At 31.3% G+C, this 115,343-nt stretch carries 100 protein-coding genes and 3 tRNA genes (2 of these 103 only partly in view); 56 read left to right on the forward strand and 47 right to left on the reverse strand.

The features are described from left to right. Nucleotides 1-164 carry the 3' portion of a hypothetical protein gene (locus K8354_RS01730; protein WP_223444921.1) on the forward strand. 13 nt of this gene lie to the left of the window's left edge, so only the last 164 of its 177 coding nucleotides appear in the window; the start codon falls outside the window, past its left edge; its stop codon occupies nt 162-164. Between the two features lie 71 nt (nt 165-235). Here the strand turns inward: K8354_RS01730 and K8354_RS01735 are convergent, their stop codons facing one another. Continuing rightward, entirely contained in the window at nt 236-637 is a 402-nt protein-coding gene (locus K8354_RS01735; RefSeq protein WP_223444923.1) for an HU family DNA-binding protein, read from the reverse strand. A 506-nt stretch (nt 638-1,143) separates the two neighbouring features. Between K8354_RS01735 and K8354_RS01740 the strand changes: the two genes are divergently transcribed. Together K8354_RS01740 and K8354_RS01745 are read left to right on the forward strand one after the other, a co-directional pair. Further along, complete coding sequence (locus K8354_RS01740) at nt 1,144-1,530, forward strand: (deoxy)nucleoside triphosphate pyrophosphohydrolase (protein WP_223444925.1); 387 nt, start codon at nt 1,144-1,146, stop codon at nt 1,528-1,530. Beyond that, nucleotides 1,527-4,667 carry a DUF3427 domain-containing protein gene (locus tag K8354_RS01745; RefSeq protein WP_223444927.1) on the forward strand — a complete coding sequence of 1,047 codons (3,141 nt, stop codon included), beginning with the start codon at nt 1,527-1,529 and terminating at the stop codon, nt 4,665-4,667. The genes K8354_RS01740 and K8354_RS01745 overlap by 4 nt, the downstream gene beginning before the upstream one ends. Before the next feature lie 197 nt (nt 4,668-4,864). On the opposite strand, the gene K8354_RS01750 is transcribed toward K8354_RS01745, so the two are convergent. Together K8354_RS01750 and K8354_RS01755 are read right to left on the reverse strand one after the other, a co-directional pair. Beyond that, nucleotides 4,865-6,757 (reverse strand): SulP family inorganic anion transporter, encoded by a 1,893-nt coding sequence (locus K8354_RS01750; RefSeq protein WP_223444928.1) that lies wholly within the window; start codon nt 6,755-6,757, stop codon nt 4,865-4,867. A gap of 50 nt (nt 6,758-6,807) precedes the next feature. Further along, nucleotides 6,808-7,404, reverse strand: a complete 597-nt coding sequence (locus K8354_RS01755) for an NUDIX hydrolase (RefSeq protein ID WP_223444930.1) — start codon at nt 7,402-7,404, stop codon at nt 6,808-6,810. A gap of 7 nt (nt 7,405-7,411) precedes the next feature. On the opposite strand from K8354_RS01755, the gene pyrE reads away from it, so the two are divergent. Both pyrE and K8354_RS01765 read left to right on the forward strand, forming a co-directional pair. Beyond that, the gene (gene pyrE, locus K8354_RS01760) at nt 7,412-8,053 is read left to right on the forward strand and encodes an orotate phosphoribosyltransferase (protein ID WP_223444932.1); all 642 of its coding nucleotides are present in this window, start codon (nt 7,412-7,414) and stop codon (nt 8,051-8,053) included. Nucleotides 8,054-8,065: 12 nt separating this feature from the next. After that, nucleotides 8,066-8,455: an SRPBCC family protein gene (locus tag K8354_RS01765; protein WP_223444934.1), complete on the forward strand. Its 390-nt coding sequence runs from the start codon at nt 8,066-8,068 to the stop codon at nt 8,453-8,455. On the opposite strand, the gene K8354_RS01770 is transcribed toward K8354_RS01765, so the two are convergent. Further along, nucleotides 8,452-9,183: a biotin--[acetyl-CoA-carboxylase] ligase gene (locus tag K8354_RS01770; protein WP_223444936.1), complete on the reverse strand. Its 732-nt coding sequence runs from the start codon at nt 9,181-9,183 to the stop codon at nt 8,452-8,454. The genes K8354_RS01765 and K8354_RS01770 overlap by 4 nt on opposite strands. Before the next feature lie 87 nt (nt 9,184-9,270). On the opposite strand from K8354_RS01770, the gene rsfS reads away from it, so the two are divergent. Genes rsfS through K8354_RS01805 form a run of 7 tightly spaced genes read left to right on the forward strand, consistent with a single transcriptional unit; the run spans nt 9,271 to nt 14,594 of the window. Continuing rightward, complete coding sequence (gene rsfS / locus K8354_RS01775) at nt 9,271-9,639, forward strand: ribosome silencing factor (RefSeq protein ID WP_223444938.1); 369 nt, start codon at nt 9,271-9,273, stop codon at nt 9,637-9,639. 19 nt (nt 9,640-9,658) lie between these two features. After that, the gene (gene ftsH, locus K8354_RS01780; RefSeq protein ID WP_223444940.1) at nt 9,659-11,623 is read left to right on the forward strand and encodes an ATP-dependent zinc metalloprotease FtsH; all 1,965 of its coding nucleotides are present in this window, start codon (nt 9,659-9,661) and stop codon (nt 11,621-11,623) included. A gap of 21 nt (nt 11,624-11,644) precedes the next feature. Then, complete coding sequence (locus K8354_RS01785; RefSeq protein ID WP_223444942.1) at nt 11,645-12,229, forward strand: LUD domain-containing protein; 585 nt, start codon at nt 11,645-11,647, stop codon at nt 12,227-12,229. Nucleotide 12,230: 1 nt separating this feature from the next. After that, nucleotides 12,231-13,025 (forward strand): phosphatidate cytidylyltransferase, encoded by a 795-nt coding sequence (locus K8354_RS01790; RefSeq protein WP_223444944.1) that lies wholly within the window; start codon nt 12,231-12,233, stop codon nt 13,023-13,025. Nucleotides 13,026-13,027: 2 nt separating this feature from the next. Further along, the gene (locus tag K8354_RS01795; RefSeq protein ID WP_223444946.1) at nt 13,028-13,684 is read left to right on the forward strand and encodes a phosphatidylserine decarboxylase family protein; all 657 of its coding nucleotides are present in this window, start codon (nt 13,028-13,030) and stop codon (nt 13,682-13,684) included. 10 nt (nt 13,685-13,694) lie between these two features. Continuing rightward, a complete protein-coding gene (locus K8354_RS01800; RefSeq protein ID WP_223444947.1) occupies nt 13,695-13,949 on the forward strand; it encodes an acyl-CoA-binding protein in 255 nt (84 codons plus the stop codon). 6 nt (nt 13,950-13,955) lie between these two features. Beyond that, on the forward strand, nt 13,956-14,594 hold the full coding sequence (locus tag K8354_RS01805; protein ID WP_223444948.1) for a YceI family protein: 639 nt from the start codon (nt 13,956-13,958) through the stop codon (nt 14,592-14,594). Nucleotides 14,595-14,599: 5 nt separating this feature from the next. Here the strand turns inward: K8354_RS01805 and K8354_RS01810 are convergent, their stop codons facing one another. Both K8354_RS01810 and K8354_RS01815 read right to left on the reverse strand, forming a co-directional pair. Continuing rightward, nucleotides 14,600-15,475 (reverse strand): TIGR01777 family oxidoreductase, encoded by an 876-nt coding sequence (locus K8354_RS01810; RefSeq protein ID WP_223444949.1) that lies wholly within the window; start codon nt 15,473-15,475, stop codon nt 14,600-14,602. A gap of 63 nt (nt 15,476-15,538) precedes the next feature. Next, entirely contained in the window at nt 15,539-18,157 is a 2,619-nt protein-coding gene (locus K8354_RS01815) for a zinc-dependent metalloprotease (RefSeq protein WP_223444951.1), read from the reverse strand. A gap of 213 nt (nt 18,158-18,370) precedes the next feature. Here K8354_RS01815 and K8354_RS01820 point away from each other — a divergent pair, with 213 nt between their 5' ends. After that, nucleotides 18,371-19,492: a vWA domain-containing protein gene (locus tag K8354_RS01820; protein WP_223444953.1), complete on the forward strand. Its 1,122-nt coding sequence runs from the start codon at nt 18,371-18,373 to the stop codon at nt 19,490-19,492. A gap of 140 nt (nt 19,493-19,632) precedes the next feature. Next, nucleotides 19,633-21,099, forward strand: coding sequence for a sigma 54-interacting transcriptional regulator (locus K8354_RS01825; RefSeq protein ID WP_223444955.1), 1,467 nt, complete (start codon nt 19,633-19,635; stop codon nt 21,097-21,099). A 411-nt stretch (nt 21,100-21,510) separates the two neighbouring features. Here K8354_RS01825 and K8354_RS01830 read toward each other — a convergent pair whose 3' ends face one another. After that, entirely contained in the window at nt 21,511-22,128 is a 618-nt protein-coding gene (locus K8354_RS01830) for a hypothetical protein (protein WP_223444957.1), read from the reverse strand. 298 nt (nt 22,129-22,426) lie between these two features. Between K8354_RS01830 and K8354_RS01835 the strand changes: the two genes are divergently transcribed. The 3 genes from K8354_RS01835 to K8354_RS01845 are packed head-to-tail and all read left to right on the forward strand — an operon-like array spanning nt 22,427 to nt 26,696. After that, nucleotides 22,427-24,526 (forward strand): HAD-IIB family hydrolase, encoded by a 2,100-nt coding sequence (locus K8354_RS01835; RefSeq protein ID WP_223444959.1) that lies wholly within the window; start codon nt 22,427-22,429, stop codon nt 24,524-24,526. A 5-nt stretch (nt 24,527-24,531) separates the two neighbouring features. Then, on the forward strand, nt 24,532-25,806 hold the full coding sequence (locus tag K8354_RS01840) for a glycosyltransferase (protein WP_223444961.1): 1,275 nt from the start codon (nt 24,532-24,534) through the stop codon (nt 25,804-25,806). Nucleotides 25,807-25,814: 8 nt separating this feature from the next. Then, on the forward strand, nt 25,815-26,696 hold the full coding sequence (locus K8354_RS01845) for a carbohydrate kinase family protein (protein ID WP_223444963.1): 882 nt from the start codon (nt 25,815-25,817) through the stop codon (nt 26,694-26,696). A 14-nt stretch (nt 26,697-26,710) separates the two neighbouring features. On the opposite strand, the gene K8354_RS18640 is transcribed toward K8354_RS01845, so the two are convergent. The 3 genes from K8354_RS18640 to K8354_RS01860 form a co-directional block, all read right to left on the reverse strand. Further along, nucleotides 26,711-27,478 carry a M23 family metallopeptidase gene (locus tag K8354_RS18640; protein ID WP_302850521.1) on the reverse strand — a complete coding sequence of 256 codons (768 nt, stop codon included), beginning with the start codon at nt 27,476-27,478 and terminating at the stop codon, nt 26,711-26,713. Between the two features lie 27 nt (nt 27,479-27,505). Next, on the reverse strand, nt 27,506-28,831 hold the full coding sequence (locus K8354_RS01855; protein WP_223444965.1) for a M28 family peptidase: 1,326 nt from the start codon (nt 28,829-28,831) through the stop codon (nt 27,506-27,508). 130 nt (nt 28,832-28,961) lie between these two features. Continuing rightward, on the reverse strand, nt 28,962-29,306 hold the full coding sequence (locus tag K8354_RS01860; RefSeq protein ID WP_223444967.1) for a DUF6249 domain-containing protein: 345 nt from the start codon (nt 29,304-29,306) through the stop codon (nt 28,962-28,964). A gap of 456 nt (nt 29,307-29,762) precedes the next feature. On the opposite strand from K8354_RS01860, the gene K8354_RS01865 reads away from it, so the two are divergent. Together K8354_RS01865 and K8354_RS01870 are read left to right on the forward strand one after the other, a co-directional pair. Further along, nucleotides 29,763-30,347 (forward strand): RNA polymerase sigma factor, encoded by a 585-nt coding sequence (locus tag K8354_RS01865; RefSeq protein ID WP_223444969.1) that lies wholly within the window; start codon nt 29,763-29,765, stop codon nt 30,345-30,347. After that, entirely contained in the window at nt 30,334-30,747 is a 414-nt protein-coding gene (locus K8354_RS01870) for a hypothetical protein (protein ID WP_223444971.1), read from the forward strand. The genes K8354_RS01865 and K8354_RS01870 overlap by 14 nt, the downstream gene beginning before the upstream one ends. Nucleotides 30,748-30,764: 17 nt before the next feature. Here the strand turns inward: K8354_RS01870 and K8354_RS01875 are convergent, their stop codons facing one another. From K8354_RS01875 to K8354_RS01890, 4 genes are all read right to left on the reverse strand, one after another. Continuing rightward, the gene (locus K8354_RS01875) at nt 30,765-31,940 is read right to left on the reverse strand and encodes a nuclear transport factor 2 family protein (RefSeq protein WP_223444973.1); all 1,176 of its coding nucleotides are present in this window, start codon (nt 31,938-31,940) and stop codon (nt 30,765-30,767) included. Between the two features lie 32 nt (nt 31,941-31,972). Then, on the reverse strand, nt 31,973-33,784 hold the full coding sequence (locus K8354_RS01880) for a DUF885 domain-containing protein (protein WP_223444975.1): 1,812 nt from the start codon (nt 33,782-33,784) through the stop codon (nt 31,973-31,975). Nucleotides 33,785-33,866: 82 nt separating this feature from the next. After that, entirely contained in the window at nt 33,867-34,190 is a 324-nt protein-coding gene (locus K8354_RS01885) for an EthD family reductase (protein WP_223444977.1), read from the reverse strand. A gap of 91 nt (nt 34,191-34,281) precedes the next feature. Next, nucleotides 34,282-34,797: a GNAT family N-acetyltransferase gene (locus tag K8354_RS01890; RefSeq protein ID WP_223444979.1), complete on the reverse strand. Its 516-nt coding sequence runs from the start codon at nt 34,795-34,797 to the stop codon at nt 34,282-34,284. Between the two features lie 452 nt (nt 34,798-35,249). On the opposite strand from K8354_RS01890, the gene K8354_RS01895 reads away from it, so the two are divergent. Continuing rightward, nucleotides 35,250-35,984 (forward strand): DUF6263 family protein, encoded by a 735-nt coding sequence (locus K8354_RS01895; protein WP_223444980.1) that lies wholly within the window; start codon nt 35,250-35,252, stop codon nt 35,982-35,984. Between the two features lie 115 nt (nt 35,985-36,099). On the opposite strand, the gene K8354_RS01900 is transcribed toward K8354_RS01895, so the two are convergent. The 4 genes from K8354_RS01900 to K8354_RS01915 all read right to left on the reverse strand — a co-directional run bounded on the left by K8354_RS01900 (nt 36,100) and on the right by K8354_RS01915 (nt 44,124). Then, a complete protein-coding gene (locus tag K8354_RS01900) occupies nt 36,100-37,890 on the reverse strand; it encodes a sensor histidine kinase (RefSeq protein WP_223444981.1) in 1,791 nt (596 codons plus the stop codon). 225 nt (nt 37,891-38,115) lie between these two features. After that, nucleotides 38,116-40,026 (reverse strand): molecular chaperone HtpG, encoded by a 1,911-nt coding sequence (gene htpG / locus K8354_RS01905; protein ID WP_223444982.1) that lies wholly within the window; start codon nt 40,024-40,026, stop codon nt 38,116-38,118. A 139-nt stretch (nt 40,027-40,165) separates the two neighbouring features. After that, nucleotides 40,166-42,601, reverse strand: a complete 2,436-nt coding sequence (locus K8354_RS01910; RefSeq protein WP_223444983.1) for an alpha/beta hydrolase family protein — start codon at nt 42,599-42,601, stop codon at nt 40,166-40,168. A gap of 131 nt (nt 42,602-42,732) precedes the next feature. Next, complete coding sequence (locus tag K8354_RS01915) at nt 42,733-44,124, reverse strand: Gfo/Idh/MocA family protein (RefSeq protein ID WP_223444984.1); 1,392 nt, start codon at nt 44,122-44,124, stop codon at nt 42,733-42,735. 110 nt (nt 44,125-44,234) lie between these two features. On the opposite strand from K8354_RS01915, the gene K8354_RS01920 reads away from it, so the two are divergent. Together K8354_RS01920 and K8354_RS01925 are read left to right on the forward strand one after the other, a co-directional pair. Next, nucleotides 44,235-45,242: a 3-oxoacyl-ACP synthase III family protein gene (locus K8354_RS01920; RefSeq protein ID WP_223444985.1), complete on the forward strand. Its 1,008-nt coding sequence runs from the start codon at nt 44,235-44,237 to the stop codon at nt 45,240-45,242. 387 nt (nt 45,243-45,629) lie between these two features. Beyond that, nucleotides 45,630-46,454: a GLPGLI family protein gene (locus K8354_RS01925; RefSeq protein WP_223444987.1), complete on the forward strand. Its 825-nt coding sequence runs from the start codon at nt 45,630-45,632 to the stop codon at nt 46,452-46,454. A 148-nt stretch (nt 46,455-46,602) separates the two neighbouring features. On the opposite strand, the gene K8354_RS01930 is transcribed toward K8354_RS01925, so the two are convergent. Next, complete coding sequence (locus K8354_RS01930) at nt 46,603-49,056, reverse strand: TonB-dependent receptor (RefSeq protein WP_223444988.1); 2,454 nt, start codon at nt 49,054-49,056, stop codon at nt 46,603-46,605. 84 nt (nt 49,057-49,140) lie between these two features. Between K8354_RS01930 and K8354_RS01935 the strand changes: the two genes are divergently transcribed. Then, complete coding sequence (locus K8354_RS01935; protein ID WP_223444990.1) at nt 49,141-49,503, forward strand: CoA-binding protein; 363 nt, start codon at nt 49,141-49,143, stop codon at nt 49,501-49,503. 188 nt (nt 49,504-49,691) lie between these two features. On the opposite strand, the gene K8354_RS01940 is transcribed toward K8354_RS01935, so the two are convergent. The 6 genes from K8354_RS01940 to pyrR form a co-directional block, all read right to left on the reverse strand. Beyond that, the gene (locus tag K8354_RS01940; protein WP_223444992.1) at nt 49,692-50,462 is read right to left on the reverse strand and encodes a response regulator transcription factor; all 771 of its coding nucleotides are present in this window, start codon (nt 50,460-50,462) and stop codon (nt 49,692-49,694) included. A 3-nt stretch (nt 50,463-50,465) separates the two neighbouring features. Continuing rightward, entirely contained in the window at nt 50,466-51,383 is a 918-nt protein-coding gene (locus tag K8354_RS01945; RefSeq protein ID WP_223444994.1) for a ribonuclease Z, read from the reverse strand. Next, complete coding sequence (locus tag K8354_RS01950) at nt 51,383-51,685, reverse strand: T9SS C-terminal target domain-containing protein (protein WP_223444997.1); 303 nt, start codon at nt 51,683-51,685, stop codon at nt 51,383-51,385. The genes K8354_RS01945 and K8354_RS01950 overlap by 1 nt, the downstream gene beginning before the upstream one ends. 11 nt (nt 51,686-51,696) lie before the next feature. Further along, complete coding sequence (locus K8354_RS01955) at nt 51,697-52,029, reverse strand: restriction endonuclease subunit S (protein WP_223444998.1); 333 nt, start codon at nt 52,027-52,029, stop codon at nt 51,697-51,699. Between the two features lie 4 nt (nt 52,030-52,033). After that, nucleotides 52,034-52,963, reverse strand: a complete 930-nt coding sequence (locus K8354_RS01960) for an aspartate carbamoyltransferase catalytic subunit (protein WP_223445000.1) — start codon at nt 52,961-52,963, stop codon at nt 52,034-52,036. A 94-nt stretch (nt 52,964-53,057) separates the two neighbouring features. Beyond that, complete coding sequence (gene pyrR, locus K8354_RS01965; RefSeq protein WP_223445001.1) at nt 53,058-53,591, reverse strand: bifunctional pyr operon transcriptional regulator/uracil phosphoribosyltransferase PyrR; 534 nt, start codon at nt 53,589-53,591, stop codon at nt 53,058-53,060. A 295-nt stretch (nt 53,592-53,886) separates the two neighbouring features. On the opposite strand from pyrR, the gene K8354_RS01970 reads away from it, so the two are divergent. Both K8354_RS01970 and glpK read left to right on the forward strand, forming a co-directional pair. Next, on the forward strand, nt 53,887-55,257 hold the full coding sequence (locus K8354_RS01970; RefSeq protein ID WP_223445003.1) for a tetratricopeptide repeat protein: 1,371 nt from the start codon (nt 53,887-53,889) through the stop codon (nt 55,255-55,257). A gap of 420 nt (nt 55,258-55,677) precedes the next feature. Beyond that, complete coding sequence (gene glpK, locus K8354_RS01975) at nt 55,678-57,180, forward strand: glycerol kinase GlpK (RefSeq protein WP_223445004.1); 1,503 nt, start codon at nt 55,678-55,680, stop codon at nt 57,178-57,180. A 29-nt stretch (nt 57,181-57,209) separates the two neighbouring features. On the opposite strand, the gene K8354_RS01980 is transcribed toward glpK, so the two are convergent. The 3 genes from K8354_RS01980 to K8354_RS01990 form a co-directional block, all read right to left on the reverse strand. Further along, a complete protein-coding gene (locus K8354_RS01980; RefSeq protein WP_223445005.1) occupies nt 57,210-57,608 on the reverse strand; it encodes a response regulator in 399 nt (132 codons plus the stop codon). Next, on the reverse strand, nt 57,605-59,875 hold the full coding sequence (locus K8354_RS01985; RefSeq protein WP_223445006.1) for a PAS domain S-box protein: 2,271 nt from the start codon (nt 59,873-59,875) through the stop codon (nt 57,605-57,607). The genes K8354_RS01980 and K8354_RS01985 overlap by 4 nt, the downstream gene beginning before the upstream one ends. Nucleotides 59,876-61,409: 1,534 nt before the next feature. After that, complete coding sequence (locus K8354_RS01990) at nt 61,410-62,189, reverse strand: MBL fold metallo-hydrolase (protein ID WP_367890415.1); 780 nt, start codon at nt 62,187-62,189, stop codon at nt 61,410-61,412. Between the two features lie 106 nt (nt 62,190-62,295). Between K8354_RS01990 and K8354_RS01995 the strand changes: the two genes are divergently transcribed. From K8354_RS01995 to K8354_RS02010, 4 genes are all read left to right on the forward strand, one after another. Next, nucleotides 62,296-63,309 (forward strand): DUF368 domain-containing protein, encoded by a 1,014-nt coding sequence (locus tag K8354_RS01995; RefSeq protein ID WP_223445007.1) that lies wholly within the window; start codon nt 62,296-62,298, stop codon nt 63,307-63,309. Next, nucleotides 63,310-64,320: a DUF368 domain-containing protein gene (locus K8354_RS02000; RefSeq protein ID WP_223445008.1), complete on the forward strand. Its 1,011-nt coding sequence runs from the start codon at nt 63,310-63,312 to the stop codon at nt 64,318-64,320. Continuing rightward, nucleotides 64,298-65,053: a shikimate dehydrogenase family protein gene (locus K8354_RS02005; protein WP_223445009.1), complete on the forward strand. Its 756-nt coding sequence runs from the start codon at nt 64,298-64,300 to the stop codon at nt 65,051-65,053. Before K8354_RS02000 ends, K8354_RS02005 begins: the two co-directional genes overlap by 23 nt. A 112-nt stretch (nt 65,054-65,165) precedes the next feature. After that, nucleotides 65,166-67,148, forward strand: a complete 1,983-nt coding sequence (locus K8354_RS02010; RefSeq protein WP_223445011.1) for a DUF349 domain-containing protein — start codon at nt 65,166-65,168, stop codon at nt 67,146-67,148. An 84-nt stretch (nt 67,149-67,232) separates the two neighbouring features. On the opposite strand, the gene K8354_RS02015 is transcribed toward K8354_RS02010, so the two are convergent. Then, the gene (locus K8354_RS02015) at nt 67,233-68,006 is read right to left on the reverse strand and encodes a zinc ribbon domain-containing protein (protein ID WP_223445013.1); all 774 of its coding nucleotides are present in this window, start codon (nt 68,004-68,006) and stop codon (nt 67,233-67,235) included. Nucleotides 68,007-68,008: 2 nt separating this feature from the next. Beyond that, nucleotides 68,009-69,103 carry a Nif3-like dinuclear metal center hexameric protein gene (locus tag K8354_RS02020; RefSeq protein WP_223445015.1) on the reverse strand — a complete coding sequence of 365 codons (1,095 nt, stop codon included), beginning with the start codon at nt 69,101-69,103 and terminating at the stop codon, nt 68,009-68,011. A gap of 53 nt (nt 69,104-69,156) precedes the next feature. Here K8354_RS02020 and lpxK point away from each other — a divergent pair, with 53 nt between their 5' ends. Both lpxK and K8354_RS02030 read left to right on the forward strand, forming a co-directional pair. Further along, the gene (lpxK, locus tag K8354_RS02025; protein WP_223445017.1) at nt 69,157-70,185 is read left to right on the forward strand and encodes a tetraacyldisaccharide 4'-kinase; all 1,029 of its coding nucleotides are present in this window, start codon (nt 69,157-69,159) and stop codon (nt 70,183-70,185) included. 144 nt (nt 70,186-70,329) lie between these two features. Further along, on the forward strand, nt 70,330-70,818 hold the full coding sequence (locus tag K8354_RS02030) for a thioredoxin family protein (protein ID WP_223445019.1): 489 nt from the start codon (nt 70,330-70,332) through the stop codon (nt 70,816-70,818). 58 nt (nt 70,819-70,876) lie between these two features. Here the strand turns inward: K8354_RS02030 and K8354_RS02035 are convergent, their stop codons facing one another. From K8354_RS02035 to K8354_RS02070, 8 genes are all read right to left on the reverse strand, one after another. Next, nucleotides 70,877-71,977 carry an OmpA family protein gene (locus K8354_RS02035; RefSeq protein WP_223445021.1) on the reverse strand — a complete coding sequence of 367 codons (1,101 nt, stop codon included), beginning with the start codon at nt 71,975-71,977 and terminating at the stop codon, nt 70,877-70,879. A 93-nt stretch (nt 71,978-72,070) separates the two neighbouring features. Beyond that, nucleotides 72,071-72,967 (reverse strand): Ppx/GppA phosphatase family protein, encoded by an 897-nt coding sequence (locus K8354_RS02040; RefSeq protein WP_223445023.1) that lies wholly within the window; start codon nt 72,965-72,967, stop codon nt 72,071-72,073. A 7-nt stretch (nt 72,968-72,974) separates the two neighbouring features. Next, nucleotides 72,975-73,463, reverse strand: a complete 489-nt coding sequence (locus tag K8354_RS02045) for a SixA phosphatase family protein (RefSeq protein ID WP_223445025.1) — start codon at nt 73,461-73,463, stop codon at nt 72,975-72,977. 32 nt (nt 73,464-73,495) lie between these two features. Beyond that, nucleotides 73,496-74,143, reverse strand: a complete 648-nt coding sequence (gene pdxH / locus K8354_RS02050; protein WP_223445027.1) for a pyridoxamine 5'-phosphate oxidase — start codon at nt 74,141-74,143, stop codon at nt 73,496-73,498. 158 nt (nt 74,144-74,301) lie between these two features. Then, nucleotides 74,302-74,892, reverse strand: coding sequence for a CopD family protein (locus tag K8354_RS02055; protein WP_223445029.1), 591 nt, complete (start codon nt 74,890-74,892; stop codon nt 74,302-74,304). A 160-nt stretch (nt 74,893-75,052) separates the two neighbouring features. Then, nucleotides 75,053-76,084: a ferrochelatase gene (hemH, locus tag K8354_RS02060; RefSeq protein ID WP_223445031.1), complete on the reverse strand. Its 1,032-nt coding sequence runs from the start codon at nt 76,082-76,084 to the stop codon at nt 75,053-75,055. A gap of 42 nt (nt 76,085-76,126) precedes the next feature. Continuing rightward, a complete protein-coding gene (locus tag K8354_RS02065) occupies nt 76,127-76,636 on the reverse strand; it encodes a TrmH family RNA methyltransferase (RefSeq protein WP_223445034.1) in 510 nt (169 codons plus the stop codon). 23 nt (nt 76,637-76,659) lie between these two features. After that, nucleotides 76,660-77,544 carry a helix-turn-helix transcriptional regulator gene (locus K8354_RS02070; RefSeq protein ID WP_223445036.1) on the reverse strand — a complete coding sequence of 295 codons (885 nt, stop codon included), beginning with the start codon at nt 77,542-77,544 and terminating at the stop codon, nt 76,660-76,662. A 203-nt stretch (nt 77,545-77,747) separates the two neighbouring features. On the opposite strand from K8354_RS02070, the gene hemA reads away from it, so the two are divergent. From hemA to hemF, 10 genes are all read left to right on the forward strand, one after another. Beyond that, nucleotides 77,748-78,983 (forward strand): glutamyl-tRNA reductase, encoded by a 1,236-nt coding sequence (hemA, locus tag K8354_RS02075; RefSeq protein WP_223445038.1) that lies wholly within the window; start codon nt 77,748-77,750, stop codon nt 78,981-78,983. 9 nt (nt 78,984-78,992) lie between these two features. After that, nucleotides 78,993-80,582, forward strand: coding sequence for a hydroxymethylbilane synthase (gene hemC / locus K8354_RS02080; protein ID WP_223445040.1), 1,590 nt, complete (start codon nt 78,993-78,995; stop codon nt 80,580-80,582). Nucleotides 80,583-80,661: 79 nt separating this feature from the next. After that, nucleotides 80,662-81,630 (forward strand): porphobilinogen synthase, encoded by a 969-nt coding sequence (gene hemB / locus K8354_RS02085; protein WP_223445042.1) that lies wholly within the window; start codon nt 80,662-80,664, stop codon nt 81,628-81,630. A 91-nt stretch (nt 81,631-81,721) separates the two neighbouring features. After that, complete coding sequence (locus K8354_RS18770) at nt 81,722-81,868, forward strand: GIY-YIG nuclease family protein (RefSeq protein ID WP_367890416.1); 147 nt, start codon at nt 81,722-81,724, stop codon at nt 81,866-81,868. After that, complete coding sequence (locus K8354_RS18775; RefSeq protein WP_367890417.1) at nt 81,843-82,025, forward strand: GIY-YIG nuclease family protein; 183 nt, start codon at nt 81,843-81,845, stop codon at nt 82,023-82,025. The genes K8354_RS18770 and K8354_RS18775 overlap by 26 nt, the downstream gene beginning before the upstream one ends. A gap of 49 nt (nt 82,026-82,074) precedes the next feature. Beyond that, nucleotides 82,075-83,364 carry a glutamate-1-semialdehyde 2,1-aminomutase gene (gene hemL / locus K8354_RS02095; RefSeq protein WP_223445044.1) on the forward strand — a complete coding sequence of 430 codons (1,290 nt, stop codon included), beginning with the start codon at nt 82,075-82,077 and terminating at the stop codon, nt 83,362-83,364. A gap of 3 nt (nt 83,365-83,367) precedes the next feature. Beyond that, nucleotides 83,368-83,814, forward strand: a complete 447-nt coding sequence (locus K8354_RS02100) for a protease complex subunit PrcB family protein (RefSeq protein WP_223445046.1) — start codon at nt 83,368-83,370, stop codon at nt 83,812-83,814. 5 nt (nt 83,815-83,819) lie between these two features. Beyond that, entirely contained in the window at nt 83,820-84,851 is a 1,032-nt protein-coding gene (gene hemE, locus K8354_RS02105; RefSeq protein ID WP_223445048.1) for a uroporphyrinogen decarboxylase, read from the forward strand. A gap of 76 nt (nt 84,852-84,927) precedes the next feature. Next, nucleotides 84,928-85,686: an EI24 domain-containing protein gene (locus tag K8354_RS02110; RefSeq protein WP_223445050.1), complete on the forward strand. Its 759-nt coding sequence runs from the start codon at nt 84,928-84,930 to the stop codon at nt 85,684-85,686. 868 nt (nt 85,687-86,554) lie between these two features. Next, nucleotides 86,555-87,463 carry an oxygen-dependent coproporphyrinogen oxidase gene (hemF, locus tag K8354_RS02115; protein ID WP_223447762.1) on the forward strand — a complete coding sequence of 303 codons (909 nt, stop codon included), beginning with the start codon at nt 86,555-86,557 and terminating at the stop codon, nt 87,461-87,463. A 55-nt stretch (nt 87,464-87,518) separates the two neighbouring features. Here the strand turns inward: hemF and K8354_RS02120 are convergent, their stop codons facing one another. Both K8354_RS02120 and K8354_RS02125 read right to left on the reverse strand, forming a co-directional pair. Continuing rightward, a complete protein-coding gene (locus tag K8354_RS02120; protein ID WP_223445052.1) occupies nt 87,519-88,838 on the reverse strand; it encodes a hypothetical protein in 1,320 nt (439 codons plus the stop codon). A gap of 42 nt (nt 88,839-88,880) precedes the next feature. Beyond that, entirely contained in the window at nt 88,881-89,447 is a 567-nt protein-coding gene (locus K8354_RS02125; RefSeq protein ID WP_223445054.1) for a YceI family protein, read from the reverse strand. A gap of 329 nt (nt 89,448-89,776) precedes the next feature. Here K8354_RS02125 and K8354_RS02130 point away from each other — a divergent pair, with 329 nt between their 5' ends. Further along, nucleotides 89,777-91,093 carry a dihydrolipoamide acetyltransferase family protein gene (locus tag K8354_RS02130; RefSeq protein ID WP_223445056.1) on the forward strand — a complete coding sequence of 439 codons (1,317 nt, stop codon included), beginning with the start codon at nt 89,777-89,779 and terminating at the stop codon, nt 91,091-91,093. Between the two features lie 51 nt (nt 91,094-91,144). Here the strand turns inward: K8354_RS02130 and K8354_RS02135 are convergent, their stop codons facing one another. Then, complete coding sequence (locus K8354_RS02135; RefSeq protein WP_223445058.1) at nt 91,145-91,831, reverse strand: GNAT family N-acetyltransferase; 687 nt, start codon at nt 91,829-91,831, stop codon at nt 91,145-91,147. Nucleotides 91,832-92,001: 170 nt separating this feature from the next. Next, nucleotides 92,002-94,572, reverse strand: coding sequence for an ATP-dependent Clp protease ATP-binding subunit (locus tag K8354_RS02140; RefSeq protein WP_223445059.1), 2,571 nt, complete (start codon nt 94,570-94,572; stop codon nt 92,002-92,004). Nucleotides 94,573-94,836: 264 nt separating this feature from the next. Between K8354_RS02140 and gyrA the strand changes: the two genes are divergently transcribed. Both gyrA and K8354_RS02150 read left to right on the forward strand, forming a co-directional pair. Continuing rightward, nucleotides 94,837-97,401, forward strand: coding sequence for a DNA gyrase subunit A (gene gyrA / locus K8354_RS02145; protein ID WP_223445060.1), 2,565 nt, complete (start codon nt 94,837-94,839; stop codon nt 97,399-97,401). Nucleotides 97,402-97,424: 23 nt separating this feature from the next. Then, on the forward strand, nt 97,425-98,672 hold the full coding sequence (locus tag K8354_RS02150; RefSeq protein WP_223445061.1) for a tetratricopeptide repeat protein: 1,248 nt from the start codon (nt 97,425-97,427) through the stop codon (nt 98,670-98,672). Between the two features lie 55 nt (nt 98,673-98,727). On the opposite strand, the gene K8354_RS02155 is transcribed toward K8354_RS02150, so the two are convergent. Both K8354_RS02155 and K8354_RS02160 read right to left on the reverse strand, forming a co-directional pair. Continuing rightward, nucleotides 98,728-99,495: a C40 family peptidase gene (locus tag K8354_RS02155; protein WP_223445062.1), complete on the reverse strand. Its 768-nt coding sequence runs from the start codon at nt 99,493-99,495 to the stop codon at nt 98,728-98,730. 11 nt (nt 99,496-99,506) lie between these two features. Continuing rightward, a complete protein-coding gene (locus tag K8354_RS02160) occupies nt 99,507-100,682 on the reverse strand; it encodes an acetyl-CoA C-acyltransferase (protein WP_223445063.1) in 1,176 nt (391 codons plus the stop codon). A 139-nt stretch (nt 100,683-100,821) separates the two neighbouring features. Here K8354_RS02160 and K8354_RS02165 point away from each other — a divergent pair, with 139 nt between their 5' ends. The 6 genes from K8354_RS02165 to K8354_RS02190 all read left to right on the forward strand — a co-directional run bounded on the left by K8354_RS02165 (nt 100,822) and on the right by K8354_RS02190 (nt 106,699). Further along, nucleotides 100,822-102,885 carry an HD family phosphohydrolase gene (locus tag K8354_RS02165; RefSeq protein WP_223445064.1) on the forward strand — a complete coding sequence of 688 codons (2,064 nt, stop codon included), beginning with the start codon at nt 100,822-100,824 and terminating at the stop codon, nt 102,883-102,885. Between the two features lie 99 nt (nt 102,886-102,984). Next, nucleotides 102,985-103,068 (forward strand) — tRNA-Ser (locus tag K8354_RS02170). Between the two features lie 67 nt (nt 103,069-103,135). Beyond that, nucleotides 103,136-103,210: transfer RNA gene (locus K8354_RS02175), tRNA-Pro, on the forward strand. Between the two features lie 29 nt (nt 103,211-103,239). Then, nucleotides 103,240-103,313, forward strand: a tRNA-Arg gene (locus tag K8354_RS02180). 725 nt (nt 103,314-104,038) lie between these two features. Continuing rightward, complete coding sequence (locus tag K8354_RS02185; RefSeq protein WP_223445065.1) at nt 104,039-105,217, forward strand: AIR synthase related protein; 1,179 nt, start codon at nt 104,039-104,041, stop codon at nt 105,215-105,217. A 192-nt stretch (nt 105,218-105,409) separates the two neighbouring features. Beyond that, nucleotides 105,410-106,699 (forward strand): sensor histidine kinase, encoded by a 1,290-nt coding sequence (locus tag K8354_RS02190; RefSeq protein ID WP_223445067.1) that lies wholly within the window; start codon nt 105,410-105,412, stop codon nt 106,697-106,699. 169 nt (nt 106,700-106,868) lie between these two features. On the opposite strand, the gene K8354_RS02195 is transcribed toward K8354_RS02190, so the two are convergent. The 3 genes from K8354_RS02195 to K8354_RS02205 are packed head-to-tail and all read right to left on the reverse strand — an operon-like array spanning nt 106,869 to nt 110,677. After that, on the reverse strand, nt 106,869-109,181 hold the full coding sequence (locus K8354_RS02195; protein WP_223445069.1) for a FecR domain-containing protein: 2,313 nt from the start codon (nt 109,179-109,181) through the stop codon (nt 106,869-106,871). Continuing rightward, nucleotides 109,182-110,114: a FecR family protein gene (locus K8354_RS02200; protein WP_223445070.1), complete on the reverse strand. Its 933-nt coding sequence runs from the start codon at nt 110,112-110,114 to the stop codon at nt 109,182-109,184. Between the two features lie 50 nt (nt 110,115-110,164). After that, nucleotides 110,165-110,677, reverse strand: a complete 513-nt coding sequence (locus K8354_RS02205; RefSeq protein WP_223445071.1) for an RNA polymerase sigma factor — start codon at nt 110,675-110,677, stop codon at nt 110,165-110,167. A gap of 150 nt (nt 110,678-110,827) precedes the next feature. Here K8354_RS02205 and K8354_RS02210 point away from each other — a divergent pair, with 150 nt between their 5' ends. The 6 genes from K8354_RS02210 to K8354_RS02235 form a co-directional block, all read left to right on the forward strand. Further along, entirely contained in the window at nt 110,828-112,249 is a 1,422-nt protein-coding gene (locus tag K8354_RS02210) for a PepSY-like domain-containing protein (protein ID WP_223445072.1), read from the forward strand. Nucleotides 112,250-112,381: 132 nt separating this feature from the next. Then, nucleotides 112,382-112,819, forward strand: coding sequence for a thioredoxin family protein (locus K8354_RS02215; RefSeq protein ID WP_223445073.1), 438 nt, complete (start codon nt 112,382-112,384; stop codon nt 112,817-112,819). An 11-nt stretch (nt 112,820-112,830) separates the two neighbouring features. Continuing rightward, a complete protein-coding gene (locus K8354_RS02220) occupies nt 112,831-113,271 on the forward strand; it encodes a Rieske 2Fe-2S domain-containing protein (protein WP_223445074.1) in 441 nt (146 codons plus the stop codon). Between the two features lie 28 nt (nt 113,272-113,299). Beyond that, nucleotides 113,300-114,289 carry an FAD:protein FMN transferase gene (locus tag K8354_RS02225; RefSeq protein ID WP_223445075.1) on the forward strand — a complete coding sequence of 330 codons (990 nt, stop codon included), beginning with the start codon at nt 113,300-113,302 and terminating at the stop codon, nt 114,287-114,289. Continuing rightward, nucleotides 114,282-114,491 (forward strand): DUF4266 domain-containing protein, encoded by a 210-nt coding sequence (locus K8354_RS02230; RefSeq protein WP_223445076.1) that lies wholly within the window; start codon nt 114,282-114,284, stop codon nt 114,489-114,491. The genes K8354_RS02225 and K8354_RS02230 overlap by 8 nt, the downstream gene beginning before the upstream one ends. A gap of 21 nt (nt 114,492-114,512) precedes the next feature. Continuing rightward, nucleotides 114,513-115,343, forward strand: the 5' portion of a protein-coding gene (locus tag K8354_RS02235; protein WP_223445077.1) for a DUF3570 domain-containing protein. It continues 627 nt past the right edge of the window; the window shows 831 of its 1,458 coding nt (coding positions 1-831); it begins with the start codon at nt 114,513-114,515; its stop codon lies beyond the right edge, outside the window.

Consider the following 115,343-nt stretch of genomic DNA (forward strand, 5'->3'; position numbering starts at 1 on the left):
TAAAAATAGGAGAGGCTTTTGGTCGGAAATCAAAATCTGATTTTGTGGCAGAAGCAGTTGCTGTTTCTAAAAAAAAAATAAACGCACCTGTTCAAGTGGTTCAGACACCAGAAAATGATATTCAACATAGTTTTTACCATGCCGCCAGTGTGCAGTATGCTTAAACTTTACGAAATTACAATTGCTTAAGGCTACAACTGTCCCTTAGAAATAGATTTAGAGGGTGTCTTAAAAATTAACCAACACTTCTACTGCCTTCTTTATAAGTAGTGATACCCGCTTTTAGTTTGCGTTTTAACTTTACAGAAGATTGGTAGTTAACATGATACTTTTTAATATTTTTTTTAGGGGATAGCTTAGCAGCATCTTCTTCTGCAATACACTGAAACCCCATTTTAAATTTACCAACATCACCTAAATCTACAATATTGCCTTTTTCTAAATAGTATTCTAGTTTTATGCCCAAAGCCATTAATACCGCTTTTACATCTACTTCATGCAAACTACATTCATTACTAATGGCGTTACTAATATAATCGAGATTTATTTTACCTGTATGCACGGCTTGCATAATGTACTGTTCTTTTTTTTGTTGAATGCTGTTGCTTCTTTTGGTAATTCTGTAGCGTATTGCCATAATTATTTGCAGTTTTTTTGTATTTTTACGGATGTAAACCAATTCTGTAGTTTACAGAGGTTTACTTCTTCTTTTTGTAAAAATACTACATTTTTTTAAAATTTATTCTAGTATAATGTAAAATTTATAGTAGTATTTTGTGTGATTTATACTAGTATAGTTGTAAAAAAGAAAGAAAACAATGCCAAGAAAGTATTGGGGCAATGGTAAAAAAGATACTGATGGACTCCCATACGGAACAAGAGGAATATTATTCTGTATATTAATCCGTTTTTCAGTAATAAATGACCTAACTTTATAGAAGATTGTAGAAATAGTTTTTATATTGGTAGCACTAAAAAGTAGTTATTTATAGAACTATTTTGGATAAAATAGATTAGCTGAGCTTTGATTTTTATCATAGAGGTAGCTATTAATAATTCATTTGGCAAATTTTATCAAAATTTACCTTCTTTAGATGAAGGGATAGTTTAGGCTAATGAAAAGCTGATTTATAAATTTAATTAATGAAAATAATTCCGGTTACTTGTGCAATTATTCAATTTGCAAATAAAACACTAACCGTTCAAAGAAGTGAAACGATGAAGCTTCCATTAAAATGGGAGTTTGCAGGAGGGAAAATTGAATTTGGCGAATCTGAAATTGATTGTATTAAGAGAGAAATATTTGAAGAATTAAATATTCATATTTCAATTAAAAAAAGATTAACACCTGTAATTCATCAATACCCAAATTTTAAAATTAAATTAATTCCTTTTGTTGCTGAATATGTTTCAGGAGAATTGAAGCTTAAAGAACATTGCAACTATATTTTTGCAAATAAAGAAGAATTGACTAAATTGGATTGGGCTGAAGCTGATTTACCTATTTTAAAAGAATTTATTGAATTATGAATCAAGGCATATATGAAGAACTAATTACCCAAGTTGTCTCCGAAAAGTTAAAAGAACTTGACAAAGACAAATTCTTTTTAAAAAAAAGTTTAATCGATAAAGAGGAAGCCTCAAATGTGCTTTCCAAACATTTATCAAAAACTTTAAAGCATGCTTTTGAAATTATAAAAGGTGAAAATAAAATAGAACAGCAAATTCAAATTGCAAATAAAATAATAATTCTATTAAAAGAAGAGCTAAATAAGCAAGAATTTAATGAAGACTTAGTAAGTATTGAAGGAGAAATTCTAAATGCAGTTTTTACAAAAACTGATGCTCATTTTTCAAATTTAGATTTACACCTCAAAGAAATAACACCATACACAACACTAACTCAAAGTGAATTATTTACTGGTGGAAATGGAGGATTATCACTAGAAAGTGAATTGAAAAAAGAGATTCTTTCGTCAAACCAAATTAACTTACTTGTTTCATTTATAAAGTTTAAAGGTATAATAATTCTTGAAAAAGAATTAAAAGAATTTACCGAGCGTGGAGGGAAACTTAAGGTAATAACCACTACTTATATTGGAGCTACTGATTATAAAGCTATTCAGCTTCTTGCCAAACTTCCAAATACACAGGTAAAAATTTCATACAATACTAGTAATGAAAGACTTCATGCTAAAGCTTATCTTTTTTATAGAAATACTGGTTTTCATACTGCTTATATTGGTTCTTCAAATTTTTCAAGGTCGGCCTTAACTGATGGTTTAGAATGGAATTTAAAAGTAACTACTAAAGAAGTTGGTCATATTATTGATAAATTTCAAAAAACATTTGATGCTTATTGGCAAAGTAATGATTTTGAATTATTCGATGAATCAATTCATAAAGAAAAGCTTCAAGAAGCCTTAAAACAAAGTAAGTTTAGTAAACCTTATGAAAATAATACAGTTTTTTTCGATATCAAACCATTTCCATATCAAAATGAAGTCTTAGAGAAATTAGAGGTTGAAAGAACTGTGCATAACAGATTTAGAAATCTCGTAGTTGCTGCAACAGGAACTGGAAAAACTGTTATTTCTGCCTTCGATTATAAGCGATTCAAACATAATAATGAGTCATCGAAACTTTTGTTTTTAGCTCATAGAAAAGAAATACTACAAAAATCACTTTCTACTTTTCAAGGTGTTTTAAAGAATAATAATATTGGTGAATTATGGGTTGATGGTATTGTGCCTGATAACTTCGAGCTTGTATTTGCTTCTGTTCAAACAATAAATAATCAACTTGAAAACAGTAATCTATCAGAAGATTATTATGACTACATCATTATTGACGAATGTCATCATCAAATTGCAAATAGCTATAGGTCTGTAATCAATTACTTTAAGCCAAAAATACTTCTTGGTCTTACTGCTACTCCTGAACGAATGGATGGTGGAGACATTTTGGAAGATTTTGACAATAAAATTGCAGCAGAAATTAGATTACCTGAAGCAATGAATAGAAAGCTGTTATGTCCTTTTCAATATTTTGGAATTACAGATAGTATCGATTTATCAAATGTAAAATGGGTTAGAGGAAGATATGTTGCGAGTGAATTAACTAATATTTACACCGGCAATGACAGAAGGGTTAGAGAAATAATTGATGCTTTAGAAAAATACACAAAGGATATAAACGATGTAAGAGCTTTAGGGTATTGTGTTTCTATGGAGCACGCAAAATATATGGCTGAGAAATTTACTTTAGCAGGTTTAAAAGCTTATTACTTAACAAGTAATAATAGCAAAGAAAGAGTTATTGTTCGTCAAAAGTTAGAGAAAAAAGAAATAAACTATTTATTTGTAGTTGATATTTTTAATGAAGGGATTGATATTCCAGAAATAGATACTTTACTCTTTTTAAGGCCAACAGAAAGCTTAACTATATTTTTACAACAGCTTGGAAGAGGTTTAAGGCTTTATGAAGAAAAGGATTCTTTAACCGTTTTAGATTTTGTTGGGAATTCTAGACCAGAATATAATTTTGAAAATAAATTCCGAGCTCTAATTGGAAAAACAAATACTACTGTTGCCAAAGAAATTGAAGATAATTTTCCACATTTACCATTAGGGTGTTCTATAATTTTAGAGAAAAAGACGAAACAAACTATATTAAAAAACATAATTTCTGCGACATCATTACATAAGAATAAGTTGATTCAAAGAATTGAGCAGTTTCAACATAATACAGATTTGCCTCTTACTATTGGTAATTTTAGCCAATTTTATAATATTCCAATTCAAGCTATATATAAAAGAGGAAGTTGGAAACGATTATGTCAACTTGCAGGAAAAATAAATGACTATGATTCTAAAAACGAAAAAGCTATTGTTTCCGCTATTTCAAATAAATGGCTTTCAACAAATTCATTAAGTTATTTTTCTTTCATTTTAAAAATTGCTGTACAAAATTTCAATATCAAAATTTCTGATTTCGATAAAAATGAAAAGACAATGCTATTGATGCTGCATTATGATGTTTGGCAGAAGGCAAGTGGTTTTAACTCTTTAGAAGATAGTATTAAAGCTATTGGCTCAAATACAATTTTGGTTGAAGAAATTAAAGAAGTGTTAGAAGTTTTAATAGAAAAAATAGACTTCAAAGAAGTACCAATTAAACTTCCATATAATCAACCTTTAAAATTGCATAATCGTTATACAAGAGACCAAATATTAGTGGCATTTAGAAAAAGTACTTTTTCCAAAAAATATCTAAGTATGGAAGGTACTGTTGAAAATAAAGATTTAAATACAGAACTACTTTTCATCAATCTTATTAAGTCTGAAGAAAATTTTTCGCCAACAACTATGTATGATGATTATGCCGTAAATGAACTATTATTTCATTGGCAAACACAAAATTCTGCCAGACCTGATAAAGGGAAAGGTTTATCATATATAAATCATAGAGAAAATGATAAGCGTATTTTATTATTTGTTAGAGAAAAAGCAAAGAATGAATTTGGTAATAGTTTAGGTTATATTTTTATAGGTGAAGGTAATCTTAAAGATTATTATGGCTCTAAACCAATGAGTATTAATTGGAAATTAGAGGAACCTATGCCACATTATTTATGGAAAGATGCCGCAAAATTATCAATAGGATAATTTTAAAATAAAGAGGTTTAAAATCTTGATATATAAAAAAGGTATGCATTTAGAGTATGAAAAAGGAGAAAACAGTAGTGATGCAAAAAAAATAAATCTTATTGCATCACTTTATAAAGAATTTATAGAAAATAAAATTTATATCCTTATATTTAGTTGTAAAAACGTTTAAAAAATCAAGTTTTCACAACCAATCCCTAAAACTTATACTCGCTTAAAGGTTTCGGGAAATCTTCTGGATTTGCGGCTAAATGATAACGAGGATCATCAATATCTTCTTCAATAATATCTTTGAAAATTGGGCTTGCTTTATGAAGTAAAATCTTACAATCTTCGCTTAAATGTTTTAGAGTAATATGCTTTCCTTCCGCTTGGTACTTTTCCACCAAAGCAAAAATAGCTTCAATAGCGGAATGATCTGAAACTCTTGCTTCCACAAAATCAATTTCTACTTCATTGGGGTCATTTTTAATATCAAACTTTGCGTTAAAATCGGTGATGCTTCCAAAGAAAAGGGGTCCCCAAATTTCATAAATTTTAGTGCCATCTGCTTTAAAACGTTTTCTAGCTCTTATTTTTTTAGCACTTTTCCATGCAAAAGATAAAGCAGAAATAATAACCCCAACAAATACTGCAATGGCTAAATCAAAGAAAACAGTTACCGCAGAAACAATGATTAAAACAAAAGCATCTGAAACAGGTATTTTCTTTAAAATTCTAAAACTAGACCAAGCAAAAGTTTCTATAACCATCATAAACATAACACCTACAAGCGCAGCAATAGGCACTTGCTCAATATATTTATCTGCAAATAAAATAAAAGTTAACAAGGTTAATGCCATGGTAACTCCAGATAAACGTCCACGTCCGCCAGCGTTTATATTAATTACAGTTTGTCCTATCATTCCACAGCCACCAGTTCCACCAAACATTCCGCTTACTATATTTCCTGCACCTTGCGCTACACATTCTTTATTTCCGTTTCCTCTAGATTCTGTAAGTTCATCCACTAAATTCATAGTCATTAAAGTTTCTATTAAACCAACAGAAGCCGCTAAAAATGCATAAGGAGCAATAAATTTTAAAGTATCTAAATTAAAAGGCAAGTTGCTCCATAATTCTAATAAGTTCAATTTACTAGAAATTTCGTCAATACCGTTTAATCCTGCGCCACCACCATCACGAATAAAATCTCCAACATTAATAGAACTTAATCCGCTAAAAATAGAAATTAAAGTTACAATTAGTATTGCCGTTAATGCTGCGGGTATTTTTGTTGTTAATTTTGGCAATCCCCAAACAATAAGCATTGTTAAGAGCACCAAACCAATCATTATATATAAGGTTTCTCCTTGCATAGCAGATTTTACAACGCCACTATCCTTTATGCTATAAAAACCTTCATCCGTTGCATTAAAAACAACTTTTTTGGTTTTCATATCAAAAACTTGTCCGTCAGAAAGTAAAAATGCTTTTTCCTTAGTGCTGTTATTTATTACAGCATTACCATCAATTGTAAATACCACAGTATTGGACGCGATATCTTTCACTTGATTATTAGATACATTATAGATTAAATCTTTGGAGGTAGTTTTACGCATATTTTGCCCGAAAAAATCTTTTTTGTTCTCCGTAAACATTCCTAATTGCGCTATAAATATCACGATGGCTAAACCATTTACAAACCCCATCATTACAGAATGTGGTATTAAACGAACAAATTTTCCAAGTTTAAAAACACCCGCTAATACTTGGATAAAGCCCATTAAAACTACTGCTGCTAACAAATAAAAATATCCCATATTCTCCACAGGATTATCAAATAACAAACCTCTTGCATGTCCTTCTTGTATCATCGTTACAAAAATAACAGCAACAGCACCTGCCGCACCTGAAATTAATCCAGGTCTTCCGCCAAAAAGAGCCGAAATTATTCCAACTACAAAAGCACCAAATAAAGCTACAATTGGACTAATTTGTGCCACAAATGCAAAGGCAACAACTTCAGGAATCATCGCTAAAGAGACTGTAATTCCTGCTAAAACGTCATCTTTAGCATTAGGTGTTATTTTCTTGATAAAATTTGTCATTGTTTGCTTACTTTTTAAAGAGGGCAAAGATAGAAGGTTTTTTTAGAAAACTATGTTTCCTGATAAGTATCATAGACTAATTTAATATTGGCGTACGTGTTTTGGAAAGCTGCTTCAATTTCTGTTTTATTTTTAAAAACAACCTGGGTAATGCCTTCTTCTAATTGCGGAATTAGTTCTTTTTGATAATCAGAATACATTAAAAACCAATGTGTTTCTTTTAAATTGAGGCCATCTTGATTATATATATGATAGGTTGTAAGCAATTTTTTGTCAATTGAAATATTAGAGATTCCACACTCTTCTTCCACCTCTCTAATAGCAGCAGTTTCAATGGTTTCACCTTTTTCGATTTTTCCTTTTGGTAAATCCCAAGTATTATTTCTGTAAATAAAAAGCACCTCTTTTTTAGCATTTAAAACCAAACCACCGGCAGCCGGAACCACCTTTAAATTCTGAGTAAAAATACGCCAATCTTGCTCTAAATCAGTACTATATAAGATGATTCCGTTAATAGTATTATTTTTAAGTTGATGAAGAATTTCATCAAAAACAATTTCATTAAAACGATATGCCAGATAATTATTTTCTTTTTTTAATGAAGATGTAATAATTATTGGGGTATCATTTACAAAAACTTTATACATTTGCGATATGATTTTAAACAAAGATACAGCAAAAAAAACCGCTGAGCATTTATTGCTAGTCAAGGCAATAAAATTAAAGCCTCATGAACCATTTCAATGGGCTTCTGGTTGGAAATCTCCTATTTATTGCGATAATCGAATTACTTTATCATACCCAGCTGTACGCCTTTTTTTAAAAGAAGAATTGGCTAAAATAGTGGAGCTAGAATACGGTAAACCAGATGTGATTGCTGGCGTTGCAACGGGAGCTATAGCCATTGGTGTTATGGTGGCGCAAGAGTTAGGGTTGCCTTTTGTCTATGTGCGGCCAGAACCAAAGCAACACGGTAGAAAAAATCAAATAGAAGGGCATTTAGAAAGCGGTCAGAATGTAGTGGTCATCGAAGATTTAATCAGTACTGGCAATAGCAGCTTAAATGCGGTGAAAGCTTTAAAAGAAGCAGGAGCTGTGGTAAAAGGGATGGTGGCTATTTTTTCTTACGGATTTGAGGTTGCTGACCAAAATTTTAAAAATCATAATGTAAATTTAAAGACTTTAAGTAATTATGATAATTTATTGGAACAGGCTTTAGATAGCAATTATATTTCTGAAAAAGAACTGCTTATTTTACAGGAGTGGAGAGCAAACCCAAGTCAGTGGAATCAATAAATATCAATGAATATGAACATAGAAGGTAATAAAGTAACTGTAGCGAAGTCTCAAAAAGAAACTTTTGAGTTTTTAGCAGATTTAAAAAATTTTGAACAATTGATGCCAACATCTATTCAGAAATTTGAAGTCGATGGTGATTCGTTTATTTTTGGATTAAAAGGAATGCCAGAAATTAGATTGGTTTTAAAAGAGAAAACATCGTATTCTAATGTTACTTTAGGAGCAGCAAGTAGTAAATTAGATTTTCATTTGCTTGCCGATATTACCGAGGTTGATGCGAATAAGAGTGCAGTACAATTGCATTTTAATGGACAATTTAACGCCATGATGGCCATGATGGTAAAAAGACCTTTAAATAGTTTTATTGAAACGTTAACGGCTAATTTAGGGAAACTTTAAGCCATAGAAATTTCTTTCATTCCGAATTCTTTAACGGTTTCATCAGCTAACTCAACTTCAAGGTTTCCAGTTTCAGAAATGCCGAGAATAATACCCATAAACAAAATATCATGACGATCTTTAAACATCGTAGGGATGTTTTTTTTGTATAATACCTTTAAATAATCACTTTCTAATTCACCATATTTTTTAGCTTTTAGCAGCGCTACACGAACTTTTACTTGCCCCACGAGTTCTAAAAGTAAAAAATCTAAGTTGTAGTGGATATCTGTAATTTTTTTAAGCGAAGACGCTTTTTGTAAGAAATCGGGAAATTTTACTTGATTTACATTCAAACCTACTCCGACAATAGAGGTGTAAATTTCATTACTTCGGATGCTATTTTCGATTAAAATGCCACATATTTTTTTATTTGCTGACATAATGTCGTTCGGCCATTTTATAGAGAGCTTTTCAATTTGTTGGACAGAAAGAACATCAAAAATGGCTAAACTAATCGCGAAATTTAAGTATTTTTGATGGGTCATTGCTAAATTAAAACCCTTTATAAAGATACTCATAGTAAGGTTTTTATTAGGTTTAGAAACCCAGGTATTGGCTTGTTGACCGCGCCCATTCGTTTGCTCATTGGTAACCACCACGGTATAATTTTCTAATGTAGAATTTTGAGACAATTCTTTTAAAAAAGAACTCGTAGAATCAATGGCACTAAGTTTGATTAATTTCAAGTGTTAAATATTGTGTAAACTAGTTCAATATTACGCATAAAACTCGCAAAAAAATAATAACTTTGCACTAAATTAGAGAAGATATTAATGGCAAAAAAGCACGTAAGTACAGACGAATTAATCGCTGTAATTATTAAAGGAATAGATGATGTTAAAGGAGAAGACATCCAAATACTCGATTTAAGAGATTTAGAAAATACAGTTTGTGATTATTTTATTATATGTTCAGGAAATTCAAATACACAAGTAAATGCAATTTCTGGTTCGGTGCAAAAAGTAGTTAGCAAAGAATTAAAAGATAAGCCTTGGCATATAGAAGGACAAACAAACTCTGAATGGATTTTAATGGATTATGTGAATGTAGTAGTTCATATTTTTCAGAAGCATGTAAGAGATTTTTATGACATAGAAAGCCTTTGGGGTGATGCCAAAATCACCGAAATTAATCCAGTTTAACCTTATTGATTTTATAAAAATGAGTGACTCAAATAAAGATAAAAAAACAAACTTACCAAAATTTAAATTTAGTTCTTACTGGATTTATGGGGCTGTGCTGGTGGCTATAATTGCCATTCAATTTTTTAGCAGTGGAGATTTAGCTTCTAAAAGCATCACAAAAAATAAGTTTGAAGAAATACTAAAAGACAATGATATTAAAAAAATTGTTGTTGTAAATAAAGATGTTGCACAACTTTTTTTAACGCAAGAGGCTTTAAGTAAAGCAAAACACAAAAAATTTACATCTTCTACTTTTTATAGGCCTGGTGCTGCTGTTTACGAATACAATTTTGGTGATCAGAGAACTTTTGAAGAAAGTATAGCGCAAGCAAAAAAAGAGTATGATTTAATTGTAGATATTGATAACAAAGAGAGTACAAGTATTTTTGATGCACTTTTGGGTTTTTTACCTTTCATTATTTTAATTGCTATTTGGTTGTTCTTTATGAAAAGAATGTCTGGAGGTGGCGCTGGTGGTAGCGGTGGCGGTCAAATTTTTAGTATTGGAAAATCTAAAGCTAAATTATTTGATAAAGACACGAAAGTGAAAACAACTTTTGAGAATGTTGCAGGTTTAGAAGGAGCAAAAGAAGAAGTTCAAGAAATTGTAGATTTCTTAAAAAATCCAGATAAATATACTTCTTTGGGAGGAAAAATTCCAAAAGGAGCTTTGTTAGTAGGCCCTCCAGGAACCGGGAAAACTTTATTAGCCAAAGCCGTAGCAGGTGAAGCAGAAGTCCCTTTTTTCTCATTATCCGGTTCAGATTTTGTAGAAATGTTTGTGGGAGTTGGTGCCTCTAGAGTGCGTGACTTATTTAAGCAAGCTGCTCAAAAATCACCCTCTATAATTTTTATTGATGAAATTGATGCTGTGGGTAGAGCTCGTGGTAAAAATAGTATGACGGGTGGAAACGACGAACGCGAAAATACGCTGAATCAGTTATTAACTGAAATGGATGGTTTTGGTACAGACACAAATGTAATTGTTCTTGCGGCAACCAATAGAGCAGATGTTTTGGATAGTGCTTTATTGCGTGCAGGTCGTTTTGACAGGCAAATCTATGTAGATTTACCAAATGTGAATGAAAGAGAAGAAATTTTTGAAGTTCATGTAAAGCCTTTAAAAATGGCTGATGATGTTAAAATTAAGTTTTTAGCACAACAAACCCCAGGGTTTTCAGGGGCTGATATCGCTAATATGTGTAATGAAGCTGCTTTAATTGCTGCCAGAACAGGTAAAAAAGCAATACATCACCAAGATTTTTTAGATGCGGTAGATAGAATTGTAGGTGGTTTAGAAAAGAAAAATAAAGTAATTACACCAAAAGAAAAGAAAGTTATTGCTTTTCATGAGGCTGGTCATGCAACCGTTAGTTGGATGTTAGAGCATGCTGCGCCTTTAGTAAAGGTTACCATTGTGCCTAGAGGACAATCTTTAGGAGCTGCTTGGTATTTGCCTGCTGAAAGATTGATTGTTCAAACAGAGCAAATGTTAGATGAAATGTGTGCCACTTTGGGAGGTAGAGCTGCGGAGAAAATTATTTTTAATAAAATATCTACAGGAGCGTTAAGTGATTTAGAAAAAGTTACAAAACAAGCTAGAGCCATGGTAACCGTTTATGGTTTAAATGAGAAAATTGGTAATATAACTTATTACGACTCTTCTGGGAATGATTCTTTTGTGAAGCCGTACAGCGAAGATACAGGAAAGATGATTGATAGTGAAATTTCTGAAATGATAGAAGCGCAGTACCAAAGAGCTATTGAATTGCTATCAAATAATAGAGAAAAGCTTACCATACTTGCTGAATTGCTGTTAGAGAAAGAAGTAATTTTTAAAGACGATTTACAAAAGATCTTTGGTAAAAGACCTTTTGAAGAAGCTTTAGATGTGGAGGTAAAATCCAAAGGAGAAATTTTACCAGCTGAAGAAGAAATTTGAGAACAATAAATGTATTGTTAAATGAGCTTTTTTAAAAAACTTTTCGGAACTTCTGAAACAGAAGATTCTACACCTCAAAAACAAGATATAAAGCTAGATCTTGATGACTTGTTTGTACATAAATTTGTTAAAAAAGGAGGTAAGTTTTTATACTGCGCAAGTATGGAAGAGGTTATCGATAACTTTAAAAACGTGATTTTAGAAAATAATTGGAGTTCCATTTATCTTTTAGATAAAAAATTGAGTTCAATTTGTAGTCAGAATAATGTTCAGGTATTAGATACATTTAAACATGAAACACCAATTTTTACTACTTGCGAACATTTAATTGCAGATAATGGAGATATTTTATTTTCTTCAAATCAGTTAAAAAGTACGAGGTTACAAGAATTTCCAGATAATTTTATCGTTTTTGCTACTACGAGTCAATTAGTTAAAGATACGGGTCAAGGCTTAACAGGTATAAAAGTTAATCGTAAAAGCAGTTTACCTACCAATATTTGTGCGATTAAAAATTATAGAATCGATAAAAGCGAGGATAATTTTTTAAACTATGGTAACAATAACTCAAAAAACTTATATTTGTTGCTATTAGAAGATTTATAATATGCGCAACCTTTTAAGAAGGATTTTTTCTGGAATTGTTTACATCTTAACTTTTATTTCTGCAGTTCTATTTTCAAAAGAGTCTTACATCATATTAATTTCCATATTTGGGTTTTTATCTATTTGGGAATTCTCCAGAATGATAAAGCTTAAAACTTATGCATCTTACCTATTTTTTTCGATTCTTTTATTTTTAATGCTGAAAAGACAAGAAAGTTATGCTGTGGTTGTAATTTTGGCAATTACAATAGGTTCCTCTTTATTTTTAATGTACCAATTATTTTTAAAAAAAGAAATTGGCTTTTCTAATGAACGCGCTAAGTTGGGCATTTCTATTCGATATGTAATACTTGCAATGTGTTTTTTAGTCTTACTCCCTTTTCATGAAGATCGTTTTCATCCCTATTTAATGATTGGTATTTTATCGATTATTTGGATTAATGATTCTTTTGCGTTTTTAATAGGAAAAAACTTCGGAAAAAATAAATTATTTCCGTCTGTATCTCCTAAAAAAACAATTGAAGGTTTTTTTGGTGGACTTGTTTTTTCATTAATAGGCGCATTATTAATCAGTAAGTTTAATGTTGATTTTTCAATGACAAACTGGCTAATCATTGGTTTAATTGTGTCTAGTATGGGTACCATAGGAGATTTGGTAGAATCAAAATTTAAGCGACAAGCGGGGATTAAGGATAGTGGAAACATTATGCCAGGTCATGGTGGTATTTTAGATCGGCTAGATAGCTTGTTATTTGTGGCACCGTTCGTATATTTGTATATTAATTTTATTATTTAACTATGATTCGATTTCATAAAGAAGGATACAAAATAATTGTAATAACTTTCTTAATTGTAATAGCCATGATATTATTGGCTGAAAATTTCATTGATATACTTTGGTTAACAAAATCAATCCAAATTATTGCAATTGCTTTTTTAATTATTGTACTTCAGTTTTTTAGAAACCCTAAAAGGAACACCCAAATAGATGAAAATGTTATTATAGCTCCTGTAGACGGTAAAGTTGTGGTGATCGAGGAGGTTGAAGAGCCAGAATATTTTAAGGGTAAAAGAATACAAATATCAATATTTATGTCGCCAATAAATGTACATGTTACCAGATATGCTATGAGTGGTGTTGTAAAATATAGCAAATACCATCCAGGTAAATATCTAGTGGCTTGGCATCCAAAAGCATCTACAGAAAATGAGAGAACTACGGTGGTTTTAAAAAACAAGACTTTTGGGGAAATATTATATAGACAAATTGCTGGTGCATTAGCTAAAAGAATTGTAAATTATGCCAAAGTTGGCGATAAAGTTGTGCAAGGTGAAGATGCAGGGTTCATAAAGTTTGGCTCTCGAGTAGACGTTTATTTGCCAATAGAAACTAAAATAAAGGTAAGTTTAGGAGATAAAGTTAAAGGAGGTGTCCAAGTCATTGCAGAAAAATAATCCTATAGATTTGGATACAGAGTTTGAAATTGCTTTCAAAGAAATATCTAAACTAAAAAAAGCAGTTGCACCAGATGTAATGCTAAAATTTTACGCATATTATAAGCAAGCCAATTTTGGTAATAAATTCTCAACCAATAGTGGTTTGGATGTGCGAAGTGCATTTAAATTTAACGCGTGGGTGCAATTAAACGGAATGGCTGCCGAAGACGCAAAAAAAGAGTATATAAAACTAGCAAATAAAATTTTAATTCATAAAAAATAATAAATCATGAAAAAAATAAGTATCATTTCTTTTTTAATCATTGCTACTGCATTTAATTTTGCAGGATGTAAATCTGACGCTAAAAAAGAAGAAAGTAAAGAAATAACAACAGAGATTGAAACACCTAAAAGTACTGCCGCTTTTGCTGTAGCAAATGCGAACAACGATATTATGTTTACGGCTTACAAAACTACCGATAAAATTGGAGTGGGTGGTTGGTTTAAAAAAGTAGATGTGCTTTCTGGAGGAGAAGGAGCTAGTGTAAAAGAAGCAATTCATAATACAGAATTTTCGATACCCGTAAGTAGTTTAATGACAAAAGACACGAGTAGAGATTATAAAATTCAGAAGTTCTTTTTTGGTGTGATGGAAAACACTGAAATGCTATCTGGTAAACTGATGATAACAGATGAAACTACAGGAGTAGCACAAATTAAAATGAACGGAATTACACAAGATGTACCTTTTACATATACGATAGTTGATAAAACTTTTAACATGACCTCTACTATTGATGTTGAGAATTGGAAAGCTTCAGCAGCTTTAGCTTCTTTAAATAAAGTGTGTGAGCTTTTACATACAGGAGGAGATGGCGTTTCTAAGACTTGGAGTGAAGTTGCTTTAAATATTACCACTACTTTCTAAAAAATTTATAAAGCATTCAATGCTTTTTTAAGCGTTTTAAATCGGAAAGAATAGCCATTCTTTTCGATTTTTTTTGCTGAAATTCTACTGCCCTCTAATAATATAATGGATAGCTCACCAAATAATAGTTTTAGCATAAAACTAGGAACACAAATACCAATATAAGGTCTGTTCAGGCTTTTTGCTAGTGCTTTTGAAAAAGTAATACTGGTGTGATGTTCTGGCGCAACGGCGTTAAAAATGCCTTTTAAGTTACCTTCAATTGCTTGGATGTACATGTAGCATAAATCATCCAAATGAATCCAAGGTACATATTGCTTTCCTGAACCTATTGGAGATATTACAGGTAATTTCATTTTTTCTAAGGCACCTCCTTGTTTAGATAAAACAATACCAGTTCTTAAAATCGTAACAGGGATGTTTAATCCTTCAAATTGATGTGCAGCGTCTTCCCATTTTTGGCAAACTTCACCTAAAAAATCATTACCCACTGGGTCTGACTCTTTAAAAATAGTTTGGGTGGTGATGGCTCCATAATACCCAATGCCTGAAGCGGAGATAAAACCTTTTAGGTGAATCTTGTTTTCTTTAATTGTCTTAAAAAGTAAATTGGCAGTTTGCACTCTGCTATCAATGATCACTTTTTTTCGTTCATAAGTCCAACGTTTATCTGCAATTCCTGCGCCGGCTAAATGAATCACATAATCGGTGTTTTCGAATGCTTTTTGATCAACATAATTTTTAGCGATATCCCATTTAAATTCATTTTTGTTTTTGGGGTTTCTGCTCAAAATTATAACTTCATGCTTTTTATCGATCAACATTTTTGTAAGTCTCGTGCCTACTAAACCTGTGCCTCCTGTAATTAGTATTTTTGCCATAGGGTAAAGATAAAAAAAACCGTAATCGAAACGATTACGGTTTTCATAAATATTTATGAATGCTTATTTAATTTCTTTCATAGCATTGGTAATTAATGTTTTTAAGTGATTTTTGTGTGCTTTTGTAGCCAAATCGCCTGTGCCATTACTTACCCATTTTTTAATCGTATTTAAATTATAAATTGCCATTGATTTTGATGCAATAGAAAATCTATTACTCGCTTTGCCTGTAATCATATCAATCAATCGTTTTGTGTAAACAGCTTGTAAATTTTGACGGAAAGAATTGATACTTCCATACACATCTGGTTTAAACATCATATTATTTAAGTCAGACATAAACGTTTCTAGTTTGTATTCATTTCCATACAATGCAGAGTTTGATACTCTTTGTAGGGTATTTGGATGCATTAAATGCGCTAAAATACTTGTTTGATAGGATAAAACTTGCTCATGAATTTTTGGGTCTTCTGGACCTCCAAAGAAATTGTATCCTCTTCTTTGTTTTGCTAAATAATTATAAACGTCATTTGGAGTATCAAAAGCATCAGGAGCAAAAATGTATTTTTTTAATGCACTCATAGCTCTTTTTTGGTCTGATAAACTTACGGGAGTATACGGTTGTGTTCCTCCTTCTTGACCAAATGTAGCTCTATCAACATACACACCACCAATAAACCTAGAAACAACACCACCTGCAATTCTAGTTTGGCTATGAAGTGTGTTATAAGCTCTTCTTAAATCTTCATAGGTTTCACCTTCTTTTAAGAATTTTGGTTTTAGTTCTTTCATCATGGCGTTTACCAACTCAAATCTGTTCATAGAATAGGTTATTGGATCGTTAGATAAATCACCAATCATTACTCTAGGATCTATTGCTTTTCCTGGAGAACGCATGTCATCTGCATCATTACCAAAAATAAGTTGCGGTTCTGTAGACTTTTCTAAAAGTGCATCTTTTTCAGATTCATTGCTAAAAGGAGTGTATCCAAATTGTATCGCCCAAACATCATAAGGCCCAACAGACATGTCATAATATTGCCCTTGTTTGCTTCTGTCGTTGGTAATGTTAATTCCGGCATAATCCATCACTGAACCAGTTAATGCTTTTCCTTTGATAAAGTCTGCATCTGCTAATTGCTCTGGCGAAAATAATTGACTCGCTTTCATATTATGATTTAAACCAAGTGTATGACCAACTTCGTGCATAATCAAAGATTTCATGCCTTCTTTTTTAATAGCTTCCATCTCTAAATCCGAAGCTCCAGAAGCTTGTAAAACAGCAGTTCCTAATTGTAAATTTTCATGCATTATATGCCCTGCAGAACAGTACATATGGTTTCCTTTTTGCGTATATTTTTCAGCCTCTAATTCTTCAAGAGTTGCTACTTTCATATTAGATGCTGCAGAATTGTATAATTTGTCTGCAAAAACTCTATTGGTAAAATGAACAAACTCTAGCATAATGTCTGAGCCTAAAATTTCTCCAGTTCTTGGGTTTACAAAACTTGGTCCATATCCCCCAAAAGGAGGATTTGGAGAAGACGTCCATCGTAATACATTGTAACGAACATCACCTGCATCCCAATCTGCATCATTGGGTTGCACTTTTACAACCATTGCATTTTTAAAGCCAGCTTTTTCAAAAGCTATATTCCATGCTAAAACACCTTCTTTTATAGTTTCTCTCCATTCTAAAGGCGTTGTATTTTCTATCCACCAAGTAATAGGAGTAACAGGTTCAGATAGTTTTGCAGAAGGATCTTTTTTAACAAGTCTCCATCTATGAATCATATCTCTATAATTAATAGTTTCTGTAGTCGTCATGTCATTCGTCTCCGTTAAAAAATAGCCTACTCTCGCATCATCCATTCTAACATCATAACCTTCTTCTGGCATATTCATAAATGTATGAAAAACTTTAATGGATACGTTTCTACCATCAGTAATGGCAGCAGAACCTCCATTTAAAACAGTAGGATTATTATAAACATATTCCGTTTTTACATTGGTGTTTTCTGGATAGTTTTTAATAGCATTAATTTTTGATTTTGCTTTATCGAATCTGCCTAAACTAAATGAAAAAGGAGATTGGCCAGGGCGTCTTGGACTTTTAATTGTTATAAACGTTTCTGATAAGAAAAGACCTGTAGCATCAATTAAATGCTCACCTTTTTCATCATCACTTGCTAAAATTTTACCACTTGCAATCACAGCATCACTTATGTTGGCTTCAGCAGCTTTCGCAAGGGGACTATCTTTATCAAAATAAAAGGATGTATTTGGGGCAATAAAATCTAACTTATTAAAATATTTGTTAATGTGAAACACGCTAGAACCTTTGTAAGAACCTCTGTAAGCGTTTGCTTCTGTAACACCATCTGCAATTTGTGCAAAATAGATAAAGTCTTTATCTAATTGGTCTTCTTTAACGAGTAGTTTAACATCACCCGTAATGGTATCTTGAAAAATAGTAAATAAACCTTCAATTTTTTTGCTGCTTTTTGTTAAATCAGCAATAGATTTTTCTTTTTTCTTTGGTTTTGGAGCGGGCTTAGAAGTTTGTTCTTTCTTTTTTTCCTTTTTCCAGAACTGAGCATTTGAATCTTGAATTCCTGCAATAGCAAGCGTTAAGAACAAAGAGCAGAAAATTCGTAGCTCTCTAGACTTTAATGTTTTCATATAATGGGTTTTAAATTTGATTAGGCTTCCAAGATACTTTTTAAGTGAGGATCGTATTGTTAATTTTATGATAATTTTTACTAAAATTTGAATTTTATTTTTTTTCTAAAAATGCAATTGTGACTAAATAAAATCAATTTAAATAATACGGATATCTATTAAAGCAATGTTAATGTTTTTTAAAGAATAGAATAAAGCCGTATTTTTATCCTGATGAAAAACAATAAAAAACGCAGAGGATTCGTGTTCAAAACTTATGAAGCTAAGAACGAATCTCCTTTTGAAAAATTATTTGAGATTTTTAAAGAGTTAATTACGCACACTTCTGGCGATTTTGATGAAGCTATAGATTGGTTGCGATCCTTGGATAAGGAATATAATTTAACCGATGAAAATTACACAATTGATGATTTCATTGAAGATTTAAAGAAGAAAGGTTACATTAAAGAAGAAATAAAAGCAGATGGAACAGGAGGAACTAAAATAACTCCAAAAACAGAGCGTGCCATTCGTCAACAAGCATTAAATCAAATTTTTGGTAAAATAAAGAGAAGCGGCGCAGGAAACCATAAAAGTAAATCTTCAGGCATAGGAGATGAGCACACAGGCGATTTTAGAGCCTATCAATTTGGTGATTCGTTAGATAAAATTTCTGTAACTGAAAGTATAAGAAATGCGCAAGTAAATAACGGAATCGATAATTTTAGGCTCACAGAAAACGATTTGGTTGTGGAGGATACCATGCATAAAAGCCAAATGAGTACTATTTTAATGATTGATATTAGCCATTCCATGATTTTATATGGTGAAGATAGAATTACGCCAGCCAAAAAAGTAGCCATGGCGTTGGCAGAATTAATTACTACTCGTTATCCGAAAGATACGTTAGATATTATTGTTTTTGGAAACGATGCGTGGCCTATAAAAATTAAAGATTTACCCTATTTACAAGTAGGTCCTTATCATACAAACACCGTTGCAGGTTTGCAATTAGCCATGGATTTATTGCGTAGAAAAAGAAATACCAATAAACAAATATTTATGATTACTGACGGAAAACCAAGTTGCTTGCGTTTACCAGACGGTCAGTATTATAAAAACAGTAACGGTTTAGATGCGTATATTGTTGATAAATGTTACGGAATGGCGCAGCAAGCCAGAAAATTACACATTCCGATTACTACTTTTATGATTGCACAAGATCCTTATTTAATGCAGTTTGTAAAAGCTTTTACAAAAGCAAATCAAGGAAAAGCATTTTATACCGGATTAAAAGGTTTAGGAGAAATGATTTTTGAAGATTACGAAACCAATAGAAAGAAAAGGATAAAATAAATCCCATCTGCCTTTTAGGCATCTTCCCAAAGGGAAGAGTTGAGTAAGTTTGAGGAAAGAAAATGAAAATAAATAATTATTAACATACAAATAAACACAACAGTGTTTCCTTTCCTTTGGAAAGGATTAAGGATAGGAATATGAATTTACAAAGTATAGTTACACTTGGAGAATTAGTAAAATCAGGATACAAATCAAAATCAATTAAAGACGAGTTAAGAGAAAACTTAATCAGTAAAATGATGAGTAAAGAAACTGTTTTTAAAGGGATTCATGGATATGAAAATACGGTAATTCCTGAGTTAGAAAGAGCTATTTTAAGCAAACACAATATCAATTTATTAGGATTAAGAGGACAAGCTAAAACACGTTTAGCAAGATTGATGGTGAATTTATTAGATGAATATATACCCGTGGTGGAAGGTTCAGAAATAAATGATGATCCGCTAAATCCGATTTCAAGATTTGCCATTGAACTGATCAAAGAAAAAGGAGATGAAACGCCGATTTATTGGTTGCACAGAGATGAACGCTTTGCCGAAAAATTAGCAACGCCAGATGTAACAGTTGCCGATATTATTGGGGACGTAGATCCTATAAAAGCGGCCAATTTAAAGTTGAGTTATGCAGATGATCGAGTACTACATTACGGAATGATTCCGAGAGCAAATCGATGTATTTTTGTAATCAATGAATTGCCAGATTTGCAAGCTAGAATTCAGGTTGCCTTGTTTAATATTTTACAAGAAGGTGATATCCAAATCCGTGGATTTAAAATGCGATTAAATTTAGATATGCAGTTTGTGTTTACGGCAAATCCAGAAGATTATACCAACAGAGGTAGCATCGTAACTCCTTTAAAAGATAGAATTGGTTCGCAAATTTTAACACATTATCCAGAAGATATAGAAACGGCAAAAACAATTACGCAGCAAGAAACTGATAAGGCAAGTTCTCAAAAAGAGTTTATTCAGGTTCCTGAATTGGCGAGAGATTTGTTAGAGCAAATTGTTTTTGAAGCTAGAGATAGTGAATTTATTGACGCTAAAAGTGGTGTAAGTGCAAGATTGAGTATTACTGCTTTCGAAAATTTATTGAGCACAGCAGAAAGAAGAGCATTGCTTTCTGGGGATTCTAAAACAATGATACGTTTAAGTGATTTTGACGGAATTATTCCGGCAATTACGGGTAAAGTAGAGTTGGTTTATGAAGGCGAACAAGAAGGTGCTGAAGCGGTTGCGGAAACACTAATTAAAAATGCTATCAAAAAATTATTCCCATCGTATTTTCCTGAAATTAAGAAATTACAAAAACAAGATGTAGAAACTCCTTATGATGATATTGTATCCTGGTTTTTTAATGCGGATGAGGATTTTGAATTATTAGATGAATTTACAGAAGCACAGTACAAGAATGAACTTGATAAAATTAAACCTTTAGATGTTTTTCTTACAGAGCATCAACCTAATATGAATATGGAGGATGCTTATTTTGTAAAAGAGTTTTTATTGTGGGCGTTAGTTGAGTTTAAAAAGTTGAGCAAACATCGATTTACAGAAGGCACTCAATTTAAAGATCCGTATGGGAGTTTTATAAGCGGACTTTAGGAAATCGAATATTTTTTTTTGAACCCTTTCTGATTTTAAAGTTAGAAAGGGTTTTTTGCATTGAAAATTAAAGTCTTGCCTATTTTTATAACAATTTTAGAACATGCATAATATGCGGTATTTATATCAATTCTGCATTGAAATGACCATAATAAAACGCCCTTTTTTCCTTTCTATTTCAAAATAAGAAGAAACTGTAACGAATGCTATGCTTTATTTTTCAATTTTCTATAAAGAAAAAAATCATCATTTTATTTTACAGTAATTTCAAAATAGAATTGGTATTAAATTTAACAAAGTGCTTCGTGTAAGCATTCTTACAGATAGTTGTTAACACTAAAATTGACGCTGAAAATAGTAGTAGAATAAATTTTTTTCAGCGTCAATAAGAAAAGAAGACAAAAAAACTACTTAAAAATTAAAAGCTAATAAGTTTAAACTATTTGATAAAGTTTTATCCAAAACTGTTTTAAAAGGATTGTTTATAAAAGAATATATATTGTTACCAATTTGTAATTCTAAATCTTCAGAAATAGTATGTTTTACGTTAAGAATATCTACCAACTCAGGATAATTACTAGAATATTCTAAATTTTTATCACCATACGTTATAGCTTCAGCGATCAATTCATCTTGTATTATTTTAGAAGAAATCAATTTATTTATAAATTTTTGATTGGCTACTATGATGATGCTTTTTTTAGATGCTGAGCTTTCTTTAGAAGATGCAACCTCTTCAATAATTAAAAATTTAGTTTTAGCGTTTTTATCTAAATCAGAAAGTAAAGAAGTTAAACTTTTATCATTAATTTCTTTTAAAGAAAATTTACCTTCATTAACATTAATTCTCTTTTCAAATTCTATTGGAACTACCTCTTGAAATTTTAATAATTTGGCATCTTCCATTGTTGTTAAAGAGAAGGCTGTCTTATTTTCGTTATTAAATACTTCTATTGCATTCGAAGAGTTTTCTTGTGCAAAGGAGATTGAAACTAGTACTGTAAAACAAATAGATAGTATATTTTTCATAATCGGTAGTTTATATTACAAATATAATAGTAATACTTTCATTTTTGAAAATATAAATTTTGGTTTAACATATTTTTAACCTTTTTTGTAGTAGGCAAAAAGGGTGAAATCGAGATTATAAATTTTACAATATTCTTATTTTTAGTATGCTATATTCTGTTTATTATATTTATCACATATTAAAAATAGGACTATGATAAAAGTATAGAAGCCAAGACAAATTAGTTCGGTATGAGTTTATTTATCATATAAAATTTCCATAATTTGGGGGTTTAGAGATAATTTTAAAATATATTTTATGATAGTTAAGAATGTAAAGGAAGAGAATGTGATAAAATTATTATCTTTTGACATAGATAATACGCTAATCGATTTCCATACCTATAAGAGTAATTTTACAAAAACTTGGATGAAATATGGAAAGGATATAGACATTATTGTTACTTATAATACCGGCAGATTAATAGAGGATGTTTTAAATCTTATTGATCAAGGCGTCTTGCCAAGTCCAGATTATATTATTTCTGGAGTCGGAACCCATATTTACAATTTTAGAGAAAAAAGTGTTGAAAAAGAATTCAATGATGTACTAGATGATGGTTGGAATTTAGAAGCGGTAGAGAATATTGTCAACAAAATAAACCATCCTATTAGTGAGCAACCTAGTAAATTTCAGCACTCTTATAAGCGGAGTTACTTTTTCCATGATGCTAGCGAAGAACTTATAGAGCGTGTAGCGCAAGATTTTGCAAATGCAGATATGGATGTAAATGTAATTTATTCGGGTAATAAATTTTTAGATGTTTTGCCAAAATGGGCTAATAAAGGAAATGCTTTAATGTGGTTATTGCGAAGACTGAGTTTAAAAACAAATCAAGTTTTAGTGGCAGGGGATAGTGGAAATGATTCTGCAATGTTCGATTTAAAGGATGTTTCCGGAATCGTAGTTGCAAATGCTCATGAAGAATTATATCATTACACAAAACATAAAAAAGTATTTCATACAGAAAAAGAACAGGGTGATGGTATTATTGAAGGTTTAATTTATTTTAAGATTTTACCAAAAGATGCTTTAGAACATAACAATATAGACCATTCAGAAGATTTTTTTATCAAAAAAGAGTTAGACAATATTGCTTTAGAAGATGATAGCGAGAAAATTGCGCTGATTCAAGAGGGGTATGAAAAAGCGATTGAAGCTTTGCGTAAAAATATAACACCATTGGGTTTTTCTGCATGTTCTATACCTGATAATATTACCCACGGAACCGATGAAAATTACCATTCTGTTTGGGCAAGAGATGGCGCGATTACAGTAATTGGCTCGCTTTCTTTAATTGCTGATGAAGAAATTCATCAATGTCAACGTCAAACTTTGATTACTTTATTAGAACATATTTCTAGAAATGGTCAAATTCCTGCAAATGTAAGGCTAAAAGACCAAGAGCCAGATTATTCTGGAGTTGGTGGTATTTGCTCTATAGATAGTGGTATTTGGGTGGTGATTGCTTTTTATGAATATGTTAATGTTACAAAAGATATTCAATTTTTAAGAAAATATATTGGTGATATAAAAGAAACTATGAGATGGTTGGGCGCGCATGATAGTAACAATGATGCACTTTTAGAAATTCCTGAAGCTGGCGATTGGACCGATTTATTTGGTAGAAGTTATAATATTTTATACGATGAAATTTTGTGGTATCGATCTAATGTTTGTTTCGGACGCCTATTAGAAATGTTAGGAAATCATGAAGAAGCTGGGGAATATATCAGATGGTCTCAAGTGATTAAAAAAGAAATTGTTCAAAATTTTTGGCCCTCAACGAAGCAGCAATTATTTCAATCAGTTTCTTTTGCCGAAAAGCAATTTACTTTAGGAGATACTTCCTACTTAATTGCGCAAACAACACCTTTCGATTTTAGTTGGCGTTGTGATGTTTTAGGGAATATTTTAGCCTTTTTACACGGAACAATAGATTCAGAAAAAGCACATCAAACCTTTAAATTTATGTTGGGAGTTGGTGCTAATGATCCATTTCCTGTTGCAAATGTATATCCTGTTGTAAGTCCAGGAGATCCAGATTGGAAACCGTATTACACTGTAAATTTACTAAACCTACCCAATCATTATCATAACGGAGGTATTTGGCCCTTTGTAGGTGGGTTTTGGGTAAAATATGTAAATAAGCTTGGCTTTAGAGATATTGCAATTGCAGAATTACACAAACTAGCACTCTTAAATAAGGAAGGTATTAGTAATGAATGGGAATTTACAGAATGGGCACATGGTGTTACAGGTAAGCCCATGGGGAAAGCATATCAGGCTTGGTCTGCAGCTCAATACATTGCAGCATGTCATGATTTAAAAATAACAAAAATTAAAATGAAAAAATAAAAACTATGAAATCAATTTTAATGATCTCTTTACATGGATATGTAGGAGCCAACGCAGAATTAGGAAAACCAGATACAGGTGGACAAGTAGTTTATGTTTTAGAATTAGCAGAGAGATTTAGTAGGCTAGGTAAACAAGTAGATTTGGTGACGCGGCAATTTGAGGATCAACCCGAATATGATGTTGTAAATGAAAATTACAGCGTTTGGAGAATCCCTTTTGGCGGTAAAAAATTCATCCGAAAAGAAGACATGCACGACCATTTAAAAAAGTTCGTTACAAATTGTTTAGCAGCCATAAAAAAGGAAAATAAAAAGTATGATGTGGTATATTCTCATTATTGGGATGCTGGCTGGGCAGGACAAAAAATTTCTGAAGAACTGGGTATTTCTCATGTACATACGCCACATTCTTTAGGTTGGTGGAAACAGCATTCTATGGGAAGTGATATGGATGAACAAGAAATGGAAAAAACATACCGTTTTAAAGAACGTATTAGAAAAGAATATTTTGTGTTTCAGATGTGTAATTTTGTCATTGCAACCACGCTACCGCAAGTAGATTTGTTAGTAGAGCAATATGATATGCTTCCTAAAAATTGTAGTATGATTCCTCCTGGAATTGATGAAAATCGATTTTATCCGATGCCTTCAAAAGAAGAAAACAAAATCCGTGCAAAATACGACATCAAATCTACAGATATTTTGGCTCTGGGAAGAATGGCGCATAATAAAGGATATGATTTATTGATTAAAGCACTACCCACTGTTTTTGAGTTATGCCCGGAAGCAAGGTTAGTAGCTTGTATTGGAGGAGATTCTAAACAAGATCAGGAAGGAATTGAGACCTTGAAAAAGTTAGCCACAGAATTAGGGATTATGGATAAAATTAAATGGAATAATTATATCGAGGATAAAGATTTAGCAAATGTTTATAGGTCTGCTTGTATTTTTGCAATGCCTTCTCGATATGAACCTTTCGGAATGGTTGCCATTGAAGCTATGGCTTGTGGAACACCAAGTGTTGTGACCGTTCATGGTGGTTTGTGCGATTTAATTGATTTCGGAAATCAAGCATTATTTGCAGATCCGCATAGACCAGTAGAATTTGGAGCTATGATGGCAATGCCGCTTTTATATCCTACTTTACGTAACGAAATGTCTGTAGAAGGCGCACGTTTTGCTAGACGTAATTTTGGCTGGACAGGAATTGCAAAACGCATGCTAGCCATTTTTAGAAGTTCTATCAATCAAAGATCTTCAGAGTCTAATATTTATTAAAAAAGTTTATGTTACATATTGTTTGTTTTGGTGAGGTTTTATGGGATGTATTTCCAACGCATAAAAAAATAGGAGGTGCGCCTTTAAATGTGGCAATTCGCTTAAAATCCTATCACAATAAGGTTGCCATGGTAAGTGCTGTTGGCAATGATGAATTGGGAAGCTTAATTTTAAAATATTTAGAAGAAACAGGCATACAATCAGATCAAGTGCAAGTTTTAGATAATTTTACCACTGGTGAAGTTGCAGTAAAACTTAATGCAAAAGGCTCCGCTAGTTATGACATTATCTATCCAAAAGCATGGGATAAAATAGCAGGTACAAGTGATGTAAAATCGCTTGTAGAAACATCCAATGCTTTTGTTTTTGGTAGTTTAATTGCTAGAGATGAGGTTTCTAAAACAACCTTAGATCAACTTTTAGAAGTTGCAAAATATAAAATTTTTGATGTAAACTTGCGGCCACCTTTTTATAGCAAAGAACTTTTAATTGAATTGATGAACAAAGCAGATTTTATAAAATTTAATGATGAGGAATTGTATCTCGTAGCTGAGTATTTAGGTTCTAAATATCATAATTTAGAGCAAAACATTCACTTTATATTAGAAAAAACAAACACAAAAGATATTTGTGTTACAAAAGGCGAGCACGGTGCTGTTTTGTTTTATAACAATCAGCTGTATTATAACAGTGGTTATAAAATTGAGGTTGCAGATACCGTGGGTTCAGGCGATTCTTTTTTAGCATCCTTAATTTATAAATTATTATCTGGTGTACCTCCACAAGAATCTATTGATTTTAGTTGTGCTGTTGGTGCATTAGTGGCTAGTAAAAGCGGTGCAAATCCTATGATTTCAAATGAAGAAATAGAGCGTTTTATCAATCCTTAAAAAAAAGTATTTATTTACTTATTTTTGGAAAATTTCCCTTTTTTATACTTTTTACTTGGAATAGAATTTAATATAAATGGAATAGATACTAAACCATTTTTTGTAGGTTTTTGCACAACAAAATGCAAATGAGGTTCTGTACTCATTCCTGTATTTCCAGAGTAACCAATTACTTGACCTTTTTTTACAAGATCACCTTTTTCTACAATTGCTCCATTCTTTTTTAAATGTACATATTGAGAAAATGTTCCGTCTTTATGACCAATTAGGATATAATTGGCATCATCATAGTATTTTTTATCTTTTCCGCCAATATTAGAGTTCCCTTTAATTCTTATAACCATACCATCTCTAATAGCACAAACTGTTTGACCAATATTCATTTTAAGATCGATGGCATATTTAGAAAAACTACCTTTATGTGTAAACTTGGTATTTTGTCCTTGTAAAATTTTATAACGCTTGCCTTTTAAAAAAGGCAAACCGTAGTTGTATAAAGTATCGTATTTTTTGATGGATGATACTCCATAAAATAACTTAAAGTCATAGTTTTTTATAATGGAAGTGGTATCAATTTCCGAAGTGTGAAATTGTAAAACTTTAACGGTATCAGGTTTTTGAAAGTCTAAAAAACGTTCTGTTTTTAATTTTTTATTGATAATTTTTAAGAATGTTTTTCCTAAAACAGGATTTTTACAAACAACATTTATAGAATCATTTTTTGTTTCAAAAGAGATAAAGCTAGGTTTTTTCGGTTTCTCTTGACAAGAAAATATCATCATGAAAAAAAGAAAAAACCTAACAAACATTTATCGCATAATTTTATTAGGAAAAACCACCACACTTTCATGACCATTTTCGCCAACGGCAGCAACTCCAAAAAAGAAGTTATCGATTACAATTCCTTCTAAAGTAAATTCTGTAGTTTCTACATATCTAGAGTTGTCCCAAGTAGGAGACGTAGTGTCTCTCCAATAAATTTTATAACCTTTTGCCCCATCAACTTTATTCCATTTTAATTTAGCTGATGCTTCTACAATTCCGCCAATAGCAACTTCACTTGGAGCAGGAGGAGCCCAAGCCAAACTAGCCAAGTTTATTGCATTTACTGCTGTTAGCTTTTTAGCATACGGGAAATTTACATGCTCAAAAGTATCACCATATTTAATGCCATTTTCAACTCTAATGTCTTGATGTTGTTGCGTGTAGTTTTCATGAGCTTCCATAATTCGAATTCCGGCAAAGCCTAAATCATTAAAAGGTCTATGATGACCGCCACGTCCAAATCGATCTAGTCTATAAATCATCATCGGATTCATTTCTGGCATATACGTTTTCGTTTGTTTATGAATATATCTTGCCAATTGTCTTGAAATTCCGTCAACTTCACCACCATAAAAACGACGCATTCTTCGTTGTCTTTCGGTTTCGTTTGCAGGCACCGGCTCGGAGAAAATTCTAAAAGCTCTATTATCAATTACACCATCAACTCCGGTTATATTTCCAATCATGTCATTATTTAAAATCCCGATAATTTCCCAACCTTTATCTTTTGCATATTTTGCCAAACCGGCACCTCCAAAAAGGCCTTGCTCTTCGCCAGATAAGCCGACATAAATAATACTGCTTTCAAATTTATATTTAGATAAAACTCTGGCAGCTTCAATGGTTCCTGCCATTCCAGAAGCATTGTCATTCGCACCTGGCGCATCTTTGGTAAAGTTAGATCCGTCACTATTTCTAGAGTCGATATCGCCACTCATAATAACATATTTATTGGGGTATTTTGTACCTTTTTGAATGGCAACGACATTAACAACATAAGCATCATGAGGCACTCTATTACTCATCTCTGTAGTTACCAAATCTTTCTGATAAAATACATCAATGCAGTTATCACAATTTTTAGAAATGGTCTCGAATTCAGCTTTGATCCATCTTCTTGCAGCGCCAATTCCACGAGTGTCTGAAATGGTGTCTGAAAAGGTGTTTCTGGTACCAAACTCGGTTAATGTTTTTACGTCAGCTCGCAATCTATCCTCAGAAACATTGTTGATGATGTCATAAATTTTTTGATCTGTTTGTGCTGAAATTGCAATTGTAAAAAATGCGAATAAAATGGTTATTTTCTTCATTTTTAAAGTGTGTATGGTTTTTATTGTGTTAATGAAAAATCAAATTATGCTTTAAAGATACAGCCCTTTTTGCCAATAAAAAAACCACTTCAAAATTTTGAAGTGGTTTTGTAAATTTATTAAGATTTACTTATTCTTTATCCAGTTGCTTAGTTAAGTTAAAGCCTACAAATAAACCGATACCAGACATTAAAAATATAGTTCCTGGATATGCAACTTCTTCATCTACTCCTAAACTATAATGTAAAATTGAAGCGATAAAAATACCCACACCCACACCTATTAATAAAACGGATAAATTTAAGATGAATACTTTCCAAAAAGGGGCTGCATTTTTTGCTATACCCTTCATAAAAATAGTCGCATCGGCTCCTTTCTCTATCAAAGCTAAACGCTCTTTGTTTCTTGTTGAAAGGTATAAATAAAATACTCCAAAAATGGTTCCAAAAATTACTGCTAAAATTGCTACTTCCATAAATTATTATTTTAAAATTTAAATGATTAATTTTTATTGTGTTTGTAGCTTTGACGATTCCTTTTAAGATAAGGTTACAAAAAAAATTAAATATATTTATAGGATAAAGAAAAACAGGATACAAAGTTCAGAAGTTTGCGCTGACTTTTAAGGTTGTTTTTCAGGTTATACCATCTACAACTTGAATTTATTGCAATAAAATGCCCTTTTTCACTTTCTTTATCATTTACAAAATAAACCGTAGCCACGGCTAAGCTGTATGTTTTAAATTTGAATAAGGAAAAAAATCACTATTTTATTTTAGGGTAAATTCAAATCATAAATGGTATACGTTATGTTGATGTTCATTTGGGATGAGGCACCTTAATTTTAATTGGTTATTTTGGAGGGCGTAGTATTTAAAAATAAATCAATAAAAAGTGTAACCTTGTATAAGTTACATCCGTCAAACATAAAATGACTACAACTAACGACCAACTATATATTGATAAAGTCATCAAAGGAGACGTAAATGCGTTTACACATCTTGTTGATGCATATAAAAACATGGTGTTTAGCTTGGCGTTTAAAATGACGAAGAATAGGGAAGAAGCAGAGGAAATCACACAAGATACATTTATCAAGGCATATAAAAATTTAAGCAAGTTTAAAGGTGATTCCAAATTTTCTACTTGGCTGTATAGAATTACATATCATTCGTGTTTAGATGCTATCAAAAAAAATAAAAATCATAACAAAACTTTTGAAATTAACGAGGTTACTTTTAACCAAATAAAAGCTGTAGATCATATTTTAGAGTGTATAGAAAGAAAAGAACGTGCTAAAATAATGGACGAGTGTCTTTTAAAATTACCCAAAGAGGAACGCGCTATTATTTGGATGTTTTATTATGATGAGTTATCTTTAAAAGAAATTATGAAAGTAACTGCTTTTTCTGAAACCAATTTAAAAGTGAAATTGCACAGAGCTAGAAAAAAATTAGTTGGAATAGTAGAAGAAAATTTTGAACCCGAAAGTATAAACCATTATGGAAGAAGATAAACACATAGACGAATTAGATGCTTTTGCAAAAAAATATGTAAAAGAGATAAAACAAGAGAAAACTTCATTCAATTTTACAGCCTCTCTAATGGATAAAATTGTTATGGAAGATAAAAAAAGTGTTTATAAAACAACTGCTTTAATTTCTAAAAAAGTTTGGTTTATTTTGGCCTGTATATTTACTGCATTTCTTTTTGTACCTTTTAAAGGATCAGAAAAAGGATTGATAAAAATTATTGAAATAGATTTCTCTTTTATTCATAAAATTCAGATTCCTACTATTTTTGATGCAATTTCAGTATCAAATATAACATTTTTTGCAATCTTACTTTTTGGTTTTATGATGATGATACAAGTTGTTTTTCTGAAAAATCATTTTGAAAAAAGAATGCATGAATAGTATAAATGTTACCTTTACTACATAAAAGTTACACTTACAATTTTGCCATTTTCCATTTTATAAATGGCTACAGCTTTAAAAGTACTGCCATTAGCAGTAACCAGTTCATGATCGATAACTTGATCTTTATAAACGATTCTCTTTAAAAGTTTGCAATGTAAATCTGGCGTATTTTTAAAAAAGCTTTCATATCGTTTTCTCATTTTTTCGATTCCTTCATAGCTTAATTTATTCGGAAAATTATACACTTTTACATCTTTAGCAAATGGTTTTAAAAAAGCATCAATATTTCTGTTGTTATAACCTGCTAATTGTTCTTCTGCTAAATATTCGGGAGAAACCTCTGATACGATAGCTATTTTAGTACTTAATGAGTTTACACTTATTCTAGAAATATTATTAATATTTTCATCAATAAATCTGAAAAATAAATTTGGTTTTTTATCCTTTTTAGGATTAAATTTATAAATTGAATTGCCCATAGACATTAATAAAGTTCCATTAATTAACCAAGTAATGTCCTCAGATTTACCAATAGAGGTAATCACTTTTATTTCTTTTGTTTCAGGATTTAAGGATTTTAATAGCCAATAGTCTTTGTTCTCTTTGCTAATAAAGCTAACTAAATTAGTGTTTGGTATTTTATGAATAGAACGTCCCACTATTTTTGCAACGGTTGTATAGATTTTCTTTTTTAAATCGGAAACAATTAAATGTAAACTATCATGTACGATCACAGAGGCAACTAGGGTATTTTTATCAAACCAAGCTGGGTACGCCACTTTTAAATCTGGAATAATTTCTTTGTCTTTTCCTGTTTTAAAATTGTATTCATAAAAACGTTGCAAGCCATCATCATCCAATCGAACCGCAGAAACATTTTTAGAGTTTGGAATTTTCTGTGGGGAATATTCTCCTCCATTTTTGGTGTTATTTATATAAATCAATTGATGGTCTCTTATATTATATTTTGCAATATCTGTTTGTCCATTTCTTTCAGACGCAAACAAAACAAGATTATCATTATAAAAATAAGGTTGACTGTCATATCCTTTATTGTTAGAAATATTTTTTCCATTGATCAATTTGTAGTTGTCTCCTGAAACTTCAATGTCAAAAAGATGAATTTCTGTATTAACTTGTGCGGTAATTAGTGAAGTAATAAATAAAAATAGGAAAAGTATTTTTTTCATTTTTGTATACTTAATGTTGTTAATATGTTCAATTATTTGCTGGCTTCAATCCATTGGTCAATTTTGTTTTCTAATAAAGCTAAAGGAATACAACCTGTTTCTAAAATTTGATTATGGAATTGTCGAATATCAAATTTTTCTCCTAAAGAAGTTTTTGCTTTTGCACGCAATTCTCTAATTTTTAACTGCCCAATTTTATAAGATAATGCTTGTCCAGGCATCGCCATATAACGTTCAATTTCAGAGGTAATTCCGGCTTCAGATTCAGCTTCATTGTCTAAAGAATATTGTATCGCTTTTTCTCTAGACCAGCCTTTTGCATGTATTCCGGTATCTACTACTAATCGAATTGCTCTGTGCATTTCCATCCCTAACATCCCAAAATATTGGTAAGGATCTGTATATAAACCCAATTCTTTTCCTAAATTCTCTGTATATAAAGCCCAACCTTCACCATAAGCACTATACCAAAGTGTTTTTCTAAAAGCGGGTAAAGTTGTACTTTCTTGCGTTAAAGAAATTTGATAATGATGCCCTGGAATGGCTTCGTGTAAAAATAAAGCTTCATCTTGAAAACCATTATAAGTTATGGCATTTGGAATTGGAACATAGAAAACACCAGGTTTAGAGCCGTCTAAGGGTCCAGGATTGTATTCTGCGCTTGAAGAGGCTTCTCTAAATTTTTCAGTTTGTTTTACTGTAAAAGGAGTTTTTGGTTTTTTATCAAATAACTTTTCTAATTGCGGTTTTATTTTTTCATGAATGGCATTAAAGTTCGCTAAAATTTCTTTTGGCGCTTGATATGGCATTAATTTTTTGTCATTTCTAACTTCATTAAAAAAATCTTTTAGAGAGCCGTTAAATCCAACTTGCTGTTTTATTTTTTCCATTTCTAATAAAATTCTAGCAACCTCTTTTAAGCCCAAATTATGAATTTCATCAGCAGTCATGTTTGTGGTTGTGTAAAATTTTATGGCATGATTGTAATATTCTTTTCCACTCGGAATTGCTGAAATACCACTACTTTCTCTTCCTGCAGATAAATATTCTGATTTCAAGAATATTGCCAAAGATTTAAAAGACGGAATTAATTGATCATTTAAAATTTCTGTATATTTTTTTGTTAAAGCAGCTTTTTCCTCTGCAGAAAAACCTTCTGGTAATATTTTTATGGGTGCATAAAATAAATGCTCAGAAACGTCTACAATTCCTTCTGTAGTTGTATTTACTTTGGTTAAAGTTTCAAACTGAGGAACTACTTTTTTAATTAATGATTTTGGTAAAACATACCCCTCTTCAATTCCTTGTTTCATTCTGGTTTCAGCAGTTTCTAACCAAATAGTATACTGCTCTAATCTCTTTAACCAATTTTCGTAATCTTTAACTGTTTTAAACGGTTGCGCACTAGAACCACTTGCTAATTGACCCATGGTTAAATTAATAGACCACATTTGATTTATGGGTAATAAAACATCATTTTTAAAACTACTTTGTGCTAAAGCCATTTTACAATCCCAAGCTAAAACAGCCTTACTCATTTTTTGGCTTTCTGTTAAATCAGCATCTTTAAAGTTGGTAAGTTTAGTTTTAAAATCTAAATAAAAACTTTTTAAACTTTCTTGATAATCATCGGATAAAAAATTTGGGAAATAATCATTATATCTGCTATCACCGGCAAAAGTAGCATTCATAACGGGGTTTATTTTTAATTTACCTTCATTATAATCTACTAAAAGCTGATTGAAATCGGCATTTTCTTTTGAGATTGATGTCTCTTTATTTTTTTGATTACAAGAAATAAAAAGTAAAAGTGTCGCTAAAAAAGCAAGTTTTATTTTTTTCATACTATGTAGTTTTATCTTTATAAAGGTACTAAAAAAGAAAAACCTCAATCAAGAGGTTTTAAATATTTGTAAAAGTTAATTATTAAGCCATTACTTTACTAACCTGCACAGTGGGTGCTATATTTGTGAAGTTTGGTAAATCTGCTAATATTTCAGCAGCATTTGGTCCGAATGAATTTTGAAAAGATTCTAAAGTTTCAAAGTATAAATTACCCATGGCAGCAAAAGGAGCCTTTGAGTTTGGTGCTACACTTGCAATCCCTTCCTCTACGGTTGCGCCTTTTACCGCATCTCCTAAAAGTTTTGCAACTAATGGAATGTGCGTGTTTAAATAGTAATGAATATCGAATTTTGTTCCTTCTCCGTTTGGATATAGCACGCTTAATTTAATCATACCTTGCTTCATACTGTTTGTTTTTTTTAATTTTTTAAAGATAAGTATAATTAAATTAGATATAACAACTTGATACAGAGGTTTTTAAAAATCACATTAAATTTTAGAGCTTTAAAAACATAATATGGTTAGGATTAGAATGCGTTTCAGAAATTTTAAAATCATAATCACCAACCTTTAAAAACCCTATTTTCTTATAGAATGAAATTGCTTGTTGATTTTCGATCCAAACAGCTAACCAAATGCCAGATTGCTTATTTTCTTTACAAAGAGTCATGTTAAAATTAAACAATACTTTACCCAAACCTAAACCATAAAATTCTTTTAGTAAATAGATCCTACTCATGTAAGCACTATTTTTAGCACCTATATTCTTATGAAACTGATTAAAAACTATTTTTGAATATCCTGCAATTGTGTCATTTTGATATAGCAAATAATAGTGATTATGAATATCGGATACTTCGGTGATGAAATTTTCTTGAGAAAAGTTTATAGCCATATAATTATCAATAGCTACTTTTGGCGCAGAATGTCCATGAGCAGGTAAAAACGATTCAATACTTATTTTTGATAGCAATTGTGCGTCTTTTTCCGTTGCTTTTATAATTTTAAACATATTTCAAAATATAAATAAATAATTGTAAGGATATTGTGACAAACGTATCTGTTAGCGCTATACCAATAGCTTTAAAGAATTTGGTGCAATATTACATTCTTTTTTTAGAAGTTTAGTGTGCAAAAAAAATGAAAACCTATGTTCCTGAAGGTTGTTTTTACAAACGATTATGATTACATGTAAAAGTCCTGTATAACGTCTTTTAAAACTCTTTTTTCCATAAATTGATTTATTTTTGAGGGTTATAAGCGTAAAATTTGATCCATAGTTAGAGCAAGATCATTCGTTTATTTTATAATTGTATTGTTGTTTTTCATTTTTAATATTCAAGAAATAGAAGAATTCTTATTGTAACAGTAGAAAGTAATATAATCCCTTCTAAATTTTACTTTTAAACATGTCAAATAAACTATTTTTGCCACTTAAAATAAAGATAAATTTAAAACAAAAAAATGAAAAAATTGATCATCTTATTCTTAATTATTTCTGCTAATATTTCTTTAGCACAAGATTCCGTAGTACTTCGATTAAAATACGAGAAAGGAGCTACCTATAATGTTTCTATGAAAATGGCTCAAGAAATGGGCACTGTCATGGCAATGGGTATGTCTATTAATATGGATATAAAAGTTACAGACGTACAAGAAGAAACTTATAATAGTGAAATGAAGTTTACAAAAATGACTATGGATATGTTACAAGCGGGCCAAGTTATGAGTTACGATTCTAGTAAGAGTGATGAGGAATTGGATGCTGGTGGAAAAATGATGAAAGCTCAAATGGCGCCAATGTTAAGTGCAGTAATTTATGCAAAAGGGAATAATTTGGGTGAAATTTTAGAAGCAACAGTAACCCCTAATGTGATGGGAATGGAAGATATTGCAAAACAATCTAGTAGTGTTGTATACCCAAAAGAAGCTATAAAAGTTGGCAGTACCTGGACAAATTCTAAAGATGAAAAAGGAATGAAGCTAGAATATGTTTATACCGTAAAGTCTATATCTAAAGATATGATTGCACTAGATTTATCGGGTACAGTTTCCGGAATGGGAGAGGGTGTAATTACAGGAAATATGGATATTGATAGAAATTCTGGAATTCCTAAAAATTCTTTAATAGACATGACTTTATCGTTAAGTGGGCAAGAAATGAAATCGAAAGTAACCATGGGAATCAATAAAATATAGGTATCTAAAAGACTAATTTTATTTTTGTAACAAACTTTTAAAAGTGTCTGTATTTTATAAAAATTCGGGCACTTTTTTAGTTGAGCTTCGGTTTTAGTTTACAAGCTTTGAAGTCTTAAGCAAGTGGTAGTTTGATAATAAATCTAGAGCCAACAGATATTTCACTTTCTGCGGATAAGGTACCATTGTTTAGTTCTACAAAATCTTTGCAAATTGCTAAACCAAGACCTGTTCCTGATTCATTGTTGGTTCCTTTAGTAGACGTTGTTTTATCAACATGAAATAAAGTACTTACTTGTTTTTCAGACATACCTACACCATTGTCTTCAATTATAATTTTAATTTGCTTGTCTTCGATAGAGGATTTAATTTTAATAGTACCCCCTAGATTTGTGAATTTAATGGCATTTGATAATAAGTTGCGAAGAACCGTACTACAAGAATTTTTATCTGCGTAAGCAAATGTTTGCGCACTAACTGCAGTAACTAGTTCAATATTTTTATTTTTTAACTGTAATTTTTTTAAATCAGCACAATCGTTTACCAAATCTAGAATATTTAATTTTTCTAGCTTAATTTCTAAGTTTTTTGTTTGTGCCCGTGACCAAGTTAATAAGTTTTCTAGTAATTTAAATAAACTTAAACTGGAACTATAAACTTGCTTTGTTATTTCATTTCTTTCATCTTCAGAAAAAGATTTAGGGTCATTTACTAACATTTCTAATAAACCAACTAAACTTCCAAAAGGGCCTTTTAAATCATGCGCTAGAATGGAGAAAAATTTGTTCTTTGAGGCAATTGTTTTGTCTAATTCTTTTGTTCTTGTCAACACTAATGTTTCCAATTCCTTTTTAGTGTTTTCTAGGTTTTTTTGCTTTTCTTGCCTTTGACTTACAATAACATTTAGTAGTAAAAATACCAAAACACCAATACCAATAAACAAACCAATAGAGATGGTACGGACAAAAAAATAGCTTTCTAATGCTTCTCTTTTATTTATTTTTGTAATCAAACCGATACCTAATTCTTCATCCCATTGGCTTACTTTATAAACATCTTTTTTTTCAAATTTATTAGTTTCTGTAATATCGTAATTTACTTTAACCACTGTATCTATTACTAAGAGGTCTTTGTCGTTTTCATTTGAGTTGGGGATACTTAAATCTAAACGCTCTTGTAATCCTTCATGAAATCTAGTTTTACTTATAATTTTACCACTTTTATTATAGGCGTAGGTTTCTCCGGTTTCTCCAATAGCCCCAATTTCTAATATTCTTGAAAAATCTTTTTTAGTGTCTATCCGAAATGTCAGTACAGCTATAATATGACCATTATCAATAATAGGAGTAGCTATAAACATCGTCTCCCATGAAATATTACCGTATTTGGCAGAAAGTGGTACATCTGATTTTATAGGAGGTATTAATAAGGTTTTTCCTTTTGTAAATACTTGGTCCAGCAAGTTTTTATTTTGTTCTGCTATTAAATTATAGGTTCCTATATTTTCATTACGCATAGAAAATACACTTCTATAATCTGGACTTATAATAAAAGAGCCTAAATCTTCATGGGTATTTAAAATAGGAGTAAAAAAAATTCTTAAATCTTTAATAGTTTCAGAAGATGCTAGTGCTACAGAATCTTGAGGTAAGTTGAGTAATTTTTTAGTACTTTCAAGAACATAATTATTTTTTGCAATTTCATTTATATTTTCCTTCCGTCCTCTTAGCCATTGATGTAAAGCTTCAGCACTAGATTTATTAATGCTGATGAGTGCGGTCTTTGTTTTATGAATATCGTACTCTTTTATTTTCTGCAGGCTTAGGTAAGAGGCTAAGGCAGATATCAGTAAAAATATAAATAGTAATAGGTATTCTTTGCTTTTTAGTTGTAAAATTTTTTTCAAAAGACGGTCTGAATGGTGATAAAATTAATTCTGTTTAGAGGGAGAAGCAAATATAATATTTTTTTATATGTTATAAAAATGTTAATTTTTGTGAAAATTGGTGGAATGTAAGCATCCGTTTTAATGCAATATTAACTCTAAAACTATTTGAGGACCAGTTTCATTGAAACACAAAACCTCTTTGTAAAAACAAAGAGGTTTTAATAAATATATAGGTTATGGCTATTATTTAATCAATTCATAACTTCTTTTTATGAAACTTGTTAACTCTTTACCATGTAAAAGGTTTTGAGATAATTTAGCCAAATCAAATGCTTGAGAAATTAAGTGTTTTTGAGTAGCTTCATCTTTTTCTTGTAAAATATTAGAAATTAATGGGCTATTTGTGTTGACCACTAAATTGTACATGTCAGGGAAATTACCCATTCCCATCATTCCGCCACCGCCAGAAGCTTGCATTTCTTTCATTCTTCGCATAAATTCTGGAACTGTGATGATAAACGGAGATGCATCAGAATCCATCGCTTCTAATTGAACAGTATAGGTTTCTTTAGGAACATTTTCTTCAATAATTGGCTTTAAAGTTTCTTTTTCTTCATCCGATAATTTAGAAATTACAGCTTCATCTTTCTTGATTAAGTTATCAATAAAATCGGCATCCACTCTGGTGAATTTAATTTTTTCTCCAGACCCTTCTAACTTCTGCATTAAATGCGAAATAATTGGAGAATCTAAAACTAATACTTCATAGCCTTTTGCAGTTGCAGATTCTATATAACTATGTTGAGCTTCTTTATTAGATGTGTATAAAATAACATGATTACCATCTTTATCCGTTTGAGTATCTTTTGTTTTTTCAATGAATTCATCAAACGTAAAATAAGTATCTGCTACTGTTGGATACAGTGCAAATTTCTTCGCTTTATCAAAGAATTTATCCTCAGACAACATTCCGTATTCAATAATTACCTTAATATCGTTCCATTTCTTTTCAAAATCTTCACGATCTTTTTTAAATAAAGAGGTTAATTTATCGGCTACTTTCTTGGTGATATATCCAGAGATCTTTTTCACCGCTCCGTCTGCTTGTAAGTAAGAACGAGAAACATTTAAAGGAATGTCTGGAGAATCAATAACCCCTTTTAACATTTGTAAAAAGTCAGGTACTATGCCCTCTACATTATCGGTTACATATACTTGATTTTGGTATAACTGAATTTTATCCTTTTGCATATCCATAGACGGACTTAACTTTGGGAAGAATAAAATTCCTGTTAAGTTAAACGGATAATCTACATTTAAATGAATATGGAATAAAGATTCTTCAAATTGCATTGGATACAATTCTCTGTAGAAATTATTATAATCTTCATCTTCTAAATCAGCCGGTTTTTTGTTCCATGCAGGATTTGTGTTGTTGATGATATTGTCAACTTCAATTTGTTTGTGAGGTTCCGTAGTTTCTTTACCGTCTTTGTCTTTTGTAGTTTTCGGTGTAAAGTCAGGATCGTTTATTTTTTTAGTTCCAAATTTAATTGGCACTTGGTTAAAACGATTGTATTTAGTTAATAAACCTCTAATTCTTTCTTCTTCTAAAAACTCGGTAGAATCTTCTGCAATATGTAAAACGATTTCTGTACCTCTGTCGGCTTTGTCATGTTCTACAAGCGTATATTCAGGAGAACCATCACAAGACCAATGTGCAGCAGGTTCATCTTTAAAAGATTTTGTATAGATGTCTACTTGCTCTGCCACCATAAAGGCAGAATAAAAACCTAGACCAAAATGCCCAATAACACCGGTTTCATTTTTATCATCTTTATATTTTTCTAAAAATTCTTCTGCTCCAGAAAATGCAATTTGGTTGATGTATTTTTCAACTTCATCAGCGGTCATTCCTAAACCTTGATCTTTAATCGTTAGGGTTTTAGCTTCTTTGTCAATACTAATTTCAATTTTAGCATCGCCTAATTCAGTTTTTGCTTCACCAATAGAAATTAGGTGTTTTAATTTTGTGGTTGCATCTGTACCGTTAGAAATCAATTCACGTAAAAAGATTTCATGATCAGAATACAAGAATTTTTTAATCAGCGGAAAAATATTCTCTACTGCTACATTAATGTTTCCTTTTGCCATGTTATATAAGTTTTGTTTAACTTTATTATTTGTGATACTAATTAGACAAAAAAAATACCAAACAATTATTTATGACAAGATGACATAAAAAAACCACTCTGGTAATAAGAGTGGCTTTTAATTAAAAACTAAAACAAGATTAGTTTTTAATGGTATTCTCGATATTTATGGTCTTTTTATTTTTTACATAGGTATCTAACCATTGATCTTGTTCCCAAAGCATATGCATAATAGATTCTTTTGCACGATACCCATGACTCTCTTTGGGTAGCATTACTAATCTTACGGTTGCGCCTAAACCTTTTAAAGCATTAAAATATCGCTCACTTTGTAAAGGATAAGTACCTGAGTTATTGTCTGCAACTCCATGAATTAATAATAAAGGAGTTTTCATTTTATCAGCATGCATAAAAGGAGACATATTGTAATAAACATTCGGAGCTTCCCAATAACTTCGTTCTTCACTTTGAAAACCAAAAGGTGTTAACGTTCTATTATAAGCGCCACTTCTAGCTATTCCTGCAGCAAAAAGATTGGAATGCGATAATAAATTGGCTGTCATAAAAGCGCCATAACTATGACCACCAACAGCCACTTTATTTCTGTCTATAAAACCTAAATTGTCTACAGCATCAATTGCTGCTTTTGCATTACCCACTAATTGCGTTCTAAAAGTGTCATTAGGTTCGTTAGATCCTTCACCAACAATAGGAAAAGCAGCATCATCTAAAACTACATACCCTTTTGTAATCCAGTAAATTGGAGATCCCCAGTAAGGGTATACAAATTCATTTGGGTTTGCAGTACTTTGTGCAGCACTAGCTTTATCTTTAAATTCTCTTGGATATGCCCATAAAATCATCGGGTATTTTTTACCTTTTTCATAGTTAAGTGGTAAATAAAGCGTGCCTTCTAAATCTAATCCATCATTACGTTTATAGTTAATAACACGTTTATTTACATCTTCTAAGCTTTTAAAAGGATTTTCAAAAGCAGTAATTGCTTTGATACTTTTCTTTTTTATATTTCGAATGTAATAATTTGGATATGCTGTTTGTGATTCAAGACGAACTAAGATCTCTCCATCTTTCATGTTAATTGCTGAGCTCAACGTCTCCAATTTATCTGTATACTCAGATTGATAGATACGCTTCTTTTTATTGGTTTTTACATTATACTCATCAACAAACGGAAATTGTCCTTGCTCAGTAAAACCAGCACCCATCAAGAAGATTTTATTGCCTTGTATGGCTAGTGTGTTTCTACCAAACTCATTTTTAGCAGTAACAAAGGATCCAGGGTCGCTGTAAACATCTTGATAACTTCTGTCAGAAATTATTTTTGCTTCGCTGTTAACATCAGATGGGGTAAATAAATATGTTTTTGTATTTCTAGTGTTCCACCAATAGTCAGTTGCGATAGCGATGTCATCATTTCCCCAGTCAATACCTGAAAAACGTTGTAAAGTTTTTAAAATCAGTTTAGGGCTAGTATTAAAAGGAGCATTTAATTGGTATACAGCATCTCTATACTTCACTTTTATCTCCGGGTCTCCATTGTCTAGAGCTTCTGCCCAAACTAAGGTTGCTGGTTTGTCATCTCTCCATTCCATATTACGTTTTCCTGTTCTTGTAGCCATAAAACCTTTGGGTCTAACTTCGTCTAAGGGAACATTATTTACAGTTTTTACCAATTTGCCATTGAGATCATAAATGTTGCTTTCACTTGGAAAACGCGAATAGGTAACCAAATAAGAAAAAGGGCGTTTAATTTTTGTAATCATCACATAATTTCCATCAGGAGAAAAACTAATTCCCCGATACATATCAGAAGGAAGAAAGTCTTTAACTTCTCCAGTAATAGAAACTTTTTTTATTTCTGATGATGATAATTGTTCAAAATTAAATTCATCATTCGGCGTTTTTAATAAATCTTGATATGTTCTATTTTGAGCTTTAGAACCATCACTAACTGAAACTGTAGGACCATTTGGCACTGCAGTACTAGAATCTATTAAAGGTTTTCTATTTTTAGGCAATGTTTTAATTAGTAAATGTTGGTTATCTTTAAACCAATTTATGCTTTCTCTCATATTTGCATTGATAGTTGCATCGGTAATTTTAGTTGCATTTCCTTCACTTACATTTAAAACCCATACTTCTACACCTGTTTTTGTTGTATTTAGACAAGCAATCATACTTTCATCTGGAGACCAACTAAAACCTGATAAACGAGGATTTTTTGGCAAACCTGTTACTTGTTTAGTTTCTTTATCTCCAATTTTTTTTACTTTTAAATTTGTATAATAGGTAGTTCTACTTCCAATATTAGTAATAGGGTTAATCCGTAATCCAGCTAATCGCAACTCTTTCTCAGAAAGTTCAGCAATGGATTTATATTGATTCCTGTAGAGAAGTACCATGTGTTCACCTTTACTGTCAATTTGAACTCCAGGAGCCAAATCTGCATCTGCTAATTCTAAAATTTCTTTAGGAGGTTTTTGATATGATAAATTTTCTTGAGCGTACGAATAAGTAGCTAAGAATACTATAATTAGTAGCATTTTTGTTTTCATAAGTATTTGATTTTTGACCAGTTAATTGGATTTTGAATAAATATAGTGAAAAATAATATGTTTTAGAAAAGTTATTTAAAAGTGAAAAATTGGTTTTGTAAATAATCGTACTTTTTTTATCCTGTGTTGTTTTAAATATCCCTCAACATTTCAGTTGTATTTTTGTTTTTCCAAGTTCCCCCAGTAAAATCGGGAACTTTAATAGAAGTACTATTTTGGGCTACAGATAATTCTGAAAGCGGTGTAATAGCGCTCCATAAAACACTGTCATATACGTTAATATCTAATGGTAATCCTTTATTTAAACAGCGTATTAACCTAAAAATCATGACAAAATCCATTCCTCCATGGCCTACAGAATTATCAGAAATTTGTGTTTTTAATTTGCTCCAAAGCGGATGGTTGTATTTTTCTCTATAAGCGTCATATTGGTCCTTTTCGAGCCATTGATGCCCCCACCAAGCCAATTGCTCTTCATTGATATATAATTTTGATGGATATCCTTCATGCACCGCTTTGGTTCCGATAACAGTATTTAAACGATCATAAGGTCTGCCAGAATGTACATCAAATTGCAGCATTATGGTTTTTCCTAACTTGGTTTTAATCATGGAGGTGTTCATATCACCACATTTCACGTTAGAGAATTTATCAATTCCGGCTCGTTTTGCCGCATCACTCAATCCTTTTTCACGAGAACTCATAGAAACTACATGATCAAAAGTATCGCCACGACCAATATCCATATATTGGCTAATAGGCCCTAAACCGTGCGTTGTATAGAAATTTCCATCTTTTTTTAAATGATGTTTTATACGCCATTGGTCTTCGTAATAGGTTTCATCTAATAAATGTTTTCTTAAATCGTGAATGTAAGCACCTTCTGCGTGTGTTAAATCGCCAAAAACACCTTGATTTATCATATTTAAAACCCATAATTCTTCATTATTAAAACAGCAGTTTTCCATCATCATACAATGTTGCTGGGTTCTTTCTGCAGTTTCAACCAATTTCCAACAATCGTCTAAAGTATATCCGATGGGTACTTCAGAAGCTACATGCTTGCCTTTTTCCATTCCATACAAACACATTTCTGTATGCAGTTCCCAAGGAGTTGCAATGATTAGTAAATCAATATCATCTCGATTAACCATTTTTTTCCATTCATCAGGATTTCCGAAATAAGCATCCGCAGTTGTGTTATGTGTTTTTTTAAGATGTGCATTTAATTTGTCAGTTTTTTCTTTTCGTAAATCAGAAATAGCAACCACAGTAGCATTGTTATTTTTTACCAACCAATCAAACATTTGAATTAATGTTTGTCCTCTATTGCCCGCGCCAATAATACCAACTCTTACATTGTCAATTTTAGGAGCTTTAAGACCAAAGGCAGTACCTTTTGCGCTTTTATGAAGTAAGGCATTTGTTTGCTCTATGGTTTCTTCTTTGCAAGAAACGGTAGTTGATAAACCCAAAAAAACGGCGGCTTTTGTAGAGAGTGATAAAAAATCTTTTCTGTTCATGAGTGTTTATAAATTTTATTAAATGAAAGTACCTATTGTAAAGATATAAATTTATTAGTATGTTTGACTATTCAATTTTGTGAATAGAATAAAAAACCTCATGTAATATTATGTATAATTCAAAAATAACGGGTCTTGGATACTATGTTCCTGAAAATGTTGTGACCAACAATGACTTAAAGGAGTTTATGGATACTTCTGATGAATGGATTCAGGAAAGAACTGGTATTAAGGAGCGTCGATGGATCGACCCCAAAACTGGTGATAACACCTCTTCCATGGGAGCAAAAGCTGCCAAAATAGCCATAGAAAGAGCGGGTTTAACCAAAGATGATATTGACTTTATTGTCTTTGCAACTTTGAGTCCGGATATGTATTTTCCTGGAGGTGGAGTTCGTGTACAAGATATGTTAGATATGCCAACGATTGGTGCTTTAGATGTTCGTAATCAGTGTTCTGGATTTATATATGCTATGTCAGTTGCAGATCAATTTATAAAAACAGGGATGTATAAAAACATTTTGGTCATTGGTTCTGAAAATCATTCTGGAGGATTAGAAAAATCGACTAGAGGTAGAGGTGTTACTGTAATTTTTGGAGATGGAGCAGGAGCTGCAATTTTATCGAGAAGTGAGGAAAAGGGGAAAGGAATATTGTCAACTCATTTACATTCAGAAGGGAAACACGCCAGAGAATTAATGCTAGAAGGACCAGCGACAGGAAGATGGGTTCCAGAAATTTTAGCTGAAAATAATCCAGATGATCAGTCGTATTTTCCGTATATGAACGGACAATTTGTTTTTAAGCATGCTGTTGTTCGTTTTTCTGAGGCCATTGTAGAAGGCTTACAAGCCAATAATCTGCAGAAAGAAGATATTGATATGTTAATTCCTCATCAAGCGAATTTAAGGATTGCACAATTTATTCAAAAGAAATTTAGATTGTCTGATGATCAGGTGCATAACAACATTCAAAAATATGGCAACACAACAGCAGCTTCTGTAATTATTGCTTTAACAGAAGCTTGGGAATTGGGTAAAATAAAGGAAAATGATTTGGTTGTTTTAGCTGCTTTTGGTAGCGGTTTTACTTGGGGAAGTGTGGTAATGCGTTGGTAAAAGTTTTCAGTATTTTAATGAAAAGAAGATATAAAGTACTGTTATTGATTTCAAATATTGGTTTGATTGTTGTCGGATTAAATATTTTTTTGAATTTTATTCCTTTTGAAAATTCGAAAGTCAATCCAATTTTAATTTTGTTTTTCTGTTTGATAAATATCTTATTAGGATTAGTGGCTTCGTTTGAAGCTACTAATTCTAAATGATTTTTTGATGTTCTGGGTGCGTTACAAATTAAATGTTTTAAAAATACTCTTTTGTGATTGAGTTTCTCTAAATCTTTTCAAATTAATTTTAAAGTATTGTTAAATTTTTAACAAAGGTATTTATTTTGTTTTAAAAAAGACTACTTTCGTTAGACAGAAACCAAAAAGCACATACAAATTTATGAAATCAATTGTTTTAAAATCCGTTTTATTTGTTGCTTTAACGTTGTTTTCTTTCAATATAAATGCGCAAAAGATTAGCGGTAAGGCAACATACATGTCTAAAGCTAAAATGGAACTTGGTAATTGGGGAGCAAGATTAAGTGAAGCTAGAAAAAAAGAAGTGGCTGCTCGATTAAAGAATAGATTAGAAAAAACGTATGTATTAAGTTTTAATAATATAGAGTCTTCTTTTTTAGAAGAGGAAAAAATTGATGCAATTTCGGGAGCTACCGATTCTTGGGGAGGGTATTTTTCTAGAGGAGATCATTATAAAAATATTAGTGATCAGAAATTAGTTCAAAGTCAAGAATTTTATGGAAAACGTTTTTTAGTTAAAGATGATTTGTATAAGATTAATTGGACAATGGGTACAGAGACTAAAAAAATTGGCGAGTATACTTGTTACAAAGCAAAAGCTTTTATTCCGTCAGCTGAATTAAGTTGGTATGATTTTTCTTGGAGTGATTTAGCACCAAGCAACGACGCTGCAGAAGGTGATGAAAAAGTAGAGGAGAAATTAACAATCGTAGAAGCATGGTATACGCCTCAAATCCCTGTAAGTCAAGGGCCAGCAGAATTTTGGGGTTTACCCGGTTTAATTTTAGAAGTAAGCGCAAACAACACAACATTATTATGTATTGAAGTTGCTATCAGTAAAGATGATAAAGTGTCAATTGTAGCTCCAGAAAAAGGAAAAGAGATTACAAAAAAAGAATATACATTAACGGTACGAGAAAAAATGGTTGAAATGAGAAATAATAGAATGGGAAGAAGGCGAGGTTAAAATTTATTTTAAACTTTTATGCTTGTTGCTAATTCAATATTTTTATTTTTTAAGGGAAAAAAAATACTCAAATTTTACAACGTAAAATTTGAGTATTTTCATTAAATAATGATGTGCTAATGTAATTTTTTGACAATTAGATTTTCAACTAGAAACCACCACCGCCACTTTTAATATTATCATCTCGTTGTCTTCGTTGTTTCGCTCTATTTTTTCCGTTACCAAATCTGTAATTAAAACCAAGATATGCGGTTTGACTTTCCCAATTAAATTGTCCGTTTTGCACAAAAGGTCTATCTGAATTAAAGGCAAATTTCATTCCTCTAAAAATATCATTGACTCTAAAATTAAGGGTTCCTTTATCATCCAAAACCTTTAGACTGGCCCCAGTATTTATCATCCACATGTTTTGTGTTTTCCATTGTATATCTTCTTGTGGGCCACGATACATGGCAAATAATTGGATATTTAGTTTTTTAGAAATTTTAAAGCTATTGCTAATTCTTGAATTAAAAACTTGGTTGGTAACTTCTAGTCTTTCAGCATTAGGATTTACTAAATCTACCGTGCCAAATTGTTTTTGAGAGTAGAAATCCATACTAGAATTTAAGCTCCACCAATTTGCAACTTTGTAGTTTACAGAAAATTCTAAACCAAATGCATCTGTGTCATCAAAATTAGTCCAAGAAAGAATTTGTTTTACATTCGTGGGGTCGTTTGGATCTTTGTATGTTACACGAGAAATATTATCGCTTATAGCCCTGTAAAATGTACCAAAGGTTACAGAACCATTTTTAATTTTACGGGTGTAGTTTACTTCAAAAGAATTTGTAAATTGAGGTAAAATAGCAGGATTTCCTATAGAAGTAATTAATGGTGTACTCCACTCTCTAATAGGATTTACTTGTCCAATTCCTGGTCTATCAACTCTTCTGCTATAACTTAATTGAAATTGATTTTTTTCTGAAGGGTTAAAAGTAAAAAAAGCAGAAGGATAGATACTAAATATATCTTGCTCCACATTTTCAGAGGTATTACCAACTCTATTAAAATTACCAGTAGCTTCAAATTGCTCTAATCTTGCTCCTAATTGCATGGTAACTTTACCAAAACTATGACCATAATTTGCATAAGCAGAATAAATTTTTCTGCCGTAATCAAAATCAGAATTTCCTAGAGGTTGTATGGTGGCATTTCCTTGATTATCGAAAATAATTTCTTCTTGGTCTGTATTATTGATGTTAGAAGTATTGTCTTCTCTGTATTCTAAACCCAATTCTAATTTTCCTTTTTCCGAAATAGGATTCGTATAATCTAAATTGATTAAAGTATTATTTTGTTCTCTTAAAATGTCGTTTGTGAAGTTTAAAACTTTAAAATCATCATCAGTAGAATTTGAGGTTAAGTTGCTGTTTTCAGAATCTTCAGGGGCAGTTGTATCAGAATAAGTCGCCTCAAACTCAATATGATGTCCTTCTTTTTCAAACTCCCTTTTGTAATTAATGTTGTAAGCTCCTGTTTGATTTTCTTGCAATTGTAAAAAAGGTGCATTTGAAAGTGTCACGCCATTTTCTAAAACAAGTATTCTTGCTCTTCCATTGCCATCATACCAATTTTGAGTTGTGTAAAAAGAGAAGGTATTTTTTTCGTCTAAATAAATATCTGCCCCTAATTTTATTAAATGAGATGTATTATCATTCTGAAATATAAAGTCTTGTAATCTATTGGCATCAGGTCTGTTTACATATCCAAAATTGTAATTATCACCGCCATTAAAACCATAATTACCAAAGATATTTACTTTTCCGCTTTTGTAATTTACATTTGTAGAGGTGTTATAACGTACATAATGACCCGCAGTAATTCCTGCATCAATAGAACCATTAAAGCCCATGTTGGCGTTTTTATTTAAAATAATATTGATAATGCCGCTCATGCCTTCTGGGTTGTATTTTGCCGATGGATTGGTAATCAATTCGATGCTTTTAATAGAACTAGAAGGAAGCTGTTTTAATAATTGAGCTGCAGAAATATTGGTTGGTTTTCCGTCTACCAAAACACGAACGTTTTCATTTCCTCTTAAACTAATGTTCCCTGTTTGGCTATCTACACTCACAGATTGTACATTGTTTAACAATTCAGAAGCAGTAGTACCAGCAGAAGTTAAATCTTTACCAACATTAATTACCTTTCTATCTACTTTTTGAACAACCGTAGAAGTTTCTGCTCGGATAATTACTTCATCTAAAGAAGCGCTATCTTCGATTAAAAAAATAGTATCTAAATTTATTTCCTTAGATGAATTTGTAATTTCTATTTTTTTAGAAAATATTTTATATCCTATATACTGAACTTCTACAAAGCTGTTTCCCATAGGGATGTCTTTTATTTTAAAAAATCCGTTTTCATCCGTAATACCTCCAGTAATAATTTTTTTTGACATGTCTCTTACCACAATGTTTACATAGGGTAAACCTTCTTTAGAGTTATTATCGATTACTTTACCGGTTATTAATCCAGGTTTTAGAAGGTTGTTTTTTGCTAATTGGCTAAAAGAATTTGCCGATGCAATAAACATTATAAATAGTAATAATTTTTTCATTTTGGTTTGTGTTTGATTACTAGATAGACCTTTTAATATTATATTTGTTACTATTCATAAAGTCCTTTAACTTTTTATTAACGTATGAAAAATAAAACATTAGTACTTGGTGCATCTACAAACCCTAACAGATATTCTAACATTGCTATTAAAAGATTAAGAGATAAAAAACTGTCTGTAGTAGCATTAGGCTTGAAAAAAGGAAAGGTTTTAGATGTGATTCTTGATGATGAAAAGCAAGATTACGAAAATATTGATAGTGTTACTTTATATTTAAATCCTAAGCGGCAGAAAGAATATTATAATTATATAATCGGATTAAAACCTAGAAGAGTTATTTTTAATCCTGGAACAGAAAATGCGGAATTTGAAAAACTTTTAGTAAAAAATAATATTGAGGTTGAAATTGCTTGTACATTAGTTTTACTATCAACAAACCAGTACTAAGTCCTGTTATTTAAAGTGATATAGGGTATAGAAAAAATGTAAATTGAATTGGTTTTAGTATTTAAATTTCCCTTTTCAAAATATTGTAAATTCAGTTAAACCACTTTTTGTTTGATTGAAAACCAAATCAATTTACAGTAGTAAAATTATAGTTTGATTTTAAATCCTACAATACTCATAATGAGTAATTATATTAATTTTGGATTGCTTTTAAAATAAGCAATTAACTCAAAAGTAGAATCAAGTTTTAATTTTTTAAGGATATTTCTTCTGTGAGTATCCACGGTGTGTCTACTAATATTTAAGTTTTTAGCAATTTCTTCACTCGTTTTTTTTGTGATTAATAAACGAATAATATCTCTTTCTCTATTGCTTATGATATCAAGAAGGTATGAAGTGGATTTATTCTGATAAAATAAGGTTTCATATTCATTTTTATCATTTAAATATTTGGCAGTGGCACAAATATCCATCTTTACATTTCCGTCTAAAACGGTATAATGTGCCAAACCGATAATAGGTTTATTCAAATCATCAAACTGCAAGGGAGTTGTATTTTGAATGATATTTGCATACAAGTCATGACCAATTTTAATTCTATAATTCCAAGTATAACTCATTCTTTTACGCTGCTCATCATTCAATTCTGTCATCGTAAAAGTCATTAAATCGGTTAAACTTTTAATCCAAAGATCAACGTCCTCTGGATGAAAAAGAGACCAAAAATATTCCATACCACCCGATTTCATTTTATCTCTGGATAAACCTGTGCAGGCGGTAAAATTTTTACTGATATATTCAAAATTTTGATGAACGGTATTGGTAATACAATAAAATGTTGAGTTGTAAGGATAATAATAATCTAATTCAATTAATTTTTTAATGTGTTCTTCAATTTCAACTAGAGGATACGAGTCAAAAATTTTATGATAAATAGCATTTATGTTTTTATGGGTCATGTACTATTCTATTTTGAATACTTTTCCTGGTGCTGCTAATTGAGTGTTTTTAAAAATTGCTGTTGCTTCTTTTTGAAACAAAGAAATATCTTTATACCTACCAGAGAAATGACCAATAATTAATTGGCCTACTTCAGCATTTTTAGCAATTTGAGCCGCTTGTGCAGAAGTAGAATGTTTTGTTTTTTGGGCTAAATCTTCTCTATCCGCTAAAAAAGTAGCTTCATGGTATAACAAATCTACATTTTTAATAATAGGTATAATGGCTGGTTTATAAAAGGTGTCGCTGCAAAAAGCAAAGCTTAAAGGTTTTTTTGGAGGTAGCGTTAATTCATCATTAGGTATTACTTCTCCTGTTGATAGCATTACATCTCTGCCTGCTTTAATATTTAAATAATCTGCTTTGCCTATTTCTTTATAATTGCTGATGTTTTGAATATGCAGTTTTCTTGAGTTTTCTTTTTCTGTAAATAAATATCCGTTGGTATATACACGATGATTTAAAGGAATCGTTTGTACAGAAACTTTAGCGTCTTCAAAAATAAGTTCGCTTTTTTTAGACGTTAATTCATGAAAAATCATAGGATATTTTGCATGAGATTGAGAGACTTTTAATTGTAAAAGCGTTACTTCTTTGATGCCTTTTGGGCCGTAAATGTGCAATTCTTTTTCTCTACTTAAAATACCATAAGTTGCTAATAAACCAACCAAACCATAAAAATGGTCTCCGTGCAAATGTGAAATAAAAATATGATCTATTTTAGAAAATCCAACTTTATATTTTCTCATTTGGCGCTGCGTACCTTCACCACAATCTATTAAAAAGTGTTTGTTATTTATTTCTAAATACTGAGAAGTAGGAAAAGCATTTGCTCTTGGTGTTGCAGAATGACAACCTAAAATAGTAAGTTTTAAACTCATTAAATTACAAATCTTTTAGAAACTATTTTATTTTTGTTTTGTATGCGATAGACATCCATTTCGGCAACTAAATCATTTTTAGAAAAAAGAATGCTATTTGTATCAATTTTAGTGTAAACATATTTTTTGTAAACATTTTTTACTCGAAAAATAAGGATGGATTTCGTATTTGCTTTAAAAGTAATATTTGTTTGCTGTGTATAAGGATTTGGAGCTACAGAGAACTTGTTAATTGTTTTTTCTTGCGAAAAGACAATAGTTAAAATGCCTAAAAATAGCATAAAAAGTATTTTTTTTATCATGTTTTTTAGGGTTAAAATCCTAATTCTCGCTCCATGGCTTCCATTTCCAGTATATCTTTCGCTTCTTGTAAAGTAGGAGCAATATTAAAATATTCAGGAAAATCATCCATATTCATATTTTTATTTACAATTACAAAAGATGTATTATTTTCTTTTTTTTGCTTTGCAATAACCAAAAATAATAAAAGATCTTCTTTGTTTGTGTTCATATTATTAGAAATATCTACTATTAAATGATCATTTACAAATTCTTTTTCTTTTGATAAAAATGATTTATAAAAGTCAGCAAACGAATTTTCATCCGAAGAAATAAGTGTATAGGTTTCTTTTTTTTTAATGTGCATGGCTTTACCTTTTAATTTGTTGCGCCAGTAAATAAATAATAGCCATTCTAACCGCAACGCCATTTTCTACTTGATTTAAAATAATAGATTGATCAGAATCTGCAACATTACTTGTAATTTCTACGCCTCTATTGATTGGTCCTGGGTGCATAATTACAATTTTCTTGCCAAGACTATCTAAAATATCTTGATTGATACCAAAAAGCTGGGTATATTCTCTCGTAGACGGAAAATATTTAATATCCATTCGTTCATGTTGTACACGTAAAACATTGGCAACATCACACCATTCTAGAGCTTTTTTTAGATTATTTTCTACGGTTACACCCAAACTAGTAATGTATTTTGGTATAAGTGTTGTTGGGCCGCAAACTTTTACTTCTGCACCTTGTAATTTTAGTGCAAAAATATTAGACAAAGCAACTCTTGAGTGTAGAATATCACCAACAATTACTATTTTTTTACCTTTTACAGTACCTAGTTTTTCTCTGATTGAGTAAGAATCTAAAAGCGCTTGAGTTGGGTGTTCATGCGTCCCATCACCAGCATTTATAATTTTAGCGTTTACATGTTTTGATAAAAAAACACCTGCTCCAACATTTCCATGGCGCATCACCACAATATCTACTTTCATAGATAAAATGTTGTTTACCGTATCGATTAAAGTTTCTCCTTTTTTTACGGACGATTGCCCAGCAGAGAAATTAATAACATCTGCAGAAAGTCTTTTTTCTGCCAATTCAAAAGAGAGTTTTGTTCTAGTACTGTTCTCAAAAAATAAGTTAGCAATGGTAATATCTCTTAAAGAGGGTACCTTTTTAATAGGTCTGTTAATGACTTCTTTAAAATGATCTGCAGTTTTAAAAATAAGATCAATATCGTTAATATTCAGATATTTTATGCCTAATAAATGCGCTACGCTTAATCCCTGCATTTCAGTAAATTTAAATTGAATCTTATTTTTAGCATTTCTGGTTTTAAGTTTAAATACATTTTATAGGCTAATTATCTTTTTCTGAAAAGTGTCTTTATTCAATATACACAGCGTCTTTTTTATCAGTTTCTTTCCAAGTAACCAAAACTCTTTCTTTATTAATAGCATCTACTTGTCTACCTCGGTAATTGGGCTGTATTGGTAAATGCCTGCTAAAGCGTCGGTCTATTAAAACTAATAATTCAATGTTTTCCGGTCTTCCGTAAGATTGAATTGCTGTTAAAGCTGCTCTTACGCTTCTCCCTGAATAGAGTACATCATCAATGATTACTACTTTTTTATCTTCTATTAAAAAATCAATTTTAGTTGTTTCCGCTGCTAAAGGAGTTTCTTTTCTCCTAAAATCATCTCGGTAAAAAGTAATGTCTAACAACCCTAATTTTAGATCTTTTATATGATATGCTGTTTTTAGTAAATCCATTAATCTGTTGGCTAAAAAAGTGCCTCTAGGTTGCAAGCCAATTAAAACAGTGTTTGAAAAGTCATTATGATTTTCAATAAGCTGACAAGCCAATCGATGCAGGATAATTTCAATATCTTTTGAGTTAAGTAATTTTTTTTTGCTCATAAGAAATCTATCAGATTTTTTTGATAGTGGTTTAAAATCAAAATTAGGCTAAATAAATGTATATGCAAAATAAAAGGATGTTCGAATTTAACGAATTGTATTATATTTGATATTATTTCAGTTTAAACCGATGTCTTTTATTTCTCTACAAGTAGATGCTTATTTATAGGAATACTTAGGGAAATTATTCTCGTGTTTTTTCTTTGTTAACTAAATTGTTGAAAACAAAAAACACCTTTCTTCGTCGGTGGTAGCAGTTGTAGTAATTTAGATTTATAATTCAAATACCATAACTATGTCATTAGTAAAATTTGAATCTATGCTCAAAACAAACAATGTTTATTTCTTTGATTTGGTTGAGTTTGAAGATATTATAATTCATTATTTAGAGGCTGGTAAACATGCACTTGCTAAAAAAGCTTTAAAGTTAGGTTTAGAGCAGCACCCAACATCGATTGATTTAAAACTCTTGCAAGTTGAGTTGTATGTATTTGAAGGTGATTTAAATAAGGCGTCTATTTTGTTGAAAAGAATAGAACGCATTGCACCTAATAATGATGAGATTTTTATTCAAAGAGCAACAATTAGTTCTAAATCTGGTAATCATAAAGAGGCTATCGCAAACTTATTAAAGGCACTTACTTTAACAGAAGATAGTATAGATGTTTGGTCTTTATTGGGGATGGAATATTTATATATAGACGATTTTGATAATGCTCGTTTAAATTTTGAGAAGTGTTTAGAGCAGGATATTGAAGATTATGCAGCCCTTTATAATGTTGTATATTGTTTTGATATGGAGAAAAAACATGAAGATTCCATCATTTATTTGAATGATTATATTAACAAAAACCCATATTGTGAAGTTGCCTGGCATCAATTAGGAAGACAATATTTTATTCTAGAACGATTTAAAGAAGCCTTAAATGCCTTCGATTATGCTGTTCTTATTGATGAATATTTTATTGGCGGGTATTTAGAAAAAGCAAAAACTTTAGAAGAATTAAAAGAATATCAAGCAGCAATAGATAACTATCTAATTACATTAGAATTAGATGATCCTACAGCATTTGCGTATGTTAGAATAGGGGAGTGTTATGAAAAATTAGAAAAATATGCGGCTGCCATTTCCTATTACAAAAAAGCTGTTCATGAAGATCCTCTGCTGGATAGAGGTTGGATTTTATTAGCAAATTTGTATTATGATAATAAAAATTATCAAAAAGCATCTTATTATATTTCAAAAGCGTTAAAGATTGATGAAGCTAATCCTGTTTATTGGAGAAGATATGCTGAAATTAATATAAAGCTCAACTTTTTTGAAGAAGCCGTTACGGGTTTTGAAAACTGTTTAAGTTTAAAGGATGATGGAATAGAAATTTATATTGGTTTAACAGATATTTTATCTTTTTTAGGTGAATTCAATGATGCTATCTCGGTTTTATATACTGCACAAAAATTATACAAGAATTTTGTAGAAATAGAATATCGATTGGCGGGTTTGTTTTTTGTTTTAAATAAAGAAAATCACGGATTAGACCATTTAATAGCAGCCATGAAAACCGATTATGAGTACCATATAATTTTAAATGAATTATACCCAACAGTTTTTGAAAATAAAAAAGTACAAACATTAATTGCAAATTTTAAAAAGGCTTTGGAGTAATTTTTTATGTAGTTTTTTTGAGTAGTTTGCCAATAATTAGTAGCTTAAATTCATATAAAGTTGTTCATCAGAAAATTATTTATTGCGTTACAATAGTCTACCAATTTAGGCCTATAGTGCCTTCATATAAATTGAATTATTTTTTGATTCATTGAAATTTAAAAAGAATTAGCACAGTCCTCTTTAAGCTTCTTTTTTTAATTAAAGAAGCTGAAAAGAAATGATTTATGGCGGTATTATAAGTTTAAAATGGACCTATACCTAGAGAGACAAACCAAATTGAAAATGCTTTTCTCAATCTTTCTTTAATTTCTCTTATCTTCGTTTTATCCAAAGAGCTACAAGAAAAAATATTTTTTTATGCTGATTAAAAAAGGATACATGAAAAGAAGTTTATGAGTTAAAAATACAACGCATAAAATGAAAGACAAATTAATTTTAGCATTAGATCAAGGTACAACATCTTCAAGAGCAATTTTGTTTAATCATAGTGGAGAAATTGTAAAAGTATCGCAAAAAACTTTTGAACAGATTTTTCCTAAACCCGGTTGGGTAGAGCATGATCCAAACGAAATTTGGTCTTCTCAAATATCGGCTGCTGCCGAGGTTGTTTCGCAAGAAGGAATTACAGGACAAGAAATTGCCGCAATCGGTATTACAAACCAAAGGGAAACTACCCTTGTTTGGGATCGAGAAACCAGCGAACCTGTTTACAATGCAATTGTTTGGCAAGATCGACGAACTGCAAAATTTTGTGATCATTTAAAAACTGCAGGTCATATTGATATGATTCAAAAGAAAACAGGCTTGGTTTTAGATGCCTATTTTTCTGCTACTAAATTAAAATGGATTTTAGACAATATTGATGGGGCTAGAGAAAAAGCAGAAGCAGGAAAATTGTGTTTTGGAACTGTAGATACTTTTTTAGTCTGGAAATTAACTAGAGGTAAAATGTTTATGACCGATGTTTCCAATGCCAGTCGTACCATGCTTTTAAATATTCATACGTTAGAATGGGATGAAGAATTATTAAAATTATTCAATATTCCAAGAGCTATTTTACCAGAAGTAAAAGAAAGTAGCGAAGTGTATGGAGCAACTGCAGCCAACTTGTTTTCTGCCGAAATTCCTATTGCAGGGATTGCTGGAGATCAACAAGCTGCATTATTCGGGCAAATGTGTATAGAACCTGGGATGGTTAAAAACACATATGGCACTGGGTGTTTCTTATTAATGAATACAGGTAAAAAAGCAGTGTATTCTAAAAATAATTTATTAACCACAATAGCTTGGAAAATAAACGGGAAAACTACCTACGCACTAGAGGGAAGTGTTTTTGTGGGTGGTGCAGCAGTGCAATGGTTGCGAGATGGTGTAAAAATGATTCCAACGGCTTCTGATATTAATAATTTAGCAGAAACAGTAAACGATAATGGAGGTGTATATTTTGTGCCAGCTTTAACCGGATTAGGCGCTCCGTATTGGGATCAATATGCTCGGGGAGCAATCATGGGTATTACACGCGGAACGACAGATGCTCATATAGCACGAGCAACTTTAGAAGGAATTGCTTTTCAAGTATATGATATCGTAAAAGCCATGGAAGCGGATGCAGGTGAAAAAGGGGTGGAGTTAAGAGTTGATGGAGGCGCTGCAGCTAGCGATTTATTAATGCAAATTCAATCCGATTTATTTGGTTTTAAAATTATTCGTCCTAAAACATTGGAGACAACCGTTATGGGAGCAGCATATTTAGCAGGTTTAGCTGTGGGGTATTGGGATAGTATTGATGAAATTAAAGAACAATGGAGCGTAGGTAAGGAGTTTTACCCAAAATTAGAAAAAGTAAAGGTAGAAAAGCTTTTGCAGTATTGGCATAAAGCAGTAAAATGTTCACAAAATTGGATTACAGATGAATCTTAATTTTTTAAAAAAACAGCATAGGTACGCTATCATTGAAACATATCAGCAAGTTTAGCTCTGTTGAGTGGCTTTTCTATAAAATCTATAATAAGCGGATTTTCTTTGGCACGGTTTATATCTTTTGGATCAACAGAAGATGAAAGGATGTAAATATTGTAATTATCCTTTATCGATGGATCAAAAAGTTCAAATGCTTCGAGGCAATCCCATCCTGATAATACAGGCATATTGATATCGAGAAAAAGAATTGTTTTGCCCTCAATTGGTTGATTATTTGGCGCAGATTTTATAAATGCCAATCCATCCTCTGGCATTGTAAAGGCATGAATGTGTGCTTTTTTAAATGATTTTTCTATTACAATTTTTGTCAGTAAATTATTGATAGGGTCATCATCAACAAGTAAAAATCGTTTTATTTTGGGGATCATTTTATTTTAGATTTAATGTTAAATATAATTGTAAATTCAGTTCCTTTATTAATTTCGCTGGCAATTGTTATTTTTCCGCCAAGCGATTCTACTTGAGTTTTTACCATGAAGAGTCCCATACCTTTTCCTTCAACATGTGAATGGAAGCGATTATAAAGTCCGAAAATTTTATCCCCCTTGGTTGATAGGTCAATCCCCAATCCGTTGTCTTTAAATACTAGTATTATTTTTCCTTTTTCTTTTTTGCTTTTTATTTCAATACGCGGTTTTTCGTCAGGTTTTCTATATTTAATACTGTTACTAATAAGGTTAAAAAAGATACTATGCATGTAAACCTTAAGTGAATAGATTTCTTTTACTTGTATAAAGTCGCAAATAATGTTCACGTTATGTTTGTCAATACGGTTTCCTATATTTAATAAGGAATCTTTAACAAGTCTAGAAAACAGAATGGTTTCTTTTTTCTCGTGTACTTCGCGATTATTCTGTAAGATATGGTTGATGTCTTTGATAATAGCATCGAGTCTTGTAACGGATGCTAAAAGTCCTTGCAACGATGCTTTTTGCTCTTCTGCAGTGAGTGTTTCAATCTTTAAAATTTCTGCGAAACCTATTATATTAGCGTTTGGTGCGCGCAGATTGTGAGAAATCATAAAAGTAAATTGTTCAAGATTCTGATTACGCTGAATTAAATCTGCACTCATTTTTTCTTTTTGATAAGCCGCTTCTTTTTTACTTGTAATATCAGCAAATGTAAAGCAAGCACCCTCAATTTCATTTTTCTTATTATAGACGGGGTTTATAATAAAGTTAAACCATTTTGAGTTGCCTTTTTTTCTTTTATGGCAGTAATCGTATTCAACAGTTTTTCCTTTAAATACTTTTAAAAGGGCATTTTTATGATTTTCTTTTGAAGGTAGCTTTATAAAATTAGAAAGATTACTTCCAATTTTTATTTCCTGTTTATTGTTTAGTAAAACAGTTTGCGCAGCTTTTGGGTTAAAACTCTTTACAATTCCTTTTGTATCTACGAGTATAAAACCTTCAGAAGTATTTTCAAAAATGGCTCGTAAGTTTGATTCTGATTTAAGGAGTGCTTCTTCCGCATTTTTTCGCTCAGTAATCTCCTTCCGTATAGCCATATATTGGTAAGGTTTTCCTTTTTTATCTAGAAAAGGAACAATGGTAGTGAATACCCAGTATGTCGTGCCGTCCTTGGCTTTATTTTTTAATTCTCCCCTCCATATTTTTCCATTCGCAATAGTGGTCCATAAATTTTTAATGAAAGATTTTGAGTGGTAGCCTGAATTGATTATACGATGATCTTTCCCGATTAATTCTTGAGCGCTGTATTTTGAAATTTTACAGAAATTATTGTTAGCGTATTTGATAATTCCTTTTTGATCGGTGATGGCTACAATAGAAGACTGGTTGATGGCATATTTATAATCAATAATTTCTTGTTCTGTCTGTTTCCGTGCGCTAATATCCTGATGGGAAATAATCACTTTGTGGGCGTCGTTTCCAAAATTTGCGACGTGCAATAAAAGCCATCGCTGCCCATTGAAAGAGTACGACGGATATTCTAGTTCAAAAATTTTATTTTTCTTATTGAGTACAGACTTTATACCGAGCATTGCCTGTTCTGCAAATGGATTTCCGGCAAGGATAGATTTTTTACAAACATCAAAGTAATTGCTCCCTTTAGCAATATTTGTAAGTTTTTCCTCGTCATTTTCTTGTGTAAATTCATCCGAAGCTTTGTTGATGGCTATAATACTGCCATCCTTATTAATAATTACTACATGCGCGTTTAGGGATGAAAGTACGGCTTTGTTAAAGATTTTACTTTCTTGAAGTTGCTGCTCTAATTTGTTTTTCTGAACGCTATTTAATAGCGCTTTTGGTAGGCGATACAACTGATTTTTAAGGACAATGTCTTCCGCTCCAGCTTTCATGAATGCTATAGCTTGTTTCTCAGTTATAGCCGTTGAAACCAGTATAACGGGAATATTTAGTCCTTTTTGTTTTAATACTTGCATGACCTCTAATGAATCAAAGGAAGGAATTGCGTGGTTTATTAAGACGATGTCAGGAGGATATGTATTTAAGGCTTTTTCAAAGGTTTTTTTGTTTTCAACAACCAATATCTTAAAAAGTAAATTTTCTTTTTTTAATTCCCTTTCAACTAATTCAGCCTCAGAAGGAGTGTCCTCGAGGTGAAGAATTTTTAATTGGGCTGAATATTTCGTTGTTTTATTAAACATAAGATTGATTAATGCGAAATGAATAAAAACCAAAATTAGAAACTATGCTGAAAAATTTATTAAAAACAACTAGTTTTATAAGGCTACTATTAATGCCAAACAAACAGGTACATTCATGCTGAGGATATTCTTCGGAAGCATCAAATATTACAACAGGAATTGCATTTGTTAGTCCTTAGGTCTTTGTTTTGTTAATGTTTAAAGCTCATCTATTTTTGATATTTTTAAATCAAGTACTATTTGTTTTTTTGTTAACATTGTTGTTTTAAAATTGTTCTGCTCCATTTTTAAGCGATAAAAAATAATTGTTGATTTTGGTTTTTTAAAAGGCATATCTAATCAGTTCTTTTTATCGTGTTATAACACAAGTTCATATATAAATACTGCTATAAATGAGATTCCTGTATAATACATTACTACATTACAAGTTAGTATTTTCGTTGATTTTTGGTTGATTGCTAAAAATTTACTCATCTCTACATTCGACTTCGTAACTCTTTTTTTATCCAACTTAGAAAAATAAGTAGATCAACTAGAAGTCTCACTACTTTTTTATCACTCTTTACTTCACTCTAAAAACCTTTTTTTTGATGCCTATTTGTGTATCCTCTGTAGTACAAATCAGAAGCGTACATTATTCCATACAGCATGGAAAAGATTTCTAAACATTCGAAGCAATCTCTTACCTGTTTTTTCTAAAACACGCACGTCTTTTTGATATCCATGAACTCCACAGTTCTTTAATATTTTTTCATTTTGAAAAGCGAGTTCTTTATGAGGAATACTTAGTTCGGTTACCTGCTGATATGTCTGCTCGTTTTGAAAAGTAAGTTCTTTGGATAATGAGAATTAGCGCTACCGATTAGATACATCTGTACACTTTATAACTAGTATAGTTGTTTTCATAGGGGTTTAAATTAATTTTTAATGATTTTAACGCCACTAATATAATGATTAAAATTAACAATTAATTATTAATTTAATGCTGATCTAAAAAAAAATGGAGTGCAATAGAAATAAAAAAAATGTTTGTACACTTGAAATGTAGACAACTCTAGTGTTAAAAATTATTTCGATCTAAAAACAAAATAGTTTTTTATTATTTCCGAATCTGAGAATGGTTATTCTGTGAAATTATTATATCAGGTCTGTGGTCTAGATTTATAGTAATACTAATTCTGCATTGAAATGACCATACTAAAACGTTCTTTTTTGCTTTCTGTTTCAATATCAAAAGAAATCATAATGAATGCTTTATTTTTCTATTTTCTATCAAGAAAAAAATCATCCTTATATTTTACAGTAATTTCAAAACAGCATTGGTAAAACAAGAGGTGTGGTTAAGTGGTATATATTTTTAGGAGTTTATAAGAAATATCCATCTTATTTTTGAATTATAAAAAAAGTAGAAGAACAATAAAAGTTTGTTCAAAAGGCGCAATAACGTCACTTTAGCGATGATTACGGATGCTTTAAATCAAAGAAAAATAAGGTTTTAATTGTTTTTAATTCAGGATATCAATGATATTACGCTTTAATTTGGATACCAGTTCCATTGAATCACCTTAATATTTGCATCTTGACTCGTAACAATTTCCTTAAATTTTGCAACATCACTCAAGCCATTCGTTCCTCTATAATGATATGGATATATTTCTTTTGGTTTGAACTCTACAACGGCATCAGCAGCACTTTCTATGGTCATTGTATAGGGTAAATTCATACAAACAAACGCTTTATCAATATTTTTTAAATTTCTCATTTCAGGAATATCTTCAGTATCACCAGAAAAGTAAATTCTTTCATTATTAATTGTTAGTACATAGCCGTTTCCTCTTCCTTTAGGGTGAAATTTTAAAGCTTCTTCTCTTAAATTATACATGGGGATTGCTTCTATTTGAAAGCTATCCATCAATTTTTTTTCACCATTTTGAATTGTAATAATTTCTTGAGAATTAATCGTGGTTAGGTTTTTACTCACAGCTTCAGGAGCAATAATAATGCTTTCTGAAAGATCTAAAGCATTCAATGTTTTTAAGTCCATGTGATCACCATGAATATCCGTAATTAAAACATACGTAGGTTTTTTAAATCCTTCAAAAGCTTTTAAACCTCCCGTAGGATCTAAATAAATGGTTTCCTTGTTAAAAGAAATGACTGCTGTAGCATGCGATATCGGTGTTATTTGTAATGCTGAAGTTTCTTTTAATGCTGTTTTAGCAACTTTAGGATTGCTTTTTTTAGCATCCGTTTTTTTGCAAGAAAATACGGCTGAGATCACTAAAATTAAAATAATACTAATTTTTTTCATCATTTTTTAATTTAATTCTATCCAAAGGTAATAAGAATAAAAAGAAGATTGTTGTTAACATTTCTTTAAAATCAATTATATTCGTTCACGAAAAAAAAAGAATAAAAAAATGAGTAGAAAAATTAAAGACTACGTAATTATTGGATTTAAAGGAATGGCAATGGGAGCGGCGGATGTTGTTCCGGGGGTTTCTGGAGGTACTATTGCTTTTATTTCAGGTATTTACGAAGAACTTTTAGGGTCTATTAGTAACGTGAATTTAGGCTTGTTTAAAACGTTAAAAAAAGAAGGCTTCAAAGCGGCTTGGAAGCAATTAAATGGTAACTTTTTATTGTCACTTTTCTTAGGGATTTTTATCAGTATCATATCGTTAGCAAAAGCAATCAAGTATTTATTAGAAAATGAACCTATTTTATTGTGGTCGTTCTTTTTTGGTTTGGTGCTGGCAAGTATTATTTACATTGCAAAACAAATTTCAAAATGGAATTTTATTGCTGTAATTATCTTGATTTTAGGAGCATTTTTAGCGTATTATATTACAACCTTAAACCCGTTAGTTTCTGAAAATTCTTCTTCTTTATATATTCTATTAGCCGGAGCAATTGCAATTTGCGCAATGATTTTACCAGGTATTTCAGGCTCTTTTATATTGGTGTTATTAGGGGCATATAAACCAGTTTTAGATGCCGTAAATGATAAAGATTTTAAAACAATACTTACTTTTATGGTCGGTGCGGTAGTTGGTTTATTATCGTTTTCTAAAGTTTTAAAATGGTTGTTTGCCAATTATAAAAATTATACTTTAGCGGTTTTAACCGGCTTTATCATAGGTTCTTTGAATAAAATTTGGCCTTGGAAACTGACGCAGTCAGTCTTTGATAAATCCTCTAGTTCAGTTGTGCAGTTTAAAGACGTTAGTAATTTAGGTAGCTTATCGGTCTATCAAAATCAACTTAATGATTTTGAAAATTATAAAGTGGCTTTAGAAAAAAGTATTTCTCCCTTTCAATATTCAGAAGTTAATTTAGGAATTGATTCTCAATTAATACCTGCAATTATGTTAGCAATCGCTGGTTTTGCACTTATTTTATTGATGGAGAAATTAGCTGTTCAAAAAAAGTAAATGCACCAAGAGAGAACATTCGTTCAAAAAATCGTCCTTTTTTTTAAAGGATTAATTATGGGGGCAGCCAATAAAGTTCCTGGAGTTTCTGGTGGAACAGTTTCTTTTGTGCTAGGTTTTTATGAAGAATTGATTTATTCCTTTCAAAAAATTAATTTAAAATCGTTTAAGTTACTACTAAACGGAAAGGTTAAAAGCTTTTTGCAATATATCAATGCTCAATTTTTATTGTTGGTGATGGGCGGCAGTATTTTTAGTTATTTTAGTGTTTCTCTGCTATTAGATTATTTTTTAAAACACTATGAACTGTATGTCTGGAGTTGGTTTTTTGGGATGATTATCGGTTCAATTTACTATGTTGGTAAAGATTTTGGTGGTTGGAGCAAGAAAAATATTATTTCTCTAATAGTCGGTGCAAGCCTTGGTGTGAGTATTAGTTTTTTAACACCTGCAGTCGAAAACGATAATCTTTGGTTTGTTTTTATTTGTGGAATTATAGGAGTTTCTGGGATGACGCTACCGGGGCTTTCGGGTTCTTTTATTTTGATATTATTGGGCAATTATGTGTTACTTTTAGTAGATTCTGTAAATGTTTTACTAAATGTACTGACCAACATTCTTTCTGGTAATTTTAAGGTTTTATCAGATCCCATAAAAGTGAGGTATTTAAAAATTATTACCGTTTTTACGGGCGGTTCTGCTTTTGGTTTGGTTTCTATTTCACATTTTTTAGGATATGTTTTAAAAAGATATCATAAAATTGTAAATGCAATAATTATAGGTTTTATAACGGGGTCTTTAGGGATTGTTTGGCCTTGGAAAAGAACTGTTTATGTGCAACAAAACGGGGTTGCTTTATTAGACAAAGAAGGTCGTAAAATTGTAGAGAATTATGAACGATTTATACCCAATAGTTTAAGTTTAGAAACAATTTTAGCAATTTGCTTTATTTTTATGGGTATCGGATTAATATTAGCCATTGATTATTATGATAGAAAAAGGAAAAAATAAATTATTTGGATTGTTAGGTAAAAATATTTCGTATTCATTTTCACGGGGATATTTTACGAAAAAGTTTGAGAAACTAAATTTAAAGAATCATAAATACGTAAATTTTGATCTTCAAAAAATTGAAGATTTCCCTACTGTTATCGAACAACATAAAGATTTAAAAGGAATTAATGTTACGATTCCTTATAAACAAGATGTAATTCCGTTTTTAGATAAACTTGATAAAACTGCAGAAGAAATAGGGGCGGTGAATACGATTAAATTTACAAAAAGAGGAAATTTAAAAGGCTATAATTCAGATGTTGTAGGTTTTGAAAATTCTATCATTCCGCTTTTAAAAAAGCATCATAAAAAAGCACTAATTCTAGGAACAGGAGGCGCATCGAAAGCGATAGCCTATGCTTTTAAGAAAAATAAAATCGCCTGTAAATTAGTGTCTAGAAATCCTAAAGGCAATAAAGAGATTTCTTATCAAAGTTTAACGCAAAAAATAATGGAAAAGTACACTATAATTGTGAATGCTACACCGTTAGGAACATTTCCAGATATTGAGAAATATCCAAATATTCCCTATCAATTTATTACCAAAAATCATATTTTGTATGATTTAATTTACAATCCTGAATTAACGATGTTTTTATCCAAAGGAAAAGAAAACGGTGCAGTTATTAAAAACGGATCAGAGATGTTAGAACTACAGGCTGAAGAATCTTGGAGAATTTGGAATAATTAACCTTAGATTATAAATTTTACTGCTATGATAACTTGCAATTATTGTAAGTTGTCACTATTTTTGATGCTTATATAATTATAGTATTGTATAAGGACCTTTAAACATTGTAGATATGTTAGATAAAAATGAAGAAAACGTTGAAAAAAACGATTTAAAATCAATTGAAAAAGTTGATGTAACACCTCAAGAACAGAAGAAAACAGAAGATGTAAAGATAGAGAGTACGGAGAAAATCTCTGTAAAAGAGGAAAAAACGGAATCTACAAAAACAGCGGTGGTTGATGCTACTTCAGAATCTGTAAACAAGGTTGCAAGTGTGGTAGTTGAAAATGCCGAAGATGAAATGCCGAAGGAAGAAGAAGAAGAAGAAGAAGAAGAAGAAGAAGAAGAAACGCCCAAGGTAGCATATACAAAACTCACTTTAGAGGAATTGGTTGTAGAGCTTAAAAAGATCATAGCAGACAATCCTGTACAAAAAATAAAAAACGAAGTAGAAAGTGTTAAAAGTGCTTTCAATAAAAAGTTTGGGGCTCTAATAGCAGAAAAAAAAGCTGCTTTTTTAGCGGATGGAGGTAATGTTATTGATTTTCAGTTTTCTAGTCCAATTAAAGCAGAGTATAACGCGTTGCTAGCAGACTATAAAAAGCAAAGAGATGCGCATTATAATGATTTAGACAAGCAATTAAATCAAAATTTAGAGAAACGTGTAGCGGTCATTGAAAGTTTAAAAAACTTGATAGATGAGGCAGATGCTACTACCATGTACAAGAATTTTAAAGAAATTCAAGATACTTGGCGCACAATTGGTGCAGTACCAAAAGTTTATTATAATGATACATGGAAAATTTATCATCATCATGTAGAACGTTTTTACGATTTGTTGCATTTAAGCAATGATTTTAGAGATTTAGAATTTAAACATAATTTAGAGGAAAAACTAAACATTATAAAACAAGCGGAGGCTTTAGCCAATGAAACCGATGTGAATTATGCAGCAAACGAATTGCAAGATTTGCATAAAATTTGGAAAGAAGATATAGGGCCGGTAGCAAAAGAAATGCGTGAAGAAATTTGGCATAAATTTAGTGTCGCAACAAAGAAAATTCATGATAAAAGACATGATTATTTTAGAGAAATGCGCTCTAAATATCAAGAAATTACCCAAAAGAAGTTAGATGTGATTGCTTTAATTGATGCGTATGATACCACTAACAACAAAAGCCATAATGATTGGCAAAAAAGCATCAATGATATTGAAGCATTAAGGCAAGAGTATTTTAATGTTGGGAAACTTCCTTATTCAAAAAGTGAAGAAGTGTGGCAAAAATTTAAAGCGGCAACTAAAAAATTCAATAGTTCGAAAAATACATTTTACAAGCAAGAAAAGAGTGAGCAGCAAGATAATTTAGAAAAGAAAATTGCTTTAATTGAATTGGCAGAATCGTTAAAAGAAAGCGAAGATTGGGAAAAGGCAACGAATACCATGAAAAAAGTGCAGTCAGACTGGAAAAAAATAGGTCACGTACCTCGCAAATTTTCTGATGATATTTGGAAACGTTTTAAAGCTGCTTGTAACCATTATTTTGATAGATATTATCAACAAAAAAATTCTGTAAGTAAAGAACAACAAGCGGTTGTAGTGGCAAAAAAAGAATTTTTAGAAACTTTAAAACAATCAAAAGACACTACAAAAGATGCTGTTTTAGAATCGATTAAAGCCTGGAGAAGTTTAGGAACTTTACCATCAAATGCGCGTCATTTAGAAGGTAAGTTTAATAAACAAGTAGATAAAATATTAGAGAGTTTGTCTTTGGATAAAAATGAAATTTCTATGCTTAAGTTTACAAATGTTGTCGATGGGTATGCTGCTGACAATGATGTAAGAAGATTAGATTCTGAACAAATATATGTTAGAAAAAAGATTGATGAGGTTGTCAAAGAAATGCAGCAACTAGAAAATAATTTAGGTTTTTTCTCAAATGCTAAAGCAGACAATCCGTTAGTAGTAAATGTAAGAAATAAGATAAACGACTTAAAAGAAGATTTACAAACTTGGAAACAAAAATTAAAATATCTAAAAAAATTAGAATATTAATGCAATGAATAATACGTCAGAAAAGGTCATTAAAAAACTCGAAGCACTTACTTCGAGTTTTTTAATATTTTAACTTTAAAAAGATTAATGAAATAGTTGATCCATTTTCTCTTTTTCTTCTGCTGCTAAAGCCGCATCCACTAAAATACGACCACTATGCTCATCTATAGTAATTTTCTTTCTATTGGCAATTTCTAATTGCACCTGAGGTGGAATTGTAAAATAAGAACCTCCAGAAGCGCCACGTTCTATCGCCACCACTGCTAAACCATTTTTTACTTTCGTTCTAATTCTATTGTATGCAGATAATAAATGTGCATCGATAGAATCTCCAAATTCCTTAGATTTCTTAATTAAGAGCGCTTCTTCTTTTTCTGTCTCTTTTAAAATAGCATCTAATTCAGCTTTCTTATGACCTAAATGTTGTTCTTGCTTCGCTAATTTTTCTTTAGTTCTATCAATAACTTCCATTTTCTGAGCAATCTTGGCTTTGTATTCATTAATTCTTTTCTCTGCCAATTGAATTTCTAAATCTTGATATTCAATTTCTTTAGATAATGAATCAAATTCTCTATTGTTTCTTACCTTTTTTTGTTGCTCATCGTATTTTTTCATTAACGAATTAGACTCTTCTATCGCTAACTTTTTGTTGTTGATATCTGTTTCTAAACTCGTAACGTCTTTGTTTAAATTAGCAACACGTGTGTTTAAACCGGCAACTTCATCTTCTAAATCTTCTACTTCTAAAGGTAGTTCACCTCTAACGTTTCTAATTTCATCAATTCTAGAGTCTATTAACTGTAAGTCATATAAAGCTCTTAATTTTTCTTCAACCGAAATTTCTTTCTTCTTTGCCATGATTATATATAATAAATAGGATTTGTACTTTTTTCTGATAAAATGACTGCGAAATTACTAAATTTTTTCGTAAGATAATCAACCAAAAGGTTTTTTGTAAACTGTTCGCTTTCATAATGGCCTATATCTGCCAAAAGTATGCTGTTTTCTGCTTTAAAAAACTCGTGATATTTAAAATCTGCACTCACATACGCATCGGCATTAGCCTTTTTAGCATCGGAAATAGCAAAACTTCCTGACCCCCCCAATACTGCAACTTTTTTTATTTTTTTATGAATCAGCGCAGAATGACGTATACAATCTGTTTTCATTGTTTTTTTTAAATACAATAAAAATTCTTTTTCATGCATTTCTGAGGGGAGTTCGCCAATCATTCCCATTCCAATATCTTGATGTACATTTTCTGTGGTTACAATTTCATATGCAACTTCTTCATAAGGATGGTTTTCATGCAAGGCTCTTAAAATAGAGGTTTTGTTTTTACTTTCAAAAGTCACAGAAATTTTTATTTCTTTTTCTGTGTGAAGTTTTCCTTTTTCTCCAATAACAGGATTAGAATGTTCATTTCCTCTAAAAGTTCCATCACCAGAGACACTAAAAGAACAATTATCATAATTCCCAATATTTCCTGCGCCAGCGGCAAAAAGAGAATTCTTTAATTTAGAAGCATTTTCAGCAGGAACATAGGTCGTTAGTTTCTGTATAATTCCTTTTTTAGGAAGTAGAATTTTGGTGTTGGTGAGCCTTAAAACTTCACATATTTTTGCAGAAACTCCGTTTTTAGAATTATCCAGAGCTGTATGCGTCGCATAAATTGCAATGTCATTTTTAATGGCTTTTAGAACCACTTTTTCTACATAAGAATTTCCATTTACCTTTTTTAAACCACTAAAAATAATGGGGTGAAAGCTTACAATTACATTACAATTTTTGGCGATGGCTTCATCAACAGTTTCTTCTAAGGTGTCTAAAGTTACTAGAACTCCCGTAACCTCTGTGTTGTAATTACCAATCAATAAACCAACATTATCAAAATCTTCTGCGTAGTTTAAAGGTGCTAATTCTTCAATGTAATTGGTTATGTTTTTGATGGTCATTTTTTGATTTTATAGAAAATCAAAGTTAACATTTTTAATGTATTTTTACACAGATGAAATTTGTTAGATTTTTATTATTTCCGTTGGCAATTTTGTATGATGTAGTTACTACAATTCGCAATTTTTTATTCGATACTAGCTATTTTAAATCGACTTCTTTTCCAATACCCATTATTGTTGTAGGTAACTTAAGTGTTGGTGGCACAGGGAAAACTCCGCAAATAGAATATTTAATTAGAATTTTAAAAAAAGAACTGAAAGTAGCAGTTCTTAGCAGGGGTTATAAGCGTAAAACAAAAGGATTTGTGCTTTTAGATAAGACGCATAAAGCTTTAGAGGTGGGTGATGAACCTTTACAATACTTTAAAAAATTTGAGCAAATAGCAGTAGCTGTTGATGCAAATAGGGTAGAAGGAATTCAAATATTGATAAAAAAAACAGCTCCAGAAATTATTTTACTAGACGATGCATATCAACATAGAAAAGTGAAAGGAAGTTTTTATATTTTACTCACAAAGTTTGATGATTTGTTTACAGATGATTTTTTATTGCCGACAGGTAATTTAAGAGAAAGTAGCACAGGAGCAAAACGAACAGATGTAATTGTAGTTACAAAATGTCCGGAAGATTTAAGCAATAAGCAACAAGAAGCGATTAAATTAAAATTAAAAAAGTTTGATAAAAGTATTTTTTTTACAACCATATCCTACGGAAATATTGTGTCTTCGGATAAAAAAATAAAGGTTCATGAGTTGAAAAATTATAACGTTTTATTGATCACAGGCATTGCGAATCCAGTACCTTTAGTTCATTTTTTAGAACAAAAAAAAGTGAACTTTAAACATTTAGAATATGCAGATCATCATCATTTTTCATCTTCGGAAATTCAACAAATTAAGCAAGAGTTTAATGACTTAAAGTCTCAAAACAAAATGATACTCACCACAGAAAAAGATTATACGAGATTAGAGAGTGTATTAGATTCTCTTTTTTATATAGAAATAGAAACATGTTTTTTAGGCAATCAAAATATAGATTTTAATTGCCTGATTAAAAATCATATACAAAAAATAAGAGGTTAAAATATTGGTTTTTATTTCTTTAATTTATAGTAGCACCATTTTTTAAATTATTACTCGATGGTTAAGACAAAATAAAATTTAGGAAGTCACAGTTTATATTTTAATACTGGTATAATTTTTGATACTTTTGAAGAAATTATTATTATGAATAAATTAATGGTTTGTTTTTTTGTTTATTTTGCTACTTTAAACAGCTTTTATTCACAGGAAGTAGGGATAGATTTGAGTACGGATGCTCAATTTAATGAAGTTAAATTACAATGGTCTCCAACTTTTAAAGAAGCTTTGCAGAAGTCTAAAAAAGAACATAAACCTATTTTAATTTATTTTACAGGGTCAGATTGGTGTGGTCCATGTAAAATTTTAGATACTGAATTATTTCATACAGAGAAATTTAAAGCTTTGTCCGATAGAGATTTAGTGCTTTTAGAGGTAGATATTCCTAGAAGAATAGATTTGTTAACACCAAAAAAAATGAGCGAAAATTACAAGCTTCAACATAAATATGGAGTACAATCTTTCCCAACTTTATTGATGGTGAATTATAAAGGGAAAAAGTTAGCAGAGAAAAAGGGATATATAATGACAGAATACTATTATCCTTTTATTCAATCTGTTATTCAAAAATATTAGAAATAAAAAAAACGAAGCAAATTGCTTCGTTTTTTTTTATTTTAAAATAAGATTAATCTTATTTTTGATTGACCACTCTAAAAGTAGTTCTTCTGTTTATTGAGTGTTCAGCTTCAGAACAAACAACGTCATCAGAACATTTATTTAAAAGTTTCGATTCTCCAAAACCTTTCGCAAATAACTGACTTACATTGATGCCTTTAGAAATTAAATAATCTGTAACGGCTTTTGCTCTTCTGTCAGATAAGTCTTGGTTATCTTTTTTAGTTCCTCTCATGTCCGTATGTGACTCAATAAATACAGCCATTCCTTCTTTTAAGATTGGTAACAATCTAGCGTCTATGATTCTTGTTGCTCCTTCATTTAGTGTAGCGCTAGAGAAATCCCAGCTTATGGGTAAAGGTGTATTATTTACCAATTCACAGTCAACAGCTTTCCATGAGGTTAACCCTCCTTTTTTTACTAAAACCTCTTTAGTTACAGATCTAAAAACTGCAGGTACAATAACTTCTTCTGATCTTGCATCTTTTACTAAAACTGTTTTTTCTATTGTTTTATATTCAGGTTTCGTCTGTACAATTGAGGTTGTAGGTTTTTTAACCATCACCTTTCTCTCATAAGTTTTTGTAACACCAGGAATACGTATTTTAGAGACACTTGCATCTGCCTTAAGTTTTTCTGTAGGCATGGTTCTAAACTCTGCAGGTTGAGGTTTATAGCACCAATATCTGCAGTCTTCTGGATCATCAGAATTACAGTCTGGCATTTTTTCACTCATTACCCAGTTTGCAGAGGCAGCTTTCGTTTCAACAGTTTCAGAACCTTGTATAAAAACAGCTTCTTGAGTTTCTAATTTTGTACCATCTTCTTTTTCATAGTAGGTAACCACTTGCGTGCCCCATACTGCTGGTACAATTAATACTTCTTCTCCGGCTTCTTTAATAATTACCTTTTCTTGAATGGTTTTATATTCGGCTGGGTAGGTAATTATTTTCTTGTACTCTGGAGAAACAGCTACGTTTACTGTTTCGTTTTTATAAATATCTGGAGTTTTACAACGAACATAGCATTTTCCAGGTTCAGGATTTAAAGGTAAATCTTGACTAAAACCAATTGCAGCAAACATTAAAAAAGCTACACTTAATAGAAATTTCTTCATATTACTAAACATTATTCAATACTGAATTTAAAAATTAAAAAATACTATCAAAAGTACTAAAAACATTTATAAATAGTCTGTAAAATTAGGTTTTTATAACTTATTGTAGTACAAACTTTTTATGATTCCATCAGAAAGTCCAATTTTTGGAACATAAATTTTTCTTGCACCACTCCATTTCATGGAGGATAAATAGATTTTTGTAGCGGGTATAATAACATCTGCTCTATCAGGATTTAAACTTAATTCAGAAATTCTTTCTTGATAACTCATTTGTTTTAAAAACTCATATTGTGCATTCAAATAAATAAAAGAAATTGGTTTTCCTTCCGTTCTACCAGACATTTTAAAAAGTTTATTAATGTTTCCTCCAGAGCCAATTAAAGATAAGTTTTTTAAACCATTTGTATTTTTCTTAACCCATTTTTCAACATTTGCAAAAATTTCTTTGTTAACAGCTTTTTTATTATTGAGTAAACGTACTGTTCCCATTTTAAAAGACTTTGAGGTAATAATTTTACCTCCTGAAAAAACAGTAAACTCAGTGCTGCCGCCGCCAACATCTACATATAAGTACGAACTATCGCCTTCTATAAGTTCGTTTAAATCGGTAGATGATATAATGGCTGCTTCTTCTTTTCCGCCAATAATATGAATTTGAACACCAGTCTCTTTAAAGATTTTTTCAACAAGTTCAACACCATTTTTAGCCTCTCTCATTGCGGAAGTAGCGCAGGCTTTGTAGCGTTCCACATGATGAACTTTCATTAATAATTTAAAAGCTTCTATGGCATCTATCATTCTAATGGTATTTTCTTCACTAATAATACCGCTTACAAATGCGTCAGCTCCTAAACGAATGGGAACACGGACTAAAGATGATTTTTTAAATTGAGGTTCTTGTCCTTCTTTTACAACTACGTTGGATATCAGCAATCTAATGGCATTTGAACCGATATCAATAGCGCCAAATTTTTTTATTTCTAGCAAACTAAAATTATTTGTGGTTTTTAGGGAATTCAGCCATCACTGTTTTTCCTTTCTTAATATCCTTCCAATGTTTATCCTCGAATTTAATTCCTATAATTCCGCAAGTAGCAACATGCGCTAAAGGTTTATTGCCAAATTTATTTACAAAGGTATTGATGCCATGATCATGACTAAAAATAATGGCAGTATTAAAGGAATCGTCTAAAGCCTTTACGGTTTTTACTAAATAACCATCGCTAAAACTATATAATTGGCGTCTTATTTTTAGGTTAGATAGGGGATAGTCAAAATTTTCGCAAAAAATTACGGCAGTATGCAAAGCTCTATTTGCGCTACTAGACATAAAAACATCGGGTTTAGAGATTTTTTTTGATAAAAATTTAGACATTAAATGAGCGTCTTTAATTCCTCTTTTCTTTAAAGGTCTATCAATATCTTCAATTCCAGAATATTCCCAAGAAGATTTTGCATGGCGAACTATGTAAAGTGTTTTCATTTAATTTGATTATTGAAATGTAAATATAAAAATTAAGGTGACAATCGCTCTAATTTCCATGAAAAATCTTTTTGTAAAGAATATCGTATTCTATCATGCATTCTATTGGGTCTTCCTTGCCAAAATTCTAGAGAAATTGGTTTAACAAGGTAGCCTCCCCAATGTTTTGGTCTTACAATTTCTGCTCCCTCAAACTTTTTTTCGAACGTTTTTAAGTTTGTGTCGAGCTCTTCTCTAGATTTTACCACAGCACTTTGATTAGAAGCCCATGCGCCTAATTTACTACCATCAGGTCTCGATTCAAAATAGCCATCAGATAAATTTTCTGAAAGTTTTTCTGCTTTTCCTTTGATGATAATTTGTTGTTCTAAAGCAGGCCAGAAAAAAGATAGACAAATATTTTGATTGGCCTCAATGGCCTTGCCTTTTTCTGAGTTGTAATTGGTGTAAAAAATAAAGCCTTCCCAAGTATATTTTTTTAGAAGCACAATTCTACTTTTCGGAAATCCGTCTTTACCAATCGTAGAAATAGTCATAGCATTCGTTTCGACTGCAGTGCCAGAATTGTCTGCATCTAAAAACCAGGTTCGAAATAATTCCATTGGATTTTCTGGACAGTTGTCTTCTAAAAGTTCTTGCTTTTCGTAAGATTTTCTGTAATTACTTAAGTCTTTAGACATATTGAATATTTATGTAAAAATACAAATGTTTTTTAGTAAAAATAAAAAGGTTTTGACTGATTTTTGGTTACTTGTTTTTTATTTTTATCGGATAAATAAAGGATCTACTTTAATTTAAACGATTAAGATATGTAAGCTGAATTCGCGTTATTTAAAGACTAATCCACATTGTTTTTATCTTTTTTTAAGATGATATTCTCGCTTTTTTCCCAACTTCTTTTTTCTCTAATTTTTTTATAAAGTTTAATACCTAACATTAGTAAAATCCCAAAAAGTATGATGCCAACAACACCCCAAATCCAATTAATGGCACTTTTAATGGTTACTAAAAATACTACAGCAAAAAGGATTATGGTCGCGATTTCATTCCAAATTCGAAGTTGAAAAGCAGAATATTTAATAATATCTTTCTGCAATTGAGCATAAATTATTTGACAAGAATAATGAAATAAATACAATGCTAAAACAAAGGCTAGTTTTACCAACATCCAGGGTTCTGATAAATAATAAGGATTTTCAAACAACATCCAAAAAGCAAAAAAACTTGCCAAAATTGCGGAAGGCCATGTAATAATATACCAAAGCCTTTTGCTCATTAATTTATATTGCGTCTGTAAAATTTCTTTTGCAGGTTCTGGCTTTTTTTCGGCCTCTATATGATAAATAAATAACCTCGGAATATAAAATAAACCTGCAAACCAAGTAACTACAAAGATAATATGTAATGCTTTTACGTAATAAAAACTCATAGTTTTATTTTAAAGTTTAAGATATAATATTCAAAGTTCAAAGTTCAAAGTTCAAAGTTCAAAATTCAACGTTCTTTGTTTTTATTTTTTAAAGTTGATAATTGTTATGATAAACTTAAAAAGTACTTGAATTGAGTTTTTCAGCTTTGATCACAAACCACTAACCATTTATCACTTTTTCTCCTTGCCATTCATCAATCCAAGAAACCATTACATCAACCCAATCGTCATTATCATTCATACAAGGAATGTGTTTGTAATGAGTACCTCCAGCAGCCATAAAATCTTCTTCACCTTCCATGGCAATTTCCTCTAAAGTTTCTAAACAATCTGAAACAAAAGCAGGTGTAATCACTGCTAATTTCTTTTTTCCCATTTCTGGAAATTTCTCTAATTCAAAATCGGTGTAGGGCTTTAACCATGGATCTTTTAACAATCTTGACTGAAAAGAATTGCTCCATGTTCCTTCTTTTAAATTTAAGGTTTTGGCAATTTCTTTGGTGGTTTCAAAACATTGATGTCTATAGCATGTATAATGTGCCACAGAATTGCGCTCGCAACAAGAACCATCTATTTTACAATGACTTTTTGTTGGATCTGATTTTCTGATATGGCGCTCAGGAATTCCGTGGTAAGAAAACAGAATATGATCATACTCGAAACCTTTTAAATGATGCGCAATATTGTTACTCATCGCTTTTATATACTCTGGTTTGTTATAAAAAGGAGGTAAGGTATCTAAAATAATATGCGGATATTTTTCAGCTAAAATTTCTTCGGCCTGTACTACTACAGTTTCGTAAGAAGACATCGCATAATGAGGATATAGAGGGGCTAAAAAGATTTCTGTAACTCCTTGGTCAGCTAAATTTTTAATTCCTTTTTCCATGGACATAGAGCCATAACGCATCGCTAATTCAACCGGAATGTCTGTTTTGTGGTTTACTTTTTCTGCAAATCGTTCTGATATCACAACCAATGGCGACCCTTCATCCCACCAAATTTTTTTGTAAGCTTTCGCTGATTTTTTAGGTCTGAAATTTAAAATGATCCCTTTAATTAAAATGTAGCGTTTCCAATAATCAATATCGATAACACGACCATCCATTAAAAATTCATCTAAATATTTTTTAACGTCTTTTAATTCTGTAGAATCTGGTGATCCTAAGTTGTTTAGTAAAACTCCTTTCATTGTATGCTGAATTTATTTCAGATGCTGTTTGTTTATATTTTGCTAACTTTTTGTTACTTTTTGCTTCGTTATCTCATAAAGCATAATGGCCAAACTGTGAATTACATTCATGCTAGAATTTCTGCCATACATGGGTATTGAAATTGTGTAATCCATTAAATTGATGTCTTCAATTCCATTGCGTTCACTGCCCAAAATTAAGACTATTTTTTCATGATTTTTAAAATTAAAATCTTGAATATTGATGCTTTTATCAGTAATTTCTATTCCTATAATGGTGTTTCCTGCGGCTTTTAGTTGTGCGATAATTTTAGGGAAATTGACATAATACTCATAATTAATTTGAGCAATTGTATTTCTTGCCGTGTTGATTACTTTTCTGTTTTCTATGGCAGGTGAATCTTTATGAAAATAAATTTTTTCTACACCAAAACTTTCAGAAATTCTAAAACACATACCAATATTTTCTGGTGTTCTAATAGCATCGCAAACAATAGTTATTGGAAACTGTTTCTGATTGTTTTCGATATCGTAATGTGTAAGTTGTTTCAAATTGTATATTTTTCTTCAAATTGCTAATTCTGTAAACCCATCACATATTTTTTTGGTGTCGTACCAAATTTCTTTTTAAAGGCGGCAATAAAATGACTTGAAGTGCTGTAACCAACTTGCAAACCTACTTCATTTACGTTATAGAGGTTTGTTTCTAACAATCTTCTAGAATGTTCCATTTTATAATCGAACAAGAAACTAAAAACGGTATCTCCATAAATTTGCTTAAAACCTTCTTTTAATTTTTTAATATTTAAACCAACTTCATTTGCTAATTCTTGTAAACTTGGCGGTTCAGCCATATTTTCGATGATAATTTCTTTTGCTTTTCTAATTTTTAAAACATTTTCTTCATCCACTAAAAACGGACAATATTCACCCTCGGCACTTTCATCTTTCTGAAAATGCAAACTTAATAATTCGTAAACTTTTCCTTTTACATATAATTCTCTAATAGAACTGTTAATATTAGAATTGATGATTTGCTGTAAAACAATAGAAACTGTTGGTTTAATTTCTGCATCATCATAATATTTTCGGTTGCTATTTTCATCACTCAAAAAAGGAATGTAACCAGATTCTTTAGAGAATAAAGAATGAAATTTTTCTATAGAAATTAACAAAGAAATTAGGGTTGTTTTGGGTTGAATTTCTAAATGGATAGGCAATATTCTTTGTGGGTTGTATAACAGGATAGATCTGTTATCTAAAACATCAAAAGTATAAGAACCCGAATTGAATAAAAATTTAGAATTTCCTCGCAAACAAAAATGTATTTGTATAAAAGTGCTGTTGATTTCTCTTTCAAAATTTTGCACTTCGTTGCTTTCATTCTGAAAATGAAGTACATAAAACCCTTTTTCAAGATTTATTTCATCAAAAGAACTTTTACCGACATTTTTGAACATTAAAAATTATTTTTAAAGATTTAATTTATTTAGAACCATTCTACATAAATGCATTAAGAAACCTTGCTAAGGCAACAAAAATAAGGGTTTTTATAAATTTATTTATTAAATAAAAGCTAAAAAACAGATAACGTTATAAAAAGTACTTTGAGCGACATTTTTTTCTAGATGAAGTTTCTATTTTTGTGCAACTTTTTAATTCTATGCACGAGAATAAAACAACACATTTCTATAATATTGGAGTGAGCTACAAAAAAGCTGACGTAAAAACACGTGGAAAATATTCCTTATCTAACGAGAGTCAAGAATCTTTGTTAGCGTTAGCAAAGGCTAAAAAGTTTGAAGGAGTTTTTATTTTATCAACTTGTAATAGAACGGAAATTTGTGGTTTTGCAGAGCATCCTTATCAACTAATACAATTATTATGTCATTTTTCTGAAGGTTCTGTAGAAGAATTTGCTTCGATTTCTAATGTCTATAAAAACCAAGAAGCTGTTGAACATTTATTCAGAATTGGTACAGGTTTAGAAAGTCAGATTTTAGGAGATTATGAGATTGTTGGGCAATTAAGGCAGTCGTTTAAAATGGCTAAATTGCAAAATACCACAAATGCATATCTAGAAAGGCTGTTAAATAGTGTTTTTCAGGCTAGCAAAAGAGTTAAAAATGAAACAAAATTAAGTTCAGGCACAACATCTGTTTCATACGCTGCCGTGCAATATCTTATTAAAAATGTGCCCAATTATAACACCAAAAATATTTTAGTTTTTGGTCTGGGTAAAATGGGGAAACACACTTGTAAAAATTTAGCAGAATACACGCAAAACAAGTCAGTTTGTTTAATTAACCGCACAGAGCAAAAAGCGATTGAATTTATAAAAGAGCATGCTTCTATAAGAAAATCGGTTATTAAAAACTTATCAGCAGAAATTGAAAATGCTCATGTTTTAATAGTTTCTACAGGTTCTGACAAACCTACTATTTTAAAAGAACATGTTCAAAATAATAAGAAATTACTGATTTTAGATTTATCGATGCCAGAAAATGTTGCAAAAGATGTTAGAGATTTAGAAGGAGTTTCTTTGGTAAATGTTGATGAACTCTCTAAGATTACAGATGAAACTTTGGCAGTACGTCAAAAGGAAATCCCTTTGGCAGAGGCGATTATTCTAAAACATAAAACAGAATTTAACGATTGGTTAAATCACAGGAGATTTACGCCAGCAATTGCCGCTTTAAAAGAGTATTTAGAAGTTATAAAAAATGATGAAATAAATTTTCAGAAAAAGAAAATTGTTAATTTTGATGAAAATCAAGCAGAAATATTAACTTCACGTTTTATTCAAAAAATTACTACACAGTTTGTAAAACACCTAAAAGATGATGAAACTTCGGTAACAGAAAGCATCGAAGTAATGCAAAAAGTGTTTCAATCTTAATTAAATTTCATGCAAAAAATCATTAGAATAGGAACTCGCAATAGTGAATTAGCGCTTTGGCAAGCGAATAAAGTACGTAAAGAATTAAGAGAATTAGGCTACGAATCTGTTTTAGTTCCTATAAAATCTACAGGAGATATTATTTTAGATAAACCTTTGTATGAGTTAGGAATTACAGGAATTTTTACCAAAAATTTAGACATCGCCATGTTAAATGGTGATATCGATATTGCTGTACATTCTCTAAAAGATGTGCCAACTGCTTTACCAGAAGGCATTGTTCAGGCTGCCGTTTTAAAACGCGGTAATTACAACGATATTTTAGTTTTAAAAGGTAATGAAGAGTTTTTCGGTGAGCCAGAAGGATTAATCGCTACAGGTAGTTTGCGAAGAAAAGCCATGTGGTTAAATAGATATCCAACCCATAAAGTTGAAGATTTAAGAGGAAATGTAAATACACGTTTAGAAAAATTAAAAAATAGCGAAACTTGGAACGGTGCTGTATTTGCGGCGGCCGGACTAGAAAGACTTGGCATACTTCCTAAAGATGCTATCGATCTTCCTTGGATGATTTCTGCACCTGGTCAAGGAGCAATTATGATTACTGCTTTAGAAAAAGATGATTTTTCATTAGATGCTTGTGAGCAATTAAATCACCATGAAACTAAAGTTTGTGTAGGTGTGGAACGTGAGTTCTTAAGATTGTTAGAGGGCGGTTGTACTGCACCTATTGGAGCGCTAGCCTATGTTGATTCAAGAACTGAAGAAGTAAATTTTAAAGCTGTTTTATTAAAAAAAGATGGTTCTAAAAAAATAAGAGTTGCAAAAACGGCAAAACTAGGAAATCATAGATACCTAGCAAAAGATTGTGCAGATTATATAATTAATAAAGGAGGAAAAGAAATGATGGCAGAAGATGAAGGTGTTTCTACTAAAATAGCATCTGTCTATTCTACAAAAAAACTTTCTGAACTTCAAAAAGAAATATTATCCGATGCTATTGACATAAAGGATAGCGATTTTATAAAAATTCGTTTTAATAGAATTCCACCAAAGGTGATGAAAAACGAAATTGAAAATGTAATTATCACCAGCCAGAATGGAGTAGAATCAATTTTAAACTCTTTTACAAAAGATGAAATAAAATTCAAGAATATTTTTTGTGTAGGTAGAAGAACTAAAAAATTGATTGAAAATAGAATTGGTAAAGTCGCTAAAGTTGCAAAAAATGCAAAAACATTAGCAACTTATTTATCAACAACATTAGAGAATAAAGAAGTAACCTATTTTTGCAGTAATGTAAGAATGGATATTTTACCGGCCTATTTGCAAACAGCAGATATTGTGGTAAATGAAGTGGAAGCCTACAAAACAATGTTAAGTCCAAATAAATTAAACGATGCTGTTTCTGGTGTTTTATTCTATAGTCCGTCAGGAATAGAAAGTTATTTACAAGAAAATACGAAAGACAAAATTGCTTTTTGTATCGGTGAAACGACGGCAAAAGAGGCAAGAAAGCATTTTGATAATGTTCAGGTTGCCAATATGCCCAGTGTAGAGAGTGTTTTAGAATTGATAAATAGTTATTATTCAAAATAAAAAAGAATGTCTCCTCGAGCGCAGTCGAGAGGTTAATTTAGTTCTCGACTGCGCTCGAACTGACAATAAGTGCAAATAAATGTTCAGAACTCGCAGATTAAGAAAGTCAGAAGGAATTCGCAGATTAGTTAGAGAAACTAAATTGTCTGTAGATAATTTTATTTACCCATTATTTATAGAAGAAGGAGAAAACATTGAAACTGAAATTGTTTCTATGCCAGGCATCAAACGTTTTTCTTTAGACAGAATTTCTAAAGAATTAAATGAAGTTGTTTCTTTGAATATTCCTGCAGTATTATTGTTCGGAATTCCGTCCAACAAAGATGATGAAGGTACAGAAACTTGGAACGAAAACGGAATTATGCAACAAGCAATTCGTTTTATTAAAAAAAATTATCCTAGTTTATATGTAATTACAGATGTTTGTTTTTGCGAATATACATCGCATGGTCATTGCGGCATTATTCATGAGAATGATGTTGATAATGATGCAACTTTAGTAAATATTGCAAAACAAGTAGTTTCGCATGCAAAAGCTGGCGTAGATATGGTAGCGCCTTCAGGAATGATGGATGGAACCATAGATATGGTGCGCCAATCTTTAGACAATTCGGGGTTTGTAAACTTGCCAATTATGGCATATGCAGTAAAATATGCATCCGCTTTTTACGGGCCATTTAGAGATGCTGCAGATTCTGCACCTACTTTTGGTGATCGAAGAACCTATCAAATGGATCCTGCGAATAGAGATGAAGGAATGCGTGAAGCTACTTTTGATGATCAAGAAGGAGCCGATATTTTGATGGTAAAACCAGCATTATCCTATTTAGATATCATTAGAGATTTAAAGAATAATTTCGACAGACCGATTGCATGTTATAATGTAAGTGGAGAATATGCAATGGTAAAAGCTGCAGCAGAAAAAGGTTGGATTGACGGTGAAAAAGTAATGATGGAAAGTTTACTATCAATGAAAAGAGCAGGAGCAGACATTATTATTACGTATTTTGCAAAGGAGGCAGCTAAAGTTTTATTAAAGGGCTGTTAAGATGTGTAATTTTATTTATAAATTAAGTAAAAAATAAATTAGCGGTCATTCCTGCGAAGGCAGAAATCTCAAACTTTAAAAAAGAAAATGATTGTTTAAAACTCAACATCAATATTATGTTTATATTATTACAAATAAAAAAGATGGAGTTTTATACATTGGTGTTTCAAACGATTTGGAAAGAAGAATGTTTGAGCATAAAAATAAATTGGTTGAAGCTTTTTTCATCAAGATATAATTTAGATAAATTAATTTATTTTGAAGTTTATCAATATATTTCTAATGCTATCAAAAGAGAGAAGAATTTAAAGAAGTGGAAAAGAGATTGGAAAATAAATTTAATTATTGAAGAAAATTCTGATTGGAATGATTTATCAGAAGATTGGTTTGATTAATTAGGAGATTCCTGCGAAGGCAGAAATCTCAAACTGGAAAAGAGTAAATATGAAATTCAAGAATTCAAAAAAATTATATAACAAAGGATTGGTAAACTTGGTTGGGGCAGTAAATTCTCCAGTAAGAGCATTTTCATCCGTTGGTGGAAATCCGTTGTTTATCAAAAAAGCAAAAGGAAGTAAAATTACAGACGTAGACGGAAACGAATACATAGATTTGGTGCTTTCTTACGGTCCCATGATTTTAGGACATCGTCATAAAAAGGTTCAAAAAGCAATAACAAAGGCCTTAAAGAATGGGTATTCGTTTGGAGCCTCGACAAAAAATGAAATCAAACTAGCAAAAATAGTTTGCGATGCTTTTCCAGGAATGGACAAAGTTCGTTTTGTGAATTCTGGCACCGAAGCGGTCTTAAGTGCAGTTCGTTTGGCAAGAGCATTTACAGGAAAAGATAAAATTATAAAATTTTCTGGTTGCTACCACGGGCATCAAGACTCATTATTAGTTGCAGCCGGTTCTGGCTTAGCAACTTTAAGTTTGCCAGGTTCTAAAGGTGTTCCGGAAGGAGCCGTAAAAAACACTTTAATTGCTACATATAATGATTTAGAAAGTGTAAAAAAGCATTTTGAGGAACATGATGATATTGCAGGTGTCATTATAGAGCCAATCTGTGGCAATATGGGAGTTGTAATTCCGCAGAATAATTTTTTAAAAGAATTGAAAGCCTACATAGAAACCAAAGGAGCGCTATTAATTGCAGATGAGGTTATGACAGGTTTTCGTTCTAAATTTGGTGGTGCGCAAGAATTACTGGGGGTTACAGCAGATATTACTTGTTTAGGAAAGGTAATTGGTGGCGGTTTTCCTGTAGGAGCTTACGGAGCGAGAAATGAAATTATGCAAGAAGTTGCCCCTTTAGGAGGCATGTATCAAGCAGGAACGTTAAGTGGAAATCCGATTGCAATGGCAGGCGGAATAGCAACTTTAACCGAAGTGAAGAGACAGAATCCGTATGATCAGTTTAATGAAACTGCGGCTATTTTAGAAGTGATTTTATTAGAGACTGCGAAAAAATACAATGTAGATTTGGTTGTGAATCGTTTTGGTTCTATGATGAATCCATTTTTTACAAAAGAAAAAGTGACGAATTTTGCTGAAGCTCAGACTTCGGATACGAATAAGTTTGCGATTTTCTTTTGGGAAATGATTAAAAATGGTGTGTTTTTACCCCCAAGTCAATTTGAAGCTTGGTTTTTATCATCAGCAATTAAAGACAAAGACATTAAAAAAATAGCAGAGGCAGTTGATAAGGCCATGTTTGCAGTTTCAAAAATATAAAAGATGAAAACAGTGATCACGATTTTGTTTAGTTTGTTACTAGTAGGTTGTCCTAAAAACCAAGAAGGAGGTTTTACGTCGCTGTCTAAAGGAAGTTTATTTGGAAATGGTGCGGAAGGATTTAAAAAAGAGAACCTTGTAATTTCTTCAAAACAAGAATGGAAATCTTTTTTATCAAAAATAGATACTACAAATAAAGTTTCTAACACATTTGAAAATGTAATTGATTTTTCAAAAGAAATGGTTCTTGTTTGTATGGATAAGGTTCGGAATTCAGGAGGATTTTCAGTTGAAATTATAGAAGTTACACAAGAAAAAGATACTGTATTCATTAAAATAAAAAGAAAAGGTCCAAAACCCATGAGTATGGCAACTACTGTTATAAAGCAACCTTATCATATTGTGAAAATTAATAAGACAAATAAGGAAATAAAATTTCTAGAGTTATAAAAATTATGATTAAAAACGACTTATTTTTAAGAGCTTTACAAGGAGAAACTGTAGACAGGCCACCCGTTTGGATGATGCGTCAAGCAGGGAGATATTTACCAGAATTTCAGGTAATCAAAAAGAAATACGATTTTTTTACCCGCTGCAGAACACCAGAATTAGCATCAGAAATTACAGTGCAACCTATCAGAAGATATGGTATGGATGCTGCAATTTTATTTTCAGATATCTTGGTCATTCCGCAAGCAATGAATATTGAAGTGGAAATGAAACCCAATTTCGGACCTTATTTACCAAATCCTATTCGCAATCAAAAAGATTTAGATCGCGTAATTGTTCCTGATGTTCATGAAACTTTGGGGTATGTAATCGAAGCTATAAAAGCTACCAAAGAAAAGTTAAATGATGAGGTTCCGTTAATTGGTTTTGCTGGTTCACCTTGGACAATTTTATGTTATTGTGTACAAGGTCAGGGTTCTAAAAACTTTGATAAAGCAAAAGAATTATGTTTTACGAATCCTGTTGTTGCACATTCTTTACTTCAAAAAATTACAGACACAACAATTGCATATTTAAGGGCAAAAGTTGAAGCTGGTGTAAATGCTGTTCAGATATTTGATTCTTGGGGAGGAATGCTGTCTCCGATAGATTATCAAGAATTTTCTTGGCAATATATGCAGCAAATAATTGATGCTTTAAAAGATAGCACACCCGTAATCGCATTCGGAAAAGGGTGTTGGTTTGCTTTGGATAAAATGGCAAAATCAGGCGCTTCTGCTTTGGGAGTAGATTGGACCTGTTCTGCCAGAAATGCACGTTATTTATCAGGAGGAAATATTACTTTACAGGGTAATTTTGATCCTTCAAGATTGTTATCGCCTCCATCAGAAATTAAGAAGATGGTACATCAAATGATCAATGATTTCGGAAAAGATAAATATATTGTAAATTTAGGTCACGGAATTTTACCAAATATTCCTGTAGAAAATGCAAAAGCGTTTGTAGATGCTGTGAAAGAATATAAAAGCCCATCTTAATCTTCCCAAAGGGAAGAAAAACTTGTGGTTTTAAGTATGAGTTTCCTTTCCTTTGGAAAGGATTAAGGATAGGGTAATGATTAAAAACATCATTTTAGGGATTAAAGAATATGCAGGCGCTTTCGAATTGATTTCAAAACTAAAACTTTGGAAATATTTTGCCATTCCTATTTTGATAAGTATTGTTACAGCAATTTTTATAGGAATTGAAGCGTATGTTTTATCTGATAATGTAGGTGCATACATCAGTAATATATGGACTTGGGATTGGGGTAAAGAAACATTTACATCCATTAGTAATTTTATAGGAGGTTTAATTGTATTAATAATTGGTTTAATTTTATATAAACACATTATTATGGCTTTTTCAGCACCTTTTATGAGTCCTGTTTCAGAAAAAATTGAAAAACACTTTTACGGAGATGTAACGCATCTCTATAGAAAAACTACAAATACACAGCAATTAATTAGAGGAATCAGAATAAATATTAGAAATTTAATTAGAGAATTACTAATTACGTTACCTCTATTGTTATTAAAATTTATACCGATTGTAAATATATTATCAACATTGGCTTTATTTTTTGTACAATCTTATTATGCTGGTTTTGGGAATATGGATTATACCTTAGAACGTCATTTTGATTATAAGAAAAGCGTTCATTTTGTTGATAAAAATAAAGGATATGCTATTGGAAATGGAATTGTTTTTATGTTATTTTTATTACTTCCGATTATTGGAATTATTCTTGTTTTACCATTATCGGTTACTGCAGCCTCAACAAGTACACTGAAAATTTTACACGGAAATCCTAAAATTGTTTATGAAAAATAAATTAGAGCTCAAAAACAGATAATTTACCCAATAAAGAATTTATTAAATTAACAAATCCTTTTATAAATATCGGGAACACCTGCAAAATGTCAATAACCTCCTGCAAGGTTTCTTTTTAACCTTGTAGGTGTTAAAAATTTAAAAATTAATGAAATTAGAAATTTTAGAAAAAGATAAATATTATCATATTTTTAATAGAGGTATTAATGGTAATACCATTTTTGACAGTGATGAAAATATGAGGTATTTTTTAACTTTAATAAACAAATATCTTTCAGGTAAAGTTTCTGTTTTATCTTATTGTTTACTAAAAAATCATTATCATTTTTTAGTGAGAATTGATTGTGAAGGAGAAGAAGCAACTCAACTCTTTTCTAATTTATTAAATTCTTATGCAAAAGCATTTAATAAACAGCAAAAAAGAACAGGTAGTTTGTTTGAAAAACATTTCAAAAGAAAAAATATAACTACGGATGAATATTTGAAAAATAGTATTCTCTACATTCATAAAAACCCTCAAAATCATAATATAATTTCTGATTTTTCAAAGTATAAATTTTCTTCTTATAATGAAATTATAAATTTTAAATCAGATTTGATTTCTGTGGATGAAGTTATTACGTTATTTGATGATAAAAACAATTTTATTTTTTGTCATAAAAATCCGATAATGGACGAAAAAGAAAACCTACAAGGTTCTGAAAACCTTGTAGGAAGTTCTGGAAAAGTTTCAGGAAGTTTTGAAAACCTTGCAGGAGAATATCAAGATAATTTTGGAAAGAATAAATATACCTACAAGGTTTTGGAAACCTTGCAGGACAAGTCACATAGATTGCAGGAAGTTCCAGAAAATTTCCAGGAAAACAATATTAGTCTTAAAAATAAATTCTACAAATACATAGAAAACCTTCAAGATACAATTACTTCTAAATTAGAAAAAGTTGATGGGAAAGCCAAGTTTGAAGAAGATCTTTGGGAGAGAAAAGAAGGAGGAGGAGGTAGAACGCGTGTTCTTGAAAATGGTGCTGTTTTTGAAAAAGGAGGTGTCAATATTTCTGCAGTTCATGGCGAATTACCAGAAGCCTTAAGAAATCAGTTTCAGGTAAAAGAAGGAAATTTCTTTGCCTGTGGATTGAGTTTAGTGTTACATCCAATCAATCCTTTTGTGCCAACGGTGCATGCAAATTGGCGTTATTTCGAAATGTATGATGCAGAAGGAAATGTGGTAACACAATGGTTTGGTGGCGGACAAGATTTAACACCTTATTATTTATTTGATGAAGATGCTACTCATTTTCATGCTGTTTGTAAATCTGCTTGCGACAAACATCATTTAGAATTTTATCCGAAGTTTAAAAAAACCTGTGATGAATATTTTTGGAATTCACATAGAAACGAAGCACGTGGAATTGGTGGTTTATTCTTTGACTATTTAAAGGAAAACGAGGAGTTTTCTATTGAAGATCGATTCAATTTTGTGACAGAAGTCGGTAATAGCTTTTTAAATAGTTACGTTCCCATAGTTGAAAAAAGAAGAGGGTTTGAATTTACAAAAGAACATAAAGATTGGCAAGAAGTTAGAAGAGGTCGTTATGTAGAATTTAATTTGGTCCATGATAGAGGAACTTTATTTGGCTTAAAAACAAACGGAAGAATTGAAAGTATTCTTATGAGTTTACCTCCAATAGTGCAATGGAAATACAATCATCATCCAGAAGAGAATTCAGAAGAAGCGAGACTTTTACATGTTTTGGCAAATCCTAAAGATTGGATTTAAAAGAAAAAAGCAGGAACTAAGTTCCTGCTTTTTAGATTAATTCAAATAATAATTATTAGAAAGAAATTACGGCTTCTACAACTAAACCATTCATTTCTGCACCAGATAATATGTTAGACCAAACAGATGTATCAGAATTGTAAGATTGTTTTACATACTCAGCTTTTACAAGTACATTTTTTGTCATAAACCAACCAGCTCCAATATTTGTTCTTGTAATTTTTTGATCATTTGGTTTTGTTGTGCCAGAAGCATAACCTTCATTTCCGTTTACAGAATTATATCTACCTGCAACGTAGAATTGGCCTTGTTCACCAAATCTGTATAGAAGTTCAGTTCCTAGTTGTGTAAAAGAACCTTTTTCGTCTCCTTCGATTCTATTTCCTTTACTTGTTTCGTAAATTCCGAAGAATTCTAGGCCTTTATATTGTATAAATGGATTAATTTGATATGAGGCATTGTTTTTAAAGCCTGGAGTAAATCTTCCAGAAAAATCTCCACTACCAGCTAAGTTACCACCAATATTTGCATTAAAAATATTGTAATATCTTGATCCTGCTCTGTCTCCACTATACAAGTGATCTCCATTATTATAACCACTTTCACTAATAAAAGAACCTGTTAAACGAACTCTCAAAGCTTCGTTTACTTGACGATCGATACCTAATTTACCATAAAAAGTAACTTTTAAATCCTTTTCACCTAAAATAGCACCTGTACTTCTACTTGTAATGGTTTGATCTACAGTTGGGTTTAACAACCCATTAGAGATACCAGCAACAAAAATATAGTCTTTTGGTTGCACATTAATTTCAATAAAAGGTTCAACAGTATAAGAATCCATTAAATAGTTACCTACAAAAGGGTTGTAAATAGCCATGGCGTTATCAGACCTTCTAAAATGAGCATCACCATAATTTAATTGATCCACACCAATTCTTATTGTAGTTACATCCATAATATTCTTTAAAAAATCTTGTTTAATAAAGTTAAGTCTATCCATTTGTATATGCCCCCCTTTTACCCAAGTTTCATTATGATGTCTAGATGAAAGAAAAGTTCTTAAATGCATTCTTACACCATCGGCCAATTGTACATCAAAATTTAAGTTAGCGGTTGGTAAATTTACATTTCCACCAATTGCTGCTAGATTGTTAGCATCATTAGAATGATCCACTGCTTGAAATTGTATGGCAAAATCACCACCTACTCTTATTTTTACTTTTTCGAACTCTACATTATTATCTTTTTTTGTTTCAAATACATTTAATCCATCATATCCTGCTTGCCTAAAATATTGTATTTCCTGTGCATTTGTATTTAACCAACCTAAGGTTAAAAGCAGCGCTAATAAAGTGTTTTTAATTGTTTTCATAATTATTTAAGTTTATTATTGTAGTTTGTTATTTATTATTTATTATTCGAATGTTAAATTAAATGCTATGGTTATTTCATTTCCTGTTTTAATGGTTCCTAATAATGCTTTTGGAGGTTCGATTCCAAAGTCTGTCATTTTTAATTTATGACTTCCTTTTAATATTATTGGTTTACCAGATTTGTTTATTTTCGTTTCTACAGCAACACTTTTGGTAACTCCTGCAATAGTTAAATCTCCAATTAACTTTATATCGATATGTTTTGCACCTTCATTTATAATTTCTCCTTTTTTGAAGATGAATGTAATGTTCGGATGATCTTCATACTTTAAAGCTTTATAAGTAAGCTTATCCATTAAGTTTTTTCCACTTTTTATGCTTATAACTTCTACAGATACATTTAAGGTTTCTATTTTTTGGTTATTTAGTTCGTTAGTAGCTAATTGCGCAACTGTTTTTTCAACGATACTCTCCCAATCATGTAAAGTAGAAGTGCCATTTATAATGACTGTACTGGGTAATTTTATTTTTAAAATTTGGCTCTTCTCTTGCGCAGAAACCATAAAAAATATTGGTAGTAATACTATTAATAAAATTATTTTTTTCATCTGATTAATTATTTATAGTACAAAACTAATGGTATTACTTAGCTTAAATTATGATAAAAATCATATGCTGTAAACAAAGTTTTTTCTGACTAAAAAGCACATTGAATATTAGGTGTTTAAATAATGTAAAAAGAAAAAAATATTTAGAAATTTAATAATTTATAAAAAATAGCAGTTTTTTATCGGTTATATTTTACTATTTTCATAAAAAGTTTGTTTTTTTTATATATCATATAAAGTTAACTTTCTTTTTGTATTATTTTTAAGTTCATATTTTATTAAAAATCATCGCTTTTTTGTATTTTTGCAATCCTTAAAATCATATATAAATGGCAATTTTTGAATTAAAACTACCCAAAATGGGCGAAAGTGTTGCAGAAGCAACCATTACTTCTTGGTTAAAAGAAGTAGGCGATATGATTGAATTAGATGAAGCCGTTGTAGAAATAGCTACGGATAAAGTAGATTCTGAAGTTCCGAGTGAAGTAGAAGGAAAATTGATAGAAATTTTGTTTCAGCAAGATGAGGTTGTTGCTGTTGGCGAAACGATTGCTATTATAGAAATTGAAGGTAAAGATGCTGAAGAAGTTAAAACCGATGCTTCGCCTAACGAAGTAAAAGAAGTAGAAGCGATTATTGAAAAGGCATCAGAGGTTGTTGCGGCCCCGATTTCTAAAACTTCAGATTCTGGTAAATTCTATTCGCCACTAGTAAGAAATATTGCACAAACAGAAAATGTTTCTATGCAAGAGTTAGAAACTATTTCTGGTACAGGTAAAGATGGTAGGGTTACTAAAGATGATATTTTATCGTATATAGAAAATAAAGGAACATCAATTGAAAAAGAGGAGACTCTGGTTAAAGTGAATGCTCCAAAAGCATCTGAAAAAATTGAAGCAAAACCTGTTTCAAAAGTAACACCAGTTGCTGTTAATGATGGTGATGAAATCATTGAAATGAGTAGAATGGGTAAATTGATTGCAAAACACATGGTAGATTCTGTTCAGACATCTGCTCATGTACAATCATTTATTGAAATTGATGTCACAAATATTGTAAAGTGGAGAACGAAAGTAAAAGATGCTTTCTTTCAAAGAGAAAAAGAAAAATTAACGTTTACGCCAATTTTGATGCACGCCATCGCATCAACCATTAAAAAATATCCGATGATTAATATTGCTTTAAATGGCGATACAATCATTAAAAAGAAAAATATCAATTTAGGAATGGCGGCAGCTTTGCCTGATGGGAATTTAATTGTACCTGTGATTAAAAATGCGGATCAATTAAATTTAGTGGGTATGACAAAAGCCGTAAATGATTTGGCAACTAGAGCAAGAGGCAATGCATTAAAGCCAGATGAAATTCAAGGAGGAACTTATACTGTAACGAATGTGGGTAGTTTTGGTTCTGTGATGGGAACCCCAATCATCAATCAACCACAAGTGGCAATTTTAGCGTTGGGAGCTATTCGAAAAGTGCCTGCCGTGATAGAAACACCAGATGGAGATTTTATCGGAATTAGACAAAAAATGTTTGTGTCACATTCTTACGATCACAGAGTTGTAAATGGTGCTTTGGGCGGAATGTTTATAAAAACCTTAAAAGAAACTTTAGAAGCTTGGGATTTGAATGCTGATTTTTAATATTAAATATCAAATATAAATAATAGAGCGCTTGGAAATTTCCAAGCGTTTTTATTTTTTACCATACAGCCACCAATTCATATCTCTCGTAATTTTATAACCCAACTTTTCATAAAGCTCAATGGCTGGGTTTCCTTTATTTGTATGTAAAATAGGTAGTTTGTTTTCTTTTAAAATTTCTTTGGTTGTATGCTGTATTAATTGTTTAGCAAATCCTCTTCTTGTATAATTAGGATGTGTAACAACTGAGCTAACCTCAATAAAATCATCAGTTTGCATTCTCTGTCCAGATATAGCAATTAATTTATTATTTTTAAAAATTCCATAGAAATTCCCCATTTCAAAACCTCTTTTTTGATAAAAACCTGGCATTACTAGCCAGATTAAGTCATAAACTTCATCCATGTTTTTTTGGGTTAATAAGATAATTTCTTCTGTTATTTCAACGTCTGTTAAATTGTCTAAAACCATTTGACAGCCATTAATTTTTTTCTCTAAAACTATTTTGTTGTCATCAATTATTGGCGTTTGATCTTCTGAAACTAAAAAGAATCTTTCTGTTTTTTCAGTGTATTTATTTAAAGCCTTTATGGTCTTATCAGTTTCTAAAAAGGCACCAAAATTATTGATTTCAGGGTTGTAAAATTGCACACCGTCAAGCATTATGGCGAACTTTTTATGCGTTTCATTTAAAGAATGCCAAACAGGGTTTTTTAATTTTTCTTCTAAAGTGATCATGATTATTTGAAAGATAAAAACTCGCACATATTGCGAGTTTTTATATTAATTAAATGAAAACAAAATTTAAAGTTCGTTTTTTAGATGATTTCTTAATTCTATTGGGTTCAAAATCGTAATTACTAGAACGAACATCATAAAACCGATTTTAAATCAAAATTGAAGAAAGATTAAGAATTATTTTCTGATCTTGTTTCTTCCTTTTTTTCGCCTTTTTCTATGTTAATGGTAAGTTCATCTTTTTCATCATCAAAATCCATGGTTATAATATCCCCTTCGGTTAAGGTGGCGTTTACAATCTCTTCAGCTAAAGCATCTTCAATATATTTTTGAATTGCTCTTTTTAAAGGTCTTGCACCATATTTTTTATCAAACCCTTTATCAGCAATATAATCTTTTGCTTTATCGCTTAAATTTAAGGTGTAACCCAAATCTAAAATTCGATGTAAAAGTTTGTCTAATTCAATATCAATAATAGCATGAATGTCTTCTCTTTCTAGCGCATTAAAGATAATTACATCATCAATTCTGTTTAAGAATTCAGGAGCAAAAGACTTCTTTAAAGCCCCTTCAATTACCGATTTAGCATATTCATCTGCCTGATTTTTTTTAGAAGTAGTGCCAAAACCAACACCCCCACCAAAATCTTTTAATTGACGGGCACCAAGGTTAGAAGTCATAATAATTATGGTATTTCTAAAATCTATTTTTCTGCCTAAACTATCAGTAATATATCCGTCATCTAAAATTTGTAATAGCATATTAAATACATCTGGATGCGCTTTTTCAATTTCATCTAAAAGAATAACCGCATAGGGTTTTCTACGAACTTTTTCTGTTAACTGTCCGCCTTCTTCATAACCAACATATCCTGGAGGTGCTCCGATTAATCGAGAAATAGCAAATTTTTCCATGTATTCACTCATGTCGATTCTAATTAAAGAATCGTCAGAATCAAATAACTCACGCGCTAAAACTTTTGCTAATTGTGTTTTACCAACTCCTGTTTGACCTAAAAATATAAATGAACCAATTGGTTTGTTAGGATCTTTAAGACCTACTCTGTTTCTTTGAATAGCTTTTACTACTTTGGTAACTGCCTCATCTTGCCCAATAACTTTTCCTTTAATCATGGCAGGGAGCTCATGCAATCGGTGGCTTTCTGCTTCTGCAACTCTATTTACAGGGATTCCAGTCATCATAGAAACTACTTCTGCAACATTATCTTCTGTTACAATTTCTCTGTTTAATTTAGAATCATCTTCCCATTGTTTTTGAGCGGAATTTAAGGCAGATTCCATATTTTTTTCATCATCCCGTAATTTGGCAGCTTCTTCATATTTCTGACCATTTACAGCTTTTGTTTTTTGAACGCGAATAAGCTCTAGTTTAGATTCTAATTCTAAAACTTGTTTAGGAACTACAATATTAGTGATATGAATTCTAGAACCCGCTTCATCTAAAGCATCAATAGCTTTGTCTGGTAAGTAGCGGTCTGTCATATATCTGTTTGTTAATTTTACACAAGCCTCAATAGCATTATCTGTATAATTTACATGATGATGTTCCTCATATTTACCTTTAATATTATTTAAAATTTGGATGGTTTCTTCTACCGTAGTAGGTTCTACAATTACCTTTTGAAAACGACGTTCTAGTGCGCCATCTTTTTCTATATTTGTTCTAAACTCATCCAACGTAGTTGCACCAATACATTGAATTTCTCCTCTCGCTAAAGCAGGTTTTAACATGTTGGATGCATCTAAAGAACCAGTTGCGCCACCTGCCCCTACAATCGTATGAATTTCATCAATAAAAAGAATAATATCATCGTTCTTTTCAAGCTCATTCATTAAGGCTTTCATGCGTTCTTCAAACTGGCCTCTGTATTTTGTGCCAGCAACTAAACTTGCCAAATCTAAAGAAACAATTCGCTTATCAAATAAAATTCTAGATACTTTTCTTTCTATAATTCTAAGAGCTAAACCTTCTGCAATGGCAGATTTACCCACTCCAGGTTCTCCAATTAACATGGGGTTGTTTTTCTTTCTTCTACTTAAAATTTGAGAAACACGCTCAATTTCTTTTTGTCTACCAACAACGGGGTCTAATTTTCCGTTTTCAGCTAAATTTGTTAAATCACGCCCAAAATTATCTAAAACGGGTGTTTTAGATTTCTTAACCGCTTTTCCTTTTTGAGAGGACTCAAAAGGATTTGATTTTCCGGAAGGATAATCATCATCATCAGAAGGCGTTTCTGCAATCGGATTAGAAGGTAAAATATCTTCATCCGTATCATCTACATGTAATTGTTTGTATAACGCTTTTGCTTCATCATAATTTACATGGTATTTCTGAATTAGCTTTGTAGTTGGGTCATTCTCATTTCTTAAAATGCACAAGAGTAAATGCGCCGTATCTATAGAATCACTTTGATACAATTTAGCCTCTAAAAAAGTGGTTTTTAATGCTTTTTCCGCTTGTCTTGTTAAACGCAGACTTGGTTTGTCAGTACCGTCTGAAAATGCCGGATTTGAAGGGTTTAATTGCTCTAGTTTTTTTCGAAGCAATATTAAATCAACATCAAAGGCTGTTAATATCTCAATTGCTTTTCCTTCGCCTTTTCTTATTAAACCCAATAAAAGATGCTCTGTTCCAATAAATTCGTGGCCCAATCTTAAAGCCTCTTCTTTACTAAATGTGATTACATCTCTTACTTTTGGTGAAAAATTATCGTCCATATTTCTTTCTTATATTCTAATAAATGTTGTCTTCTTTTATCATAATAATCACAATAAAGATGCCAATATAAAAAAACTGACAGTTTGACTTTTGATGAAAGGTATAAAACAATTAGAAATCAGACAAATAAAAGACTGTTAAATATTATAAAAAAATGTTGATAACTCATATGTATAAGAATGATGAAAACCTTTGTAGGTACTGTAAGAAATAGTATCTTGCCTTGGTTTAAAAATTAGCATAAATACTAATAAGAATTAAATATGGCAGACGGAGAAAAATTAATTCCGATTAATATTGAAGAGCAGATGAAAGCTGCATACATTGATTATTCAATGTCAGTAATAGTGTCAAGAGCATTACCAGATGTAAGAGATGGCTTAAAACCGGTTCATAGAAGGGTTTTGTTTGGTATGCATGAGTTAGGTATTAAAGCCACCGGATCCTATAAGAAATCTGCAAGAATTGTTGGGGAGGTTTTAGGAAAGTATCACCCGCATGGAGATACTTCTGTGTATGATTCTATGGTGCGTATGGCACAAAGTTGGAGTCAGCGTTATATGATGGTGGATGGGCAAGGTAATTTTGGTTCTGTAGATGGAGATTCACCTGCTGCAATGCGTTACACGGAGGTTAGAATGCAGAAAATATCGGAAGATATGTTAGCGGATATTGAAAAAGATACCGTAGACCATCGTTTAAATTTTGATGATACGTTACAAGAACCAACTGTTTTACCAACTAGAATTCCTAATTTATTAGTAAACGGAGGTTCTGGTATTGCAGTAGGGATGGCAACAAATATGGCGCCACACAATTTAACAGAAGTTGTCAATGGAATCCTCGCTTATATAGATAATACCGAAATAGAGATCGATGAATTGATGCAGCATGTTACTGCGCCAGATTTTCCTACAGGAGGAATTATTTATGGTTACGATGGTGTTAGAGATGCTTTTCATACAGGTCGTGGGCGTATTGTAATGCGTGCAAAAGCGGTTATTGAAGAGGTAAAAGGACGTGAATGTATCATCGTTACAGAGATTCCTTACCAAGTGAATAAAGCAGAAATGATTAAGAAAACTGCAGACTTGGTCAACGAGAAAAAGATATCGGGAATTGCGAATATTCGTGATGAATCTGATAGAAACGGAATGCGGATCGTTTATATTTTAAAACGAGATGCAATACCGAATATCGTTTTAAATAAATTATTTAAATACACGCAATTACAAACTTCTTTTAGTGTTAATAATATTGCATTGGTAAAAGGAAGACCAGAGCAATTAAATTTAAAACAATTAATTCATTATTTTGTTGAACACAGACATGAAGTTATCGTCCGTAGAACAGAATATTTATTAAAGAAGGCAGAAGCAAGAGCACATATTTTAGAGGGATTAATTATTGCTTCGGATAATATAGATGAAGTTATAAAAATTATTAGAGCTTCTAACAATGCAGACGAAGCAAGAGAGAGTTTAATTGAACGTTTTGAGTTAACAGAAATTCAAGCAAAAGCAATTGTAGAAATGCGTTTGCGTCAGTTAACTGGTTTAGAGCAAGATAAGTTGCGTGCAGAATTTGATGAGATTATGCTAACTATTGCAGATTTAAAGGATATTTTATCTAATGAGCCTAGACGTTATGACATTATCAAAGAAGAATTAGTTCTTATCAGAGATAAATATGGTGATGAGCGCAGATCTATCATAGAATATGCCGGTGGTGATATGCGTATTGAAGATATGATCCCTGATACCAAAGTTGTCGTAACGATTTCTAATGCAGGATATTTAAAACGTACAAATCTAGATGAATATAAAGTTCAGAATAGAGGAGGAAGAGGTCAAAAAGGAGCAACAACCAGAAATGAAGATTTTCTAGAACATTTATTTGTGGGTACAAACCACCAATATATGATGTTTTTTACGCAAAAAGGAAAAGTATTCTGGATGCGGGTTTATGAAATTCCGGAAGGTGGTAAAAATACCAAAGGAAGAGCAATGCAAAACCTCATCAATATAGAACAAGACGATTCTGTAAAGGCATTTTTAGTAACACAAGATTTAAAGGACGAAGCATACATCAACAGTCATTACGTTATTATGGCTACCAAGAAAGGTCAGGTTAAAAAGACTTCTTTAGAGCAATATTCTAGACCAAGAACAAACGGTATCAATGCAATTACCATTAAAGATGGTGATGAATTACTAGAAGCTAAATTAACAACCGGTGATAGCCAAGTAATGTTAGCCTTAAAATCTGGAAAATCGATTCGTTTTGAAGAAGCAAAAACAAGGCCCATGGGAAGAACTGCTTCTGGAGTTAGAGGAATTACTTTGCAGCATGAAAATGATGAAGTTATAGGTATGGTTGCTGTAAATGATATGGAAAGTAATATTCTTGTTGTTTCTGAAAAAGGCTATGGAAAACGCTCTAAATTAGAGGATTATAGAGTTACCAATAGAGGTGGTAAAGGTGTAAAAACTTTAAATATTTCAGAAAAAACGGGTGATTTAGTGGCGATTAAAAACGTAGATGATTCTAATGATTTGATGATTATTAATAAATCTGGATTAACCATAAGAATGGCTGTAGAAGATTTGCGTGTTATGGGGCGTGCAACGCAAGGTGTGCGTTTAATTAACATTAAAGATGATGACAGTATTGCTGCCGTGGCTAAAGTAATGCGCGAGGAAGATGATGCAGATGAAAACTTAGGGGATACAAATCCAGAAGGTGTAGATCCAGAAAATTCAAGTTCTGAGGATATCGCTGAAAATGGCACGGAAATTGAAAAAGGTTCAAATGAAAACCAAGAATAACAAATAAATAAAAACAGATTAAAATGAAAAAACAAATATTAGCGCTTTCTTTAGGATTGATTTCATTAGCATCCTTTGCGCAAAAAGACGAATTAAAAGCAGCAGAAAAAGCTATTAAAAAAGATTTATTCAAAGAGGCACAAGCAGCCTTGTTACCTCTAGAAAGTATGGAGGCTACTATGGATGAAAAATATATAGCAAAATACTACTTTTTAAAAGGTTCGGCTTATGGAAAAATGAATGTAGAAAAAGCTGCCGAGGCATATAACAAACTCATGGAGGTAGAAAAGGAAAGCGGAAAATCTAAATATACAGACCAAGCGACTCCTAAATTGAATGAACTCATTCAGTTTGTTTCTGAAAAGGCTGTTCAGGCTTATAATGTTGATAAAGATTTTGAAGAGGCTACCAAAAACTTTTATTTAACATATAAATTAAGTCCTACAGATACATCGTTTTTATACAATGCTGCCGTGAGTGCATCTTTAGCAAAAGAATATGATACTTCTTTGCAGTATTATAAAGAACTTCAAGAAATAGGGTATACGGGTATTACCATGAAATATATGGCTACCAACGCAGAGAGTGGTGAAGAAGAAAATTTAGGTTCTATAACGCAAAGGGACTTAATGGTAAAGACTGGCCAGTATAACAATCCTGTAGACAGTCCAACGGAATCTAAACAAGCAGATATTGTAAAGAATATCGGTTTTATTTTAATAGCACAAGGTAAAACAGAAGAGGCTATTGTAGCCATTCAAGAAGCTAGAAAGTCAAGTCCTAAAGATTTAAACTTGATATTAAACGAAGCTCAATTGTATATTAAGCTTGATAAAATGGATATGTTTGGAAAATTAATGGAAGAAGCTATTGAGCTAGATCCAAACAACCCAACATTGTTTTTTAATCTTGGAGTTGTAAATCAAAATGAGAAAAAAACAGAGGAGGCAATTGGTTACTATAAAAAAGCGATTGAATTAGATCCTGAATATGGTGATGCGTATATGAACTTATCTGTTGCAATTTTATCAGGAGAGCAAGCTATTGTTGCAGAAATGAACCAAAATTTATCTAATTTTAAGAAGTATGATGAGTTAGAGAAAAAACAAAAAGCGTTGTATTTAAAAGCGCTTCCTTACTTAGAAAAAGCAGATGAAATTAAGAGAACAGAAGATACGGTTAGGTCTTTATTAAATATTTATGACCTTACAGGAAATAGCGAAAAAGCAGAAGTTTTAAGACCTATTTATAAAAAGATGAGAGGAATGTAATTCAATCATTTATACCATAAAAACTAAAAACCGAAATCTTATGATTTCGGTTTTTTTATATCAATTTTTTAATAACTCTCAATCGATGCGTATGGGTTTGTAAATCATGATTAAAAATACCACTATGGTCTAAGGAATCAATCCTTACCTTGCCGTATGCGTGTATAATATGATAGTCTTTTAAGATAATTCCTACATGAACAATGTTGCCTTCATCATTATCAAAAAAAGCCAGATCTCCAGGTTCACTTTCTTCAATAAAACTCAATACTTCTCCTTGCCTTGCTTGTTGGTTGGTGTCTCGGAATAATTGGTAACCACATAGTTTGTAAACCATTTGGGTAAAACCGGCGCAATCAATGCCAAAAGGAGTTTTTCCACCCCATAAAAATGGCGTGTTTAAATAAGTAAAAGCTTTTTGGATGAGTTCACTTTTAGGTAATTTTCCAGAAAAAACGTTTCCTTGATACTGATAGCTTTTGAAGTTTAATTGAAATTCATGATTTGTATAAAAAGGTAAACAAGATCCTAAAGGAATGGTTAGTAAATCGTTTGCTGAATTTGTTATAAAATCTATAATTTCGGCGGAATACACAGTATTTTCTGTCTCGATTTTTAAAAATAAATCTTCAGAAATTTCTTCAAATTGTTTATTGTCTATATAGCCTTCATACCCATCAAAAGATAGTTTAATTTTGCTCCAATATTTTTCTTTTTCAAGAACTGTAAAGCTTTCACCAAACAATACTTGACTCACCATTTCTGATTTGTCTGCTGGTGCTGCTCTTAAAGGAACAATACTTAAATTACAAATTCCGTACAAATTTTGGTCAATTAAATTCTTTCAATAATCATCGCACTTGCACCACCACCGCCGTTACAAATTGCTGCAGCACCAATTTTTGCATCATTTTGTTTTAAAATAGAGGTTAATGCAATAATAATTCTTGCTCCAGAAACTCCTAAAGGATGCCCTAAAGAAACGGCACCACCATTTACATTTACGTTTTTATCGGATAATCCTAAAATCTTCATATTGGCTAAGCCAACAATAGAAAAGGCTTCATTTAATTCAAAATAATCTACATCATCTAAAGAAAGATTTGCTTTTGCCAAAGCTTTAGGCAAGGCTTTTGCCGGTGCAGTGGTAAACCATTTAGGTTCTTGCGCAGCATCTGCATAACTTACTATTTTTGCAAGCGGTGTAAGGTTTAATTCTTTCGCTTTCTCAGCAGACATTAAAATGAGTGCAGCTCCTCCGTCATTTATAGTGGATGCGTTTGCAGCAGTTACAGTTCCGTCTTTTGTAAAAGCAGCTCGTAAAGCAGGAATCTTCTCGAGCTTTACATTTTTAAATTCTTCGTCTTCAGAAAAAATAATAGGTTCTCCTCTTCTTTGCGGAATTGAAACCGGTACAATTTCATCAGCAAATTTTCCTTCGCTCCAAGCTTTTGATGATCTATTGTAAGATTGAATTGCAAATGCATCTTGGTCTTCTCTAGAAAATTCATAGGCAGTAGCACATTCATCAGCACAAACTCCCATGGCAACTTTGTCATATGCATCTACCAATCCATCTTTTTGCATCCCGTCTTCCATAGTGATCGGTCCAAATTTAGAACCATTTCTTGCATGTTGATAATGCGGAATTGAACTCATATTTTCCATACCACCAGCAACTACCACATTGGCATTATTCAAAGCAATAGTTTGCGCCGCAAGCATAATAGATTTCATTCCAGAAGCACAAACCTTATTAACCGTTGTACAAGGAACAGAATCTGGAATTCCGGCATGAATTGCAGCTTGTCTTGCAGGCGCTTGTCCTAAACCAGCAGAAACAACATTCCCCATAAAAACTTCTTCAACTAAATTAGGGTCTAAATTAATTTTCTCTAAAGCTCCTTTTATGGCAGTAGCTCCTAAAATAGTTGCAGGTATATTAGATAAACTTCCCATAAAACTACCAATGGGCGTTCTTGCCACCGATACAATTACTACATCCTTCATACGTTATATTTAACTGTGATTTGTTTTTGATTTGTGGTGCTAAAATAACCATTTTAAATCAAAAAGAAATCTTATTATAATTGTAATTTTCGGTGTTCGTATTTTTTACTGTAAGTTTGTGTGTTTAAGAACGTTTTTTATGAATGAATTTGTAAATAAAATCTACCAAAACAATACCATAATCTATAAGGTAATTTTGTTTTTAATTACCACTGTGGCCATTGTGTATTTATTTCCGAAAGGAGGTCAGTTTAAATATGATTTTAGTAACGGACAGCTCTGGAAATATGATAATTTATATGCAACTTTTGATTTTGCAATTCAAAAAACTCCCGAAGAAATTTCTTTAGAAAAGAAAGAAATTAGATCGAATGCAAAACTATATTTTCTTTATGATACCGAGTTGGTATCTAAAGTAAACGAAACTTTTAAAAATAGAATAGGACTTTTAAAATCGAATGATTCTTTATCTTCTGATGAAATTATTAGGCTTAAAAGTGTTGGAGAGAGTGTGATTAAAAAAGTATATGAACCCGGTTTTTTGTCTGCAGTAAGTCAAAATAAGATCTCTAATAATAATGAAATTATTGCCTTAAAGAAAGACAATGAAGTGCAAGATGTTCCTTTTAAAAGTCTTTTAAACGCTAAAGATGTTTTAGCTATTATTAATAATAATTTAGGAAAAGAACCGTATTCTTTGGGGCAAAAATCACTTTTAAATATTTTAGCAACCATTATAAAACCAAATGTTACTTATGATAAAATATTTACAGAAAAGGTCATAGAAAATGATATCAATCGGATATCTTACACGAAGGGAAAAGTTTCAGAAGGAGAATTAATTATTTTAAAAGGCGGTATTGTAGAGGGTAAAAAATTGGCAATTTTAAATTCATTAAAAAGTGAATCTGAATCTAAAGTTTGGACAGATTCTAATTATAATTGGATTGTTTTTGGATACACAATTTTAGTCTCATTAGCCCTATTGATGTTATTACTATTTTTGCATAAATATCGTTTTGAGATTTTTGAAAACAACAATAAAGTTACTTTTATCTTCTTTAATGTTTTTGCAATTATTTTTATTCAAACTTTGGTCATCAAGTACAATTCAGACTATTTATATATTGTTCCTTTAAGCATATTGCCCATAATTATAAAAGCATTTTTTGATGCACGTTTAGGACTCTTTACGCATGTTTTAACGGTGTTGCTTTTAGGGTATATTGTGCCCAATAGTTTCGAGTTTATTTACCTGCATATCATTGCAGGGATTGTTACCATCCTTACCGTATCCGAACTCTACAAGAGAGCCAATTTATTTATATCCGTTGCGCAAATTACAGGAATTTATATGATTACTTATTTTGCGTTTTCCATTATTAAAGAAGGCAATGCATCTCAAATAAATGGGGATTATTTTATGCTGTTTGCAGGGAATGGTGCACTTTCATTTTTATCCATTATATTAATTTACATCTATGAAAAAGTTTTCGGATTAGTTTCTGATGTAACACTTTTAGAATTATCCAATACCAATACAAAGCTTTTAAGAGAACTCAACGAAAAAGCACCAGGAACCTTCCAGCACTCTATGCAAGTTGCCAATTTAGCAGAAGCGGCAGCCAATGAAATTGGCGCAAATTCTATGTTGGTAAGAACAGGGGCGCTATATCATGATATAGGTAAAATGGTCAACCCGATGTATTTTATAGAAAATCAAGCTACTTCTGTAAATCCTCACAACGATTTATCGCCTAGAGATAGTTCTAAAATTATTACAGATCATGTTATAAAAGGAGTAGAGATCGCTAAAAAAAATAAATTACCAGATAGGATTATCGATTTTATAAGAACACATCATGGTACTAGTTCTACCTATTATTTTTATAGAAAGGAACAAGAATTAAATATAGATACAGAGGTCAATATCAAAGATTTTCAATATCATGGACCCATTCCGTTTTCTAAAGAAACTGCTATTTTAATGATGTGTGATGCTTCCGAAGCTGCCTCAAAAAGCATCAAAAATCCTACGGCGCAATCTATTAATAGTTTAATTGATAAAATTATCAATAAACAAATGGCAGACAATCAGTTTTTAAATTCTGATATTACATTTCGAGAAATTGATGTGATTAAAAAAGTTATTAAGAAAAAATTGATGAATATCTACCATTTAAGGGTGGAATACCCTGAGTAAAAAAAATACTAAAAAAAGTTAAAAACATCTTGCAAATTTATAATTGTAATAGTACATTTGCACTCGCAATTTTAATCAACTGCGACTAAGTTCAAAACCGGAGAGGTGCCAGAGTGGTAATGGAGCAGATTGCTAATCTGTCGACGGGTAACTGTCGCCAGGGTTCGAGTCCCTGTCTCTCCGCAATTTTATATTGTTTAGTCTAGTTTCACTAATTTAAATTAGTTGCAAAACTATTATTTTACACCATCGGGGTGTAGCGTAGCCCGGTCATCGCGCCTCGTTTGGGACGAGGAGGTCGCAGGTTCGAATCCTGCCACCCCGACACTGTTTTCGTAGAAACATAAAAACTACGGGCTCTTAGCTCAGCTGGATAGAGCACCTCCCTTCTAAGGAGGCGGTCGAAGGTTCGAATCCTTCAGGGCTCACTTAAAGCTTCACAGAAATGTGAGGCTTTTTTGTTTTCTATAGGTTTTGTAAGGGTTTATGGTACTTTGCATCATTTTTAATAGTAACTTCAGAATAAACGAAACCTTTTTAAAAAGCTATCCACTTTTAAAAAATTAAAAATTAGTCATAATTTTAGACGACTTATATTATTGGTTTTGTAAAAAATGAAAACAAACTAGAAAATTAACAAGATGTGCATAGTAGTACGCGTACAAATGTTCTGAGAAATGAAACTGGAAACAATTATATCTATCAGTGGAAATCATCATTTTTAAAGGTATTTTACACGGCATTTAAGGACTAATTTGGTGCAGCTGAAATGGTTAACAAGGAAAAAGTATATCAGCTGCAAATTATAAGGAACTAATTACTAATCTCTACAAAAAGAAATAAGTTTATCTTCTTTCTAGACTTCAGGGGTTCTGATACCAATTCTGCATTGAAATAATCATAATAAAACGCCCTTTTTACTTTTTATTTCCGCATAAAAAAGAAACCAAACGAATGCTATGCTTTATTTTTCTATTTTCTTTAAAGAAAAAAAATCATCCTTTTATTTTACAGTAATTCCAAAACAGCATTGGTATTAAAATCTGTAAGGTCTTTTATTAAAACAAAATTTCATTTGTTGAAGGGAACATTCATACAGATTTCTAAGGTTTTTTTTAATCAAAACCCTAAATTTGCCAAACAATATAACATTATGAGTCAAGAAGTTTCGAAGAGATATGCGCAAAGAGGTGTTTCTGCATCTAAAGAAGATGTACACAACGCTATTAAGAATATAGACAAAGGATTATTCCCAAAGGCATTTTGTAAAATTGTGCCAGATTATTTAACAAATGATGATGATTATTGTTTAATAATGCATGCAGATGGGGCAGGAACAAAATCTTCTTTGGCTTATATGTATTGGAAAGAAACAGGTGATATTTCTGTATGGAAAGGGATTGCACAAGATGCTTTAATCATGAATATTGATGATTTATTGTGTGTAGGGGCTACAAATAATATCATGTTATCCTCAACAATCGGTCGAAATAAAAGCAAGATTCCTGGTGAAGTTTTATCAGCAATTATAAACGGAACAGAAGAATTAATCGAAGACTTAAAAGGTTTTGGAGTTACTATTCATTCCACAGGAGGAGAAACTGCCGATGTTGGTGATTTAGTGCGTACCATTATTGTGGATTCTACCGTAACGGCAAGAATGAAACGTTCTGAAGTTATTGATAATGCGAACATAAAGGCAGGTGATGTTATTGTTGGTCTAGAATCTTTTGGGCAAGCAACTTATGAAACTGAATATAACGGCGGTATGGGTTCTAACGGATTAACTTCTGCACGACATGATGTTTTTCATAAATATTTAGCTGAAAAATACCCAGAAAGTTTTGATGCTGCTGTTCCAGAAGAATTGGTCTATTCTGGAAATACAAAATTGACGGATGAGATTGAAAATTCGCCTATTGATGCTGGTAAATTAGTATTGTCTCCAACAAGAACTTATGCACCAATAATTAAAGAAATTTTATCAAAATTTAATGCTGAAACTGTTCACGGAATGATTCATTGTTCTGGTGGCGCGCAAACTAAAATATTGCATTTTGTAGATAATTTACATATTGTAAAAGAAAATCTATTTCCAATTCCGCCTTTATTTAAATTAATACAAGAGCAGTCAAAAACAGACTGGAAAGAAATGTATCAGGTTTTTAATTGTGGTCATAGAATGGAACTCTATGTTTCACCTGAAATTGCTGAAGAAATTATTGCCATCTCAAAATCCTTTGATGTAAATGCTCAAATTGTAGGTCGTGTTGAGGAATCTGACATAAAGAAATTGACGATTAAAAGTGAGTTTGGTATTTTTGAATATTAATTTCATAGAAATAATAGCATCTTTTTTAATAGATTTATGAAAATAATAAATACATTTTTTATAAAATCTTCTGTTTTTAGAATACAAATTATGAACTCAAAATGAAAATAAACCTTTTCACAAAGTATTTTCAGATTAATTATTAGACTATTTCACGAATCTTTTTAGATTCTATCATACACCTTTAAAGCTATGAAAAAAGATGAAATCATTAAGCAACAATTGCTTTTACAAGACTTATTAATAAGTATTTCTACAAAATATATAAATGCAGATTTATCAGATATTGATCAACTTGTTAGAAAATCCTTAAAACAGATAGGAGAGTTTGTAGACGCAGACAGAAGTTATATATTTTCTTATAATTTTAGAAATAACACCACTAGCAATACATACGAATGGTGTGCTAAAGATATTGCGCCCGAAATAGATAATTTACAAGACATATCTTTAAATGATTTCATTCCAGAATGGATAAATGCACACAAAAATGGAGAAGCTTTTTATGCTGAAGATGTAAGTCTTTTGCCAAGGGATGGCGAATTTGGGCTACGTGCAATTTTAGAATCTCAAGGAATTAAGAGCTTAATTACCATACCAAAGATTAAAAATAGTGAATTAATTGGGTTTGTTGGTTTTGATTCGGTTAGGAAAATTCACCAATATTCTGAAAATGAAAAAAATATTCTTTTTGTTTTTGCAAATATGCTTGTAAATATAATTCAAAGAAAAGAAAATGAAGAATTCATCAAAGAACAAGAGCAGAAAAAAGAAGAATTATTAAATTATTTATCAATTCAAAATGAAGAATTAAATGATTATGCGCAAGCTGTTTCTCATGATTTAAAAGCACCATTAATCAATATTCATACATTAGTACATTGGTTTATAGAAGATAATAAGGAAGCATTAGGAGAAAACTTCTTAAATCCTTTAAAAGAGGTTTTGTTTAATGTTGAGAAAATGGATTTATTGATAAAAGGAATTTTAGCATACTCAAGTATCGATAAATTAGAATCAGAGGATAGATCCATTCATTTAAATACGATGATTGATGAGGTTTTAAAAGCAATTTCAATCCCTTCGAATATAAAAATTAAAGTTCAAGAAAACTTACCAATTTTATACGGAAATGCTTTAAAGTTTAAACTAGTTTTTCAAAATCTAATTCAAAATGCTATTAAGTATAATGATAAAGAAAACGGAATCATTGAAGTGGGTTTCACTGAAAAAAATGAATATTTTGAGTTTTTCGTGAAGGATAACGGAATCGGTATTCACCCAGATTATTTTGATAAAATTTTTAAAGTGTTTACCAAATTAGAAAGTACGAGTTCTTCTTCTGGAATTGGGCTTTCTATCGTAAAAAAAATTATTCATTCGTATCATGGTTCTGTTTGGGTTGAAAGTAAAGAAGATATAGGAACAACCTTTTATTTTACCATTTTAAAAGAGTCGATGAGCATACAGGAAGCTATATAAAGTAATTTTCATTCGGCATAAAAGAAAAAGCGTAAACCTTCGAAAATTGTAATTCTAACGAACTAATGTGTCAAAAGGGATGTTTAACTTGTCAAGATTGTGGATCTTCTAAATGCGAATAGGAGCCCAATGAATTACTAAAAAAATAAGAGCGTTTTGATTTGGTATTTTACCACTCAATTCTAAACACAAAATTGGTAGTTCTGCGCAAAGAAAATCTATCTACTTGAGTAATTGGATTATTAGGTGTGTTATTTCCTAAATATTCTCTGGTGATTAAATTCCGTTGGTCTAATAAATTTCGGATAGATAAACCTATTTTTCCTTGAAGTTTACTTTTTTCTGAAAATGAAAAATGATAAATCGATGAGAAATCAAATCGATTATAATTAGGGAGCCTTCCTGTGTTAATTCCTTGTTGAAAAACAGTATTATTGGTAATATTCGTTTCCGATAACGTATAAGGAGATCCAGAATGCCACTTCCATCCAAAAGCAATTTGAACTTTTCTTGTTTTATAGGCTATAGATGATGAAATTGCATGCTGTATTTGATTATTTGCCGTAAAATATTCATTATTATTGAGTGTCGGAAACTTGTTTTTAATATCAGTAAACGAATAACTAATCCAGGTTTTTATCTGCTTAAAGTCCTTTTTTAAATAAAAATCGATCCCTGAAATTTTTTGGTCACCGATATTATATTGATTTTGGTCGTCACTTAAAAACCCTAGTTTAAGAGCAGATATTCCAGTATTTCTTTTAAAATAGGTATCCAAATCAAAACTCCACCCTAGATGATCATATAACAAACCGAATGTTATTTGCTGACTATTAATAATCGGAGAATTATCACCATCAGACAATCGCCAAAGTTTATTTTCTAAGGATAAATTACTGATTAATGTTTCATCAATTTGATGGATCGTTTGATTTCTAATATCCGCAGATACTTGAAGTTTTAACCCTTTATAGATATCTTTCAGAATGATCATTCTTGGTTCTACTCTAAATTCATTGAGCTCTTTATAATAATTTGCTCTAACCCCCACATTAAAATCAAAAAAGGAAAAAGTTCTATTGTTATAATTTGTAAAAAAGGAATACGTGTTTAATTGATTGCTCTGTTCGTCTAAAATATATTGTAAATTATTTACTGTTTCTTTAAAGGAATATCTCACATCTTTAAATACGGATTGAAACCCGAAAAGTGCAGAATTCTTGGAATCCATATCAACGTTTACTTCAGTTGAAATTGCGGTGTTTTTAACAAAATTTCGTTTATCGAAATCTGAATTTTGTTGATCATCTTTAAAGGTTAAAAAATTATAATTTAAGCTAAAATCAGATGTGCTAAAGGCTGTTGTTTGTTTAATTTTAGAATTCCAAGTTTTATTCCAGGTAGCACTTAGACCATTATTTTCGGTGTCTAAAAGATCTTGGTAGGTATCATCATTATTAAGGTTTTCATTGTAATGTTCTAAATCGTTATCTATATGAATGTAACTAACTGAAAAGTTATTATTTTTATTGGACGCATAATTAAGTTTGATGGTTTGGTCCTTAAAATAAAAGATATCTTCAGAATAATCAGTGCTATGTATTTCTGTAGATTGAAATACTTTATCTTCAATTTTTTCAAAAGAACTCGTCTCAAAAAGTTCGTGATATGTTTTTCTAAAGGAAACCAAAACACTTAACTTGTCTTTAATTATTGGAGTTTCAGCAAAAATATCAGCGCTAATTCCGTTAAATCCAGCTCCGATGTTCACGTTTTTTGCAATCGTGTTTTTTGTAGAAATATTGATGACACTCGAAATTCTTTCACCATATCTGGGGTTTACTCCTTTGTTTAAAAAGACAACATCGTTTGTAATATTAGGATTAAAATTAGAAATCATACCAAAGAAATGACCACTATGATAAATGGTAATTCCGTCCCAAATTATTTGATTCTGATCTGGTGTACCCCCTCTAACATTTAAACCGGTAGCCGTTTCATTCGGACTCATTACTCCGGGAAGTTCAAGTAAACTTTCTAGTACGTCTGCTTCTATTAAGCCTGGTAAAATTTCTAATTCCTTTGGTTTTATTTTAAAAGCAGCATTTTTATTCTTGGTAATTCCTTTTGCTAAATAACTGTTAATAAGAACCTCACTAAGTTCTGTGGTTTCATTTAAGAAAGTAAAGTTATCTTTCGCTGTAACAACAATATATCGATTATTTATAAACTCAAAATTTAGGTTTAACTTTTCAGAAAGAAGGTCTAAGATCTCCTTAAGTTGACTTTTTTTGTCTAAAAAAATAATTTTTCCTTCAACAATTTTATCCGCATAAGATATTTTTACATCAAATTCTTTTTCAAGTACTCTAAAAGCTTCAGAAACTGGTATACTATCCAATAAAACTACTTTTTCTAATTTTTTTTGCGCATAAGAAAAGCTATTAAAAGCAATACAGATAAAAAGAATTAGATTCCTCATTTATTTGGATAAAGTAATAGTGTTATTTTTAATTTGATATGTAATATTCGCTGTTTTAAAGACTGCCGCAAGTGCAATGTCTATGTCTTTATGATTAAAAGAACCCGTAAAAACGATGGACTCATCGATGGAATTACTATTAATTTTTATGTTAAATTGTTTTTCTAAAGCATTGATAACTATTTTTAAAGGAACACTTCTAAAATTACTTTCTCCTAGAATCCAATTTGGTTTTTTGGCAGACAAAGCCAAGGTTTCTTCCGTTTTAATATCATTTACAATCCTTACAGACTTAGATGGCGTTAAAATATATTCATTATTTTTATGAACAACTTTTACCCGACCTTCATAACAAATTACTTCAAAAAAATCTTTTTGGGTGTTTACATTAAATTGTGTTCCCAACACAGAAACAGTTCCATGATCTGTAATTACATTAAATGTGCTCCCTTTTTTCACTTTAAAAAAAGCTTCACCAGTTAACAGAACATTCCTCTTGTTTTTCCATTCTTTTTTATTGTAAGAAACGGTAGATTTTGCATTTAAAATTACTTCAGATTCATCTAAAAGTGCAATGGTTTTCATTTCACCAAAATCAGACTCAAAGCTAACATCTCTAAAATCTAAAAAAGTGCTAATACTAAAAAACAGAGCGATAGCAGCTGCCATAGCAAGCATACTTTTGGCAAATAAAAATCTAATTTTTACAGGTTTTTTTGTAGGTTGTTTTTGAACCTCTATTTTATCCTTTATTTTAGAAAATGTTGGTGCTGTAGAAGCTTCTAAATACTCAAAAACTTCAACACCAGCTTGTAATTCTTTATAGGCTTTAAAGTCATCATCAGAGATGAGTTTTTTTAATTCGCTATCTTTAATTTCACCAGCAATCCATTTTGCTAAATAAGTATCATTATAAGTAATTTTTTTTGCCATTGTTTTGTTTTAGTATTAATAATACAACTGAACATTTAAAAACCCTACCTTTAAATAAGTTCAATTTTTTCTTTTAAAGATTTTAAAGCAGTATGCATTCTTTTTTCAACAGCTTTTACAGAAATATTTAGTTGCGTTGCGATTTCTTTATACTTCTTTTTCTCAATTCTGCTCAATAAAAATACTTCGCGCTGTTTTTCAGATAAATTTGCCACAGCATTTTCTAATTTCTCATAAAACTCATTTTCAAGAAAAATAAATTCTGGAGTCTCGTTACTATGCTCATGTGTGTATCCTTTTTGATGTTTATCGATAACCTTGTTATGTTTTACAATATTTAAAAATAAATTATTTGCTATGGTAAATAAGAAGCTCTTAACAGTATCATATGAAGCATTTTTGCATTCTTCCCAAAGTTTTACGAAAGCATCTTGAACAATATCTTCTGTGAGGCTTGTATCTTTTGTTTTAAAAAAAATAAAACGCTTCACATCTTTACAGTAACTATTAAAGACTTCCTCAAATACAGTAGGCTTGCAAATATTTTTTAATTCTTTTATCATTCTAAATCGGGGAGTTTTACGAGAGATTTCAAAAGTAACAAAAAAACCTTCTTAATAAAGGTAGGGTATTTTTATTTGAGGTTGTATAGTATTTGAAGAGTCGTAAAAAAAGGGCTTGTAAAATTAAAAACAACTTTAAAATTTATAAAAATGAAAACTTTAAAATCAATTATTTCCTTAATGTTAATTTCTTTATTCACATTTTCATGCACATCGAATAGTGATAATGAGTTAACGGACCCAAGCGAAACAAATCAAACTACAGAAAAAAGTGCATCAGCAAAAACAGTGGTAGAGGTTGTAAAAAGTCATTTAAAATCAGATGGTAGTTTTTATAATCAAGTAAATCATGAAAGCAGTATGACCTTCGATTTAGGATTCCAATTTTCTTATCCAGTTATATTATCATACAACAACGGTACAAAAGTAGTTGTGAATAGTATAGAGCAGTTGGCAAATGTGGCCAAAGCAATTTCACAAACTAATTATATAGATGGCATTAATTTTCCTTTTGATATTGATAAAGAAGGTATAACAGAAACCGTATTTACTGAAACTGATTTTGGTATCATGGTTAATAGTAAGGATACTGATGGTGATGGAACTCCAAATTATCAAGATACAGATGATGATGGCGATGGTGCTTCTGACATCTCGGAAGATCAAAATCACGATGGAGATTATACCAATGATGATGCAGATAATGATGGAGATCCTAATTATTTAGATACTGACTCGGATAATGATGGTCAGGCCGATGAAGATGAAGATAATGATGGCGACGGTGATTTTACAAATGACGATTCAGATGGCGATGGTGAAGCTGATTACACGGATACAGATTCAGATAATGATGGCACAGAAGATGGCGATGATGCGGATGATGACAACGATGGTACGAATGATTCTGATGAAAGTTATAATGGCGGAAATGGAACTGATGGTTCTTACATAGATCCTGCTTCGCTTCCTCAAACAATACTCGATTATATTGCGCAAAACTATCCAAATGCATCAATTATTGAGGCTGAAGTTGAAGATTATGGAGAGTACGAAGTATATCTTAGCAATGGTGTTGAATTATATTTTAATAGTGATGGTGGTTTTATAACGACAGGAAATGATAATGATTCCGGAGATGATAATGACGGAAGTGATGATGACAATGGCTCTGGAGATGACAATGGCTCCGGAGATGACAATGGCTCTGGAGACAGTAATGATGGAGGTAATGATGATAACGGTTCCGGAGATGACAATGATTCCGGAGATGATAATGACGGAAGTGATGATGACAACGGTTCCGGAGATGACAATGGTTCTGGAGACAGTAATGATGGAGGTAATGATGACAACGGTTCCGGAGATGATAATGGGGACAATGACAGCTCTACTATAGACGCAGCTTCGCTTCCTCAAACAATACTAAATTATATTACAAATAACTACCCCAATGCTTCAGTAACAAAGGCAGAAATTAAAAGTAATGGAAACTATGAGGTGTCTCTAAATAATGGTATTGAATTACATTTTGATCAGAATGGTAATTTTTTATCGATGGATAACGATTAAAGAAATTTCTTTTAGAAGATTTTAAAAAATTAAAAAAACAATTGAGTTCGTTGAATGTTCTTTAGGATGCTTCATCACAAAAAAATCAAGACGATTTTTGATGGAGCGTACTATCGACTAAAACCAAAAAAAATGAGAAAATTGGCAACTATTTTAGGATGTATTCTATTATCTTTTTCAATAAAAGCACAAGACTGGCAAACAGATTTTAGTACCGCTAAACAAATTGCTTCCGCAGAAAATAGACCTATTATTTTAGTATTCCAAGGTTCAGATTGGTGTGCACCTTGCATAAAATTAGATCGAGAGGTTTGGAGCACCAATACTTTTAAAACCTATGCTAAGGAACATTTTGTGATGTTGCAAGCAGATTTTCCTAGAAAAAAGAAAAATGCCTTGTCTAAAAACTTAGCAAAAGCAAATGGACAATTATTTGAAATGTATAACAAAAACGGAATTTTCCCTTTTGTAGTTGTATTAAATAGTGATGGAAAATTACTAGGAGAAACGAGTTATAAAAAAACAACGCCTGAAAAATACATCAAAGAATTAAATTCATTTGTAAAATAAAAAAATAAAGTATGAATCGTAAAGAATTTTTAAAGTTAGTAGGAGCTGGAGCAGCATTTGCAGTAACAGTAACTTGTTTAGGGGGCTGCACAAATGATCATGGAGACATTTTTCCAGATGATATTGGTTTGAATCCAGATCCAATTACTGGAGCATTTTTAACTATTGATGTATCCAATGAAGCTTCAAGTGCCTTAAAGAATAATGGTGGTTATTTGATTAAAAACAAAATTGTTGTGGCTAGAGATTTATCTGGTAATTATGTAGCAGCAACCGTAAGATGCAGTCATGAACCTAGAGATAAAATTATTTTTAGAAATAATGAGTTTTACTGCAGAGAACATTCAGCGCGCTTTAACACCTCTGGTAGAGGTTTAAATAGCAAAGGAAGTAGTAATTTAAAAGTTTATAAGACTTCTCTGAATGGAAATATTTTAAGCGTTATTGCATAATTCAATCAACTAAAAACGAACACTACTTATGAAAACAGCAATTTATGTATTTGCACTTTTTTTCTCTTTAATTTCTTTTGGTCAACCACCCTATAAAAGAACGCTTAAATTAATGGGTAGTAGTTTTGATATTACTGTGGTAGCAAAAGATGCGGATGAAGCAAACATCGCTATTGATATGGCTATTACTGAAATTACTAGAATTGAAAAGTTGATTTCTTCTTGGGATAAAAATTCACAAACTTCTACAATTAACAGAAATGCAGGTATGAAACCAGTTCAGGTAGATAAAGAACTTTTTCAACTCATACAACGTGCAATAAAAATTTCAAAACTAACGAATGGCGCTTTTGATATTAGCTACGCTTCTATGGATAAAGTTTGGTTTTTTGATGGAAGTATGACAAAAATGCCATCCGAAGAAGTGATTAAAAAATCAGTTGAAAAGGTAGGCTATCAAAATATAATTTTAAATGAAGAAGATCATTCGGTATTTTTAAAATTAAAGGGAATGAAAATCGGCTTTGGAGCTATCGGAAAAGGATATGCTGCCGACAAAGCAAAAGCGCTACTGCAAGAAAAAGGTGTAGTTTCTGGTATTATCAATGCTTCTGGAGATTTAAATACTTGGGGAACACAACCCAACGGAAAAGATTGGTTGGTGGCAATCATAAATCCCTTAAATAAGGCTAAAGTATTTTCGTGGATGCCTGTAAAGAATAGCGCGGTCGTTACTTCAGGAAATTATGAAAAATATGTAAAATTTAATAATACTTTATATACACATATTATCGATCCTAGAACTGGGTATCCTGCAAAAGAAATCTTAAGTGCAACAATATTTACAAAAACAGCGGAATTGGCAGATGCCTTGGCAACTTCCATTTTTGTGATGGGCGTGCATACTGGATTGGATTTTATCAATCAATTAAATGGGGTAGAATGTATCATCATAGACGCAAATAATAAAATGATTTTCTCAAAAAATATTCAATTAAAAAATGTACAAAATGATTAAAAAGGTTTTAGTAGTAGGCATATTTATTTTTTTAAGCGCTTGTGTTACCCTAAAGGACTATGAAAAAGTAAATATTAATGATCCAGACATGGTACTCGCCCAAAAAAAGGCGGATAAATATGAAACTATTTTTCAGGTATATAGAGAAGGAGCATCGGGCGCCAATGGCGGCAAATCTGGCGGTGGTTGTGGTTGTAATTAACGTTTAAAAAATTAAATAATTTTGAAAAAAATAGGTATCATCGTTGCGATTTTCTTCTTCGGAAAAATAGCGGCCCAACAAGATTCTGTTGCGGTGTATAAAAAGCGAGTTTTAGAGCGTACAGAAGTAGATTTTTTATCGAGTTACTATATTCAAAATGGCGACAATGCTTCTGTTACAGGAGGTATTGGGAACGAACATTTAACAGATGTGGCTTCTACCATTGTAATTAGTTTACCGATAAATGCAGATGATGTTTTAACGATTGATGCAGGTTTTTCTGCCTATAGCTCTGCATCTTCAAGTAACGGAAATCCTTTTGATGCCACTGGAGCTTCGGGAAATGGTTATGACGAGGATGACGATGACGATGACGATGACTACGATGACAAAAGTGCTGCAGTCGCCGGGATAACTGGAAGTCCTTGGGTGGCATCTTCAGGTGCTTCTAAAAGTGATGTTTGGACCACCATTAATGGCGATTATGCCCATACTTCCGATGATCGTAATTTTAATTGGAATGTAAACGCTTCATTTTCTGCGGAATATGATTATACGTCTGTTGGGTTTGGAGGTGGAATTGTAAAACAATTTAATGAGAAAAATACTTCTCTTGGGTTGAGTACTAAAGTTTATTTAGATAATTGGAGTCCTATTTATCCCACAGAATTGAAATCATATAAGCAAGTGAATGGTAATTTAAATCAAGGTTTTTTTAATGGAGTAACGATTCTAGATCAAAACGGAAATCCAAGCACAAATTGGAGACCTCTAAATGGTTTTGATCCGATACAAGATAAAACAAGAAATACCTATTCTGCATCGCTCAGTTTTTCTCAGATTTTAAGTAAA

The sequence above is a fragment of the Polaribacter litorisediminis genome (genome assembly GCF_019968605.1).
Taxonomy (GTDB): Bacteria; Bacteroidota; Bacteroidia; order Flavobacteriales; family Flavobacteriaceae; genus Polaribacter; species Polaribacter litorisediminis.

Bases quoted from the DNA above. Each gene is read 5' to 3' on its own strand.
- K8354_RS01995 (WP_223445007.1), top strand. From the start codon at position 62,296: ATGAGTAGAAAAATTAAAGACTACGTAATTATTGGATTTAAAGGAATG.
- K8354_RS01840 (WP_223444961.1), top strand. From the start codon at position 24,532: ATGAAATCAATTTTAATGATCTCTTTACATGGATATGTAGGAGCCAAC.
- K8354_RS01925 (WP_223444987.1), top strand. From the start codon at position 45,630: ATGAAATCAATTGTTTTAAAATCCGTTTTATTTGTTGCTTTAACGTTG.
- glpK (WP_223445004.1), top strand. From the start codon at position 55,678: ATGAAAGACAAATTAATTTTAGCATTAGATCAAGGTACAACATCTTCA.
- K8354_RS01960 (WP_223445000.1), bottom strand. From the start codon at position 52,963: ATGCAGGGATTAAGCGTAGCGCATTTATTAGGCATAAAATATCTGAAT.
- K8354_RS02200 (WP_223445070.1), bottom strand. From the start codon at position 110,114: ATGGCAAAAAAAATTACTTATAATGATACTTATTTAGCAAAATGGATT.
- K8354_RS01910 (WP_223444983.1), bottom strand. From the start codon at position 42,601: ATGAAAACAAAAATGCTACTAATTATAGTATTCTTAGCTACTTATTCG.
- K8354_RS01755 (WP_223444930.1), bottom strand. From the start codon at position 7,404: ATGTATAAAGTTTTTGTAAATGATACCCCAATAATTATTACATCTTCA.
- K8354_RS01955 (WP_223444998.1), bottom strand. From the start codon at position 52,029: ATGCACATTAAAAAAAAAGAAACCTATACACTTATTTCTTCGGATGAA.
- hemL (WP_223445044.1), top strand. From the start codon at position 82,075: ATGAAATTCAAGAATTCAAAAAAATTATATAACAAAGGATTGGTAAAC.
- K8354_RS01875 (WP_223444973.1), bottom strand. From the start codon at position 31,940: ATGAAAAAAATACTTTTCCTATTTTTATTTATTACTTCACTAATTACC.
- K8354_RS01885 (WP_223444977.1), bottom strand. From the start codon at position 34,190: ATGAAGCAAGGTATGATTAAATTAAGCGTGCTATATCCAAACGGAGAA.
- K8354_RS01940 (WP_223444992.1), bottom strand. From the start codon at position 50,462: ATGACCCATAAAAACATAAATGCTATTTATCATAAAATTTTTGACTCG.
- K8354_RS02190 (WP_223445067.1), top strand. From the start codon at position 105,410: ATGAAAAAAGATGAAATCATTAAGCAACAATTGCTTTTACAAGACTTA.
- ftsH (WP_223444940.1), top strand. From the start codon at position 9,659: ATGAGTGACTCAAATAAAGATAAAAAAACAAACTTACCAAAATTTAAA.
- K8354_RS01750 (WP_223444928.1), bottom strand. From the start codon at position 6,757: ATGACAAATTTTATCAAGAAAATAACACCTAATGCTAAAGATGACGTT.
- K8354_RS01895 (WP_223444980.1), top strand. From the start codon at position 35,250: ATGAAAAAATTGATCATCTTATTCTTAATTATTTCTGCTAATATTTCT.
- hemC (WP_223445040.1), top strand. From the start codon at position 78,993: ATGCAAAAAATCATTAGAATAGGAACTCGCAATAGTGAATTAGCGCTT.
- K8354_RS01915 (WP_223444984.1), bottom strand. From the start codon at position 44,124: ATGAACAGAAAAGATTTTTTATCACTCTCTACAAAAGCCGCCGTTTTT.
- K8354_RS02070 (WP_223445036.1), bottom strand. From the start codon at position 77,544: ATGTTCAAAAATGTCGGTAAAAGTTCTTTTGATGAAATAAATCTTGAA.
- K8354_RS01795 (WP_223444946.1), top strand. From the start codon at position 13,028: ATGATTCGATTTCATAAAGAAGGATACAAAATAATTGTAATAACTTTC.
- K8354_RS02230 (WP_223445076.1), top strand. From the start codon at position 114,282: ATGATTAAAAAGGTTTTAGTAGTAGGCATATTTATTTTTTTAAGCGCT.
- hemE (WP_223445048.1), top strand. From the start codon at position 83,820: ATGATTAAAAACGACTTATTTTTAAGAGCTTTACAAGGAGAAACTGTA.
- lpxK (WP_223445017.1), top strand. From the start codon at position 69,157: ATGAAATTTGTTAGATTTTTATTATTTCCGTTGGCAATTTTGTATGAT.
- K8354_RS02100 (WP_223445046.1), top strand. From the start codon at position 83,368: ATGAAAACAGTGATCACGATTTTGTTTAGTTTGTTACTAGTAGGTTGT.
- K8354_RS02140 (WP_223445059.1), bottom strand. From the start codon at position 94,572: ATGGACGATAATTTTTCACCAAAAGTAAGAGATGTAATCACATTTAGT.
- pdxH (WP_223445027.1), bottom strand. From the start codon at position 74,143: ATGTCTAAAGACTTAAGTAATTACAGAAAATCTTACGAAAAGCAAGAA.
- K8354_RS01740 (WP_223444925.1), top strand. From the start codon at position 1,144: ATGAAAATAATTCCGGTTACTTGTGCAATTATTCAATTTGCAAATAAA.
- gyrA (WP_223445060.1), top strand. From the start codon at position 94,837: ATGGCAGACGGAGAAAAATTAATTCCGATTAATATTGAAGAGCAGATG.
- K8354_RS01950 (WP_223444997.1), bottom strand. From the start codon at position 51,685: ATGATAAAAAAAATACTTTTTATGCTATTTTTAGGCATTTTAACTATT.
- K8354_RS01805 (WP_223444948.1), top strand. From the start codon at position 13,956: ATGAAAAAAATAAGTATCATTTCTTTTTTAATCATTGCTACTGCATTT.
- K8354_RS01765 (WP_223444934.1), top strand. From the start codon at position 8,066: ATGAACATAGAAGGTAATAAAGTAACTGTAGCGAAGTCTCAAAAAGAA.
- K8354_RS02055 (WP_223445029.1), bottom strand. From the start codon at position 74,892: ATGAGTTTTTATTACGTAAAAGCATTACATATTATCTTTGTAGTTACT.
- htpG (WP_223444982.1), bottom strand. From the start codon at position 40,026: ATGGCAAAAGGAAACATTAATGTAGCAGTAGAGAATATTTTTCCGCTG.
- K8354_RS01860 (WP_223444967.1), bottom strand. From the start codon at position 29,306: ATGGAAGTAGCAATTTTAGCAGTAATTTTTGGAACCATTTTTGGAGTA.
- K8354_RS02185 (WP_223445065.1), top strand. From the start codon at position 104,039: ATGAGTCAAGAAGTTTCGAAGAGATATGCGCAAAGAGGTGTTTCTGCA.
- hemB (WP_223445042.1), top strand. From the start codon at position 80,662: ATGTTCAGAACTCGCAGATTAAGAAAGTCAGAAGGAATTCGCAGATTA.
- K8354_RS02205 (WP_223445071.1), bottom strand. From the start codon at position 110,677: ATGATAAAAGAATTAAAAAATATTTGCAAGCCTACTGTATTTGAGGAA.
- K8354_RS02020 (WP_223445015.1), bottom strand. From the start codon at position 69,103: ATGACCATCAAAAACATAACCAATTACATTGAAGAATTAGCACCTTTA.
- K8354_RS02220 (WP_223445074.1), top strand. From the start codon at position 112,831: ATGAATCGTAAAGAATTTTTAAAGTTAGTAGGAGCTGGAGCAGCATTT.
- K8354_RS02120 (WP_223445052.1), bottom strand. From the start codon at position 88,838: ATGAAAACAATTAAAAACACTTTATTAGCGCTGCTTTTAACCTTAGGT.
- K8354_RS01810 (WP_223444949.1), bottom strand. From the start codon at position 15,475: ATGGCAAAAATACTAATTACAGGAGGCACAGGTTTAGTAGGCACGAGA.
- K8354_RS02210 (WP_223445072.1), top strand. From the start codon at position 110,828: ATGAAAACTTTAAAATCAATTATTTCCTTAATGTTAATTTCTTTATTC.
- rsfS (WP_223444938.1), top strand. From the start codon at position 9,271: ATGGCAAAAAAGCACGTAAGTACAGACGAATTAATCGCTGTAATTATT.
- pyrR (WP_223445001.1), bottom strand. From the start codon at position 53,591: ATGAGCAAAAAAAAATTACTTAACTCAAAAGATATTGAAATTATCCTG.
- K8354_RS02010 (WP_223445011.1), top strand. From the start codon at position 65,166: ATGTTAGATAAAAATGAAGAAAACGTTGAAAAAAACGATTTAAAATCA.
- K8354_RS02215 (WP_223445073.1), top strand. From the start codon at position 112,382: ATGAGAAAATTGGCAACTATTTTAGGATGTATTCTATTATCTTTTTCA.
- K8354_RS01970 (WP_223445003.1), top strand. From the start codon at position 53,887: ATGTCATTAGTAAAATTTGAATCTATGCTCAAAACAAACAATGTTTAT.
- K8354_RS02225 (WP_223445075.1), top strand. From the start codon at position 113,300: ATGAAAACAGCAATTTATGTATTTGCACTTTTTTTCTCTTTAATTTCT.
- K8354_RS02195 (WP_223445069.1), bottom strand. From the start codon at position 109,181: ATGAGGAATCTAATTCTTTTTATCTGTATTGCTTTTAATAGCTTTTCT.
- K8354_RS01920 (WP_223444985.1), top strand. From the start codon at position 44,235: ATGTATAATTCAAAAATAACGGGTCTTGGATACTATGTTCCTGAAAAT.
- K8354_RS01870 (WP_223444971.1), top strand. From the start codon at position 30,334: ATGGAAGAAGATAAACACATAGACGAATTAGATGCTTTTGCAAAAAAA.
- K8354_RS01865 (WP_223444969.1), top strand. From the start codon at position 29,763: ATGACTACAACTAACGACCAACTATATATTGATAAAGTCATCAAAGGA.
- K8354_RS02000 (WP_223445008.1), top strand. From the start codon at position 63,310: ATGCACCAAGAGAGAACATTCGTTCAAAAAATCGTCCTTTTTTTTAAA.
- K8354_RS18640 (WP_302850521.1), bottom strand. From the start codon at position 27,478: ATGATGATATTTTCTTGTCAAGAGAAACCGAAAAAACCTAGCTTTATC.
- K8354_RS01890 (WP_223444979.1), bottom strand. From the start codon at position 34,797: ATGTTTAAAATTATAAAAGCAACGGAAAAAGACGCACAATTGCTATCA.
- K8354_RS01980 (WP_223445005.1), bottom strand. From the start codon at position 57,608: ATGATCCCCAAAATAAAACGATTTTTACTTGTTGATGATGACCCTATC.
- K8354_RS01830 (WP_223444957.1), bottom strand. From the start codon at position 22,128: ATGAAAAATATACTATCTATTTGTTTTACAGTACTAGTTTCAATCTCC.
- K8354_RS01845 (WP_223444963.1), top strand. From the start codon at position 25,815: ATGTTACATATTGTTTGTTTTGGTGAGGTTTTATGGGATGTATTTCCA.
- hemA (WP_223445038.1), top strand. From the start codon at position 77,748: ATGCACGAGAATAAAACAACACATTTCTATAATATTGGAGTGAGCTAC.
- K8354_RS01990 (WP_367890415.1), bottom strand. From the start codon at position 62,189: ATGATGAAAAAAATTAGTATTATTTTAATTTTAGTGATCTCAGCCGTA.
- K8354_RS02030 (WP_223445019.1), top strand. From the start codon at position 70,330: ATGAATAAATTAATGGTTTGTTTTTTTGTTTATTTTGCTACTTTAAAC.
- K8354_RS01930 (WP_223444988.1), bottom strand. From the start codon at position 49,056: ATGAAAAAATTATTACTATTTATAATGTTTATTGCATCGGCAAATTCT.
- K8354_RS01815 (WP_223444951.1), bottom strand. From the start codon at position 18,157: ATGAAAACATTAAAGTCTAGAGAGCTACGAATTTTCTGCTCTTTGTTC.
- K8354_RS02005 (WP_223445009.1), top strand. From the start codon at position 64,298: ATGATAGAAAAAGGAAAAAATAAATTATTTGGATTGTTAGGTAAAAAT.
- K8354_RS01745 (WP_223444927.1), top strand. From the start codon at position 1,527: ATGAATCAAGGCATATATGAAGAACTAATTACCCAAGTTGTCTCCGAA.
- K8354_RS02035 (WP_223445021.1), bottom strand. From the start codon at position 71,977: ATGAAGAAATTTCTATTAAGTGTAGCTTTTTTAATGTTTGCTGCAATT.
- K8354_RS02125 (WP_223445054.1), bottom strand. From the start codon at position 89,447: ATGAAAAAAATAATTTTATTAATAGTATTACTACCAATATTTTTTATG.
- K8354_RS02165 (WP_223445064.1), top strand. From the start codon at position 100,822: ATGAATGAATTTGTAAATAAAATCTACCAAAACAATACCATAATCTAT.
- K8354_RS02135 (WP_223445058.1), bottom strand. From the start codon at position 91,831: ATGATCACTTTAGAAGAAAAATTAAAAAACCCTGTTTGGCATTCTTTA.
- K8354_RS01985 (WP_223445006.1), bottom strand. From the start codon at position 59,875: ATGTTTAATAAAACAACGAAATATTCAGCCCAATTAAAAATTCTTCAC.
- pyrE (WP_223444932.1), top strand. From the start codon at position 7,412: ATGATTTTAAACAAAGATACAGCAAAAAAAACCGCTGAGCATTTATTG.
- K8354_RS01880 (WP_223444975.1), bottom strand. From the start codon at position 33,784: ATGAAAAAAATAAAACTTGCTTTTTTAGCGACACTTTTACTTTTTATT.
- K8354_RS02110 (WP_223445050.1), top strand. From the start codon at position 84,928: ATGATTAAAAACATCATTTTAGGGATTAAAGAATATGCAGGCGCTTTC.
- K8354_RS01945 (WP_223444994.1), bottom strand. From the start codon at position 51,383: ATGAGTTTAAAACTTACTATTTTAGGTTGTCATTCTGCAACACCAAGA.
- hemH (WP_223445031.1), bottom strand. From the start codon at position 76,084: ATGAAAGGAGTTTTACTAAACAACTTAGGATCACCAGATTCTACAGAA.
- K8354_RS01790 (WP_223444944.1), top strand. From the start codon at position 12,231: ATGCGCAACCTTTTAAGAAGGATTTTTTCTGGAATTGTTTACATCTTA.
- K8354_RS01835 (WP_223444959.1), top strand. From the start codon at position 22,427: ATGATAGTTAAGAATGTAAAGGAAGAGAATGTGATAAAATTATTATCT.
- K8354_RS02130 (WP_223445056.1), top strand. From the start codon at position 89,777: ATGGCAATTTTTGAATTAAAACTACCCAAAATGGGCGAAAGTGTTGCA.
- K8354_RS02150 (WP_223445061.1), top strand. From the start codon at position 97,425: ATGAAAAAACAAATATTAGCGCTTTCTTTAGGATTGATTTCATTAGCA.
- K8354_RS01855 (WP_223444965.1), bottom strand. From the start codon at position 28,831: ATGAAGAAAATAACCATTTTATTCGCATTTTTTACAATTGCAATTTCA.
- K8354_RS02015 (WP_223445013.1), bottom strand. From the start codon at position 68,006: ATGGCAAAGAAGAAAGAAATTTCGGTTGAAGAAAAATTAAGAGCTTTA.
- K8354_RS01820 (WP_223444953.1), top strand. From the start codon at position 18,371: ATGAAAAACAATAAAAAACGCAGAGGATTCGTGTTCAAAACTTATGAA.
- K8354_RS01785 (WP_223444942.1), top strand. From the start codon at position 11,645: ATGAGCTTTTTTAAAAAACTTTTCGGAACTTCTGAAACAGAAGATTCT.
- K8354_RS01935 (WP_223444990.1), top strand. From the start codon at position 49,141: ATGAAAAATAAAACATTAGTACTTGGTGCATCTACAAACCCTAACAGA.
- K8354_RS01735 (WP_223444923.1), bottom strand. From the start codon at position 637: ATGGCAATACGCTACAGAATTACCAAAAGAAGCAACAGCATTCAACAA.
- K8354_RS02160 (WP_223445063.1), bottom strand. From the start codon at position 100,682: ATGAAGGATGTAGTAATTGTATCGGTGGCAAGAACGCCCATTGGTAGT.
- K8354_RS02045 (WP_223445025.1), bottom strand. From the start codon at position 73,463: ATGAAAACACTTTACATAGTTCGCCATGCAAAATCTTCTTGGGAATAT.
- K8354_RS01825 (WP_223444955.1), top strand. From the start codon at position 19,633: ATGAATTTACAAAGTATAGTTACACTTGGAGAATTAGTAAAATCAGGA.